At 57.2% G+C, this 110,878-nt stretch carries 114 protein-coding genes and 1 riboswitch (1 of these 115 running past the window's edge); of the genes, 73 read left to right on the top strand and 41 right to left on the bottom strand.

The features are described 5' to 3' along the window. A protein-coding gene (locus tag ACR0NE_RS01115) for a thiamine pyrophosphate-binding protein (protein ID WP_170596689.1) crosses the window boundary here: on the bottom strand, positions 1 to 1,258 show its 5' portion. The gene continues 437 nt to the left of window position 1, outside the view; 1,258 of the gene's 1,695 nt are visible here — the first part of the coding sequence; its start codon is at positions 1,256 to 1,258; its stop codon lies beyond the left edge, outside the window. A 111-nt stretch (positions 1,259 to 1,369) separates the two neighbouring features. Between ACR0NE_RS01115 and ACR0NE_RS01110 the strand changes: the two genes are divergently transcribed. The 7 genes from ACR0NE_RS01110 to ACR0NE_RS01080 all read left to right on the top strand — a co-directional run bounded on the left by ACR0NE_RS01110 (position 1,370) and on the right by ACR0NE_RS01080 (position 8,191). Further along, positions 1,370 to 2,074, top strand: coding sequence for a GntR family transcriptional regulator (locus ACR0NE_RS01110; protein ID WP_170596691.1), 705 nt, complete (start codon positions 1,370 to 1,372; stop codon positions 2,072 to 2,074). Continuing rightward, the gene (locus ACR0NE_RS01105) at positions 2,071 to 2,781 is read left to right on the top strand and encodes an aspartate/glutamate racemase family protein (RefSeq protein WP_170596693.1); all 711 of its coding nucleotides are present in this window, start codon (positions 2,071 to 2,073) and stop codon (positions 2,779 to 2,781) included. Before ACR0NE_RS01110 ends, ACR0NE_RS01105 begins: the two co-directional genes overlap by 4 nt. 194 nt (positions 2,782 to 2,975) lie before the next feature. After that, positions 2,976 to 3,983, top strand: coding sequence for a phosphate acetyltransferase (gene pta / locus ACR0NE_RS01100; RefSeq protein WP_170596695.1), 1,008 nt, complete (start codon positions 2,976 to 2,978; stop codon positions 3,981 to 3,983). Positions 3,984 to 4,052: 69 nt separating this feature from the next. After that, the gene (locus tag ACR0NE_RS01095) at positions 4,053 to 5,084 is read left to right on the top strand and encodes a putative sulfate exporter family transporter (protein WP_170596697.1); all 1,032 of its coding nucleotides are present in this window, start codon (positions 4,053 to 4,055) and stop codon (positions 5,082 to 5,084) included. Positions 5,085 to 5,254: 170 nt separating this feature from the next. Continuing rightward, complete coding sequence (locus ACR0NE_RS01090) at positions 5,255 to 6,484, top strand: AGE family epimerase/isomerase (protein ID WP_170596699.1); 1,230 nt, start codon at positions 5,255 to 5,257, stop codon at positions 6,482 to 6,484. 144 nt (positions 6,485 to 6,628) lie between these two features. After that, complete coding sequence (locus tag ACR0NE_RS01085; RefSeq protein WP_170393778.1) at positions 6,629 to 6,871, top strand: hypothetical protein; 243 nt, start codon at positions 6,629 to 6,631, stop codon at positions 6,869 to 6,871. A gap of 45 nt (positions 6,872 to 6,916) precedes the next feature. Continuing rightward, a complete protein-coding gene (locus ACR0NE_RS01080; protein WP_170596701.1) occupies positions 6,917 to 8,191 on the top strand; it encodes a hypothetical protein in 1,275 nt (424 codons plus the stop codon). Positions 8,192 to 8,501: 310 nt separating this feature from the next. Here the strand turns inward: ACR0NE_RS01080 and ACR0NE_RS01075 are convergent, their stop codons facing one another. Continuing rightward, a complete protein-coding gene (locus tag ACR0NE_RS01075) occupies positions 8,502 to 9,983 on the bottom strand; it encodes an aminotransferase-like domain-containing protein (protein ID WP_170393774.1) in 1,482 nt (493 codons plus the stop codon). A 616-nt stretch (positions 9,984 to 10,599) separates the two neighbouring features. Between ACR0NE_RS01075 and ACR0NE_RS01070 the strand changes: the two genes are divergently transcribed. The 4 genes from ACR0NE_RS01070 to ACR0NE_RS01055 all read left to right on the top strand — a co-directional run bounded on the left by ACR0NE_RS01070 (position 10,600) and on the right by ACR0NE_RS01055 (position 14,110). Continuing rightward, on the top strand, positions 10,600 to 11,100 hold the full coding sequence (locus ACR0NE_RS01070) for a TRAP transporter small permease subunit (protein WP_170393772.1): 501 nt from the start codon (positions 10,600 to 10,602) through the stop codon (positions 11,098 to 11,100). A 119-nt stretch (positions 11,101 to 11,219) separates the two neighbouring features. Next, on the top strand, positions 11,220 to 12,218 hold the full coding sequence (locus ACR0NE_RS01065) for a TRAP transporter substrate-binding protein DctP (RefSeq protein WP_170625728.1): 999 nt from the start codon (positions 11,220 to 11,222) through the stop codon (positions 12,216 to 12,218). A gap of 160 nt (positions 12,219 to 12,378) precedes the next feature. Continuing rightward, positions 12,379 to 13,686 (top strand): TRAP transporter large permease, encoded by a 1,308-nt coding sequence (locus ACR0NE_RS01060; RefSeq protein ID WP_170393768.1) that lies wholly within the window; start codon positions 12,379 to 12,381, stop codon positions 13,684 to 13,686. Positions 13,687 to 13,699: 13 nt separating this feature from the next. Beyond that, positions 13,700 to 14,110, top strand: coding sequence for a universal stress protein (locus ACR0NE_RS01055; RefSeq protein ID WP_170393765.1), 411 nt, complete (start codon positions 13,700 to 13,702; stop codon positions 14,108 to 14,110). Between the two features lie 70 nt (positions 14,111 to 14,180). Here ACR0NE_RS01055 and ACR0NE_RS01050 read toward each other — a convergent pair whose 3' ends face one another. Both ACR0NE_RS01050 and ACR0NE_RS01045 read right to left on the bottom strand, forming a co-directional pair. Continuing rightward, positions 14,181 to 14,480: a CcdB family protein gene (locus ACR0NE_RS01050; protein WP_170596703.1), complete on the bottom strand. Its 300-nt coding sequence runs from the start codon at positions 14,478 to 14,480 to the stop codon at positions 14,181 to 14,183. After that, the gene (locus ACR0NE_RS01045) at positions 14,480 to 14,710 is read right to left on the bottom strand and encodes a type II toxin-antitoxin system CcdA family antitoxin (protein WP_170393761.1); all 231 of its coding nucleotides are present in this window, start codon (positions 14,708 to 14,710) and stop codon (positions 14,480 to 14,482) included. Before ACR0NE_RS01045 ends, ACR0NE_RS01050 begins: the two co-directional genes overlap by 1 nt. A gap of 179 nt (positions 14,711 to 14,889) precedes the next feature. Continuing rightward, positions 14,890 to 14,995: riboswitch (TPP riboswitch) on the top strand. Between the two features lie 32 nt (positions 14,996 to 15,027). On the opposite strand from ACR0NE_RS01045, the gene thiB reads away from it, so the two are divergent. Genes thiB through ACR0NE_RS01030 form a run of 3 tightly spaced genes read left to right on the top strand, consistent with a single transcriptional unit; the run spans position 15,028 to position 18,210 of the window. Beyond that, positions 15,028 to 16,008 carry a thiamine ABC transporter substrate binding subunit gene (gene thiB, locus ACR0NE_RS01040; RefSeq protein ID WP_170562176.1) on the top strand — a complete coding sequence of 327 codons (981 nt, stop codon included), beginning with the start codon at positions 15,028 to 15,030 and terminating at the stop codon, positions 16,006 to 16,008. Then, positions 15,984 to 17,531, top strand: a complete 1,548-nt coding sequence (locus tag ACR0NE_RS01035) for a thiamine/thiamine pyrophosphate ABC transporter permease ThiP (RefSeq protein WP_170562178.1) — start codon at positions 15,984 to 15,986, stop codon at positions 17,529 to 17,531. The genes thiB and ACR0NE_RS01035 overlap by 25 nt, the downstream gene beginning before the upstream one ends. Continuing rightward, positions 17,518 to 18,210: a thiamine ABC transporter ATP-binding protein gene (locus ACR0NE_RS01030; RefSeq protein ID WP_170393755.1), complete on the top strand. Its 693-nt coding sequence runs from the start codon at positions 17,518 to 17,520 to the stop codon at positions 18,208 to 18,210. The genes ACR0NE_RS01035 and ACR0NE_RS01030 overlap by 14 nt, the downstream gene beginning before the upstream one ends. On the opposite strand, the gene ACR0NE_RS01025 is transcribed toward ACR0NE_RS01030, so the two are convergent. The 4 genes from ACR0NE_RS01025 to ACR0NE_RS01010 all read right to left on the bottom strand — a co-directional run bounded on the left by ACR0NE_RS01025 (position 18,198) and on the right by ACR0NE_RS01010 (position 21,260). Beyond that, positions 18,198 to 18,716, bottom strand: coding sequence for a putative molybdenum carrier protein (locus tag ACR0NE_RS01025; RefSeq protein WP_170596705.1), 519 nt, complete (start codon positions 18,714 to 18,716; stop codon positions 18,198 to 18,200). The genes ACR0NE_RS01030 and ACR0NE_RS01025 overlap by 13 nt on opposite strands. After that, positions 18,713 to 19,645: a 4-hydroxyproline epimerase gene (locus ACR0NE_RS01020; RefSeq protein ID WP_170596707.1), complete on the bottom strand. Its 933-nt coding sequence runs from the start codon at positions 19,643 to 19,645 to the stop codon at positions 18,713 to 18,715. The genes ACR0NE_RS01025 and ACR0NE_RS01020 overlap by 4 nt, the downstream gene beginning before the upstream one ends. Continuing rightward, positions 19,636 to 20,595 carry a dihydrodipicolinate synthase family protein gene (locus ACR0NE_RS01015; RefSeq protein WP_170596709.1) on the bottom strand — a complete coding sequence of 320 codons (960 nt, stop codon included), beginning with the start codon at positions 20,593 to 20,595 and terminating at the stop codon, positions 19,636 to 19,638. The genes ACR0NE_RS01020 and ACR0NE_RS01015 overlap by 10 nt, the downstream gene beginning before the upstream one ends. A gap of 62 nt (positions 20,596 to 20,657) precedes the next feature. Next, the gene (locus ACR0NE_RS01010) at positions 20,658 to 21,260 is read right to left on the bottom strand and encodes a helix-turn-helix domain-containing protein (RefSeq protein ID WP_170393747.1); all 603 of its coding nucleotides are present in this window, start codon (positions 21,258 to 21,260) and stop codon (positions 20,658 to 20,660) included. A gap of 147 nt (positions 21,261 to 21,407) precedes the next feature. Here ACR0NE_RS01010 and glyA point away from each other — a divergent pair, with 147 nt between their 5' ends. From glyA to ACR0NE_RS00955, 11 genes are all read left to right on the top strand, one after another. Further along, complete coding sequence (glyA, locus tag ACR0NE_RS01005) at positions 21,408 to 22,661, top strand: serine hydroxymethyltransferase (protein ID WP_170596711.1); 1,254 nt, start codon at positions 21,408 to 21,410, stop codon at positions 22,659 to 22,661. A gap of 11 nt (positions 22,662 to 22,672) precedes the next feature. Further along, positions 22,673 to 24,052, top strand: coding sequence for a dihydrolipoyl dehydrogenase (gene lpdA, locus ACR0NE_RS01000; RefSeq protein WP_170596713.1), 1,380 nt, complete (start codon positions 22,673 to 22,675; stop codon positions 24,050 to 24,052). A gap of 14 nt (positions 24,053 to 24,066) precedes the next feature. Next, positions 24,067 to 25,011 (top strand): lipoyl synthase, encoded by a 945-nt coding sequence (gene lipA, locus ACR0NE_RS00995; RefSeq protein WP_170596715.1) that lies wholly within the window; start codon positions 24,067 to 24,069, stop codon positions 25,009 to 25,011. Between the two features lie 25 nt (positions 25,012 to 25,036). Continuing rightward, positions 25,037 to 26,410, top strand: coding sequence for an alanine/glycine:cation symporter family protein (locus tag ACR0NE_RS00990; protein WP_170393738.1), 1,374 nt, complete (start codon positions 25,037 to 25,039; stop codon positions 26,408 to 26,410). A gap of 75 nt (positions 26,411 to 26,485) precedes the next feature. Further along, complete coding sequence (locus ACR0NE_RS00985; protein ID WP_170596717.1) at positions 26,486 to 26,908, top strand: universal stress protein; 423 nt, start codon at positions 26,486 to 26,488, stop codon at positions 26,906 to 26,908. 16 nt (positions 26,909 to 26,924) lie between these two features. Then, a complete protein-coding gene (gene gcvT, locus ACR0NE_RS00980; protein ID WP_170509019.1) occupies positions 26,925 to 28,019 on the top strand; it encodes a glycine cleavage system aminomethyltransferase GcvT in 1,095 nt (364 codons plus the stop codon). A gap of 17 nt (positions 28,020 to 28,036) precedes the next feature. Beyond that, positions 28,037 to 28,402, top strand: a complete 366-nt coding sequence (gene gcvH, locus ACR0NE_RS00975; protein ID WP_170393732.1) for a glycine cleavage system protein GcvH — start codon at positions 28,037 to 28,039, stop codon at positions 28,400 to 28,402. A gap of 111 nt (positions 28,403 to 28,513) precedes the next feature. Beyond that, positions 28,514 to 31,369 carry an aminomethyl-transferring glycine dehydrogenase gene (gcvP, locus tag ACR0NE_RS00970; protein ID WP_170596853.1) on the top strand — a complete coding sequence of 952 codons (2,856 nt, stop codon included), beginning with the start codon at positions 28,514 to 28,516 and terminating at the stop codon, positions 31,367 to 31,369. A gap of 198 nt (positions 31,370 to 31,567) precedes the next feature. After that, on the top strand, positions 31,568 to 32,722 hold the full coding sequence (locus tag ACR0NE_RS00965) for a phosphoserine transaminase (RefSeq protein ID WP_170596719.1): 1,155 nt from the start codon (positions 31,568 to 31,570) through the stop codon (positions 32,720 to 32,722). A gap of 58 nt (positions 32,723 to 32,780) precedes the next feature. Continuing rightward, the gene (serA, locus tag ACR0NE_RS00960) at positions 32,781 to 34,376 is read left to right on the top strand and encodes a phosphoglycerate dehydrogenase (protein WP_170596722.1); all 1,596 of its coding nucleotides are present in this window, start codon (positions 32,781 to 32,783) and stop codon (positions 34,374 to 34,376) included. A gap of 124 nt (positions 34,377 to 34,500) precedes the next feature. Further along, entirely contained in the window at positions 34,501 to 35,229 is a 729-nt protein-coding gene (locus tag ACR0NE_RS00955; protein ID WP_170596724.1) for a metallophosphoesterase family protein, read from the top strand. Positions 35,230 to 35,232: 3 nt separating this feature from the next. Here ACR0NE_RS00955 and ACR0NE_RS00950 read toward each other — a convergent pair whose 3' ends face one another. From ACR0NE_RS00950 to ACR0NE_RS00940, 3 genes are all read right to left on the bottom strand, one after another. Beyond that, positions 35,233 to 36,750 (bottom strand): malonate--CoA ligase, encoded by a 1,518-nt coding sequence (locus tag ACR0NE_RS00950; RefSeq protein WP_170596726.1) that lies wholly within the window; start codon positions 36,748 to 36,750, stop codon positions 35,233 to 35,235. A gap of 78 nt (positions 36,751 to 36,828) precedes the next feature. Then, positions 36,829 to 37,533, bottom strand: a complete 705-nt coding sequence (locus ACR0NE_RS00945; RefSeq protein WP_170399103.1) for a GntR family transcriptional regulator — start codon at positions 37,531 to 37,533, stop codon at positions 36,829 to 36,831. Positions 37,534 to 37,539: 6 nt separating this feature from the next. Then, complete coding sequence (locus ACR0NE_RS00940; RefSeq protein ID WP_170596728.1) at positions 37,540 to 38,895, bottom strand: formimidoylglutamate deiminase; 1,356 nt, start codon at positions 38,893 to 38,895, stop codon at positions 37,540 to 37,542. An 81-nt stretch (positions 38,896 to 38,976) separates the two neighbouring features. Between ACR0NE_RS00940 and hutI the strand changes: the two genes are divergently transcribed. The 8 genes from hutI to ACR0NE_RS00900 all read left to right on the top strand — a co-directional run bounded on the left by hutI (position 38,977) and on the right by ACR0NE_RS00900 (position 46,264). Next, positions 38,977 to 40,182 carry an imidazolonepropionase gene (hutI, locus tag ACR0NE_RS00935; protein ID WP_170596730.1) on the top strand — a complete coding sequence of 402 codons (1,206 nt, stop codon included), beginning with the start codon at positions 38,977 to 38,979 and terminating at the stop codon, positions 40,180 to 40,182. Then, positions 40,179 to 41,714, top strand: a complete 1,536-nt coding sequence (gene hutH / locus ACR0NE_RS00930; protein ID WP_170596732.1) for a histidine ammonia-lyase — start codon at positions 40,179 to 40,181, stop codon at positions 41,712 to 41,714. Before hutI ends, hutH begins: the two co-directional genes overlap by 4 nt. Then, on the top strand, positions 41,714 to 42,505 hold the full coding sequence (gene hutG / locus ACR0NE_RS00925) for an N-formylglutamate deformylase (protein WP_170596734.1): 792 nt from the start codon (positions 41,714 to 41,716) through the stop codon (positions 42,503 to 42,505). Before hutH ends, hutG begins: the two co-directional genes overlap by 1 nt. A 1-nt stretch (position 42,506) precedes the next feature. Then, the gene (hutU, locus tag ACR0NE_RS00920; RefSeq protein WP_170596736.1) at positions 42,507 to 44,189 is read left to right on the top strand and encodes a urocanate hydratase; all 1,683 of its coding nucleotides are present in this window, start codon (positions 42,507 to 42,509) and stop codon (positions 44,187 to 44,189) included. Between the two features lie 68 nt (positions 44,190 to 44,257). Continuing rightward, positions 44,258 to 45,136, top strand: coding sequence for a phosphoserine phosphatase SerB (serB, locus tag ACR0NE_RS00915; RefSeq protein WP_170596738.1), 879 nt, complete (start codon positions 44,258 to 44,260; stop codon positions 45,134 to 45,136). A 39-nt stretch (positions 45,137 to 45,175) separates the two neighbouring features. After that, positions 45,176 to 45,505: a metalloregulator ArsR/SmtB family transcription factor gene (locus ACR0NE_RS00910; RefSeq protein ID WP_170399088.1), complete on the top strand. Its 330-nt coding sequence runs from the start codon at positions 45,176 to 45,178 to the stop codon at positions 45,503 to 45,505. Continuing rightward, positions 45,493 to 45,921, top strand: coding sequence for an SRPBCC family protein (locus ACR0NE_RS00905; RefSeq protein WP_170399086.1), 429 nt, complete (start codon positions 45,493 to 45,495; stop codon positions 45,919 to 45,921). Before ACR0NE_RS00910 ends, ACR0NE_RS00905 begins: the two co-directional genes overlap by 13 nt. A 22-nt stretch (positions 45,922 to 45,943) precedes the next feature. Beyond that, a complete protein-coding gene (locus ACR0NE_RS00900) occupies positions 45,944 to 46,264 on the top strand; it encodes a YciI family protein (RefSeq protein ID WP_170406852.1) in 321 nt (106 codons plus the stop codon). Positions 46,265 to 46,267: 3 nt separating this feature from the next. Here the strand turns inward: ACR0NE_RS00900 and ACR0NE_RS00895 are convergent, their stop codons facing one another. Then, on the bottom strand, positions 46,268 to 47,266 hold the full coding sequence (locus ACR0NE_RS00895; RefSeq protein WP_170596740.1) for an asparaginase: 999 nt from the start codon (positions 47,264 to 47,266) through the stop codon (positions 46,268 to 46,270). Between the two features lie 179 nt (positions 47,267 to 47,445). On the opposite strand from ACR0NE_RS00895, the gene ACR0NE_RS00890 reads away from it, so the two are divergent. From ACR0NE_RS00890 to ACR0NE_RS00870, 5 genes are all read left to right on the top strand, one after another. Beyond that, a complete protein-coding gene (locus ACR0NE_RS00890; RefSeq protein ID WP_170399079.1) occupies positions 47,446 to 47,979 on the top strand; it encodes an invasion associated locus B family protein in 534 nt (177 codons plus the stop codon). Positions 47,980 to 48,155: 176 nt separating this feature from the next. After that, positions 48,156 to 48,326, top strand: coding sequence for a hypothetical protein (locus ACR0NE_RS00885; protein WP_170399076.1), 171 nt, complete (start codon positions 48,156 to 48,158; stop codon positions 48,324 to 48,326). A 157-nt stretch (positions 48,327 to 48,483) separates the two neighbouring features. Next, the gene (locus ACR0NE_RS00880; protein ID WP_480438911.1) at positions 48,484 to 48,804 is read left to right on the top strand and encodes a lysozyme inhibitor LprI family protein; all 321 of its coding nucleotides are present in this window, start codon (positions 48,484 to 48,486) and stop codon (positions 48,802 to 48,804) included. A 77-nt stretch (positions 48,805 to 48,881) separates the two neighbouring features. Beyond that, on the top strand, positions 48,882 to 50,069 hold the full coding sequence (gene rlmN / locus ACR0NE_RS00875) for a dual-specificity RNA methyltransferase RlmN (RefSeq protein ID WP_170406840.1): 1,188 nt from the start codon (positions 48,882 to 48,884) through the stop codon (positions 50,067 to 50,069). Positions 50,070 to 50,294: 225 nt separating this feature from the next. Further along, complete coding sequence (locus ACR0NE_RS00870; protein WP_170399068.1) at positions 50,295 to 50,918, top strand: cytochrome P460 family protein; 624 nt, start codon at positions 50,295 to 50,297, stop codon at positions 50,916 to 50,918. A 3-nt stretch (positions 50,919 to 50,921) separates the two neighbouring features. On the opposite strand, the gene ACR0NE_RS00865 is transcribed toward ACR0NE_RS00870, so the two are convergent. From ACR0NE_RS00865 to ACR0NE_RS00855, 3 genes are all read right to left on the bottom strand, one after another. Continuing rightward, a complete protein-coding gene (locus ACR0NE_RS00865) occupies positions 50,922 to 52,580 on the bottom strand; it encodes a U32 family peptidase (RefSeq protein ID WP_170596744.1) in 1,659 nt (552 codons plus the stop codon). Between the two features lie 63 nt (positions 52,581 to 52,643). Then, positions 52,644 to 52,988, bottom strand: a complete 345-nt coding sequence (locus tag ACR0NE_RS00860; RefSeq protein WP_170406831.1) for a hypothetical protein — start codon at positions 52,986 to 52,988, stop codon at positions 52,644 to 52,646. Further along, entirely contained in the window at positions 52,985 to 53,902 is a 918-nt protein-coding gene (locus tag ACR0NE_RS00855) for a DnaJ C-terminal domain-containing protein (protein WP_170399059.1), read from the bottom strand. The genes ACR0NE_RS00860 and ACR0NE_RS00855 overlap by 4 nt, the downstream gene beginning before the upstream one ends. A 157-nt stretch (positions 53,903 to 54,059) precedes the next feature. On the opposite strand from ACR0NE_RS00855, the gene ACR0NE_RS00850 reads away from it, so the two are divergent. Next, entirely contained in the window at positions 54,060 to 54,443 is a 384-nt protein-coding gene (locus ACR0NE_RS00850; protein ID WP_170399056.1) for a hypothetical protein, read from the top strand. Here the strand turns inward: ACR0NE_RS00850 and ACR0NE_RS00845 are convergent, their stop codons facing one another. Together ACR0NE_RS00845 and ACR0NE_RS00840 are read right to left on the bottom strand one after the other, a co-directional pair. Continuing rightward, positions 54,444 to 55,541, bottom strand: coding sequence for a cystathionine gamma-lyase (locus ACR0NE_RS00845; RefSeq protein ID WP_170596746.1), 1,098 nt, complete (start codon positions 55,539 to 55,541; stop codon positions 54,444 to 54,446). A 3-nt stretch (positions 55,542 to 55,544) separates the two neighbouring features. Further along, positions 55,545 to 56,387 carry an LOG family protein gene (locus ACR0NE_RS00840; RefSeq protein WP_170399048.1) on the bottom strand — a complete coding sequence of 281 codons (843 nt, stop codon included), beginning with the start codon at positions 56,385 to 56,387 and terminating at the stop codon, positions 55,545 to 55,547. Positions 56,388 to 56,465: 78 nt separating this feature from the next. On the opposite strand from ACR0NE_RS00840, the gene ACR0NE_RS00835 reads away from it, so the two are divergent. The 5 genes from ACR0NE_RS00835 (at position 56,466) to dapD (ending at position 60,608) form a co-directional block, all read left to right on the top strand. Beyond that, positions 56,466 to 57,377 carry a threonine/serine dehydratase gene (locus ACR0NE_RS00835; RefSeq protein WP_170596748.1) on the top strand — a complete coding sequence of 304 codons (912 nt, stop codon included), beginning with the start codon at positions 56,466 to 56,468 and terminating at the stop codon, positions 57,375 to 57,377. A 44-nt stretch (positions 57,378 to 57,421) separates the two neighbouring features. Beyond that, the gene (locus tag ACR0NE_RS00830) at positions 57,422 to 58,021 is read left to right on the top strand and encodes a GntR family transcriptional regulator (RefSeq protein WP_170596750.1); all 600 of its coding nucleotides are present in this window, start codon (positions 57,422 to 57,424) and stop codon (positions 58,019 to 58,021) included. Between the two features lie 121 nt (positions 58,022 to 58,142). After that, the gene (locus ACR0NE_RS00825; RefSeq protein ID WP_170596862.1) at positions 58,143 to 58,730 is read left to right on the top strand and encodes a biotin transporter BioY; all 588 of its coding nucleotides are present in this window, start codon (positions 58,143 to 58,145) and stop codon (positions 58,728 to 58,730) included. After that, positions 58,723 to 59,688, top strand: a complete 966-nt coding sequence (bioB, locus tag ACR0NE_RS00820) for a biotin synthase BioB (RefSeq protein WP_170596752.1) — start codon at positions 58,723 to 58,725, stop codon at positions 59,686 to 59,688. Before ACR0NE_RS00825 ends, bioB begins: the two co-directional genes overlap by 8 nt. 92 nt (positions 59,689 to 59,780) lie before the next feature. Next, a complete protein-coding gene (gene dapD, locus ACR0NE_RS00815; RefSeq protein WP_170508970.1) occupies positions 59,781 to 60,608 on the top strand; it encodes a 2,3,4,5-tetrahydropyridine-2,6-dicarboxylate N-succinyltransferase in 828 nt (275 codons plus the stop codon). 52 nt (positions 60,609 to 60,660) lie between these two features. On the opposite strand, the gene ACR0NE_RS00810 is transcribed toward dapD, so the two are convergent. Then, a complete protein-coding gene (locus ACR0NE_RS00810) occupies positions 60,661 to 61,854 on the bottom strand; it encodes an aromatic ring-hydroxylating oxygenase subunit alpha (protein WP_480438907.1) in 1,194 nt (397 codons plus the stop codon). Positions 61,855 to 61,984: 130 nt separating this feature from the next. On the opposite strand from ACR0NE_RS00810, the gene ACR0NE_RS00805 reads away from it, so the two are divergent. From ACR0NE_RS00805 to ACR0NE_RS00795, 3 genes are read left to right on the top strand one after another with little or no spacing between them, the layout of a single operon-like run. Then, positions 61,985 to 62,227: a hypothetical protein gene (locus ACR0NE_RS00805; protein ID WP_480454429.1), complete on the top strand. Its 243-nt coding sequence runs from the start codon at positions 61,985 to 61,987 to the stop codon at positions 62,225 to 62,227. After that, a complete protein-coding gene (locus tag ACR0NE_RS00800) occupies positions 62,227 to 62,820 on the top strand; it encodes a TetR/AcrR family transcriptional regulator (RefSeq protein WP_170514906.1) in 594 nt (197 codons plus the stop codon). The genes ACR0NE_RS00805 and ACR0NE_RS00800 overlap by 1 nt, the downstream gene beginning before the upstream one ends. A 37-nt stretch (positions 62,821 to 62,857) precedes the next feature. Beyond that, positions 62,858 to 63,202 carry a hypothetical protein gene (locus tag ACR0NE_RS00795; protein ID WP_170596754.1) on the top strand — a complete coding sequence of 115 codons (345 nt, stop codon included), beginning with the start codon at positions 62,858 to 62,860 and terminating at the stop codon, positions 63,200 to 63,202. On the opposite strand, the gene ACR0NE_RS00790 is transcribed toward ACR0NE_RS00795, so the two are convergent. Then, positions 63,199 to 64,257 carry a transporter substrate-binding domain-containing protein gene (locus ACR0NE_RS00790; RefSeq protein WP_170596756.1) on the bottom strand — a complete coding sequence of 353 codons (1,059 nt, stop codon included), beginning with the start codon at positions 64,255 to 64,257 and terminating at the stop codon, positions 63,199 to 63,201. The two genes, ACR0NE_RS00795 and ACR0NE_RS00790, sit on opposite strands and share 4 nt — an antisense overlap. 207 nt (positions 64,258 to 64,464) lie before the next feature. Between ACR0NE_RS00790 and dapE the strand changes: the two genes are divergently transcribed. The 3 genes from dapE to rnr are packed head-to-tail and all read left to right on the top strand — an operon-like array spanning position 64,465 to position 68,499. Further along, positions 64,465 to 65,604 (top strand): succinyl-diaminopimelate desuccinylase, encoded by a 1,140-nt coding sequence (gene dapE, locus ACR0NE_RS00785; RefSeq protein ID WP_170596758.1) that lies wholly within the window; start codon positions 64,465 to 64,467, stop codon positions 65,602 to 65,604. Between the two features lie 3 nt (positions 65,605 to 65,607). Beyond that, positions 65,608 to 66,183 carry a TIGR04282 family arsenosugar biosynthesis glycosyltransferase gene (locus ACR0NE_RS00780; RefSeq protein WP_170406802.1) on the top strand — a complete coding sequence of 192 codons (576 nt, stop codon included), beginning with the start codon at positions 65,608 to 65,610 and terminating at the stop codon, positions 66,181 to 66,183. A gap of 57 nt (positions 66,184 to 66,240) precedes the next feature. After that, positions 66,241 to 68,499 carry a ribonuclease R gene (gene rnr / locus ACR0NE_RS00775; protein ID WP_170596761.1) on the top strand — a complete coding sequence of 753 codons (2,259 nt, stop codon included), beginning with the start codon at positions 66,241 to 66,243 and terminating at the stop codon, positions 68,497 to 68,499. Here the strand turns inward: rnr and ACR0NE_RS00770 are convergent. Further along, on the bottom strand, positions 68,490 to 68,876 hold the full coding sequence (locus tag ACR0NE_RS00770) for a DUF1801 domain-containing protein (RefSeq protein WP_170406797.1): 387 nt from the start codon (positions 68,874 to 68,876) through the stop codon (positions 68,490 to 68,492). The two genes, rnr and ACR0NE_RS00770, sit on opposite strands and share 10 nt — an antisense overlap. Continuing rightward, entirely contained in the window at positions 68,873 to 69,571 is a 699-nt protein-coding gene (locus tag ACR0NE_RS00765; RefSeq protein WP_480438903.1) for a glutathione S-transferase family protein, read from the bottom strand. Before ACR0NE_RS00765 ends, ACR0NE_RS00770 begins: the two co-directional genes overlap by 4 nt. An 82-nt stretch (positions 69,572 to 69,653) precedes the next feature. On the opposite strand from ACR0NE_RS00765, the gene ACR0NE_RS00760 reads away from it, so the two are divergent. Together ACR0NE_RS00760 and ACR0NE_RS00755 are read left to right on the top strand one after the other, a co-directional pair. Continuing rightward, entirely contained in the window at positions 69,654 to 70,361 is a 708-nt protein-coding gene (locus ACR0NE_RS00760; protein WP_170596864.1) for a helix-turn-helix transcriptional regulator, read from the top strand. Between the two features lie 70 nt (positions 70,362 to 70,431). Continuing rightward, complete coding sequence (locus ACR0NE_RS00755; protein ID WP_170596765.1) at positions 70,432 to 71,748, top strand: lytic murein transglycosylase; 1,317 nt, start codon at positions 70,432 to 70,434, stop codon at positions 71,746 to 71,748. A 40-nt stretch (positions 71,749 to 71,788) separates the two neighbouring features. Here ACR0NE_RS00755 and ACR0NE_RS00750 read toward each other — a convergent pair whose 3' ends face one another. Beyond that, positions 71,789 to 73,186 carry an aspartate aminotransferase family protein gene (locus ACR0NE_RS00750; RefSeq protein WP_170596767.1) on the bottom strand — a complete coding sequence of 466 codons (1,398 nt, stop codon included), beginning with the start codon at positions 73,184 to 73,186 and terminating at the stop codon, positions 71,789 to 71,791. Between the two features lie 75 nt (positions 73,187 to 73,261). Further along, positions 73,262 to 73,945, bottom strand: coding sequence for a GntR family transcriptional regulator (locus ACR0NE_RS00745; protein ID WP_170406782.1), 684 nt, complete (start codon positions 73,943 to 73,945; stop codon positions 73,262 to 73,264). Positions 73,946 to 74,085: 140 nt separating this feature from the next. On the opposite strand from ACR0NE_RS00745, the gene ACR0NE_RS00740 reads away from it, so the two are divergent. From ACR0NE_RS00740 to ACR0NE_RS00720, 5 genes are all read left to right on the top strand, one after another. Next, on the top strand, positions 74,086 to 75,171 hold the full coding sequence (locus ACR0NE_RS00740; RefSeq protein ID WP_170398992.1) for a polyamine ABC transporter substrate-binding protein: 1,086 nt from the start codon (positions 74,086 to 74,088) through the stop codon (positions 75,169 to 75,171). Between the two features lie 70 nt (positions 75,172 to 75,241). Further along, a complete protein-coding gene (locus ACR0NE_RS00735; RefSeq protein WP_170596769.1) occupies positions 75,242 to 76,369 on the top strand; it encodes an ABC transporter ATP-binding protein in 1,128 nt (375 codons plus the stop codon). Continuing rightward, on the top strand, positions 76,369 to 77,259 hold the full coding sequence (locus tag ACR0NE_RS00730; RefSeq protein ID WP_170406776.1) for an ABC transporter permease subunit: 891 nt from the start codon (positions 76,369 to 76,371) through the stop codon (positions 77,257 to 77,259). Before ACR0NE_RS00735 ends, ACR0NE_RS00730 begins: the two co-directional genes overlap by 1 nt. Then, positions 77,256 to 78,074 carry an ABC transporter permease gene (locus tag ACR0NE_RS00725; RefSeq protein WP_170398984.1) on the top strand — a complete coding sequence of 273 codons (819 nt, stop codon included), beginning with the start codon at positions 77,256 to 77,258 and terminating at the stop codon, positions 78,072 to 78,074. Before ACR0NE_RS00730 ends, ACR0NE_RS00725 begins: the two co-directional genes overlap by 4 nt. Continuing rightward, a complete protein-coding gene (locus ACR0NE_RS00720; RefSeq protein ID WP_170596771.1) occupies positions 78,071 to 79,372 on the top strand; it encodes an NAD(P)/FAD-dependent oxidoreductase in 1,302 nt (433 codons plus the stop codon). Before ACR0NE_RS00725 ends, ACR0NE_RS00720 begins: the two co-directional genes overlap by 4 nt. Here the strand turns inward: ACR0NE_RS00720 and ACR0NE_RS00715 are convergent. Genes ACR0NE_RS00715 through ACR0NE_RS00705 form a run of 3 tightly spaced genes read right to left on the bottom strand, consistent with a single transcriptional unit; the run spans position 79,367 to position 82,187 of the window. Beyond that, on the bottom strand, positions 79,367 to 80,338 hold the full coding sequence (locus tag ACR0NE_RS00715; protein ID WP_480459450.1) for a phosphotransferase family protein: 972 nt from the start codon (positions 80,336 to 80,338) through the stop codon (positions 79,367 to 79,369). The genes ACR0NE_RS00720 and ACR0NE_RS00715 overlap by 6 nt on opposite strands. Continuing rightward, a complete protein-coding gene (locus tag ACR0NE_RS00710) occupies positions 80,289 to 80,954 on the bottom strand; it encodes a flagellar hook capping FlgD N-terminal domain-containing protein (RefSeq protein ID WP_170398978.1) in 666 nt (221 codons plus the stop codon). Before ACR0NE_RS00710 ends, ACR0NE_RS00715 begins: the two co-directional genes overlap by 50 nt. A 3-nt stretch (positions 80,955 to 80,957) precedes the next feature. Beyond that, the gene (locus tag ACR0NE_RS00705; protein WP_170596773.1) at positions 80,958 to 82,187 is read right to left on the bottom strand and encodes a flagellar hook-length control protein FliK; all 1,230 of its coding nucleotides are present in this window, start codon (positions 82,185 to 82,187) and stop codon (positions 80,958 to 80,960) included. A 115-nt stretch (positions 82,188 to 82,302) separates the two neighbouring features. Between ACR0NE_RS00705 and ACR0NE_RS00700 the strand changes: the two genes are divergently transcribed. From ACR0NE_RS00700 to ACR0NE_RS00675, 6 genes are all read left to right on the top strand, one after another. Then, positions 82,303 to 82,575: a rod-binding protein gene (locus ACR0NE_RS00700; RefSeq protein ID WP_170398972.1), complete on the top strand. Its 273-nt coding sequence runs from the start codon at positions 82,303 to 82,305 to the stop codon at positions 82,573 to 82,575. Beyond that, on the top strand, positions 82,568 to 82,915 hold the full coding sequence (locus ACR0NE_RS00695; protein WP_170596775.1) for a flagellar biosynthesis protein FlgN: 348 nt from the start codon (positions 82,568 to 82,570) through the stop codon (positions 82,913 to 82,915). The genes ACR0NE_RS00700 and ACR0NE_RS00695 overlap by 8 nt, the downstream gene beginning before the upstream one ends. Before the next feature lie 210 nt (positions 82,916 to 83,125). Next, entirely contained in the window at positions 83,126 to 84,343 is a 1,218-nt protein-coding gene (locus ACR0NE_RS00690; protein ID WP_170406757.1) for a flagellin N-terminal helical domain-containing protein, read from the top strand. A 77-nt stretch (positions 84,344 to 84,420) separates the two neighbouring features. Further along, positions 84,421 to 84,795 carry a flagellar biosynthesis regulator FlaF gene (gene flaF, locus ACR0NE_RS00685; RefSeq protein WP_170425892.1) on the top strand — a complete coding sequence of 125 codons (375 nt, stop codon included), beginning with the start codon at positions 84,421 to 84,423 and terminating at the stop codon, positions 84,793 to 84,795. Further along, positions 84,795 to 85,196 carry a flagellar biosynthesis repressor FlbT gene (gene flbT / locus ACR0NE_RS00680; protein WP_170398959.1) on the top strand — a complete coding sequence of 134 codons (402 nt, stop codon included), beginning with the start codon at positions 84,795 to 84,797 and terminating at the stop codon, positions 85,194 to 85,196. The genes flaF and flbT overlap by 1 nt, the downstream gene beginning before the upstream one ends. Next, positions 85,193 to 85,990: a DUF1217 domain-containing protein gene (locus ACR0NE_RS00675; RefSeq protein ID WP_170596777.1), complete on the top strand. Its 798-nt coding sequence runs from the start codon at positions 85,193 to 85,195 to the stop codon at positions 85,988 to 85,990. The genes flbT and ACR0NE_RS00675 overlap by 4 nt, the downstream gene beginning before the upstream one ends. Positions 85,991 to 86,109: 119 nt before the next feature. Here ACR0NE_RS00675 and ACR0NE_RS00670 read toward each other — a convergent pair whose 3' ends face one another. The 3 genes from ACR0NE_RS00670 to ACR0NE_RS00660 all read right to left on the bottom strand — a co-directional run bounded on the left by ACR0NE_RS00670 (position 86,110) and on the right by ACR0NE_RS00660 (position 88,720). Beyond that, positions 86,110 to 87,669 (bottom strand): DUF427 domain-containing protein, encoded by a 1,560-nt coding sequence (locus tag ACR0NE_RS00670; RefSeq protein WP_170596779.1) that lies wholly within the window; start codon positions 87,667 to 87,669, stop codon positions 86,110 to 86,112. Between the two features lie 90 nt (positions 87,670 to 87,759). Continuing rightward, positions 87,760 to 88,461, bottom strand: a complete 702-nt coding sequence (locus ACR0NE_RS00665; protein ID WP_170398951.1) for a winged helix-turn-helix domain-containing protein — start codon at positions 88,459 to 88,461, stop codon at positions 87,760 to 87,762. Next, positions 88,433 to 88,720, bottom strand: a complete 288-nt coding sequence (locus ACR0NE_RS00660) for a hypothetical protein (RefSeq protein ID WP_170398948.1) — start codon at positions 88,718 to 88,720, stop codon at positions 88,433 to 88,435. The genes ACR0NE_RS00665 and ACR0NE_RS00660 overlap by 29 nt, the downstream gene beginning before the upstream one ends. A gap of 175 nt (positions 88,721 to 88,895) precedes the next feature. Here ACR0NE_RS00660 and ACR0NE_RS00655 point away from each other — a divergent pair, with 175 nt between their 5' ends. From ACR0NE_RS00655 to ACR0NE_RS00640, 4 genes are all read left to right on the top strand, one after another. Further along, positions 88,896 to 89,375, top strand: coding sequence for a hypothetical protein (locus ACR0NE_RS00655; protein ID WP_170425883.1), 480 nt, complete (start codon positions 88,896 to 88,898; stop codon positions 89,373 to 89,375). A gap of 109 nt (positions 89,376 to 89,484) precedes the next feature. Then, entirely contained in the window at positions 89,485 to 90,102 is a 618-nt protein-coding gene (locus ACR0NE_RS00650) for a ribonuclease HII (protein WP_170562287.1), read from the top strand. Between the two features lie 105 nt (positions 90,103 to 90,207). After that, entirely contained in the window at positions 90,208 to 91,311 is a 1,104-nt protein-coding gene (locus ACR0NE_RS00645) for a site-specific DNA-methyltransferase (protein ID WP_170398940.1), read from the top strand. Positions 91,312 to 91,444: 133 nt separating this feature from the next. Continuing rightward, positions 91,445 to 92,827, top strand: coding sequence for an adenylate/guanylate cyclase domain-containing protein (locus tag ACR0NE_RS00640; RefSeq protein WP_170398937.1), 1,383 nt, complete (start codon positions 91,445 to 91,447; stop codon positions 92,825 to 92,827). 74 nt (positions 92,828 to 92,901) lie between these two features. Here the strand turns inward: ACR0NE_RS00640 and ACR0NE_RS00635 are convergent, their stop codons facing one another. Beyond that, a complete protein-coding gene (locus ACR0NE_RS00635; protein ID WP_170596781.1) occupies positions 92,902 to 94,038 on the bottom strand; it encodes an alkane 1-monooxygenase in 1,137 nt (378 codons plus the stop codon). 59 nt (positions 94,039 to 94,097) lie between these two features. After that, positions 94,098 to 95,153: an A/G-specific adenine glycosylase gene (gene mutY, locus ACR0NE_RS00630; RefSeq protein WP_480459446.1), complete on the bottom strand. Its 1,056-nt coding sequence runs from the start codon at positions 95,151 to 95,153 to the stop codon at positions 94,098 to 94,100. An 81-nt stretch (positions 95,154 to 95,234) separates the two neighbouring features. On the opposite strand from mutY, the gene ACR0NE_RS00625 reads away from it, so the two are divergent. Further along, complete coding sequence (locus ACR0NE_RS00625) at positions 95,235 to 95,741, top strand: DciA family protein (protein ID WP_170596783.1); 507 nt, start codon at positions 95,235 to 95,237, stop codon at positions 95,739 to 95,741. A 14-nt stretch (positions 95,742 to 95,755) separates the two neighbouring features. Next, complete coding sequence (locus ACR0NE_RS00620; RefSeq protein ID WP_170406731.1) at positions 95,756 to 96,421, top strand: DsbA family protein; 666 nt, start codon at positions 95,756 to 95,758, stop codon at positions 96,419 to 96,421. 38 nt (positions 96,422 to 96,459) lie between these two features. Here ACR0NE_RS00620 and lpxK read toward each other — a convergent pair whose 3' ends face one another. The 5 genes from lpxK to ACR0NE_RS00595 form a co-directional block, all read right to left on the bottom strand. Further along, positions 96,460 to 97,458, bottom strand: a complete 999-nt coding sequence (gene lpxK / locus ACR0NE_RS00615) for a tetraacyldisaccharide 4'-kinase (RefSeq protein ID WP_170596785.1) — start codon at positions 97,456 to 97,458, stop codon at positions 96,460 to 96,462. After that, positions 97,445 to 98,680: a glycosyltransferase N-terminal domain-containing protein gene (locus ACR0NE_RS00610; RefSeq protein WP_170508919.1), complete on the bottom strand. Its 1,236-nt coding sequence runs from the start codon at positions 98,678 to 98,680 to the stop codon at positions 97,445 to 97,447. Before ACR0NE_RS00610 ends, lpxK begins: the two co-directional genes overlap by 14 nt. Next, the gene (locus ACR0NE_RS00605) at positions 98,677 to 99,477 is read right to left on the bottom strand and encodes a 3'(2'),5'-bisphosphate nucleotidase CysQ (protein WP_170596787.1); all 801 of its coding nucleotides are present in this window, start codon (positions 99,475 to 99,477) and stop codon (positions 98,677 to 98,679) included. Before ACR0NE_RS00605 ends, ACR0NE_RS00610 begins: the two co-directional genes overlap by 4 nt. After that, positions 99,464 to 100,810, bottom strand: coding sequence for a TldD/PmbA family protein (locus ACR0NE_RS00600; RefSeq protein WP_170596789.1), 1,347 nt, complete (start codon positions 100,808 to 100,810; stop codon positions 99,464 to 99,466). Before ACR0NE_RS00600 ends, ACR0NE_RS00605 begins: the two co-directional genes overlap by 14 nt. A gap of 125 nt (positions 100,811 to 100,935) precedes the next feature. Further along, entirely contained in the window at positions 100,936 to 102,459 is a 1,524-nt protein-coding gene (locus ACR0NE_RS00595) for a DUF2125 domain-containing protein (protein WP_170596791.1), read from the bottom strand. Positions 102,460 to 102,591: 132 nt separating this feature from the next. Between ACR0NE_RS00595 and ACR0NE_RS00590 the strand changes: the two genes are divergently transcribed. From ACR0NE_RS00590 to ACR0NE_RS00580, 3 genes are read left to right on the top strand one after another with little or no spacing between them, the layout of a single operon-like run. Then, a complete protein-coding gene (locus ACR0NE_RS00590; RefSeq protein ID WP_170398908.1) occupies positions 102,592 to 103,341 on the top strand; it encodes an SDR family oxidoreductase in 750 nt (249 codons plus the stop codon). After that, positions 103,338 to 103,946 carry an enoyl-CoA hydratase/isomerase family protein gene (locus ACR0NE_RS00585; protein ID WP_170406713.1) on the top strand — a complete coding sequence of 203 codons (609 nt, stop codon included), beginning with the start codon at positions 103,338 to 103,340 and terminating at the stop codon, positions 103,944 to 103,946. Before ACR0NE_RS00590 ends, ACR0NE_RS00585 begins: the two co-directional genes overlap by 4 nt. Then, a complete protein-coding gene (locus ACR0NE_RS00580) occupies positions 103,943 to 104,680 on the top strand; it encodes a VOC family protein (protein ID WP_170596793.1) in 738 nt (245 codons plus the stop codon). The genes ACR0NE_RS00585 and ACR0NE_RS00580 overlap by 4 nt, the downstream gene beginning before the upstream one ends. Here the strand turns inward: ACR0NE_RS00580 and ACR0NE_RS00575 are convergent, their stop codons facing one another. Next, entirely contained in the window at positions 104,681 to 104,977 is a 297-nt protein-coding gene (locus ACR0NE_RS00575; RefSeq protein WP_170596795.1) for an HNH endonuclease, read from the bottom strand. Between the two features lie 44 nt (positions 104,978 to 105,021). On the opposite strand from ACR0NE_RS00575, the gene ACR0NE_RS00570 reads away from it, so the two are divergent. Further along, complete coding sequence (locus ACR0NE_RS00570) at positions 105,022 to 106,200, top strand: TIGR03862 family flavoprotein (RefSeq protein WP_170590217.1); 1,179 nt, start codon at positions 105,022 to 105,024, stop codon at positions 106,198 to 106,200. Between the two features lie 3 nt (positions 106,201 to 106,203). Here ACR0NE_RS00570 and holA read toward each other — a convergent pair whose 3' ends face one another. The 4 genes from holA to ACR0NE_RS00550 form a co-directional block, all read right to left on the bottom strand. Then, positions 106,204 to 107,232 carry a DNA polymerase III subunit delta gene (gene holA / locus ACR0NE_RS00565; RefSeq protein ID WP_170398893.1) on the bottom strand — a complete coding sequence of 343 codons (1,029 nt, stop codon included), beginning with the start codon at positions 107,230 to 107,232 and terminating at the stop codon, positions 106,204 to 106,206. Beyond that, positions 107,229 to 107,720, bottom strand: a complete 492-nt coding sequence (lptE, locus tag ACR0NE_RS00560) for an LPS assembly lipoprotein LptE (protein WP_170398890.1) — start codon at positions 107,718 to 107,720, stop codon at positions 107,229 to 107,231. The genes holA and lptE overlap by 4 nt, the downstream gene beginning before the upstream one ends. After that, positions 107,707 to 110,259 carry a leucine--tRNA ligase gene (gene leuS / locus ACR0NE_RS00555; protein WP_170596797.1) on the bottom strand — a complete coding sequence of 851 codons (2,553 nt, stop codon included), beginning with the start codon at positions 110,257 to 110,259 and terminating at the stop codon, positions 107,707 to 107,709. Before leuS ends, lptE begins: the two co-directional genes overlap by 14 nt. A gap of 72 nt (positions 110,260 to 110,331) precedes the next feature. Then, positions 110,332 to 110,814 carry a DUF3576 domain-containing protein gene (locus tag ACR0NE_RS00550; RefSeq protein WP_170398884.1) on the bottom strand — a complete coding sequence of 161 codons (483 nt, stop codon included), beginning with the start codon at positions 110,812 to 110,814 and terminating at the stop codon, positions 110,332 to 110,334. Between the last annotated feature and the right edge of the window lie 64 nt (positions 110,815 to 110,878).

Genomic DNA, 110,878 nt, shown 5'->3' with positions numbered 1-110,878 from the left:
AATGCCGCCCCGGTGTCCGCCAGCGGTAATGCGCGCTGAAATATGGGCATGGCGTGCCGGGATCAGCGACAACAATCGCATCATCATCCAGGATATCCATTAGCGAAGCTATGACAGCCTCGGGCCGGATCGGCGTTTCTCGGCTGGCTGCAAGCGGGGCGAACGCAGCCAATTTGGCCGCCCATGCCGCGTTTGATTTGGCCGCCCCGCCCAGCCTGGGCAGGTCTTGGCGTGCCGCCAATGCGTCCGCCAATGCTTCCAGCGCGAGACGCGCGTCGGCACAAATAGCGACTTCGGTCGGATAGTTGGCTCCGATCACCATCGGGTCACTGTCGATATGAATGATGGTGGCATCGCGCGCAGGGCTTCTCCAGCGCTCGGTCGTGACGGATCCTGCGCGACATCCGATGAACAGAACGACATCCGCCGCATCTACCACAGCGCGGGTGGCAGGCACCCCGCCATTCGATCCGACAACACCAAGCGCGAGCGGGTCTGTCTCGGTAATCGAGCCCTGCCCCGACACAGTCGTGGCGACGGGCATGTCCAACAGTCCCGCAACCCGGCGCAGTGCGTCGCTTGCCCCTGATAGAACGGGTCCACCGCCACAAACGGCTACAGCGGATTTAGACTTTGAAAGTATCTCTGCTGCCGCCTCGACCGCATCCATGTCGGGGCCTGCACGTTCCGCCGGATAGCTGCGATGTCTTGCATCCGCCCAGATCTCTGCCTCGTCCACCGGCGCTTTCTGAGTATCGAAGGGCAAGGCAAGATGTGTGGCCCCAGGTGTACCGGTGGTCATTGCTCGGAATGCCGCACGAACCATGGCCGGCAATCGTGTGGCGTCATCCAGCGACGCATTCCACTTGGCCAGCGGCTTGAACAGCGCGGGTTGGTCCAATTCGGTCAGCGGGTACTTTCCCCGGCTGGTTGTCGCCACATCCGAGGTGATCGCAAGAATAGGAACCGAGCTTTCGTTGGCTTCGACCACCCCAGGTAGGATGTATGTCGCCCCGCCTCCAGACGGGCCTTCGCAGACACCCGGCTTACCTGTCACCCTTGCATAACCATCCGCCATGTAGGCCGCATGACGTTCATCCCGCGTCAGAATGTGCTGAATACCGTGATCCATCCGAGATAGCGCATTATAGAATGGCAAGGTTGTATCACCACATAGGCCGAACATGTGCTTCACGCCATGCGCCTCAAGCATACGGACCATTGCCTCGGCTCCGGTCAGGTAATTCGTTCCTGTCATGGTCGGCGACTCCCTCAATCTAATCTGCACACAGACCTGTATACAGTTTTGTATATTGATTTCAAGACTGGCCTGTGGCACCTGTGGAGCAATGACCAAAAGGCAGTACCAATGGCAGGTCCACGCGTTGATGATATCTACGATCAGGTGAAGGCCATGGCGGTTTCATTCCGCCTGCGTCCCGGCGATCGTTTGAACGAGGTCGCCCTGTCGAAGGAGCTGGGCGTCAGCCGCACCCCTTTGCGCGAAGCACTGAACCGGCTGGTCGCCGAACGTTTGTTCGACTTCCGCCCGGGACAGGGTTTCTTTTGCCGCCCATTGGATGCCCAAAGCATTTTTGACCTGTTCGAGCTGCGCCAAATCATCGAAACCGCCGCCGTCCGCGCAGCGTGCACCAAGGCCACCACAGAACAACTGCAGGCGCTTCACGACGAACTTTATGCGACGGGTATCGATATCACCGGGCTTACCGTTGAAGAGGCCGTCACGCGAGATGAAGCGTTTCATCGGGGCATCGCCCGGCTGTCTGGCAACATGGAATTGCTGCAAACCCTGATGCGGATTAATGAGCGCATTCGCTATATCCGATGGATTTCCATGAGTCTGGACCGGGTCCAACGCTCAAAAGACGAACATAAGCGCGTCATGCAGGCCTTGATGAACCGCGACGCTGATGAGGCCGCGCAGGCTTTGGGCACCCATATCAACAAGCGGATGGATCAGGTGCAGGACGCGGTGCGCCATGGGATATCAAGCATCTATATGGAAGGGTCGGACGATATCTCGACCCGCATCATTCAGGAGGCGCAGTCATGATCGCGCAGGGCGGAAAATCCATATACGGCGCATCAGTCGGCATCCTGATGTTGGACGCACAGTTTCCACGTATTCCCGGTGATATGGGCAACGCTCGGACATGGCCGTTTCCCGTGCTCTATCGCATCGTGCGCAACGCCTCGCCTGATCTGGTGGTCCGACAAGGTGCTGAAGGAATGCTTGGAGCGTTCATCGATGCCGCACGGGAACTTGTCAAAGACGGGGTAGACGGGATCACCACCAATTGCGGCTTTCTTTCGCTGTTTCAGGATGAACTGGCCGAGGCGGTTCCTGTTCCGGTCGCGACGTCCTCGATGATGCAGGTCGATATGGTGAACCGTATCCTTCCTGCAGGAAAGCGTGCCGGCATTCTAACCATCTCCGCCTCAACACTTACGGATGAGCACCTGCGAAAGGCACAGGTCCCCGACGGAACTCCAATTGGCACCACCGAAAGCGGCAGCGAATTCACAACCGCTATTCTCGAAAACGCATTGACGCTGGATGTGGACAAAGCCCGCGACGACAATGTCGAAGCAGCGCTTGCGCTGCAAGCGGGCAATCCCGACCTTGGTGCAATTGTACTGGAATGTACAAACATGTGCCCTTACGCGGCGGACATACAGCAGGCGACTGGTTTGCCAGTGTTTTCTATTGTTACTTTCATCAACTGGTTTCAGGCCGGGCTGACCCCGCCAAGGTTCTGATCGAGTGACCCCGTAAGTCCAGAGTAGCCGCCTCCTATAGCCAGATGGCGATTCTGGACCTATCGGCAACAGCTTGACGGTGAACCAGAACCAAGCAATCAAGAAACGAAATCGGAACAGCGCCAAAACGATCATCGTTAACCTCAAGGCACCTGTTCTGACGCCGATTAACAACAGTTCAGGAACCGAGACGCATGACGAAAACACCGATCGAGCTGTTGGCGGCCAGTGCCTCGGAAACCCGCCCAATTGTAGCGCTGAGCGAAGGCACCGATCCCCGCATTGTTGCCGGAGGATTAGCCGCCCATAAGGCTGGTCTGGCCAATATTATTCTCGTTGGACCTGAGGCCGACGTTAAAGCGGCGCTCGCGGCAGAGGGTGGCTCAACCGGGGACGGTATTGCCATCCATGATCCTGCGCATTCGGAACTGACTGACGCTTTTGCGGCCGAGTATTATTCTCTGCGCAAACACAAAGGTGTCGATGAAGCCAAGGCACGCAAAGCCGCAGAATCGCCGCTGGTCTTTGCCGCGATGCTGGTGCGAATGGGGCACGCAACAGGAACCGTGGGCGGGGCGGTCCATACCACAGGCGATGTGGTCAGAACTGCCATCCAGGTTATTGGAATGAAGCCCGATGTTGGAATGGTATCCTCGTTCTTCCTGATGTACCCACCCGAGGCCGCCGCTGAGGGCGCTCGCGCCATGCTCTATTCAGATTGCGGCTTGGTGATCGATCCGACATCCGAAGAACTGGCAAACATTGCGGCCGCTTCAGCGGTGTCCGCGCGGGCATTGCTGCAGGAAGAGCCAAAGATCGCGATGTTGAGTTTCTCAACAAAAGGCAGCGCCCAACACCCAGCGGTGGACAAGGTCGTCAACGCGACAGAAATACTGCGGGCGAAACACCCAGAGTTGAATGTGGATGGCGAGCTGCAATTCGATGCCGCCTTCGTGCCGTCGATTGGTGAGCGAAAATCCCCCGGGTCCTCGGTCGCGGGTCAGTCGAACGTCAAGATTTTCCCAAATCTGGATGCCGGAAATATCGGGTACAAGATGACTCAACGGCTGGGCGGTTATCTGGCGATCGGTCCGGTTTTGCAGGGGCTCGCCAAACCGGCCAATGATCTATCGCGCGGATGCAGCGCGGAAGATGTGACGCAGATCATCGCGGTGACCATCCTGCAGGCGCGCGAACCCTAAACTCGGCAGCCCGCCTGCTTTATCGCGCAGGCCCGCGACCCATTCATTACAAACAAAGGACCATCCGTTATGGCGTCCGCCGATCCTTCAGCCCTATCCCTCACCGAGCGGAGCAAGGAGCGTGTTCGCACGCTCTTTCCCGGCGTCATGATCGCCGTAACCGTTGCCGTCGCCGCCAAGTTCCTGTCCGAGCATTATGCTACCCCGGCCATGCTGCTTGCCCTTCTTTTGGGGATTGCGGTCAGCTTTCTGGGCGAAGAAGGAAAAACCGTTGAGGGGATCGGATTCGCCGCACGCACACTTCTGCGCCTTGGCGTGGCCTTGCTGGGTGTGCGCGTGTCGATGACCCTGATGCTGGGTCTGGGCTGGGACCTGATTGCCCTTGTGATCGTCGGAGTGCTGTTGACCATAGGATTTGGCCTGTCCGTAGCTCGTTTTTTTGGCCACAAATGGCGCTTTGCCTTTCTGACCGCCGGTTCGGTTGCAATTTGCGGTGCATCGGCGGCAATGGCGATCAGTGCAATCCTGCCCAAGGACGAACGCTCGGAAGAGCGTCTGATTTTTACGGTCATGGGCGTGACCGTTTTGTCCACCATCGCCATGATCGCCTATCCGATCCTGGTACGCACATTGGGGATGAACGAGATTGCGGGCGGTGTGTTTCTGGGTGGCACCATCCATGATGTGGCTCAGGTTGTCGGCGCGGGATTTTCGATCTCGGAACAAACCGGAGATACAGCGACGCTGGTAAAATTGTTCCGCGTGGCGATGCTGGCACCGGTGGTTTTGGTCGCTTCACTGATTATTCGTGGCTTTGCTGAAATGGACGAAGACGGGAAACGTCCACCGCTGTTGCCGGGATTCGTGTTAGGATTTCTGGTTCTCGCTGCGGCATCCTCATTCGGATTGATCCCGCCAGCGATTTCAGAATTTCTAAGCCAATGCTCTCGATGGTTGTTGCTTGTTGCGATCGCAGCTGTTGGGATGAAGACAAACCTTAAACAGATCCTGTCGGTCGGTGCAGCCGCAATCGCCCTCATCATAGTGGAGACGTTGTTCATCGCCGTGGTAATTCTGGCCGGGATTAACCTATTAACCTGAAGCAGTTACCAAGAGTTTTCCGCCAACTGCGACGGCTGAACGGCAACCCCTGACAGTCCGGTGCGGGTTTGCCGATTGCCTTCGTGCGCGGTGTTTGGTTCATTGGCGACTGGCGCTTTGCAGCGCTTTTTCGTTCGATTCCGAATGGTCCCTCAAGCGAGATGAAGAATATGGACAACACCTTGCCTCTGCCACCCGGCCCGCATTCCGAACCGGGCTTTTGGCTTGATACATCTGAACACCGCACGTGGTTGAAAGATCAGGCTATGCGACAGTTGGCGTTTTTCAGCGCAAGTTGTCGGACCGAGCCAGGATTTTTCATCCTCGACCATGATGGCAGCCCGCTGCCAAACACATTGCAGGAACTGCACACGACTACACGCCTAGTGCATTCTTACGCTCTGGGGCATCTGATTGAATTTCAAGGCGCAGAGCGGATCATCGATCACGGTATGGCCTACCTCAACAGCCACCACAAAGACCGGGATCACGCCGGTTACCTTTGGGCTTTGGATGGCGACAACATCAAGGATGATCGCAAACTTGCCTACGGGCATGTCTTTGTTCTGCTCGCTGCCTCAAGCGCAAAACAGATAGGGCACTCGGAAGCTGACAAACTGCTGGCCGAAATCCGGGATATCCTTGATACACATTTCTGGGATGATGAGACCGGGTTGTTCCGCGACGAATGGAACCGCGATTGGACGCCGTTTTCCACATATCGCGGAATGAACGCGAATATGCACGGAGTTGAGGCACTGCTTGCAGCCTTTGAGGCGACAGGCGACGAAATCTATCTTACCCGCGCCGGTCGTATTCTGGATTTCTTTATCGGCCGGATCGCACCTGCTGAAAACTGGCGCTTGCCCGAGCATTTCACTTCAGATTGGCAGATTGACCGAGGCTATGCCGGTGACCCGATGTTTCGTCCCGCAGGCACGACCCCGGGCCATTCATTCGAGCTTGGGCGACTTCAGCTGCAGCATTGGGATTTATCGGGCCGACCAAACTCGGGCGCGCCCGAGTCATCGCGACGATTGATTGAGCAGGCCCTCAAGGATGCATGGCTGCCCGGCGGCGGCATGGCATATACGCTGGATTTTGGGGGTCGGGTCGCAAATGCGTCGCGGTTCTGGTGGCCAGTAGCTGAAGCCATTGGTGCGGTTGGAGCCCTGATCGCACTGGATAAAAGGCAAGAGGATGAAATTTGGTACAGAAAACTCTGGACCTTTGCGAATGAAACGTTCGTGGATCACCAACATGGCGGCTGGTTCCCGGCGGTGGATGAATCCGGTGACATCGTGACATCCATCTTTGGCGGCAAACCGGATATCTATCATTCATTGCAGGCTTGCCTGTTCCCGCTATCGGGGCGCTTATCGCGGATGGTGCCGCTTTAGCACGCGTATTCAAGCAAAGCGAGACCCGCATCGAGCCGGCTCAATTGAAGAGTCGGGGCAAATCTGCTATGTTAAATACATTCAACACCATCCGACGACCTGCGAATTCGGATGCGTTTCTTGACGAACGGATAGGAGAGTTGAATGGCAAATCAAGCACGTGGAAAGCGAACGACCCGAAAGGGCACACTTGAGGTGAGACCACAACCATCGGCCCATTCCGCCCTGAGCGAACGGGCCGGGGCGTCAGGCCTCATGACCCCGCAAATGCTGAGCGAACGCGATGAGCGCGTCTCAAAAACTCGCAAAAAGGGCGGGCCTGCTTTGGAAGAAGATAATTCGGATCAATCCGGCAATGACGCTGATCCGACAGAACTGGATTACTAATCAATTACGCGCATTTTTTGACATGAATAGATTACGGAGGCTGCTATGCCCTCGACCCATCAGCCAAGGATTTTCAACACAATAAACCTTACGGATTTCGATACTAACGGCCAAACCTCTACTGTGGGCGAACCGACGGTTTCCAGCAACGGAGGCCAGATTCTGGCCACTGGCAACTGGTATGCAAGTCGGTCACTGGACGGCGGCCAAAGCTGGTCTCACATGAGCCCTTTCACGTTGTTCCCACCTGTTGACGGGGGGTTTTGCTGCGACCAGACCACGATTTACGACCCAAGCCGGGATCTGCTTATCTGGCTGCTTCAATATATCGAACAGGGGGGCACCAACACACTGCGGGTTGCGGTCAAACAAGGGCGCACCTTGGGGAACGACACATGGAACATTTGGGATTTCACCCCCGCCGGGCTTGATCCCGCGTGGAACAATGAGTGGTTCGACTATAATCACGTTTCGTTGTCCGAAAACTATTTGTATGCGGGCACCAATGTGTTCTCGGCCGGGGCTAACCAGTTTACCCGCTCGGTCATTCTGCGGATTTCACTGGACGAACTGGCGACCGCGGCAACGCTATCATTCGACATATTCGAAACAGAAGACAACTTTTCTCTGCGCTGCGTACAAGGCGCACGCGGCGCGATGTACTTTGCCAGCCACAACACGAACTCGCAGATCCGCGTATTCAGATGGGCCGAGAACGCCTCGGACGTAGATGAATTCGACATCGATGTCACGCCTTGGTCCGCAGGCAATTATTCCGCGCAGACCACCGGTGGCGACTGGATGTCGCGCACTGATCCACGCATTATGGCTGGTTGGCTGGGACGCGGCGTTCTGGGCTTTATGTGGACAGCTAATCGTCAGACCAACAGGCCACTCCCTTTCGTCAGGACCGTCCGCATTGACGAAGCAACCATGTCATTGATTGACGAACCGGATATCTGGAACAGTCAGATCGCGTTCGCCTACCCCTCAACAGCTGTAAACCGGGTTGGTGATGTAGGGCTTTCGGTCTTTGCGGGTGGTGGGAATTTGCATCCGAGCCATGTTGTTGGCTCATACGACGATATCGATCTGACTTGGCGGCTGGCCCTCGCTCGACGTGGCACAGACACTCCGGGTCTGGGAAAATGGGGCGACTACACCAACTGTGCCGAGGTTGCCGATGATGGCTTCACCTGGCTGGCAGCCGGGTACACGCTGCAGGGCGGGAACACCCAAACTGACATCGAACCAACCATGACCTGGTTCGCACAGCAGCGCTATGACGCACCACGTCGCCATCCGCCCGTTATCGTCTAAAACATTATAACCATTTATAATTCAGGGATCTACATCATGCACAGAGCGATTAAATCACAAGGCGTAAAGTCATTCTTGCGGCAGGAAGCCCCCTGGCTACTTATCGCCTTTGTTATTGCTGACCTATTCTACAAATGGGGGTCATTCGCCCTGGAATGCGTCGGCTTTCTGTTGACTTGGTACGTCCTGAGCCTTCTAGCCAGCCTGGTGTCACGTATGCTGTGGGGGGAAAACTCAGCTGTCGGAGATTGAACCATCGATCAATCTTTTTAAGCTTGCGGACTATTGGTTTGCCTCCCGCCCTGGTACATTACGAGTTTGTTGCGCGAAGGTCTGAAATCACTTCGGACAACAGCTCAATCCCTTTTCGGATAGAACCGGGTTGGATTGACGAGACGCCAAGACGAAAGTGGTATCTCCCTGCGGTTTTATTTGAAAAACAGGGCCCGATCGGCTCCACAATAACACCGCGTTTTAGGGCGGCTTGACATATCGTCATGGCATCCAACCGGGCCTCGGGATCAGAAAGCACAAAAACCGTTCCGCCAAATTCGCCCGTTTTCAGAAAATGGGGTAGCTTTTCACGGATCGTCGTATCAGCCAGATGCCAGCGCAGCTCATAATTCTGACGAACCCTGCGCAACAAGCCATCATAGTACCCCAAGTTGATAAACGCGGCAGCAGTGTGCTGCAGGATCATCGGGGGATGGCGCATCATCATGCCCCGGCAATCGCGCGCGGCGTCAATAAATTCTGGCGCAGCCGCCAGGTACCCCAGGCGCAAACCTGGTGAAAGACCTTTGGAAAGGCTGCCCAAATAGATCAGTCGATCCGTGTCATCCAGACTGCGCAGCGGCAGCAAAGTAGAATGCCGGTAATCCACATCGCATTCGTAATCGTCTTCGACTATGTAAAAATCATACTCTTCAGCGGCCTGCAGCAAGGCCTTGCGGCGGCGCTCGGACATCGTAACGGTGGTTGGGTGCTGGCGATTGGGGGTTACGAATACCAGGTCAGCCTCGCGCAGACGTTCATCGACGATCAAACCCTCGCTATCAATGGGTTGAAACCTTACATTCCCAAAATTTGCCTGAAGGATCTTGCGTGCATCCGGATATCCCGGATCCTCCATAACCGCAGTTTTATCGCGCCCGCCGAACAACAGGCTGGTGATAAACAACCCGTTTTGCGAACCCAATGTGATCAGGATTGAATCGCTGGGTTCAAAAATACCGCGACGGGGCAGGATGCGCTGCCGGACCTGCTCGATAAGTTCAAAGCAATCCTCGTACAGCCCGTCTGCAGACCAGATTTTCAGATGCTTTCGATTCATGGCCAACCGAGTGCATTCGCGCCAATCCGCAACCGGGAATGCGCCATCATCGATTTGGTTGCACACAAACGGATAGTCGTACTTGTACCAGTCATTTGGGCGCTGGATGGTTTCGATCTCTTCGGTGCGGCGCAGTTTGTTCAGTTTCTGGCCAATCGATGTGCGCTGTCTGGTGCTGGTTCGCCCAATCGCATCACCGTCCGTGCGAATCCCTACGTCAGAGCAGACATAATAACCCGAGCGGGGCCGGGCCTCGATCAGTTGCTCTTCTTCAAGCTTTCGATAAGCCGCGACGACCGTATTGATCGAAACATCGAGATCCCGCGCCAACCCCCGACATGAGGCAAGCTTTAGTCCAGACGGCATCAAACCTTCAAAAATGAGTCGTGAAATCTGCGAGACGATCTGATCTCGCAAACCGCTGGACTGAGTTTTGTCGATGCTCAACCGTTGTGTCATGTCCTGTCGGGCTCTAGTCGCAAATTCTGCGACGCGATTTGCAAACTGTAACCATGTTTTCAAGTGCTCCATGCAAAGTGGAAACGACGCCAAATGCCCCAATTCTGTGCTGGCAATGCTGAAAGCAATTGCGCTCTTACCAAAAGCGGGTTGATGATAACTCAAAAAAGAGACTTCAGCCAACGCTATGTTTTTAAATCACTTATACCGACCTGAGATGTGCTTAAGCAACCTTTGCTGCCATTGTTGAACTTGTAACATCTTATCGCTCGGGACTGAATCGCGGCATCGAGCTGTCACTTGGCGCGATGAAATCTGTACCCATTATTACAAACAACTGTATCTTTCTCAGTCGAACTCCTTCGCGTTTGCTGTAGCGATCCGGGAAGTTCCGTGTCGAAATTAGGGATCACCCGGGCCGTTCGATGCGACTAGGGAGGGAGACCGTTCGCATGGTTTTGCAGGAGTGGGATATGCGTCGACTCTGTGAACAGCGATTCAGCAGACGTTTCTCTGATGTCCGTCCGAACCCCGACGCGAAGGGTCCGGTACATCAATTCAGCGCACAGATTTCTTGAGGGAGAACCAGATCCATGAAAAACACAACGAGGTTGGCATGCTGATGCGCGGTCTGGAAAAGCTGACAAGCGCAATCTCAGAAGTCATGGGCCGCATCGGCTGGTTTCTCATCTTGTATTGCATGGCGTTTGGCGTGTCGGACGTATTCATGCGCTATGTACTGAACGCGCCCTCCCAGTGGATCGGCACCACATTGCAAGCTGCGATGGTGTTGTTGGCCTGCACCGGCGGCGTCTATGCGTTGCAGCATGACAGTTTCGTCAAACTCGACCTGTTTTATGCAAACGCCAGCAAGCGGTCAAAAGCGATTTTGGATGTCCTGACGGCACCGATTGCAATCCTGTTTCTGGTCGCATTGATCTGGAAGGGTTACGAAGCCGCATCGCTGTCTCTGATGCTTAATCAGAAGACCCCGACATCCATTCCGATCCCGATTTATCCGATCAAATTTGCGATCCCACTCAGCGGTGCAATGGTTCTCTTGGTGGTCCTGAAACACTTGCTCCGCGATCTGCAAACGATCTTCGGGCGCAGTTAGGCACGCTGGCCTGGGCACCTGCAAATACAAACGAAAATAGACTGATCCACTAACGAGGAGGAATAAACATGAAACCAAACAGGTTTGTGCACACAACCATGTGGGCAGGCGCCATAGCCGTGACCGCAAGCATTGCCGTCGCACAAGATGGGCCGCCGGATGAAGTAACCGAGTGGACCTTCCAGCCCGCATTTGACCAGACCGATGCCGGCTGGGACAATGGCCTGATCCCTTGGGTTGAAGCAGTTGAAAAAGCGACTGAAGGCACGGTCAAAATCCGTGTTGAGCCCGCAGGGGCGCTGGTCAGCGGTGCAGAGGCCTTTGGCGCAGCGGCGGCTGGTCTGACCGATGGCTACGCGGGCTGGGGTTCAGTCTATGGTGGCGACATGCCCGAAGGCATGCTGGCGTTTGGCATGGCCATGGGCGCCGACAACACCGAAGAAGCGTGGGAAGTGATGTGGGGCAACCCCGACTACCGCGTTGGGGACATCGTGCAAGAGGCCGCCAACGCGCGGAACCTGCAATGGGCAGGCTGGACCAACCAGGGACCGAACGCAATGTTCACCAAGTTCCGGGTCGAAAAACTGGAAGATCTGGAAGGCCGCAAGATGCGCGCCGGTGGACCCCAGGCCATCTTCCACTCGACCATGGGCGGCGCGCCGGTCTCGATGAACGGTGGTGAGATTTACACCGCAATCAAACTGGGCACCATTGAAGGCACCTACTGGGATACAGGCGGCATCGATGACATGTCGTTCCAGGAAGTAATCGACTATGCGATCATGCCCGGTTGGAACCCTGCTCAGCACCAGGAGATCTTTATCAACCTGCAGAGCTGGAACGCCCTGACCGACTGGCAGCGCGAAAAGATCAACGGAGTTTTTGAAGAAACCTATTTCGAAACCAGCCGCATGCATGCGGAAGGTGTCGAAGAAGCGCTTCAAATCCTGCGCGATGCCGGTGGTGAAGTAATCGAGCTGAGCGATGAAGAAGTTGCTCGTATGCGCGAGAAATCCATTGCCGAAGTGTGGCCGCAGGTTGCAGCCGCATCCGAGGGCAACGCCAAAGGCGTGGAAATCTTCAAGAGGTTCCTGGAAGACAAGGCGAACGCGCAATAATCCCGCGCAATGTCATCTTTCCAATATAGCTAAAACTCTTTCGCTGGCCTGATCGTCGGGCCAGCGGACCAGACGGGCGCATGTCAGTGTTAAAAGCACTGCTGACACACAACCCGGCAAAGACCGCGCGAACGGCCACTAGGTAGGGAAACTAAAGATCATGAGCCTCGAACTAATTACAGCGCTGTATTTCTTAATACTGTTTGGGATCCTTTTCATGGGGCTGCCGGTTGCTTTCGGCTTGGGCGGAACAGCGGTTCTATTTGCCCTGGTTTTCGAACCTCGCGCGCTGTTGTCCGTACCCAGTGCATTCTATTCAACGCCTTGGAATTCGGTACTGGTCACAGTGCCTTTGTTCCTGTTCATGGGCTCACTCATAAGATTTTCGGGGATAGCCGAAACGGCCTATGACGCCGTTTACAAGCTGATCGGCCACATTCATGGTGGTCTCGCGATGGGTACAGTTCAGGTCTGTACTGTTTTTGCCGCAATCACCGGCATCACACCGCCGGCGACCACCACGATGGGTCAGATCGCCTATCCTTCGATGATGCGCTACAAATATGATCGCCGTATCGCGATCGGTTGTATCGCGGCAGGCGGTGCGTTGGGTGCTCTGATCCCACCAAGCGTTCCGTTCATCTTCTATGGATTGCTGGCCAAGGTTTCGATCGGTGACCTGTTCATGGCGGGGTTGCTGCCCGGCCTGATGCTGGCCACGTTCTACACGATCTACATCGGCGTACGTTGTAAAATCCAGCCCGAGCTGGGCCCCGCCCTGCCCGCTGATCAGAAATTCACCCGCACCGAAAAACTGACCGCCGTTCTCAGCATCTGGCCGTTTGCCTTACTCATCATCATCGTTCTGGGCGTCATCTGGGGCGGTATCGCAACACCGGCAGAAGCTGCCGCATTTGGTGCCGCAGGCGCCTTTGTCATCAACCTGATCTACGGCAAACTGACCTGGGAGGTGCTGAGGGAATCGTTGGTGTCCACCTTGAAGCTCAGCGGTATGGGGCTTTGGATTCTGATTGGTGCCACCGTCTATCTTAATGTGTTCAACACGCTTGGCAGCCAGGACCTGCTGACCAATCTGGTTCTTTCCATGCCCGGCGGTGCAACCGGCATCCTGCTGATGATGATGCTGATCATTCTCGTCCTGGGTATGGTGATGGATGATTGGGCCATCATCATGCTGTGCACACCACTGTTCATCCCGATTATCGACGAATTGGGGATCGACAAGCTGTGGTTTGGCGCGCTGTTCATCGTGAACATCCAAATCGCTTACCTGACACCTCCGTTCGGTTTTGTGCTGTTCTGGATCAAAGGGGTTCTGCCCAAGGATGTCAGCATGGGGGATGTCTACAATTCGGTTGGCCCGTTTGTGGCACTCCAGTTCGTTGGCCTGACCCTGATCTTCATCTTCCCGCAGATCGCCACCTGGTTGCCCAACATCCTGAAATAATCCGGAGGTACAGATGTATAACCATATCCTCGTTCCAGTCGCCCCTGATCACATCAACGACTGTGCCAAATCTCTGGATGCAGCAAGCCGCTTGCTGTCGGATGGCGGGACAGTATCGGTGCTGTCCGTTCTCGAAGAACTACCTTCGTATATCGGGTCGTACTTTCCACCCGAGCAGGTTCAGAAAAGCGTTTCTGATTTTGAGGACAAACTGAACGCATCGATGGAGTCTCCGAAGATCGGCACTCATGTTGTTACAGGTCATCCAACAAATTCCATTCTGGATTGGGCCGAGGAACATAAAGTGGACTGCATAGTGGTTGCGTCACACCAACCGGGCCTTTCGGACTATCTGATCGGTTCAACGGCTGCACGTGTGGTCCGTCATGCACATTGCAGTGTCGTGGTACTGCGCGACAAGTAGAGCAGAAGCATAACACCTGACAGGTGTTATGCGCGCAAAGTGGCTGGCCAATGAGGCCAGCTATTGTCGTTCAGAAACCTTGCATCAGCATATCTACGGCCACGGTGATCTGCTCGAAATCATCTTTCAGATGACCCACTGGTGATTTGAGGAGTCCCACAGGAACAGCAGCCATGAACTGGGTCACCATTACAACCTGCTCACCATCTATCAGGAACTCAGGGTTGAGGCGGGTCGCTGGTTTCGGCGCATGTGCTTTTGGCAAAAGCGGCACCACTATGCGGGTATTCAGATCGCTCAGAAGATCGGTTTGCACATCCAGAAGATAGCCATCGCCGGAGGGGTTGGGGAATACATCGTATTTCGGCATCAGAACTGACGAAAGCGGTCCAAGGGCAACCCGTGCCGTTCAACATACGAGTTTGAGCTTTGCAGTGCCTCCGCGTTTTCGGCCCTCCACTGTGCTGCCTTCGCAGCGGTAACGGCGGCACGCACTCCTTCTTCGGCGGCACGCGACAGGTTCACGTTCAGCGCTCTGGCCTCGGTGAGCAAAGCGCTATCAAGTGATAGATTGGTCGGTTTGCGTGGTTGAGCGTTCATTCTGTCTTGGCCTCCATGTGCCCGAGAATATCAATATACTGTATGCGCGTCAAATATGCGCATATCTCCTAAAGGACTTCTCTGGCTTCGTGGCTCGTTCTTATGGTATTTCATTCAATGCTTATTGAACGAGAACCTAACGATTTCGGTTGAAATCGTCCTCTCATCCCCCTAATCACGACCCTACCTCGGGGTGCGCTAAAGACCGCGCTGAGATGCTAATTGGCAAACCCGTTGAACCTGAACCGGCTAGAACCGGCGGAGGGAAAGGTACAGGTTTCATCCATCCTTACCCTCTCGCCGCATTGGAGGATGATATGAAACATCTGGCAATTGCTGCGGGAATACTGACTGCGACTTCGGCTGTGGCAGCCGATAAGCCCACGTTGACCGTATATACTTACGACAGCTTCGTTTCGGACTGGGGCCCCGGCCCGAAGGTCGAAGAGGCGTTTGAAGCGCAATGCGAATGCGACCTGAACCTTGTCGGCGTCGAAGATGGCGCAGCATTGCTGTCACGCATCCGGCTAGAAGGCGAAAACAGCGACGCCGATATTGTATTGGGTTTGGATACCAACCTGATATCGGCAGCTAAAGAAACCGGCCTGTTTGCACCTCATTCAGTCACTGCCGAGTATGCTCTGCCCATCGAGTGGACCGACACAGTTTTTGCCCCCTACGACTGGGGTTACTTTGCATTTGTTCACAATGCAGATTTTGCCGCTCCTAACAGCTTCCGCGAGTTGGCAGATAGTGACATCAAGATCATCATTCAGGATCCGCGTTCATCGACGCCGGGGCTGGGACTTCTGCTGTGGGTCAAGGCCGCGTATGGCGATGAAGCCCAAGAAATCTGGGCTGACCTTGCTGACAATATCGTGACGGTTACCAAGGGCTGGTCCGAGTCATATGGCTTGTTCCTTGAAGGTGAGGCCGACATGGTTCTAAGCTATACGACCTCGCCAGCCTATCACCTGATTGCCGAGGAAGATGCCAGCAAAGCAGCAGCAGCCTTTGACGAAGGCCATTATATGCAGGTCGAGGTTGCGGCCAAGCTAGCCAATTCCGATCAGCCCGAGCTGGCAGATCAGTTTCTGAACTTCATGGTGTCTGACGCGTTTCAGACGATCATCCCAACAACCAACTGGATGTACCCGGCCGTAACCCCATCTTCCGGTCTGCCCGAAGGTTTTGAAACTCTAACGATCCCTCAGAAGTCCTTGCTGTTTGATCAGGACCAAGCCGCCATCGCGCGGGAACAGGCGCTTTCGGAATGGTTGGGCGCACTCAGCCAGTAAACCCACTTCCCGGTGTCAGTGCGGCTGCGATCGTTGCCGCGCTGATATTGGGCACACTGTTCATGGTGGCAGTGCGCGCTGATTCTGGCGGTGGGTTTGGTCCAGCCGACTGGGCAGCCTTACGCTTCACCCTGTTGCAAGCAACACTCTCTGCAGTGTTCAGCGCTGGTCTGGCTATTCCGGTCGCCCGCGCGCTGGCTCGCCGCCGGTTCACCGGTAGGCGCGTCCTTATCACGCTGTTGGGTGCACCTTTCATCCTGCCGGTCATCGTCGCCATCTTGGGATTGCTTCAGGTCTTTGGCCGGGCAGGATGGATCTCGGACGCGTTAGGCTATTTCGGTCTGCCGCCCATTCGAATCTATGGGCTGCATGGGGTCGTTCTGGCCCACGTATTTTTTAATCTACCTCTAGCAACACGCCTGATCTTGCAGGGTTGGCAGGAGATCCCTGCCGAGCGTTTCCGGCTAGCGGCCCAACTTGGGTGCGAAGGAATGGCAATGTTCCGTTTGATCGAATTGCCAATGCTTCGCCGCATTCTGCCCGGAGTGCTGGCCGTGATCTTCGCCATTTGCCTGACCAGTTTTGCGGTTGCCCTGACGCTGGGTGGAGGGCCGCGCGCCACCACGATTGAACTCGCGATCTATCAGGCCTTTACATATGATTTTGACTTAGGGCGCGCCGCCTTATTATCCGCTTTGCAACTTGTCCTGACTGCAGCGGCTGCGTTGGCAGCCTTAAAGTTCTCGCGCGGCGACGGGTTCGGTACCGGCCTGAATCGTGAGGCCCGGCGCTGGGATGGCCGAGGACCGCTGTTGGATGCGTTTTGGATTATCACTGCCGCCGCGTTCCTGCTGCTACCTCTGGCATCCGTCACGATTTCGGGTATCGCTGGGCTGTTTGAGATGCCGGTTTTGGTGTTCCGTGCCGCTATAATTTCAATCTGTGTTGCCGCCGCCAGTACCATCCTCCTATTACTGCTGGCCCTGCCCATGGCGACAGCCGTCGCGACAGGCCGGTTCGGCATCATCGAACTTGGCGGACTTCTTGGCCTCGCCGCCTCGCCCTTGGTCATTGGTACGGGTCTCTTTATTCTGATCCGCCCGCTGGCCAATCCTACAACTCTTGCGTTGCCGGTAACCGCGCTTGTGAACGCGGTCATGGCCTTGCCCTTCGCCCTTCGAATTTTGGTTCCCGCAGCGCGCGATGTGTTGGAACGGCACGGGCGGTTGGCACTGGCCCTGAACATGAACAACTGGTCCTTTTTCTTGCGTGTCATGCTTCCACGCCTGCGCCCCCAGATCGGTTTTGCCGCGGGCCTGACGGCGGCACTTTCCATGGGTGATCTGGGTGTGATCGCCCTGTTTGCAGATGCGCAGATCGCAACGCTGCCCCTGCAAATCTACCGCCTGATGGGCGCCTACCAGATGCAGGCCGCAGCAGGAGGCGCGCTGCTACTGCTTATACTATCGATGGGTGTTTTCTGGGTTCTGGATCGAGGGGGTCGCTGGCATGCTGAAGCTTGACAATTGCATCATCGCAAATGGCGATTTCCAATTAAGCGCTGACTTTGAGGTCAAGGCCGGATCCAGCGTTGCGATCATCGGTCCGTCGGGGGCAGGAAAATCAACACTTCTTGAAACTATCGCCGGTTTTCGAGACCTGAGAAGTGGGCACATCCACTGGAAGGATCATGACCTATCGACATTACCACCAGGCAGTCGACCGATGGCAATGCTGTTTCAGGACGGAAACCTGTTTCCTCACCTGAGCGCCGAACAGAATGTCGCCCTGGGCCTAAGGCCCAATGGAGGTTTGACTGCAGACGACCAACACCACATTCAATCGGCCCTCGGCCGCGTTGGCCTGCAGGGAATGGCGGCCAGAAAGCCCGCTGAATTATCAGGTGGTCAGCAAAGCCGCGTGGCGCTGGCCAGAATCCTCGTGCAAAAGCGTCAGGTGTTATTGCTCGACGAACCTTTCGCCGCCCTTGGCCCTGCCCTGAAAACAGAGATGCTCGATCTGGTCGCTGAATTAGTCGCCGAGACCAAAACCACCCTGCTTATGGTCAGCCACGACCCACGGGATGCGCTTCGGATAACCGACCAAACCGTATTGGTTGCGGATCAAATCGCACATCCACCTGCAGAGACCGAGACACTCTTCAACAATCCTCCGCCAGCGCTGCGCGATTATTTGGGCTGAATGAACTGATCCAGACAAGCGTCCAGCACCTCGTGCACACGCGGACCAATCTCGGGGGCCTCCGAAGCGCGCGGGCCTGCAATGTTCAGAACAGTTACAGGGTTAGCGCTCAGCCAAGCACGTATCTGTTGCGCGCGATCGGCCTTTCCTTTTCTTATATCCACCACCAGATGCGGTTTTTCAGCATCAACTGCAAACTCAACCGTTTTCCGCGTGCCGGGACTGTCTGACCCGTCGATAAAAACAAGCGTGGCGTCACTGGCAAAGACGTTGAGCCTTGTCCGTTCAGCGACATCTTCAGACTTCGTTTCAACAAGCCCGCTGAGATGCGCCGGAATCAACCCATCCTCATTCGTTCGACCCTTCGGCACCCAGCCGCCATAGGGGATGCCATTTGCGCGGGCAAACTCCAATGCGGCAGTGTCTACGCCGGTTTGTCCACCTGATACGATTTTCTGAACACGACGCCCGAATGGGATTCCGTCTTGCTCGTCTCCCTGCGTCAACGCGCAATACCAAATTGAAACGGATCATTCTGCGCAAAGAAGAGCTTACCCTCTGCCATCACATGCGCCTGGCCAGTTAGCTGGGGGACAATGCCCCCGCCCTGCCCCGGCTGATAGGACAGCCGGTACGAACTTCCGATGATGCTTTCCTGAACGATTTCTTCCCCAGCGGACAAGCGCCGACTGGCCGCGAGGCAGGCCAGCCGGGCCGAGCTGCCGGTGCCGCAAGGCGAACGGTCATAGTCATCGTCGGGGCACAGAACAAAGTTTCTGCTATGAATACCTGTATTCGATGAGTTGCCCTGAAAGATCACGTGATCAACCGGCTCGCCATTTTCGCCACCAACTTCTTGCGCAATGCAGGCTTCGCGAATTGCGATAGCCATATCGGTCAGCGGGCGAATGTTCTCAGGCGCAACCGGGATCGGGCTTGGCTCGACAATGAAGAACCAATTGCCGCCATAAGCGACATCGCCGGTGACGGGGCCATACTCTGCAGTCTCGACCGTCACGGAATGATGTACGCGGCGGCTTTCAATGTTGGTGACCTGCACGGTGTTGGCGTCCAGCAGATCAATCTTAACCTCACCTACCGGAGTTTCGATTCGGTGCGCGCCAACCTCGATCTGTCCAAGATGCGCCAATGTTACGCCTAACCCGATCGTCCCATGGCCGCACATGCCCAGTACCGCATCCGCGTCAAAGTAGATCACGCCCGCTTTGCAACCAGCAATGACCGGTTCGACAAGGAGCGCCCCGACCATGCCGGGCTGGCCGCGCGGCTCCAGTAGAACAGACTTGTAGAACCGCTCATGTTCCGTTGCCAGTCGCTTGGCGCGTTCAGCCAGTGATCCTGAACCCAGATCAGGCCCCCCGTCCAGAATGACCCGTGTGGGCATTCCACCGGTATGGCTGTCAATCACATGCATTCCGCAATGACTCCACCCTGACGAACCCAATCGGTAAACCACGACTTAAACAAATTGTAATGTTGCTCGCAGTAATTTCGCTGGGCGTCAGATAACACGTCGGTTTCATTGAAATGCAGGCTGTATTCCTCTTCGCCGTTCAGCACCAGAAGATGCTTGTAGTAAAGAACAAGATCCGTGCCTTCGTCAAAACTTGCCAGAACGCCAAATGCCTCGTCCAACTCCCGCGCGCGCAACCGTGCTTCGGCATGTCCCTCTGCTGCCTTTTTCGAAAGCGCCGCAAGCAACAATGCCTCTTTGGGCAGTGCCGTTCCTATCCCGGTGATCGATCCGGTGGCGCCGCAATTCACAAACCCATGGTAGACTTCTGTATCGACGCCTACCATCAAAGTGACCTGATCGTCCTGCGATGTAATATGTTCGGCGGCATAGCGCAGGTCATTCTTACCCCCGAACTCCTTAAAGCCAACCAAATTCGGATGCTCGGCCCGCAGTGCAAAAAACAAATCCGCACGGGTGGCAAACCCATAGACAGGGCTGTTGTAGATGATCGCAGGCACGTCCGGTGCCGCAGAAAGAATAGCCTTGAAGTGGTTCTTTTGCGCGGCAACCGATGAGCCTCGTGACAGAACCCGAGGGATAACCATCAACCCTGCCGCGCCGACCTTCTGCGCATGTGCTGCGTGCGCCACAGCGGAATTCGAGTTGATGGCACCCGTCCCCACGACAACCGGCAAGCCAGCGTCGACCAGTCGTTCCACGCCCTCCATCCGTTGGGCATCCGTCAGAAGCGGCCAATCCCCCATCGAGCCACAATAGACGACAGCGGACATGCCGGCCGCGATCATCTCTTTGCCCTTTTTGACCAGCGCGTCAAAGTCAGGTGTCCTGTCTGACTTACACGGCGTCATAAGGGCAGGCATAGTTCCAGTGAAAATAGTCCGGTCCATGAGATATCCGTTTGCTCAGGTTAGTATTGGTATTCTGCGCGAAAGCGCCGTGGCCTAACGTGTCATTCCAGCGAAACCCACAGGACCCTGGCGTCTTCCTTACTCGTAGAAATACAGCCATGCCCCATACCGCTATCGTAGTACAGAGAATCTCCGGGTTTCATCGGTAAGGGGCGGTAATGCTCGGATACGAATATCAACTCGCCACTGATAACGTACATGAATTCTTCGCCTGTGTGCCTGATCCAGTTCTCATATTCTGATATGTCACGCGCTTTTATCGTCGCGATATAAGGAAGCATTCGCTTACTGGTCAGGTCCGAGCACAGCAATTCGTGCATGTAGGTCGGCGTATTTCTTATCTCGCCTTGCCCTTTCGGCGTAAAATCACGTCGCCCCGAAATTCCCGATTGAGCGGACTGCAAGAACAGCTGTGGCGTGTTCATGTCCAAGGCCTGTGTCAGCCGCCGCACGATCTCGAAACTTGGACGTGTCTGGTTGTTTTCGATCTTTGAAAGTGTTGATCGACCGATTCCCGCTTCGCGCCCGGCCTCCTCCAATGTCCAGCCTTTTGCGCGGCGTGCATCCCGGATCGACCGACCCAAAGCCGCCCCCTCGTCCTGTTCTTCCGGTCCGGCACCATCTTTCAGGTTGTCCTCAGACATGGGAATCTCCTTGTTTTATCAAAGCTTACTCATTTCCCCCGAGCCAAACAACTTTACTGTGATGAAATTTTTGTTGCCTTCCGAACACTAATTCCACTATAGGAAACAAAATTTCGTACACTGGAAACGAGATTACAGGAGGAGATCATGTTCACAAAACCGCTCACCGAGGCTGATCCCGTCATCGCAGCATCGATCGCACGCGAGGGCATACGCCAGGCTGAACAGATCGAACTGATCGCTTCCGAGAACATCGTCTCTCAGGCAGTGATCGATGCGCAGGGTTCCGTACTTACAAACAAATACGCCGAGGGCTATCCGGGTCGCCGCTATTATGGTGGGTGTGAATATGTGGATGAGGTCGAGGCCGAAGCCATTGATCGATTGAAGAAGCTGTTTGGCTGTGAATATGCAAACGTCCAGCCGCACTCGGGCGCGCAAGCCAACGGAGCGGTTAAGCTGGCACTACTCAGCCCAGGTGACACGATTCTTGGTATGTCGTTGGATGCTGGGGGTCACCTGACCCATGGCGCAAAACCTGCCCAGTCCGGCAAGTGGTTCCGTCCGGTTCAATATGGCCTGACCCAGGCCGGGCTGATTGACTATGATCAGGTTGAAGAATTGGCGAAAGCCGAAAAGCCCAAACTGATCATTGCAGGCGCATCGGCCTATTCGCAAAAGATCGATTTCGCACGCTTCCGCGCCATTGCCGACGAAGTTGGCGCATGGCTTCTGGCAGACATGGCCCACATCGCCGGCTTGGTTGCGACTGGCCTGCATCCTTCGCCCATCGGGCACGCACACATTGTTACGTCGACTACGCACAAGACGCTACGCGGTCCGCGCGGTGGGATTATTCTTACAAACGATGAAGCGCTGGCAAAAAAGATCAACTCGGCTGTTTTCCCGGGTCTGCAGGGCGGCCCCCTGATGCATGTGATCGCAGGCAAGGCAGTCGCATTTGGTGAAGCGCTGCAGCCTGAATTCAAAGAATATATGCAGCGCGTTGTCGACAGTGCCTCGGCACTGGCCAACGTGATGATGGCGCGCGGGTGCGACATAGTTTCGGGCGGCACTGAAAACCACCTTATGCTGGTTGATCTGCGCCCAGTCGGCGTAACCGGCAAAGACGCCGAAGCGGCACTAGAGCGTGCAGGATTCACTTGCAACAAAAACAGCGTTCCGGGTGATCCCGAAAAGCCCACTGTCACCAGCGGCATCCGTCTTGGTACGGCCGCAGGCTGCAGCCGTGGGTTTGGACCAGAAGAGTTCAAACAGATTGGCCACATGATCGGTGATGTGTTGGACGCGCTGGCACAATCGTCTGACGGTGACAAGACCGTCGAAAAGGAAACCCGTGAAAAGGTCCGCGCGCTCTGCGCAAGCCACCCGATCTACTGAAAGAATACCAAATGACTTACGGTCTTATTGTCATCGGGGGCGGTCCGGGCGGCTATGTCGCCGCGATCCGCGCGGCACAACTGGGCCTGAAAGTTGCCTGCGTTGAAGGCCGCAGTGCGCTTGGCGGGACCTGTTTGAATGTGGGGTGCATACCCTCCAAAGCGTTGCTGACCTCCTCGGCCAAATATGCCGAACTTGCACATCTCTCCTCCCACGGTATTGCGGTCGAGGGGGCCAGCATCGATGTGCCCGCAATGATGGGACGCAAGGACAAGATCGTAGGCGACCTGACCAAGGGCATTGCGTTTTTGTTCAAGAAAAACGGCGTTGATCTGATCGAAGGGTGGGCCAGTATTCCGGCCGCTGGTCAGGTCAAGGTGGGTAACGAAGTCCATGAGGCCAAGAACATCCTCATTGCCACTGGTTCCGAACCTACCCCGTTGCCAGGAATTGAGATTGACGAGCAAGATATCCTCAGTTCGACGGGCGCGATTGCGCTGGAGAGTGTGCCCGAGCATCTGGTGGTGATCGGTGCCGGTGTCATCGGACTGGAACTTGGGCAAGTTTGGGCGCGTCTCGGAGCCAAAGTTACGGTCGTCGAATATCTAGACCGCGTGCTGCCCGGCATGGATGTTGAAATTGCCAAACTGGCGCAACGCGCGCTGTCAAAACGTGGCCTGAAATTCCAGCTGGGCCGGGCACTGAAATCCGTCGACAAAACGGATACTGGCCTGACACTAACTGTGGACCGCGTCGGCAAGGACGAAGAAGATGTGATCGAGGCCGACAAGGTGTTGATCGCCGTGGGTCGCCGCCCAGTCACACGTGGCCTTGGTTTGGAAGAGCTGGGCGTGGCCGTGAACCAACGCGGTTTCATTGAAGTTGATGGCGCATTTCAGACATCTGTCCCGGGCATCTACGCCATCGGTGATTGCGTTCCCGGACCTATGCTGGCGCACAAGGCCGAAGAAGATGGTGTCGCCTGTGTAGAAATGCTGGCAGGCGAAGCTGGCCACGTCGATTACAACACTGTTCCCGGCGTGGTGTACACCGACCCCGAAGTCGCCTCGGTTGGTTTGACCGAAGAAGCACTGAAAGAATCCGGTGCCGAGTATTCGGTCGGCAAATTCGCCTTCATGGCGAACTCGCGCGCGCGTTCGACCGGTGAAACAGACGGTGCAGTGAAGGTTCTGGCAGACCCGAACGGCCAGATCCTGGGTGCGCATATATGCGGAGCCCATGGCGGCGATCTAATCGCTGAACTGGTTCTGGCGATGACAAAGGGCGCAACGGTGTCCGAAGTCGCTGCAACCTGCCATGCGCACCCGGCCATGGGCGAGGCCGTCAAAGAAGCCTGCCTCGACGCCTTGGGCCGCGCGATCCACGCATAAGGGAGACCAGCCAGATGACCATCCAGCTTCGCCCTCGCCACCCGGAAAAAGCCAAAAAGGCCGACAGTGTCATCCCGCGCAAGCCCAAGTGGATTCGCAAGAAAAAGGGCGACAGCGCTGAATACTATGAAACACGACGCCTCATGCGCGAGCATGATCTGGCGACGGTCTGCGAAGAAGCCGCCTGCCCCAATATCGGCGAATGCTGGTCCAAGCGCCACGCCACCATGATGATCATGGGTGAGGTTTGCACGCGGGGTTGTTCGTTCTGCAATGTCTCAACGGGTCGCCCGGATGCTCTGGATGTGTTTGAACCCGGGCGAGTCGCCGCCGCCGTCAAGAAACTGGGCCTGCTTCATGTGGTGATCACCTCGGTCGATCGCGATGATCTAGCAGATGGTGGGGCCGAGCATATCGCTCAGACCATCCGTGCCGTGCGCCATCAGAACCCCGGTACGACTGTCGAGGTTCTGACACCCGATTTTCTTGGAAAAGGCACTGCGTCAGAGATCGTATTTGAAGCGGCGCCGGACGTTTTCAACCACAATCTGGAATCTGTGCCGCACCTTTATCCAACTGTGCGACCGGGTGCACGCTATTACACCTCGCTGCGTCTGCTGGATGATGCCAAACGCGCGAACCCGGAGCTTTTTACCAAATCTGGCCTGATGGTCGGGCTTGGCGAAAGTCTTGACGATGTCCGTCAGGTCATGGACGACCTGCGCGCGGCCAATGTCGATTTCCTGACCGTCGGCCAATATCTGCAACCGACCCCTAAACACCATCCGATTGACCGGTTCTGGACACCGGAAGAATTTGCCCAACTGGAACAGATCGCGCGTTCCAAGGGCTTTTTGCACGTGTCGGCAACGCCGCTGACCCGATCATCGTTCCACGCGGACGAAGACTTTGCCGCCCTTAAGCGGGCCCGCCAGCGGGCTTTGGCGAACAGGGCATAAACCTAACGCAAATGGGAGGGAAACCATGGAAGCGTTAAATTCAATCGTAGGGGCCATCAATGGCGTCGTGTGGGGGCCACTGATGCTGGTTCTCATTCTCGGCGTTGGCTTCTTCCTGCAGGTCGGCCTGAAGTTCATGCCGATCCTGCGCATTGGCACAGGCTTCAGCCTGCTGTTCAAAGGCCGCGAAGGTCAGGGCGAGGGCCAGATCAGCCCGTTCAACGCGCTGATGACCTCGCTATCTGCGACTATCGGTACGGGCAACATCGCTGGTGTGGCCACTGCTGTCTTCCTGGGCGGTCCGGGCGCCTTGTTCTGGATGTGGATGACCGCCCTGGTGGGCATGGCCACCAAATATGCCGAAGCTGTCTGCGCGGTGAAATACCGCGAAAAAGACGAGCTTGGTAACTATGTCGGCGGCCCGATGTACTACATCAAAAACGGCCTCGGTGCGAAATGGGCCTGGCTGGGTGTTGCATTTGCTCTGTTCGGCGCAATCGCGGCGTTCGGCATCGGCAACGGTGTACAGGCCAATGGTGTTGCACAGGTTCTGGAGTCGAACTTCGGCCTGAACACTTCGGTTACCGGCGTTGTCCTGATGGTTCTGACCGCGGCCGTGATCCTGGGCGGCATCACCCGCATCGGTGCGGTTGCAGGTAAACTGGTTCCGTTCATGGCGATTGCCTACATCGTCGCAGGCCTGCTGGTTCTACTGATCAACATCGGTAACATCGGCTCCGCTCTGTCGCTTGTTTTCACCTACGCCTTCACCCCGTCGGCCGCCGAAGGTGGTTTCGCGGGTGCTGCCGTTTGGGCCGCGATCCGCTTTGGTGTGGCACGTGGTGTCTTCTCGAACGAAGCCGGTCTGGGTTCCGCTCCGATCGCACACGCCGCAGCCGAGACCAAAGGTCCGGTCAACCAGGGCCTGATCGCGATGTTGGGTACGTTCATCGACACGATCATCGTCTGCACCATCACCGGTCTTGCTATCATCTCGTCGGGTGCCTGGACATCGGGTGAATCCGGTGCAGCACTAACCAGTCACGCGTTCGAACTGTCGCTGCCGGGTATCGGTGGGTATCTCATCGCCATCGCTCTGTCGATCTTTGCCTTTACCACCATTCTGGGCTGGTCCTTCTATGGCGAGAAATGTGTTGAGTTTCTGCTAGGCGTGAAATCCCTGATGCCCTACCGCGTCCTGTGGATCGTCATGATCTATTTTGGCGCAACAGCGGATCTGGGCTTCATCTGGCTGCTGGCCGATACGCTGAACGCGATGATGGCCATTCCGAACCTGATCGCCCTGGCGCTACTGAGCCCGATCGTCTTCAAACTGACGAAAGAGTTCTTCGCTTCGGGCGGCAAGTCCGAAGAGCCAGGCGGCACACCCGCCGAATAATCTCGGATGAAAATACGGGGGGCCATCCCGGCCCCCCGGCTTCAAACAGAATTCCATTTCTCGAGGAGAGACGTGATGGCCACGAAAATCCTGCTGCCGATTGATCACACCGACGACCGTTCGTGGAAGAACGCCCTGCCGCTCGCACAAGAACAAGCAAAGTTCTACGGTGCCGAATTGCACGCAATTGCCGTCATTCCTGAGATCATCCAGTTGCCGAACCTGCCCGCCAACTATGGCGCAGGCGCAAAAGACCACGTGCGCAATGCGGTGCAGGCCATACTGGATCACAACGGTGCATCTGATGTGGCGATCCATATCGAAGAAGGCAGCGTCTATCGTGAGATACTGAAGCTCGCCTACAAAGTGGGCTTTGATCTGATCGTCATGGCTTCGACCAAAGGCGATTTTCCGAACTACGAGATTGGCCCGAACCTGGCCCGTGTCGTGCGCAACGCGCATTGCACCGTCACGGTTGTTCGCGACCAGTCCCGCTGATTGAAAGGTTAGTCTGATGACCGAATTAAAACGCACGCCTCTTCACGCTTTGCATGTTGAGTTGGGGGGTAAGTTGGTTGATTTTGCGGGTTGGGAGATGCCTGTTCAGTATCCGTTGGGGATTATGGGGGAGCATAAGCAGTGCCGTGAGAAGGCGGCGGTGTTTGATGTGAGCCATATGGGTCAGGTGATTTTGCGGGGTGAGAATGTGGGTGAGAAGCTGGAAGCGCTTTGCCCGCAGGCTTATGCGACGCTGAAGGAAGGCAAGGCGCGGTACGGGTTTTTCACCAATGCCGAAGGCGGGATCATGGATGACCTGATCGTGTCGAATGCGGGCGATCATTACTTTGTGGTGGTGAACGCGGCGCTGCGGCATCAGGACATTCCGCATATGCGTGAGCACCTCGAAGGCGTCGAAGTGATCGAGATTTTCGACCGTGCGCTGGTGGCCGTTCAGGGCCCTGCGGCGGAAAACGTTGTGGGCGAACTGTGCCCCGCCGCGCGGGATCTGAAGTTCATGGAAACCACCGTGGCGGATATCAACGGCGTCGAATGCCGTATCTCGCGGCTGGGCTATACCGGCGAGGATGGCTACGAGATTTCGATCCCCGAGGACAAGGCGATTGAGATCACCAAAGCCTTCCTGGCGCATGAGGATTGCGAAGCGGCCGGTCTGGGCGCGCGCGACAGCCTGCGGCTGGAGGCAGGTCTGTGCCTTTATGGCAATGACATCGACCAGAGCACCTCGCCGATCGAGGCCTCGCTGGCTTGGGCGATCCAGAAACGCCGCAAGGAAGAGGGCGGCTTTCCGGGGGCGGACCGCGTGCAAAAGGAACTGGCCGAAGGTCCCGCCAAAAAGCTGGTGGGCATCAAGCCCGAAGGCCGTGCGCCAGCGCGTCAGGGCGTGGAAGTGCAGTGCCTTGAGGGCAACAGCATCGGTCAGATCACCTCGGGCGTGTTTGGCCCCACGGTGGGTGGACCGGTGGCGATGGGCTATGTGAGCAAAGGCCATGGCGAGCCGGGCGAGAAGGTGAACCTGATCATCCGGGGCAAGCCGCAACCGGCTGAGATCGTGGCGCTGCCCTTCGTCAAACAGAATTACAAGCGTTGAAGTCAGGAGAGAGAGACATGGCAACCTATTATTCCGAAGAGCATGAATGGCTGAGCGTTGACGGCGACACCGCCACGCTGGGCATCACCAAACACGCCGCCGAGCAGTTGGGTGACGTGGTGTTCGTGGAACAGCAGGAAGCAGGCGACGAGTTCGAAAAAGGCGGCGAGATCGGCGTGATTGAATCCGTCAAGGCGGCGTCCGAGCTTTACGCACCGGTCGACGGCGAGATCACCGAGGTGAACGAGGCACTGGCCGACAATCCCGGCGCGCTGAACGAAGACCCCGAAGGCGAGGCCTGGATCTACAAGATCAAGATCGCGGACGCCTCGCAGCTCGAAGACCTGATGGACGAGGCCGGCTACAAGGCCTTCATCGGTTAACTCAGGCGGCGGGTCCGTGCGCGGCCCCGCCCCTTCATCTGTTTCCAAATACTTCCGCCGGAGGCTCCTGCCGTCTCCGCCGGGCCTGACCTATCCTTGAGGAGCGCACACATGGCCTTCAAACTGACCGATTACGAAGCCTATGACTTCGCCAACCGCCGCCATATCGGGCCCAGCCCGACCGAGATGCGCGACATGCTCAAGGTGATCGGCTTCAAGACGCTGGACGAGCTGATCGACGCCACCGTCCCGCCCGCGATCCGGCAGAAAGAGCCGCTGGACTGGGGTCCGGCGATGACCGAGCGCGATGCGCTCTTTCACATGAAAGAGGTGGCGAGCAAGAACAAGGTTCTGACCTCGCTGATCGGTCAGGGCTATTATGGCACCACCACGCCGGCGCCGATCCTGCGCAACATTCTGGAGAACCCGGCCTGGTACACGGCCTACACGCCTTATCAGCCCGAGATCAGCCAGGGCCGACTTGAGGCGCTGTTGAACTTCCAGACCATGGTCAGCGACCTGACCGGGCTGGACGTGGCCAACGCGTCCTTGCTGGACGAAGCGACTGCTGCGGCGGAAGCCATGGCGATGGCCAAGCGCGGTGGCCGGTCCAAGGCCAACAACGCAGCCTTCTTTGTCGACAAGAACTGCCACCCGCAGACCATCGCGGTGATTAAAACGCGCGCCGAGCCTCTGGGCATCGAGGTGCAGGTGGCTGATCCGGACACGCTGGATGCGGGCGCGGTCTTTGGCGCCATCTTCCAGTACCCCGGCACCCATGGCCATGTGCGCGACTTCACCGCTGAGATTGCGGCCCTGCATGAACACAAGGCGATTGCCATCGTCGCCGCCGATATCCTGTCGCTGGCGCTGCTGAAGTCGCCCGGCGAGATGGGCGCGGATATCGCCATCGGCTCGACCCAGCGCTTTGGTGTGCCGATGGGCTATGGTGGCCCGCACGCCGCGTATATGGCGACCACCGACAAGCTGAAGCGCTCGATGCCGGGCCGGATCATCGGTGTCAGCATCGACAGCCGGGGCAACAAGGCTTACCGCCTGGCACTGCAGACCCGCGAACAGCACATCCGGCGTGAGAAAGCCAACTCGAACGTTTGCACCGCGCAGGCGCTGCTGGCGGTGATTGCCTCGATGTATGCCGTGTATCACGGCCCCGACGGCATCAAGGCCATCGCGCAATCGGTGCACCGCAAGACCTCGCGTTTGGCCGCCGGTCTGGAAGAGGCAGGCTTTGCTGTGGAGCCGGAAGTGTTCTTCGACACGATCACGGTTGAGGTTGGCCATCTGCAGAAAACGGTCATGGAGGCCGCTGTGGCCCGGGGCGTCAACCTGCGTAAGGTCGGCGACACGAAAGTGGGCATCAGCCTGGACGAACAGACCCGCCCCGAGACCATCGAGGCGGTCTGGGGGGCCTTCGGCATCGACCGCAAGGATGACAGCTCGAACGTGGCCTATCGCCTGCCGGATTACGCGCTGCGCGAAAGCGAGTACCTAACCCACCCGATCTTCCACAAGAACCGGGCCGAGGCCGAGATCACGCGCTACATGCGCCGTCTGGCCGACCGCGACCTGGCGCTGGACCGGGCGATGATCCCGCTGGGCTCGTGCACCATGAAGCTGAACGCCACGATCGAGATGATCCCGGTCACCTGGCCCGAGTTCGGCAACCTGCACCCGTTCTGCCCCGAAGATCAGGCGCAGGGCTATCATGAGATGATCGATGATCTGAACGACAAGTTGTGCCAGATCACCGGCTATGACGCGATCAGCCAGCAGCCCAACTCGGGCGCGCAGGGTGAGTACGCAGGCCTCTTGACCATCCGCAACTATCACTTCGCCCGGGGCGAAGGGCAGCGCAATGTCTGCCTGATCCCGACCTCGGCGCATGGGACCAACCCGGCCTCGGCCCAGATGGTGGGCTGGCAGGTTGTGCCGGTGCAGGCGGATGAGAATGGCAACATTGATCTGAATGACTTCCGCGCCAAGGCCGAAAAGCACTCGGACCATCTGGCCGCCTGCATGATCACCTACCCCTCGACCCATGGCGTGTTCGAGACCACCGTGCAGGAGGTCTGCCAGATCACTCATGATCACGGCGGTCAGGTCTATATCGACGGCGCCAACATGAACGCCATGGTCGGCCTGTCGCGTCCCGGAGACATCGGCGGTGACGTCAGCCACCTGAACCTGCACAAGACCTTCTGCATCCCCCATGGCGGCGGCGGCCCCGGCATGGGTCCGATCGGCGTCAAAGCGCATCTGACCGAGCATCTGCCCGGCCACCCGGAATACGGCACTGCCGTGGGTCCGGTCTCGGCGGCGCCCTTTGGGTCTCCGTCCATCCTGCCGGTTAGCTGGGCCTATGTGCTGCTTATGGGCGGCGCGGGTCTGACGCAGGCGACCAAGGTGGCGATCCTGAACGCCAACTACATCGCGGCGCGGCTCAAGGATGCCTACCCGATCCTCTACACCTCGGAAACGGGTCGCGTGGCGCATGAATGCATCCTCGACACCCGCCCGCTGGACGAGGCGGCCCATGTCAGCGTCGATGACATTGCCAAACGTCTGGTGGACAGCGGCTTCCACGCGCCCACCATGTCCTGGCCGGTGGCCGGCACCCTGATGGTCGAGCCCACGGAATCGGAACCCATGGACGAGCTGGACCGCTTCTGCGACGCCATGCTGTCCATCCGCTCCGAGGCACAGGACATCATCGACGGCAAGATCGACGCGGAAAACAACCCGCTGAAAAACGCCCCCCACACGGTGCGCGATCTGGTCGGCGACTGGGACCGCCCCTACACCCGTGAACAGGCCTGCTTCCCCCCGGGCTCCATGGGCGTCGACAAATACTGGTCCCCCGTCAACCGCGTCGACAACGCATACGGCGACAGAAACCTCATCTGCACATGCCCGCCAATGACCGAATACATGGACGCAGCAGAGTAAACCTCAATCAATAAACCCCCGCCAACTGGCGGGGGTTTTCGCCCATCGGAAACCTGTGTTCCGATCTGAGCCAATCTCCAGTGTCGTTTTCCGCTGATGAAGCGTCTTTTACGCTTGCTGCAGGTGCAAACGACCCATACCTCTGTGCGTGGGACACCCCTCCCCAACGAGGGGCGTGTATCTGGAAGGGTAATACACATGACTATCGAACAACCGGCGACGCGGCCGGCCAACCCGCGTTTTTCCTCGGGCCCCTGTGCCAAACCCCCCACATTTGATCTGACCAAACTGGCAGATGCCGCCTTGGGCCGCTCGCATCGGGCTGCTGTTGGCAAGGACAAGCTGAAGGCGGCCATTGAAGGCACGCGAGAGATTCTAGGCATTCCAGCGGATTATCGCATCGGCATTGTACCAGCCTCGGACACCGGTGCGGTTGAGATGGCGCTTTGGTCTTTGCTGGGTGAGCGCAAAGTTGAAATGCTGGCCTGGGAAAGCTTTGGCGCGGGTTGGGTGACTGATGTGGTCAAGCAACTGAAAATCGACGCTGAAGTGAAAACCGCCGAGTACGGGCAGATCGTTGATCTCGCGTCCGTCGATTTCGCCAACGATGTGGTGTTCACATGGAACGGAACGACTTCGGGTGTGCGGGTCCCAGATGGCGACTGGATTGCTGATGATCGTCAGGGTCTGACGATCTGTGACGCGACATCCGCTGCGTTCGCGATGGACTTGCCATGGGACAAGTTGGATGTGACAACGTTCAGCTGGCAGAAGGTTCTAGGCGGAGAGGCGGCTCATGGGATGCTGATCCTGTCTCCGCGCGCGGTCGAGCGCTTGGAGAGTTACACCCCGTCATGGCCTTTGCCGAAGATCTTCCGCCTGACCAAAGGTGGCAAGCTGATTGATGGGTTGTTCACCGGCGCGACGATCAACACACCCTCAATGCTCGCGGTTGAGGATTACCTTTTCGCGTTGGATTGGGCGCGTTCAGTCGGAGGCTTGCAGGGGCTGATTGCTCGTGCGAATGCCAATGCTGGCGCGGTTCATGCGTTCTGCGACCAAAATGACTGGATCGCCAATCTGGCCGAAGACTCGACAACTCAATCAAATACGTCGGTCTGTCTGAAGTTCACCGATACGCGCATTCAAGATGGTGCCGTTTTTGCCAAAGCCGTCGCCAAACGGCTTGAGGCCGAAAACATTGCGCTTGATATCGGTGCCTATCGCGATGCCCCTGCGGGTCTGCGCATCTGGTGCGGCGGCACGGTTGAGACATCAGATATCGAGGCGATGCTGCCCTGGCTTGCATGGGCTTTTGAAGCCGAGATTGCAGCGCAAACCGAAGCTGCCTGACCTTTTCTACCGGGCCGCATCCGGCCCGGACCTTCCACAATGTTCAAGGACCAAAAATATGGCTCCCAAAGTACTCGTCTCTGACAAGCTGAGCGAAACCGCCGTTCAAATCTTCCGCGACCGTGGCATCGACGTGGATTTCATGCCCGATCTGGGAAAGGACAAAGACAAGCTGGCCGAGGTGATCGGTCAGTATGACGGCCTCGCCATCCGTTCTGCCACCAAAGTCACGCCAACCATTCTGGAGAAGGCAGACAAGTTAAAAGTCATTGGTCGTGCCGGGATCGGCACCGACAATATCGACAAGGATGCGGCCTCGAAAAAAGGCGTGATCGTGATGAACACACCGTTCGGTAACATGATCACCACCGCCGAGCATGCCATAGCGATGATGTTTGCCGTGGCGCGGCAGATCCCCGAAGCCAGCACCTCGACCCATGCGGGTAAGTGGGAAAAGTCCAAGTTCATGGGGATTGAGCTGACCAACAAGACCCTGGGCGTGATCGGCGCGGGCAACATTGGTGGCATCGTATGCGAGCGTGCTTTGGGTCTGAAGATGAAGGTCGTCGCCTATGATCCCTACCTTGGCGAAGAGAAAGCCGCGCAGATGGGTGTGGAAAAGGTCGAACTGGACGAGCTTCTGGCCCGCGCTGACTTTATCACTCTGCACGTGCCGCTGACCGATCAGACGCGCAATATCCTCAGCCGTAAGAATCTGGCCAAGACCAAGAAAGGCGTGCGCATTGTCAACTGCGCCCGTGGCGGTCTGGTCGACGAGGACGCGCTGGCCGAGGCGTTGCAATCGGGTCATGTCGCCGGTGCGGCCTTTGACGTGTTCAGTGAGGAACCGGCCAAGGAGAACGCCCTGTTCAACCTACCCAATGTGGTTTGCACACCGCACTTGGGTGCGGCCACGACTGAGGCGCAGGAGAACGTGGCGCTGCAAGTGGCCGAGCAGATCTCGAATTACCTGCTGACCGGAGCGGTCGAGAACGCACTGAACATGCCCAGTGTGACGGCAGAGGAGGCCAAGGTCATGGGGCCGTGGATCAAGCTGGCCGGGCATCTGGGCAGCTTCATTGGTCAGATGACGGATGAGCCGATCAAGGCAATCAACATCCTCTATGACGGTGTCGCTGCGAACATGAACCTGGCTGCGTTGAATTGTTCGGTCGTTGCCGGGATCATGAAGAAATTCAATCCCGAGGTGAACATGGTCTCGGCCCCGGTTGTCGCGAGAGAGCGTGGCATCCAGATATCGACGACCAATCAGGACAAATCCGGTGCGTTCGAAGGCTATATCAAGGTCACTGTGGTGACTGAAAAGCGTGAACGCTCAATCGGTGGCACGGTGTTCAGTGACGGCAAGCCGCGGTTTATTCAGATCAAAGGCATCAATATCGATGCCGAGATCGGGGCGCATATGCTCTATACGACTAACGAAGACGTGCCGGGCATCATTGGTGCTTTAGGACAGACCATGGGCGAGAACGATGTGAACATCGCGAACTTTACTCTTGGACGATCCGAAGCCGGCGGTGAGGCGATTGCGTTGCTTTATGTTGATGAACCGGTACCAGCCGAGGCGCGTGCCAAACTCGCCGAGACAGGTCTGTTTACTCAGATCAAACCGTTGGAGTTTGACGTGGCCTGACGGTCGCTGTTGAACTTCTGTGACAGATTGATGCCCGCGCTTGTCCAAAGCGTGGGCATCGCCTTTTCAAAGTGCTGATTTTGCGCCAGAAGTGCGGCAATCACCATTGCCCGAGGGGAAGCTGATGACCAATCCGATCTACGCAATTGGAGATTTGCACGGCCGCGTGGATGAGTTCGAGCGCTCCTTGGCGCTGATCGAACGCGATGGCGGCCCCGATGCCGAGATCGTGTATCTGGGCGATTACGTTGATCGGGGCCCCGACAGCCGGGGCGTTCTGGATCGGCTGATCGCTGGTCGCGATGCGGGCAAGCGGTGGATCACTCTGCTGGGCAACCATGACCGGATGTTTTCATGGTTCCTCGAAGATGTCCCGCGTCACGATCCGCATATGTTGGTCGGGTATCATTGGCTGCACGAGCGGTTGGGTGGTGTCGAAACACTACAAAGCTATGGCGTGTTCTTCGATCAGCAGACACGGCTCGAGGATCTACATTCAACAGCGCGGGGTGCGGTTCCCGATGCGCATCGGATATTTCTGCAAGGGCTCATCGCCATGCATCAAACGCGCGAGATTGCTTTTGTCCATGCGGGCATTCGGCCCGGTATTCCGCTGAACGAACAACGGGAAAATGATCTGGTCTGGATCAGGCAAACCTTTCACAACCACCGAGGTCCGCATCCGAAACTGATCGTCCATGGGCATACGCCGGTGGATCAATCAACGCATTACGGCAATCGCATCAACCTGGATAGCGGCGCAGGGTATGGCCGCCCGGTTGGCGTTGCGGTGTTCGAAGGACAGGATTGCTGGTTGTTGACGGACAAGGGTCGCGTTGCGCTTTTGCCTTGAATATCAGGTCTTGGTGAAAAGGTCTTTGCAGCGGTCACGCAGGATGTTCTTTTGCACCTTGCCCATTGTGTTGCGGGGGAGCTCGTCCAGCAAGATCAACTGGCGGGGATGTTTGAACCTGGCGAGCGCGTCCCGAACCGCACCCATGATGGCCTCGATATCTGGCGTGTGACAGGGGGCAGGAACCAGAATGCCAACCGGGGTTTCTCCGAAATCCGGATGCGGGACGCCAATTACCGCGCTTTCCAGCACGCCGGGTTGCTCGTCTAGCAGCAGCTCGATCTCTTTGGGGTAGATATTATACCCGCCCGAGATGATCAGGTCTTTCTCGCGCCCGACGATATGGACATAGCCGTCCTCGTCGATCCGACCCAGATCGCCAGTGATGAAGAACCCGTCTTCACGCAGTTCTGCGGCGGTTTTGTCGGGCATTTGCCAGTAGCCCTGAAACACATTGGGACCGCGCACCTCGATGATGCCGATCTCACCATCTGCTAGGGTTTGACCTGTTTTGGGGTCTGTGACCTTCAGTTCAACATCCGGCAGGGGAAACCCGACCGTTCCCGCCCGGCGTTCGCCGTCATAGGGGTTAGAAGTGTTCATGTTCGTCTCGGTCATGCCATAGCGTTCCAGAATGCGATGACCTGTACGGTCTTCAAATTCAACGTGGGTATCTGCCAGCAAAGGCGCTGAACCTGAGATGAACAGCCGCATATCCTGAGTCAGATCTTGGGCGAAGCGGTCGTCGCTTAGCAGGCGGGTGTAAAACGTCGGCACCCCCATCATCGCCGTTGCCTGTGGCATCAGGCGTAACATATCTTCCAGGTCGAACTTCGGCAGAAATATCATCGACCCGCCCGATGCGAGTACGACATTTGTCGCAACAAACAGTCCATGCGTGTGAAAGATCGGCAGCGCGTGCAACAGCACGTCATCATCTGTGAATCGCCATTCCTGCACAAGGGTCTCCGCGTTCGACAGCAGATTCGCCTGCGTCAGCATTGCCCCTTTCGAACGCCCCGTCGTGCCTGAAGTATATAGAAACGCAGCCAGATCATCTTCTGATCGGTGGGCCGGCTGAAAGGCCGGAAGCATGCCTAGGGCGCGTCGCATCAGGCTGCCTGAACCGTCGGCGTTCAGCGTTTCAAGCCGGGCATTGTTCTTTTGCACGATCTCGGCAAGCCCTGCCTCGTTTGCCTCATCGCACACCACCAGTGAGGCTCCGCTGTTTTCGATGAAATAGCTTAGCTCTTGCGTCGTATAGCCCGTATTGAGAGGTAGAAAGATCAGCCCCGCTTGGACACAGGCGGCATAAAGCGCCAGTGCCTCAACGGATTTCTCCACCTGCACCGCCACGCGGTCGCCCGGTTCCATTTCCAGTCCTGTCATGGTGTTGGCCAGACGGGCCGCCGTGTCCAGAAACGCGGCATGGGTCAAAGTCTGACCATCCGGAAGGTGCAAAAATGGCGTATCCTTGCCTGCATGGATGCCCAGCAAACGATCATAAAGCGGGTTGCCCATCCCGATATCCTTTCCAGCAGACGCGCACATTCTGCAGCAAATCTGTCGTGGAATTGGGGAAGCGTAAAGCCCGGACAATCAGAACTCGGTTGTCATCCGATATCCGGCTGCAAAATACATTTTGGCAAACGTTACCGGCTGACCCTGCAGCCATGTGATACGCTCGGCAGTAAAAACGGGTTCACCCTCGGGAACATCCAGAAAACCGGCCAAAGTGGTATCGGCGCGGCTGGCCAGAAAGGTCAACTCGACATTGGTGAACGGGACAGTTTGCACCAGCCAGTCATTGGGTCCGACGCTAGAGAAATCTGCCTGCGTGACCTGAGGTACGCTGTCTATCACGATCCAGCGGTCTTCGAACTGAAAAGGTGAATTGCCGGAGAAATGCATGCATCGCACGTGCATCACACTTTGATCAGCACGTAGGGCCAACCGGGCCGCCAGCCAGTCTGGGGCGATCTGCGTTTCACATGACACAAGAGCGTAGCGATAGGTTCCGCCCGCCGCTTCGATTTCATCTCGGACCAGAGGAATTGTGAAGCGCGCCTGTCGCTGCGGTGCGCTAAGGACCCGGGTGCCTGCCTTTCGGCGCCGTTCAAGAAACCCTTCATCCGCCAGTTCCCGCAGTGCTCTGTTGACTGTGGTGCGGGTGCACGAAAACTCGACCGCTAATTCTTGCTCATTGGGAAGCAGAGCGTCGGGCTGCAATTCGCCCGAGCGGATGCGGCGCAGGACGGTTTGCTTAATGTCTTTGTAGCTGGTTGTGTCGCTGGTTTGGGTCATATCAGTTCAGATGTCTTCCAAAAGGTCATTCATCGCGGCACGATAATTGTTCAGGATCGCATCGCGGGCGATATGCCGCCCGCCGCGCACCTGATGTCGCCCGGCAGACCAAAGGTCGGTCACTGTTCCGTCAGGCGCGGCAAAGCTCAGGCCGTCAATCAATTGATCGTCGCGCAAAGTACACAGGGTGGGGTGACTTCGATCGATCGCAACCAGATCGGCCAGATGACCTATTGCGATCTCTCCGGCGTCGCGCCCCAGCGCCTGTGCGCCACCGCGGGCGGCTCCGGTATACAGCGTTTGACCGACCGAGCCTTCGCCACGTACCAGCACAGTGCGGGCCTTGTCGCGCAGACGTTGAGAATACTCCAGCGTACGCAATTCCTCGGGCATTGAAATGCGCACATTCGAGTCTGAACCGACACCAAAGGCACCGCTCTGCTCGATGTAGACGGCACCATTGAAAATACCATCCCCCAGATTGGCCTCTGTGATCGGGCACAGACCGGCCACAGCCCCGGATCGGGCAAGAGCGCGGGTTTCATCGTCTGTCATATGAGTGGCATGGATCAGGCACCATCGTTCGTTCACATCCACGTTGCTCAGCAGCCAATCTACCGGTCGCTGACCCAGAGCGGCTTCTACATCCGTGACCTCCTTCTCTTGTTCAGAGATGTGGATGTGCACCGGGCCTCGCGGGGTAGCGTTCAGCACTTGCCGTAGATCATCAGGCGAGGTCGCACGCAGAGAGTGCGGCGCGATGCCGATCTGGCTGTCTGCATAAGGCATCAGCGGCTTACAGTCCTCGACAAGCTGCAGGAACCTTTCCACATCATTGCCGAACCGCAATTGTCCACCGGTCAGAGGCTCTTGCGCGACGCCGCCATAGGTGTAGAGCACCGGTAGATGTGTCAATCCAATCCCGGTTTGGCTGACTGCCGAGAAGATGCGCTGACTCAGCTCAGACAACTGCGCATAAGGCGTGCCGCCGGGTTGGTGGTGGACGTAGTGGAATTCCCCGACCGCAGCATACCCGGCTTCCTGCATCTCCATATAGACCAATGCAGCAATGGACTCGATCTGTGCAGGAGTGAGGCGGTCCAGAAATCGGTACATCAAGGTACGCCAGGTCCAGAAGCTTTCGCGCCCTGCTACGCGCGTTTCAGTCATGCCCGCCATGGCGCGTTGAAAGGCATGGCAGTGCAGGTTCGCCAAAGCGGGCAGCAACACGTCGACCCGAGTGTCTTCGGGTTTTGGCTCGGTCCCTGATTTCAGCGCAGCGATCCGACCGTCCTCGATTTCGACTCGTAGGTTGTGCACCCACTCAGAGCCTAACAGGGCCGTTTTGGCATGAACCGTCATCGTAATTCCATTTTGTGTAGACTTTATATTTTTAGCCGTATACGAAAAAAACAAGCGCAGGGGGAGCCCAAAAGAATCGCCATGACGAAAAAAACTGTTCTTCGTAGCAAACATGTAGCCACCATGGGGGGCGACCAACCCTATGGGATGATCGAGGATGGTGCGATTGCCATCGATGGGTCGGAAATCGTTTGGGTTGGCGCTCGGTCTGCAATGCCGCCGTCATATGCCGAGTGGCCGCAGAACGACTATGGTGACCGCTTGATCACGCCCGCTCTGATTGATGCTCATACTCATGTTGTGTTTGGCGGCAACCGCGCGGTTGAGTTCGAAATGCGCCTGAAGGGCGCGACCTACGAAGAAATTGCTCGCGCGGGTGGAGGCATCCTGTCGACCGTAAACGGCACGCGGGCAGCAACAGAAGAAGAGCTGCTTGCAGGCGCGCTTTCGCGCGTGGACGCATTGCTGGCCGAAGGTGTGTCCTGCATCGAGGTGAAGTCGGGTTATGGGCTCGATACTGAAACCGAACTGCGTATGTTGCGCGCGGCGCGCCTTATTGCGCGGGAGCGCCCTATTCGGGTCAACACCAGTTTTCTTGGCGCACATGCCGTTCCGCCAGAATATGCGGGTCGGGATGACGCCTATATTGACGAGGTCTGCATTCCGACACTGCGCGCGGCCCATGCCGAAGGGCTGGTGGACGCGGTGGATGGGTTCTGCGAAGGCATTGCATTTGATCCCACACAGATCGAACGGGTTTTTGTTGTCGCGCAAGAGCTTGGCTTACCGGTGAAGCTGCATGCTGAACAGCTTTCAAATTTAGGTGGGGCTAAGCTGGCGGCAGCTTACGGAGCGCTATCCGCTGATCATATCGAATATCTGGACGCCGACGGCGTTACCGCCATGGCTGGGGCCGGAACGGTCGCGGTCCTGCTGCCCGGCGCGTTTTATACGCTGCATGAAACGCAAGCTCCGCCGATTGAATTGTTGCGCCAGAAGAATGTTCCCATGGCACTGGCGACCGATTGCAATCCGGGGTCCTCACCCCTGACTTCTCTGCTGCTAACAATGAACATGGGGTGTACTTTGTTTCGCATGACGCCTGAGGAAGCATTGGCAGGTGTTACCCGCGTCGCGGCCCGCGCTTTGGGTCTGGATGATACCGGCGTGATCGCGCCCGGATTGCGCGCTGATCTGGCCGTCTGGGATGCTTCTCACCCTGCAGAACTGTCCTATCGCATCGGTTTCAACCCTCTGCATAAACGTATTTTTGGAGGTCTGGAATGACACCTCTGTTGCTTGTCCCTGGTCAGGTTTCGCTGGATCAGCTTGCTCAGATCTACTGGACCGAAGCCGCCATTTCGCTTGACGTCGCCTGCCGACCCAAGGTTGAGGTCGCTGCTGCACGCATTGCGCAGGCTGCCGAAGGAAGCGAGCCCGTCTATGGCGTCAACACCGGCTTTGGCAAACTGGCGAGTCACAAGATTGCGGCCAAAGATACCTCAACCCTGCAGCGCAACCTGATCCTCAGCCATTGTTGCGGGGTGGGTCCGGCAGTGCCGCGTCGTCTGGCGCGGCTGATGATGTCACTGAAGTTGCTGTCATTCGGCCGAGGTGCTTCGGGTGTCCGCTGGGAACTTGTCGAATTGCTGCAACAGATGCTGGCGTGTGGTGTGACACCTGTGATCCCGGCACAGGGTTCGGTCGGCGCGTCTGGCGATCTTGCGCCACTGGCCCATATGACCGCTGTGGTGATCGGTGAGGGCGAGGCAGAGGTGAACGGTGTTGTTATGCCGGGTGCAGAGGCTCTGAAAACAGCTGGGCTAGAGCCGATTCAACTTGGTCCAAAGGAGGGCCTTGCGTTCATCAACGGGACGCAGTTTTCGACTGCCTTTGCTCTGGCCGGATTGTTCGAAGGTTGGCGTTCAGCACAAAATGCGCTGGTGATTTCGGCGGCTTCAACTGATGCGATCATGGGATCCACCGCCCCTCTGCAACCTGAGATTCACGCGCTGCGCGGGCATCGTGGGCAGATCGAAGCGGCGGCGGCGATGCGGGCCACTCTGGAGGGCTCTGAGATCCGCGAAAGTCACCGTGATGGGGATACGCGAGTGCAGGATCCATATTGCATCCGCTGCCAACCACAGGTGACCGGCGCAGCGATGGATGTGATCCGGCAGGCGTCCGCAACTCTTGTAACTGAGGCCAACGCGGCCACTGATAATCCGCTGGTTCTGACCGATCCGGATGCAATTGTCTCGGGCGGGAATTTCCACGCCGAGCCGGTAGGCTTTGCCGCCGATATGATTGCTTTGGCCCTGTCAGAGATCGGGGCGATCGCACAGCGTCGGATCGCATTAATGGTCGACCCGGCGCTTAGCTTTGATCTGCCGCCCTTCCTGACGCCCGAGCCGGGGCTGAACTCGGGTCTGATGATCGCCGAGGTCACGACGGCTGCGTTGATGAGCGAGAACAAACATCTGGCCAACCCATGTGTGACTGACAGCACACCTACATCGGCCAATCAAGAAGACCACGTCTCGATGGCGGCGCACGGGGCGCGGCGTTTAGGCCGGATGGTTGATAATTTGAACTATATTCTGGGGATTGAACTGCTCTGCGCCGCGCAAGGCATCGAGTTCCGCGCACCTCTTGCGACCAGCAAAGCGCTGACCAGCGTGGTTGGGCGTTTGCGCGACGATATCCCGTCGCTTGGCGATGATCGCTACCTGGCGCCCGAATTGGAAACCGCGAAGTCCCTAGTCGAAAGCGGAACTATTCTGCAGGCAGCTGCAATGCCCATGCCGGAGCTGTCGTGATGCAGGTTTTCAGTGTTCAGCGTGGCGATGGGCCCATCGTGCTGGGGCAGCCGCATGGCGGCACGTATGTGCCCGACGACATTGCCGCGCGACTGAATGCGAATGGGCAGGTTCTGGCGGATACGGATTGGCATATCAATCAGCTCTACGATGGGCTCGTTGCCAACGCGACGGTCGTGCAATCCCATATCCACCGCTATGTCATTGACGCTAATCGAGACCCTGCGGGTGTATCATTGTATCCTGGGCAGAACACAACAACTCTGGTGCCGTTGACCGATTTTGACGGTCAGCCGATCTGGGCCGAGGGTCAGGAGCCCTCAATCGATGAGATCGAGGTACGTCGAACCGCCTACCACGCGCCCTACCACAACGCGCTTGAGCAAGAGCTTGAAAGGGTGCGGGCAATACACGGGGTTGCGATCCTGTTTGACTGCCACTCGATCCGCAGCAAGATTCCGTTCCTCTTTGAAGGCACCCTGCCGGATATGAACATCGGCACCGATGGTGGCGCGACCTGTGCCCACGGCATTGAGGCCGCGGCCTATGAATTTTCGCATTCCTCCCCTTACAGCACCGTCCTGAACGGGCGATTCCGAGGGGGTTGGACGACCCGATTCTATGGCCGTCCTGATGAAGGCCAACACGCGATCCAGATGGAACTGGCGCAATCTACCTATCTGTCCACCGAAACCCCTCCGTGGGCGTTTGACCAGGCGAAAGCCAAGCGCCTGCGTCGCTGGTTGGTGGATATTCTCGACGCCATCCAAGACACCGCATTGGAGCTTTGACATGACCGATCCTCGCAAGAATACCCGCGATATCTATCCGCCTACCGGGCCCGAACTGAACGCAAAAAGCTGGGTGACCGAAGCACCATTGCGGATGATGATGAACAACCTGCATCCGGACGTGGCCGAAAACCCGCACGAGCTCGTGGTTTATGGCGGCATCGGTCGCGCGGCGCGGACATGGAACGATTTCGACCGGATCGTCGCGGGGCTGAAAGATCTGGAAGAGGATGAAACCCTGATCGTCCAGTCGGGCAAACCGGTGGCGATCATCCGCACCCATAAGGATGCGCCTCGGGTTCTGATCGCCAACTCAAACATCGTGCCTCATTGGGCCAATTGGGATCACTTCAACGAGCTCGATAAGAAGGGGCTGATGATGTACGGCCAGATGACGGCCGGTTCGTGGATCTATATCGGTACGCAGGGCATCGTACAGGGCACCTATGAAACCTTTGCCGAGGCTGGCCGTCAGCACTATGGCGGCGACTTGACTGGCAAGTGGATTCTGACTGGCGGTCTGGGCGGCATGGGTGGCGCACAGCCTCTGGCGGCAGTGTTCGCCGGGGCCAGTTGTTTGGCGGTCGAGTGCAATCCGGATTCTATCGATTTCCGCCTGCGCACCAAGTATCTGGACGAAAAAGCCGAGACTCTCGATGAAGCGCTTGAGATGATCGACCGCTGGACCAAGGCGGGCGAGGCGAAATCTGTGGGTCTGCTAGGCAATGCGGCTGAGGTGTTCCCCGAAATTTATGCGCGGATGCAGGCCGGTGGTATGCGCCCCGATATCGTCACTGACCAAACCAGCGCCCATGACCCGATCAATGGGTATCTGCCGATTGGCTGGAGCATGGCGCAGTGGAAGGACAAGCGCGAAACTGATCCTAAAGCGGTTGAAAAGGCCGCCCGTGCCTCAATGAAACAGCATGTCGCTGCAATGGTCGATTTCTGGAACGCGGGCGTTCCGACGCTGGATTACGGCAACAACATCCGTCAGGTGGCGCAGGATGAAGGCTTGGAGAATGCCTTTGCCTTCCCCGGCTTTGTACCCGCCTATATCCGGCCGCTGTTCTGCAAGGGCATCGGCCCGTTCCGCTGGTGTGCATTGTCGGGTGACCCCGAGGATATCTACAAGACCGACGCCAAGATGAAGGAGCTATTCCCCGAGAACGGACACCTGCATCGTTGGCTGGATATGGCGCAGGAACGCATTGCGTTTCAGGGTCTGCCCGCACGTATATGCTGGATCGGCCTTGGCGATCGTCATCGCGCTGGGTTGGCGTTCAACGAAATGGTGGCCAATGGTGAGTTGAAAGCGCCGGTTGTCATTGGCCGAGACCATCTGGACTCGGGCTCGGTCGCCAGCCCGAACCGCGAGACCGAGGCGATGCTGGACGGCTCGGACGCAGTGTCGGATTGGCCGCTGTTGAACGCTCTGATCAATACGGCCAGCGGTGCGACCTGGGTCTCGCTGCATCATGGCGGCGGCGTGGGCATGGGCTTTAGTCAGCACGCGGGTGTTGTGATCTGCGCCGATGGGACCGATGATGCCGCGCGGCGATTGGAGCGCGTTCTGTGGAACGACCCTGCCTCAGGCGTCTGGCGTCACGCAGATGCGGGGTATGAGATCGCGAAAGACTGCGCTCGCGAACATGGGCTGCGCCTGCCTGGTATTCTCGGTTAGATCAATCTGCCTCTGGTGAAAATGCTGCACCTGCGATATCCCGCAGGTGCGCTAATCGGAGGCCTGACATGTATGTAGCTACTCTGCTGACCAACCCTGCGGCCCCTTCTTTAGAGGCGACGCTGGTTGAGTCGTTGCGGAATGCATGGGGCGGGGGTGATGCGAACTGGCTGAGCCTCGATGAGGCGGCCGAGTTTTCCCTGCCAGAAACTCCCGACAATCGCTGGGACGTCTGGGGCGAGTTGCAACAGATGGGCGTGGACCTGGTCGTGCAAAAAGCCGACGGTCGCCGGAAAAAGATGCTGCTGGCCGATATGGACAGCACCATGATCCAACAGGAATGCATCGATGAACTGGCGGATGAGGCTGGTGTCGGTGATCGGGTCAAGGACATCACCGCGCGCGCAATGAACGGCGAGCTGGATTTCGAAGGTGCGCTGACTGAGCGTGTGGGCTTGTTGAAAGGGCTGGATGAAAGCGTGATCGGCAAGGTTCTGAATGAACGGATCACGCTGATGCCCGGCGGCAAGGCGTTACTTGCCACGATGCGCGCGAATGGGGTCTATGCAGCGCTGGTCTCGGGTGGGTTCACGGCTTTTACGGCTAAGGTCGCCGAAGTGCTTGGGTTTGATGAGAACCGGGCGAATACATTGCTGGCTGAGGATGGCAAGCTTACCGGCGACGTGAAGCGGCCCATTCTTGGGCGACAGGCCAAAATAGAGGCATTGGAGCAGATCACAACACGCCTAGGTATCTCCGAGGTTGACGTGATTGCCGTCGGCGATGGAGCGAATGATCTGGGAATGTTGGGTCGGGCGGGGACGGGTGTCGCGTTGCACGCCAAGCCTTCGGTCGCTGCCGAATGTGATGTCCGCATAAATCACGGCGATCTGACAGCGTTGTTGTATCTGCAGGGCTATGGCAGGTCAGAATTTCAAGGCCTCTAAGGGGCTTCCTTTAATTTAACTATTGTGTTAAATAAAGCCATGAATACGCTTCTGGTCACATTCTCCGCTTTGTCTGATGCCACTCGGTTCTCGATTGTCGAGCAACTGATGGACGAAGGCGAACTGCCCGTCGGTAATTTGATAGAAGGCAAGGGCATGTCAGGGGCCGCGATCTCGCGCCATTTGAAGGTTTTGCGCGAGGCCGGGTTGGTGCAGCAGCGGGTACACGGCACGCAACGGATGTACTCGGTGCAGCCCGAGGGTCTGCGCGCGATAGCCGAATGGACGATTTCGAAACGACATTTCTGGGAAAGCAGCCTCGACCGTTTGGAAGAGCTTATTGAAAGGGAAAATTCATGGCCGACCTGAAACTGGAACGAGATTTTCCCGTTAGTCCCGAGGTCCTGTTCGCATGGGTCAGCGATGGTGCGAAACTTCTGCAGTGGTGGGGGCCCGAAGGGTTGCATGTACCGGAACATGATCTCGACTTTTCGCGCATTGGTCCCTGGTATTCGGTTATGCAGAATGGCGAGGGTCAGCAGTTCAAAGTCTCGGGTCACGTTACCCATATCGATCGACCAAAATCTGTTGGATTTACGTGGGCTTGGCATGACGATCAGGACCAGCGCGGTGCGGAAAGCCATGTGACCTTTTCGGTTACCGCGACCAACAGCGGATCACGGCTGGTGGTTGATCACCGTGAACTTGTCGATGCCGAATCGGCCACGAACCACAACGAAGGCTGGACATCGTCGCTGCGCAAACTCGAAGCACTTTGCAAATAGGTTTTCATCAGGGAGGAGCGATATGCCCCAATATTTGTTTGTTTATCACGGGGGTCACACCCCAACCGATCCCGCCGAGATCGAGGCGACCATGGCCGCTTGGGGCGCTTGGTTTCAGGAAATCGGCGGCTCATTAGAGATTCCGGGAAATCCTGTAGGCCAGTCCTACACGGTCAGCAGCGGAGGGGTTGAAGACAATGGCGGATCAAATCCGGCCTCAGGTTTCACGGTGGTGAAGGCCGACAGCATTGAGACTGCAACCGAGATGGCCAAAGGCTGCCCGATGGTCGTGAATGGCTCGGGCTCGGTCGAAGTGGCCGAGGTGCACGAGATCGAGATGTAATCCTCAGCCGGGGAAGCCCGGTGCAGGTTTGATAGCGCCGCATTCCAGCCCACGACGGCTGTATTGTGTGGCATTCATGAATTTGCGAGTGGCCGGGTGATCGGCCTCTAGCACACCTAAATGCACTAGAATCGCGGCAATGGCGCATTCGCTGGCGCGGGTAGTGCCGTCAGTGATTTTAAGCGCAACGCCCATGCGCTTTTCAGGGATGATGGCAACAAAGACGGCCTCGGCCCCTGTCTTGATTGCAACGCGCCCGTTCATCGCTCGCATCAACTCGGTACAAGCGCGAGTTTCACCTGCGACAAGTTCGGGATGTTTCACCATCGCTTCTGTGAGCTGCACCGCTGCTTCGCTGGAGCGGTCTGAACGGTCTGCGGCAGAGGCAAACCAAGCCATTGATCGCGCAAGCCCTACCAGTGATGTCGCAAAATTTGGGGCGGAGCACCCGTCGATTCCGTAGGTGGGACTGGTTTCGCTTGTGGTTTCTTCGATTGCAGACAGGCAGGCCTGCTGAACAGGATGATCTATTTCCAAGTATTCCGGCCCGGCCCCCATATGCTGCGCCAAAGTAAGGAAGCCGCAGTGCTTGCCTGAGCAATTGTTGTGAATCTGGCAGGGTGTATCGTCCGCAAGAATCAACCCGTCGCGGGCCGCCATGTCGGCAGGTTCCTGTGGGCCGCAGCGCAGATCGGGCTCGGACAGACCGAGATGATCGAGCCATGCGGACACGCGGTCAGTATGGATATGCGCCCCGTTATGTGAAGCACAGGCCAAGGCCAGATGCTCGCTGTTCAAACCGTATTTTGCAGCCGCACCCGAGGTGATCAGCGGCAGGGCCTGGATCATTTTGGCCGAGGAACGGGGATAGATCGCCGCGTTTGGATCACCCCAGCTGCGCACGATCTGACCACTATCGACACAGATCACTGCATGGCCCATATGCAGGCTTTCCAACAGTGACCCGCGCCAGAGTTCTGTCATTGGTACGGCTTGTGTCATGTCCACCCCATCAATCATGCGCAAAAATCTGCCAATCGCCCTTTCGCCTGTGGCGAAACCTGCGTTAGTGTGTGTATGTCGACAATCATCGGAATACGCAACTGAACAGACGAACCGGCAGAGTTCGCACGTATTTCCGATGGGTATGAGGTAATAGGTCGGGCTAGGAGGCTGAACCGATGGGATTAAAGCTCGTCCGCGTGATCGCGGGCCTGTGCATGGCAGGAATGGCGACAACGGCAATTGCGCAGCAGGCGACCAGTACCAATCGCGTCGCTGCAAAAACGGACTGGAGCGTGTTTGTCGAGGACGACCCAACCGAATGCTGGAGCGTTTCTGCCCCGAAAGAGACCGTGAACACACGCGGTGGCCGGGTCGTTTCCGTTCGGCGCAGCGATATCCTGCTGTTTGTGTTCTATCGCCCGAATGCCGAGGTTAAAGGGCAGGTGACCTTTACCGGCGGCTATCCGTTTGCGTCTGGTTCTACTGTCAATTTGGTTGTCGATGGCAGCGAGTTCGAGCTGTTCACCGATGGTGAGTGGGCATGGCCTGCGACCGCCTCGGATGATGCCAAGATCGTCACAGCGATGAAGCGCGGAAGTGAGGCGGTGCTGACCGCCCGTTCGGAACGTGGTACGCAGACCAAAGACACCTTCTCGTTGCTGGGCTTTACGGCCGCGATTGAAGACGCGGAAACGCGCTGCACGAACTAAGCCACAAGCAGATCAAATTCCGAAACCCCGCTTTCCGGCGGGGTTTTATTTGTTTGGTCTGATCCTGTGTGTTTTCAGAAATTTACGCCACGTAGAGCGGTGTTTCTTGATCCGTGTCAAAGCCTGCTTCCCCGTTTTCTGAACTAATTAGTTCAGAATTTGTTGAGGAGTCGGCAATGAACTTAAGCAAAAACCTGGCAGTGCTCTTGATGGCGTCTGCGGTGATCCTTGCAGGTTGTGAGAAAGGATCGGAAACCTATCCGATAACGGGTGAGCAATGTGGTCCGGAAGATCCCGTAAAGACCCTGGATGCAGAAGATTGCTACATCCCGCCAGCAGTAAACTAACAACAATGGGCCGCTTAAGTTTCTGCTTTAGTGGCCCATCTTGATTGGGCGCGCATCTTGATCTGTGATAGACAGATATCTCTGTCTGGAGGATTGATGGATGCGATGGGCGTTTGTTTTTTTGATGTTTCCGATATCCGCAAGTGCGGATCCAACTATGGAGTGTATTGACGCCGGTTCGCAGGTGGAAATTGGATCTTGTGTTTCGGATATGGAGTTGCGGGTAAACGCTGCGATAGACTCCAGCTATTCGCTGGCGCTTGGCTCCGCACAAGAACTGGACGAGGTCACCGGACGGGTCGTCGCAGTGCCTGCGCTGGAGGCCTCGCAAAACGCGTGGGTGGCCTATCGCGATGCGCAGTGCGAAGCGGTAGGTGCTTCGTTCGGCGGAGGATCGGGTACGGGGATCGCCATCACAGCCTGTCGGGTTGACCTTGGCCGGGCGCGAGTTGACGAATTGTTGCGTTACGCAAATTGAAGCACGAATTCTTTTGATCTTTACGTGTGTTCCTATATAGAGGCGCATCCCAAGCCAGAATCCACCGAGATACGCCAATGTCGCCCAAAGCGCCGATCACTCAAGACGTCATGACCATCCCCCGCAAACTGCCCGAGGGTAAGATGAACCTTGTCGGTTTGACCCGCGATCGATTGCGTGAGGCGCTAATTGAACACGGCACGCCCGAAAAGCAGGCGAAGATGCGCACGGGGCAGATTTGGCAATGGATCTACCAATGGGGTGTGCGTGATTTTGGTGAGATGACCAATCTGGCCAAGGCCTATCGCACGCAACTGGCCGAGCAGTTCGTAATCGAAATCCCCGAAGTCGTGACCCGTCAGGTTTCAGAGGACGGCACCCGCAAGTATCTGTGCCGCATCGCGGGCGGGCATGAGGTTGAGGTTGTCTATATCCCTGAAGATGATCGCGGAACTCTATGCATTTCATCTCAGGTGGGCTGTACTCTGACCTGCTCCTTCTGCCACACGGGCACGCAGAAATTGGTGCGCAACCTGACAGCGGCCGAAATTGTCGGGCAGGTCATGATGGCGCGTGACGATCTTGAGGAATGGCCAACACCGGGTGCGCCCAAAGATGAAACACGCCTGCTGTCAAATATCGTGCTGATGGGTATGGGCGAGCCGCTTTACAACTTTGAAAACGTCCGTGACGCAATGAAGATCGCGATGGACCCCGAGGGGATTTCTCTGTCCCGTCGCCGCATCACGCTGTCGACCTCGGGTGTGGTACCCGAGATCGCGCGCACGGCTGAAGAAATTGGATGCCTGTTGGCGATCTCGTTCCACGCCACCACTGATGAAACTCGCGACGTACTTGTTCCGATCAACAAGCGCTGGAATATCGAGGAACTGCTGCAGGCGTTGGCCAGCTATCCCAACGCGTCGAATTCTGAACGGATCACGTTCGAATACGTGATGCTGGATGGCGTGAACGACAGCGACGAAGACGCGCATCGCCTGATCGCTCATATCAAGCGCCATAACATCCCGGCCAAGATCAACCTGATCCCGTTCAACGAATGGCCGGGCGCGCCCTACAAGCGCAGCTCGAACAATCGTATCCGCGCCTTTGCGAACATCATCTATCAGGCGGGCTATGCCTCACCCATCCGCAAAACGCGGGGTGAGGATATCATGGCGGCCTGTGGCCAGTTAAAATCGGCCACCGAACGGGCCCGGAAATCGCGAAAGCAGATCGAGGCTGAAGCCGGGCTAAACCGCTAAGGGCATGCGCCGTGGCTTCACGCGAAAAACTTAATGAATTGAGTGCTGTTTCCTTGTTCAAAATTTGGTATCTTCGGCGCAGACCCGCTCTGGATGGGGAACTCACCGACAGACACAAGGTGGTGAGATTGCCGGGGCGGTGCTGGTAACACCAATTAAGGCCGCTACCATTTTTCTGAAGCAAAGCGGCATTTAGGCGAACTGATCAGTCAGGGAGGCCACAATATGATTGTAAGTCACCGGCAAGTCTTGGGTATCGCGGCTGTTCTGGCGATCTCGGGATTTGTTCTCCACGCGGCATCTGCTCAGACCAAAGATCAGGATGCGCATTTGGCGATTGAAAACCCAGCTGATCTGACCAAGGAGCAAGCGCAGAAACACTATCAGTCATTGATACGACGCATGTCGCGGGGTTATGCGGCGGCACAGATGGACTTGATCCGAAACTATCAGAACTGGCCTTTGTTCAACGATGCGCCCTACATCTCGGCCACGCATGGGCAGCGCTATGTCAACAGCTATGCGAACCGCATGGCCCACAACTACGGCACATTGCAAGAAGGCGAAGAGCTGCCTGCAGGCTCGGTCCTGGCCAAAGACAGTATGACTGTCACAGATGAGGGCAATATCCATCCCGGTGCCCTGTTCGTGATGGAGAAACTGCCAGAAGGCACCAACCCGGAAACAGCCGACTGGCGTTATATCATGGTGATGCCGGACGGTTCGCTGTTCGGTGATACGATGGGCTTTCGCGCGTCAGAGGTCGATTATTGCCATGTCTGCCACGAGGCCGTCGCGGACCGGGACTATACGTTTTACGTACCCGAAGAGTATCTTGTCGCAGAGTGATCTTCAGGCCGCCGGGTCAGGCAGCTTCAGCTCGGTCGCTTCCTGACGGCTCAGCTGCTCACCCTGTTTGCGTTTGGATAGGACCTCGCGGGCGAGCGCGTATTTCTCATCCTGCCAGAAGATCAAACAGCCGTTGCAGCCTTTGCCGCAACATCCCTCGGTTCCGATACGATTGGTTTTGAAGCGGCGCTCATTGCCGTCTTCGCCGATTTTCTCGACCAGCTCGTCACGACGGCGGGTATAGGCCTTAGGGTTGTCGCGACCTGAGGTTTCCAGCCCCTGCACCAGCTTGTCAAAGCGGATGCGGCTCCAATGTTCGTCGGTCAGGGCACGTTCTTTGCGCAGGACGGAGTAGACCGGGAAGCGGGCGCGCAGATCGTCGATATCCTCGTGATCGAACAGGGTGAAGGGAAGGCGGATGATGGTTTTGGTACTGCCGTGCACCACGTCCAGCCGCGCCCCATCATGAGCGCGTTCAAAGTCATAGACCCGCAGCAGAACCGTCTCGCGCGAAATCGGAGAGACGAAATCCAATACATCCCCCGGTTCCAGCTTGTTTTTCACCTCGACCAGAAAGGCATCCTCAGTTACCTCGGTGACGATCCCGGCATATTCCCACTGCGCAATCGAGGCTGTGTGTTCGTAATCATGTGCATAATTGGTCAGGCGGCCTTCGTGGAAAGCCAGCGTGTAGCCGCGGTTCCCGACTGTTTCGAGTTCACGCATATAGGGCTTCGGGTCCCAGTTCTCAGGATCGGCGTGATAGTCGTCGATGGCCATACGATAGGCGCGCGCGACGATGGCGGCATAATACTCCGATTTACCGCGCCCTTCGACTTTCAGACTGTCGACACCGATCTTCAAGTATTCATCCAGCTTGGGCATGATGCACAGGTCGCGGGAATTGAGGATGTAGGATCCCCGATCATCCTCTTCGATGGGCATCAAATCACCGGGGCGACAGCCTTCTTCCAGCAGGAATTCGAATAGGTCGGCGTTTTCATCGGTAATGCGCAGCTCCTGATGCGTTCCATCTTTCAGACGCAGTTTCAGACCATAGTTCCAGCGGCAGGAATTGGCGCAGTTGCCCTGATTGGCCCCGCGTTCGGCCATGAAGTTCGACAGTAGGCAGCGGCCCGAATAGGTCATGCACATGGCCCCGTGCACAAACGCCTCAAGCTTGATGTCCGGGCATTTTTCGCGAATCTCGACCAGTTCGGGATAGGAGACTTCGCGGGCCAGCACCACAAGTTCAGCCCCCTGATCCTGCCAGAACTTCACCGACAGCCAAGAACAGATATTGGCCTGGGTTGAGATATGAAGCGGCAATTCAGGCGCTCGTTCGCGGACGTATTGGAACACGCCGGGATCAGCGATGATCAACCCGTCGGGTTTCACCTTGCGGACGGTGTCGATGTATTCATCGAGCTTCGGAATGTCCTTATTGTGCGAGAACAGGTTCAGTGTCAGGTACGCGCGCCGGCCATGGTTGTGGCAGAACTCGACCCCCTCGATCACCTCTTCCAGCGAGAACTCGGATTTAGTGCGCAGCGACATATCCGGTGTGCCCAGATAGACCGCATCCGCGCCATACAGGATAGCGAGTTTCAACTTACGCAGATTGCCCGCAGGCATCAGCAATTCGGATCTGGACTGGGTCATGGGGATACCGGGCTAAGGATCAAGGGCGCCTTCTACGCCAAAATCCCGGCTCCCAAAACCCCGTTAACTGCGACGGAATCGCGCTGTTCCGATCACTTCGATCAGTTGTTGGCGAACCGGTTCCGGTTGCGCCTCGACCGCGTTCAAAACCTCGCGCAGTTCGGCGCGTAGCCCATGCATCTGGTCGATCAGAGAGATCATCATCGACAGTGCATCGGCCTCCATGTCGTACTGGTCATGCAGTTCGCATGCCAGTTCCAGACGAGCAACGTCGATACGCTGATATCGCAGCCCTTGCTCCGATTGCTCGGGGATCACGATCTCAGCGGCCAGATATTCGGTCAGGCGATCCGAAGTCAGGCGGGCGATGGCGTCGATCAGTTCGGCTTCGGTCAATGTGCGGCTCATGACGGCATTCCTTTGCGTGGATCATAGCCGTGGGTTTCGCGCCATGTCTCCATGAAGTGCTTCAATTCATCGTCTACCTTGTCTGGCATTGCGACGGTCAGTTCTATGAACTGATCGCCCCGCTCGGACGAGCCGCGTTTCTTGACCCCTTTGCCACGCAGGCGCAGGGTTTTGCCGCTGCTGGTCCCCGCTGGGACACTGACATTGACGCCACCGTCGATGGTAGGGGCGGGAACCTTGCCACCCAGAACGGCCTCATCAATGGTGATGGGCAGCGTGATGTGGATGTCATCGCCTTGACGGTCGAACACCGGGTGATCGGCAACCGAGATCGTCACAAGCGCATCGCCGGGAGGCCCATCGCCGTACCCCGGGGCCCCTTTGCCACGCAGGCGGATGGTTTGCCCGGTCGTGATGCCCGCAGGTATCTTCACTTCAATCCGGTTCCCATCTGGCAGGGTCAATTTCTGGCTGGCTCCGAAAACGGCATCCAGGAAGCTGATCTGCAGCGAGTAGTTCAGGTTGTGGCCCGGTGCATGGAATTCCTGCGTGCGCTGTCCATATCCACCCCGCCCGCGCATGAATTCGGCAAAGATGTCGGACATATCGTCCTGTTCAGCCGCGTGACCGCGATAAGGGTTGCCAGCAGCCTCGGCATATTCGCGATAATACTGCTGCTGCGGACGTTCCTGACCCGACGCATCAATTTCGCCATTGTCGTAGCGTTTGCGCGTCTCGGGGTCTTTCAGCAGGTCATAAGCAGCAGCAGCGGCTTTGAACTTGGCCTCTGCCTCGGCATCGCCCGGCTTGAGGTCCGGGTGGCATTCTTTGGCGATCTTCCGATAGGCTTTCTTGATCTCGGCATCGCTAGCGTCTTTGGCGACGCCAAGTACGGAATAGGGATCGTCGCTCATCTTGCCTCTCGTCGATGTGGGGTTTGGCCTTGATGAAGGTATTTTATCAATTGATTTCAACAGGTCAAAAAGAAGAGGCGGCTAAATTGTCTCGTAAATCTGTCAAGCTCTGCTAATATTAAGATGTTTCAGATTGATCATTGACGGAGATCACCCCATGACGCGCAGGCTCAAATCGGTGCTGGCATTGCTGGCTGGGAACGCCATCGGGCTGCTTTTGGCCAGTTTGCTGCTGTCAGAGTTTGCGATCCGACCGATTTCCTTCATCGTGGTAGTAGTCGTGTTCACCCTGGTCCAGGTGATAGCCGAACCGCTGATCCTGAAGCTGGGGGAAAAGAAGGCGCCGGCGCTGAAGGGCGGAATTGCCTTGATCGTAACCTTTGTTGGCCTTCTGGTCACCGATCTGATCACATCCGGTCTGACCATTGGCGGTATCTCAAATCTGTTGGCCGCAACCTTGCTGGTATGGTTGGGCGCTCTGATCGGCAGTATTGTGCTGCCGATCTACGTGTTTCCCGAACTGCGCGACCCTAAGAAATAGTCATATCGCGCCTAAACTGGCCTCGATGGCCTGCCACAACTCGTCCACCGGTTCGCACCCCACGGACAGGCGGATGAAAGCAGGATCGACAGCATCCCCCCAACGGGCGCGCCGCTCGGCCGAACTGTGGACGCCGCCGAAGGATGTAGCCGGACGCAGCAGTGGGCAGCTGTTGATGAACTGTTCGGCTTTGTTCTCGGTCTCAAGCGTGATGCTTAGCAGAAACCCGAAGCGCGTGGTTTGAGCCGTCGCCAATGTGTGCGCCGGATCATCGGTCAGTCCGGGATAGCGGATCTGTTTCACGGTCGGGTGCGCCGCCAGCCGTTCAGCCAGTATTTGTGCTGAGCTACACATCCGATCAAACCGCACATCCAGAGTCTCCAAACCCCGATGTAGCAACCACGCTTCATGTGGCCCCGGGATCGCACCGGAGACGCGGCGCCATTCCTCAATTCGCTCCATGATTTGCGGATCGCGGCTGGCTAAATGACCCATCAACAGGTCCGAATGCCCACCCATCGCTTTGGTATCTGAACTCACAACCACATCGACGCCAAGGTCCAGTGGGCGCTGGCCCAATGGGGTCATCGTAGTGTTGTCGGCGATGGTGATGCCGCCGGCCTCGCGCACCGCCTCGGCAATTGCACGCAGATCAAGCATGTCCAGACCGGGGTTCGAGGGGCTTTCCAGAAACACAACATCGACTTCATCAAAGCCACCTTCGGCAAAGTCGGTGGTTGGGCGTTCGATAACCGAGACGCCCAGATTTGACAGGAACCGATCAGCCAAAAGGCGCGTCACATAATACCCGTCGGACGGGATCAGCAGCCGCGACCCGGCTTGGACCGTCGCAAACAAGGCCGCCGAAATCGCACCCATACCCGAAGGAAAGCTGAGGCAGGGTGCATCTTCGAGATGCGACAGAACGTGTTCCAGATGCACCCAGGTCGGGTTATCGACCCGGCCATAGCTGGCATGCCCATCCGGCGCGCCGGGCAGATGGTACATGCTGCTTTGGGTCAACGGCAGGGCCACAGGCTCGCCTTTGTTCAGAGCATTCCCGCGCAGGTGCAACATTTCTCCGGTCTTCGGGCTCATGGCTCAGCGCCCCGGTATTTCATCGCGTGGGGGCGCGGGTTCCCAGTTCTCGATGATCTCGACTGCCTCTTGCGCAGTGTCGACAAAGCGGAACAGGTCAAGATCCTCGTCCGAGATGGTGCCCGCATCAGCCAGAGCCTCCCAGTTGATAACCTTCTCCCAGAACTCACGCCCGAACAGCAGGAAAGGGACGCGATCCATGCGGCCGGTCTGGATCAAGGTCAGGGATTCGAACAGCTCATCCATGGTGCCGAAGCCACCGGGGAAGATGGTGATGGCGCGGGCGCGCATAAGGAAGTGCATCTTGCGGATGGCGAAGTAGTGGAAATTGAAGCTGAGATCAGGCGTCACGTATAGGTTCGGAGCCTGTTCGTGCGGAAGCACGATGTTCAGGCCGATCGAACACCCGCCCGCATCCTGTGCACCACGGTTACCCGCCTCCATCACGCCGGGGCCGCCACCGGTGACGATCACATTTTCGCGGCAGCCTGTCTGATTTGACTTCTCGGTCATCAGCCGCGCAAACTCACGCGCTTCATCGTAGTATTTCGACAGCCCGGCCAAGGTCTCGGTCCGCGCCGTGTGTTTCTGAGCGGGTTCCGGAATGCGCGCGCCACCGAACATGACGATGGTCGAGGTGATCTCACGCTCGGTCATGATCATCTCGGGCTTCAGCAGCTCCAGTTGCAGCCGCACGGGGCGCAGCTCATCCCGGCACAGGAAGTCATCATCAGCGAAGGCAAGGCGATAGGCCGAAGACCGCGTCTGCGGGGTATCCGGCACTTCGCTCGCGGTCGAGCGGTCGGTCTGAGCGTCGCGAAAGGGGCTGAGGCGATCTTCTCTCATATGCGGTGTTCCCTGCTTGCGTGTTTCCAAAACAGCTATAGGGTTCGCGGGCAGAGTGCCAGTCACGGAAAGACAAGAATGGATTGGAAAAGTGAAATATTGGCAGCGCGGGACCGCATTGCCGGACACGCACAGGTCACGCCAGTGATGGAAAGCCAAATTCCGGGCTATCCGGTTGAAATGAAACTTGAACATATGCAGCACACCGGCAGCTTCAAAGCGCGCGGGGCGTTCAATACCCTGCTCAGCATGGATGTGCCTGCGGCAGGCGTCGTGGCGGCTTCCGGTGGCAATCACGGTGCGGCAGCGGCTTATGCCGCGCAATCACTGGGCTATCCAGCGAAGATTTTTGTGCCCGAACTTGCAGGTCCCTCCAAGATTGCGCTGATCAAGCGGATCGGGGCCGATCTGAGTGTTGTTCCGGGTGAATACGCAAATGCACTAACCATGGCGCAGGCGCATGAGGAAAGCACCGGCGCCATGCAAATCCACGCCTATGATGCGCCAGCGACGGTGGCAGGCCAGGGGACATGTTTTGCTGAATGGGACGCGCAGGGCTTGCAGGCGGACACAGTATTGGTGGCCGTGGGAGGCGGCGGGCTGATTGCCGGAGCTTTGGCATGGTTTCAGGGTGCGCGCAAAGTCGTGGCGGTCGAACCGGAAACCTCTTGCGCGCTGAATGCGGCGTTGGCTGCGGGCGAACCGGTTGATGTTTCCGTTTCGGGCATCGCAGCGAACGCACTGGGCGCACGGAGAATTGGTGAGATTTGCTTTCGGCTGGCCCAAGGTATGAGTTCGGTTCTGGTTTCTGACGATGCGATAGCGCAAGCCCAGAATGCTCTGTGGCAGACGCATCGAATACTGGTTGAACCAGCAGGGGCTGCTGCGCTTGCCGCACTGATTTCGGGCGCTTACCAGCCGGAGCCGGGTGAGCGTGTCGCAGTGCTGATTTGCGGCGGGAACATCGCGCCAGATCCGCTAACAGGTTGAGAATACGGCTTGTAGATGTTGTTCATGGATTTTATCTATAATTCATGACCGCAACCATTGCCGACACAATCTATAATGCCCTGAGCCAGAAAATCATCACCGGCGATCTTCCTGCCGGTGAAAAGCTGCGTCAGGACCATATCGCGCGCGACTTTGAGACCAGCCATGTGCCGGTGCGCGAAGCACTGCTGCGGCTTGAGGCGCATGGATTGGCCAAAAGCGAACCGCGAAAGGGCATGCGCGTCACCGCGTTGGACCCTGCCGAAGTGCGTGAAGTGATCGAAATGCGTGTCGCGCTGGAAACGCTGGCGATGCAGCATTCCGTGCAAAATATGACGCCAGCTGCTCTGAAAGTGGCTGATGATGCGCGAAAGGCATGTGATCAGGCTGAAAACATGCCTCAATGGGAGGCGCGGAACAGGGTCTTTCATCGTGCCATCCTGACACCTTGCGGGTTGCCCCGTCTTTTGCATGCTGTCGATGATCTGCACATTGCCAGTGCCAGGCACCTGTTTGCACATTGGCGGCCCAAATGGGTGCAGCGCGTCGATACGGATCACGCTGCGATCATTCAGGCACTGAAGAGCAAAGACGTTTCCGCCGCAACCTCGATACTTCTGCGCCATATCCGTCGTGCAAGCTGATACTTTCTGCCTTTGAAACTACAATCTGTGCCTCCTCAGAAGATTTGACTTGATTTTTAATAGATAAAAATGATGACTAGTTCCGAATCTATGCAATATTATCTATAAAAAGAGAATGACGATGAAAGCCACTCTGCAATCCACCCTCCCGGTCGCCGGAGTAATAACCCCTGCGGGTCAGATCCTTCGTGTCGCGTTGGGTATTCTTCTTTTGACCGCCAGTGCAAAAGTCCAGGTGCCATTTTGGCCTGTGCCCATGACCCTTCAAGTCGCCGCTGTCATGGCTGTCGCCGCGGCATTTGGGCTGCGTCTCGGTTCTGCAACCGTGATCGGCTACATGGTCGCCGGGGCAGTGGGTTTGCCCGTGTTTGCCGGAACGCCCGAAAAAGGCATCGGGCTGGCCTATATGATGGGCGGAACCGGAGGTTATTTGCTGGGTTTCGTGGTCGCCTCGGTCATGGTTGGATGGGCAGCGGACAATCTGCGCAAACTGTTTCTGGTTCCGGCGATGCTGGCTGGGCTTGCGGTGATCTATGCGCTGGGTCTGGGTTGGTTGGCTCAGTTCGTGCCTGCAGACAAGGTTCTGGTTTACGGTTTCAGCCCTTTCATTCTGGGTGATCTCGTGAAGATTGCATTGGCAGCCGTTCTCGTGATTGGCCTGCCGACGGGTCTGATGCAGAAAATCCGTGGGCCGCAGCCAGATGCTTGATACCGGGCAAGATATCCGCAGCGATTGGACCGTGGATGAAGTGGAGGCGCTGATGCGCCTCCCAATGTTGGATCTGGTAGGTCGCGCAAATGTAATTCACCGGACGTATCACGATCCAAACGACATCCAAAAAGCCAGCCTGCTGTCGATAAAAACCGGAAGCTGTCCCGAGGATTGCGCCTATTGCCCGCAATCCGCTCATCATCGCGAGGTCGAGCTGACCAAGGAAAAGCTCATGAACCCTGCGCATGTCATCTCGCTTGCCAAACGGGCGCGCGATGCGGGGGCTGAACGGTTTTGCATGGGTGCTGCATGGCGTCAGGTGCGCGACGGCGAAGAATTCGACAATGTGCTGGACATGGTGCGGGGCGTGCGTGATCTGGGCATGGAGGCTTGCGTCACCCTGGGCATGCTCAAGCCACATCAGGCCAAACGATTGGCCGAGGCGGGACTTACCGCGTACAATCATAACCTGGATACTTCGCCGGAATTCTATGGCGAGATTATTGGAACTCGTACCTATCAGGATCGTTTGGAGACCCTCAGCTATTGCCGGGACGAAGGTATTGATCTGTGCTGCGGCGGCATTATCGGTATGGGTGAAAGCCTGCGGGATCGTGCCTCGCTGTTGCAGGTCCTTGCGAATTTTGACCCGCATCCCGAAAGCGTACCGATAAACGCGCTGATCCCGATCAAAGGCACGCCGCTGGCGCATCTAGAAAAAGTAGGCATTTTTGATCTGGTGCGCATGGTTGCGACCGCGCGGATCGCCATGCCGCAAACACGGGTGCGCTTGTCGGCAGGACGGTCGGACTTTTCAACTGCCGAGCAGGCTTTGTGCTTTCTAGCTGGCGCAAATTCGGTTTTCTACGGCGATGTGTTGCTGACCGCACCCAATGCCGGAACCCAAAATGACCGGGATATGTTTGCCGCACTCAGCGCACTTACCGATGATTGACGCAAACCGAGGTATCCGCGACGCATTGCGCCATGGGTCTCGCTTGCGTATAGGCCACATCAACGTGAACAGATTCTCTAGGGAGACGCCCCATGTCCAATGCGCAACTGGAAGCCGCCATCGAAGCCGCCTGGGAAGTACGTGACACAATCACCCCTGCGACCACTGGCGAGCAACGAGAAGCAATCGAAGACACGCTGAGCGCGCTGGACAGCGGTTCGCTGCGAGTGGCTGAAAAGCTCGACAGTGGTGATTGGCACGTGAACCAGTGGGCGAAAAAAGCAGTTCTGCTGGGGTTCCGCATCAAGGACATGGAAATCCAGACCGGAGGCCCGCAAAACGGCGGCTGGTGGGATAAGGTTGACAGCAAGTTCGCCGGTTGGGGTGAAAACCAGTGGCGCGCGGCAGGATTCCGCGCCGTGCCAAACTGTGTGGTCCGCAAGTCGGCCTATGTCGCACCGGGTGTGGTGCTGATGCCTTCGTTTGTGAACCTTGGTGCTTATGTCGATGAAGGCACGATGGTTGATACCTGGGCCACCGTTGGTTCCTGCGCGCAGATCGGCAAGAACGTGCACTTGTCGGGCGGCGTCGGCATTGGAGGCGTACTGGAGCCGATGCAGGCCGGTCCGACCATTATCGAGGACAACTGCTTTATCGGTGCGCGTTCGGAAGTGGTCGAAGGCTGCATCGTCCGCGAGGGTTCGGTTCTGGGCATGGGCGTGTTCATCGGTAAATCCACCAAGATCGTAGATCGCGAAACCGGTGAAGTCATGTATGGCGAGGTTCCGCCCTATTCGGTGGTTGTTGCGGGTTCGATGCCGTCCAAGAACAATGTAAGCCTGTATTGCGCGGTCATCGTGAAGCGCGTCGATGAAAAGACCCGTTCGAAAACTGGGATCAATGAGCTACTGCGTGACTGATCCCGTCGTTTCAGTTTGAATAGGCCGCAGAGTGCATGCTCTGCGGCCTTTCTTATTTTGGCATGAACTCCAGCACTGTTTGCTGAAAGAAATCAATCGCCGCCTCACCTCCGGCCCCTTTGGCCAGAGGGCCGACTTGATATCGGGGCGATTGAAGGGCGCGCTGCATCTTTTCGCACACCCAGACATCCTCGGTCTGAAAATCCCCCGTCTCCAGTGGGTGCTGGGTCCAGTGAGAGGATTTGATCCGACCGGATTCCGGGTCGTATCCGGGTATGTCCGCCGCGCGATGCGTATAGGTGAACCAGCCTTTAGGCGACCAGTTTCTGACCCGCAGAAGTGTTGTGTTGGCATCCACTGGTTCCATGGTCGATATCGAAAACCCCCAGGGGTTTGGCGTCAGGATCGTGGTCGGAAACAGCATGTAGACCCCGCCATAGCCCGGCGTTTCGGCATTCCGTACCGTTTTCAGGCCGGACCCTTTGGCCGAGTTTTCAACAAACTGAGGGATACGATGTTTGACGCCTTCGCGCTCGGTCGACCACCAGACCATGTTTTGGCCAAAAACCTCCCAAAGATTCTTGTCATGGGTTGGCCCGCCCAACGTGTCTTTGTGCAGATAGGCCAGATGATAGCCGTCTATTGCATTTTCAAAGAAGACCTTCCAATTGCAGTTGATCTCATAGACCACGTCGTCGGGGTTCTCTTGTAGCTCGCTTGATGCCAGATCATGAGGCCAAGGTATTTGAGCCAGATCGCCAAGCCACGCGTCAAAGCTTTGATCCGGTTCTGGGTGAACAAAAACAAGGTTGCGGAAGACACCGACTGAGGCACCGAACAACGCGGTTGCCTTCTTGTCCAGGTCCGGAAAGCACTCGCGCTGGGCTGGTACTCCGCGCAAAGCGCCATCCAGATTGTAGACCCAGTTGTGATAAGGGCAGACAATGGTTTTGCCTGCGTTGCCACAGCCTTCCAGCAACTCGGTTCCGCGATGGCGGCATTGGTTGTGGAAGGCGCGCAAGTCGCCATTTGCGTCCCTTATGACGATCAGAGCGTAGGCTCCGGCCTGAATTGTCCTAAAATCGCCGGGTTCGGTGAAATCCATAGTCACGCCGGCAAAACTCCAGCACTTGCTGAACAGGGTTTTCTGTTCGGCCTCATACCAACTGTCCGAGACATATGCCTCACGCGGCAGTTGTTGCTTGGGTTGATCCGGAAGTGCGTCAGGCGGCATTGTCGAGTCCATTTATTGTCAAAAATGATAATCATCAATATTGACAATAAACCTTCGAATGTCCAGATTTCACCTTAAGATTTTTCTGAACCCGCTTGGAGGCAGGATGACTTTTATTCAAACCCTGAGGAATCAAAGGTGGATGACACTGCTAATTCTGGCGGCGCTTCTTGTCTCGACCTTCGCCGGGTATTACGGCCTTTGGGGTCTGTTGTTCATATTTTGGGGGCTCTTGGCGGTGCGCTCGGGGCAGGCCTTCTTGATCGAACCGATAAACCGCGCGACAGATCCGGCACTGTTCTGGTCGCTGACGGGTTTGTGGACCGGTTTGGGCGTTCTCTACGTTCTAGCGGATGTTTTTCCACCAGTTGCGAACGGATTCTGATGCCCCGTCCCAGTATGAAAGACGCCAGATCCGAGCAAATCCTGAACGCATTTATGCGTTGTGTCGCGCGGTATGGGCTGGATGGCTCGACCCTGGCGCGCATATCAGAAGAGGCAGGCGTCGGGCGGCCATTGCTACGCCACTATCTGGGCAACCGGGATGAGATGGTTCGCAAGCTGCTGGATCACGTCCTGAAAGTCTTCGCGGATCAGGTTGAGGCGCTCTTCGACACTCTGCCGTGCACTGATCGGGTTGCAGCGATGCTGGACGCTTTGTTCGGACGCGGCACCTATTCTTCGGAAAGTGCCGCGGTGTTTGCTGCTTTGGTCGCAGCCTCAGAAAGACACGCGGATTTGCGAGAACCCTTGCTTGGGTTTGTCTATGACTTCGAGGCAAGGATCGCTGCTGAAATCATGAACGAACTGCCTGCTGCCAATGTGCAAGGGGTCCAAGCCGTGGCAGCGGGTATGTCCGCAATTTATTTCAATACGGATGCTGTGATGCCATTGCGACCCCGGGCGGAATGGCGCGACACGCAGCGCGTGGCAGCGCAGATGCTGTTGGACCACCTATACGCCAGCACCTGCGACTGAGTTGACCGTGCCATCGGGCCAGCGTATTGCGGGCACTATGGAAAAGCAGAAAAAACCTTCGCGCCAGCAAGTCTATACGTTGTTGGTTCAGATCGGTCGCAAAGATGGCGACGGCCTGCCCGAAGACGCGACCGGGGCGGCGTTGATGTGTTTTGCCAGCGGCGTGGACGAGGCCGAAGCCGTGCGCGAGACAGTAGCGATCCTGAAGCAGGCCGATACTGCACCGCTGGATGTCACCGGCTATGGCACCCTGGCCGAGCGTGAGGCGCAAGGACATGATATCGATCCGGATGAGCGGGCATTGATGCAACGGGCGCTGGATGAAAACGCGGTTATCGTGGCACAGATGACGCCATTCTTCGGCGACGAGGAAACTGCTTAGTTTCTCACCCCGAACCACTTGCGATAGATTTCGTCATAGGTGCCGTCTTCGCGCAGGGACAGCAGCGCCTGATTGACGTCTTCGACCAATGGCGATCCGGTTGGAAATGCGATCCCATAGTTTTCACGCAGGAAGATGCCCCCGGTCATTGTCGCCATTCTGCGCCCTTCGTGGCTTGCATAATAGGACAGGATCGGAGCATCGAAAACGACCGCATCCAAATCCTTATTCTCAAACGCGTTCAGCATGTCCTGCAGATCGCCATAGCCGGTATAGTCGATCTCGCGCCGGTTCAGGAAACTGGCGGCGGTTGAATCGGAAATCGTCCCGACCTGTTTGCCGTAAAGGTCGTTGACCGAATTGACGCTGCCGGTGATTGCGTCCACCGTCATCACCGAGGTGATCCGGGCCGTGAAAACGGAGACGATGAATAGGGATGACACCACCAGTACTACACCCAACAGGCGGCCAAACGGGGTGCGCGGCATCCGCTCTTCAAAGCCACCGTTCACCACCAGGTTGAGGGCCCACCAGAACGACGGGAACCACGCCTCATTCAATTTGCGATCAAAGTAGGGCTGCGCGCGTTTCTCAAAACACCACATCAGCATGCCGCCACCAAGCAGGATCGCAAAGGCCAGCCCGATGGCGATGAACAATTCCCGAGACAGCAAAGCGTGCAACAGCGATGGCTGGCGAGCGGCCTCTGACGGGACCATGATCTGTAATCCGGCCTCAAATATCGGTTGTGTGAAATCCATTCGGGTTTCGCGCAAGGCGGTGATCGATATATTAGCGATCGCCAGATCGGCAGAGCCATCCTGAACCGCGCCCAACATTTCTCCAAATGTCTCGACGCGGTTGATCGAGTATTCCCAGCCGAGCGATTCAGACAGTGCCGCCAGAAGATCCATCGAGAAACCGGTCTGGGCACCGTCCTCGACAAATGAGAACGGAGGACGGGTTACCGTTGTAACCGTAAGAGACTGGGCCTGGCTTTGCTGCGCAAGAGTCGCGAAAGTCAGGCAGATCAATGCGAAGAAGACACGCTTCATGTGGAATCACCTGTTTCGCGGCCCTCTAACTCACTTAAGGGCAGCGCGGCAAGGCAGCCGCTGGGTCAACGCTCATGTTTTGTTGGGGTGCAAAATCAAGCCGCTTGGGCATTCGGTCTCGGAATTCGACTATTCGGGGTTGGCAATCCGGGCAATTCGTTGAATCTGTGCACGAACACAGGCACCCCTAAGGACAAGAGGCCCAATATGACCGATCCAGTTGAGCTGACAGCAAATCTGATCCGTTGCCCATCGGTCACACCCGATGAAGGCGGGGCTTTGGTCTTGCTGCAGCAAGTGCTGGAGGAGGCCGGATTTTATTGCACTCGCGTAGATCGTGGTGGAATCTGCAACCTCTTCGCCCGGTGGGGGCAGAAGGGTCACGCGCGCAGCTTTGGCTTTAATGGTCATACGGATGTGGTTCCGGTAGGGGATGAAGCAGCCTGGACCATGCCCCCCTTTGGCGCCGAGGTCCGGGACGGGGTGATGTACGGCAGGGGCGCGACGGATATGAAATCGGGCGTGGCGGCCTTTGCGGCGGCGGCCATTGACTTTGTGCGCGATACGCCCCCGGTTGGGGCGGTGATCCTGACGATCACAGGTGATGAAGAAGGCGACGCGCTGGATGGCACGGTTGCTTTACTGGATCACATGGTCGCAACGGATGAGCGGATGTCGGTTTGTCTGGTGGGAGAACCCACTTGCCCGAACACGATGGGCGAAATGATGAAGATCGGCCGGCGCGGTTCGATGACTGCGTGGTTCACTGTGAGCGGAGTGCAGGGGCATTCGGCCTATCCGCATCGGGCGAAGAACCCGGTGCCCGCGATGGCACGGCTCATGGATCGGCTGGCCAGCCACGAACTGGATCAGGGTACCGACCACTTTGACGCCTCGACCTTGGCGGTTGTCACGATCGACACCGGTAATCTGGCGACAAATGTGATCCCGGCGCAATGTTCTGGGACAGTGAACATCCGGTTCAATGACCTGCATTCCGGGGCCAGTTTGAGCGATTGGTTGCAATCCGAGGCAGCCGCCGTTGCCGAGGCGTTCGGCGTCGATGTCGAGACCCGGATCAAGATCTCAGGCGAAAGCTTTCTGACCCCTCCCGGGCCGCTGTCTGATCTGGTGGCTCATGCTGTTAAGGCAGAAACCAATATCCGTCCCCAGCTTTCGACCTCGGGTGGGACATCGGATGCCCGCTTCATCAAAGACCACTGCCCAGTGGTTGAGTTTGGTCTTGTCGGGCGCACCATGCATCAGGTCGATGAATGTGTCGAAATGGCGCAAATTCATCAACTCAAGGCGATCTACACCCGTATTCTGATGGACTACTTCGCCTGATCCATGCAGAAAACGCTGGTCATCATGGTGAAAGAGCCACGTCCAGGGCGGGTCAAGACCCGTTTGGGGCGCGATATCGGCATGGTTGGGGCTGCTTGGTGGTTTCGGCATCAAACGCGATCTCTGATCCGGCATCTGCGTGATCCACGCTGGCAGATTGTACTGGCGGTCTCTCCAAATAGGGAGGGAATGAACAGTCGGGTCTGGCCTGTTGATTTACCCCGGAAGCCTCAGGGGCGCGGAGATCTGGGCGACCGTATGGGGCGGATGTTGCGCGGTGCTCCCGATGGTCCGGTGTGCCTGATCGGTGCGGATATTCCGGGCATCACAAGGGGTCACATTGCGCGGGCCTTTCGCGCGTTGGGCCGGGCTGAGATGGTGTTCGGGCCATCCCCGGATGGCGGCTATTGGTTGGTTGGTGCTCAGCGTTATGGCGCGTTGCCTTCGGGGTTATTCCGCGATGTGCGCTGGTCAACGGAACACGCGTTGAAAGACACACTGAATTCGGTTCGCGGGTGCCGAGTAACGTTGCTGGATCACCTGAGCGATGTGGATACCGTGGCCGATCTGCACGGCTGACATCATGCACCGCTTTTTGACCATGACGCGGTCGCATGCCCGTGCTAGGCCAAACTCATGACACGCATTCCGACCAAGCAAGAGGTCCTCGACTGGATCTCGGCGAACCCTACCCTGACCTCGAAACGTGATATCGCCAAGGCTTTTGGCATCAAGGGCGCGGATCGGATCGACCTGAAGCGCATCCTGAAAGAGCTTGAGGCCGAAGGCCATCTGGAAAAGCGCAAGCGCAGCTATCGTGATCCGGATCGTCTGCCGCCGGTCAGCGTGTTGCAGGTAAAGGCTCCCAACGTAGATGGCGACCTGTTTGCGCGCCCGTTGGAATGGCACGGCGAGGGGGTTGAGCCCATCGTTCTGCTCGTCACGCGTGCCAGCGATCCGGCGCTGGGTGAGGGTGACCGCATTCTGGCCCGCCTGACCGTGGTGCATGAGGAAGATCACAATTACGAAGCCCGCTTGATCCGCCGCATCGGCACCAACCCGCGCAAGATCGTCGGCATTTTTCGCAAAGGGGCCGAGGGCGGACGGATCGTGCCCATCGACAAGGCTGGTCAGACAGAATGGCTGGTCGCGGACGGGGCCGTTCTGGGCGCCAAGGACGGTGAGCTGGTCGAGGCCGAGCAGGCCGGACCCAAGAACCGCATGGGCCTGCCGCGTGCGCGTATTGTTGAACGGCTCGGCGATCCGACCGCGCCCAAGGCTGTCTCATTGATCGCCATCCACCAACACGGTATTCCCGACGATTTCCCGGACAAGGTGATCGAAGAAGCCGACAAAGCCAAACCCGTCGGACTGAAAGGGCGTGAAGACCTGCGGGATATGCCGTTGCTGACCATCGATCCTGCGGATGCACGGGACCACGACGACGCCTGCTATGCCCATGCTGATGACGATCCCAAGAACCCGGGTGGCCATGTGATCTGGGTCGCCATCGCTGACGTCGCTGCCTATGTGAAACCCGGTACGGCTCTGGATCGCGAGGCGCGCAAGCGGGGCAACTCCAGTTACTTTCCGGACCGCGTAGTGCCGATGCTGCCGGATCGCCTGTCCGGCGATCTGTGTTCCCTGCACGAAGGCGTGCCGCGCGCTTGTATTGCCGTGCGGATGCAGATTGATGCCGAAGGCAACAAGATAGGCCACCGGTTCGTGCGCGGCCTGATGCGCTCTGCCGCCTCGCTGAATTATAACGAGGTGCAGGAGGCGATCGACGGCAACCCGAACGACCGCACCGGGCCGCTGTTGGATACGGTGCTGAATCCGCTTTATACCGCGTATGCTGCGCTGAAAAAGGCGCGTTCCGTGCGGCAGCCGCTGGAGCTGGACCTGCCTGAACGCAAAATCGTACTCAGCGATGCGGGTGAGGTGACCAGCGTCGCGTTCCGTGACCGGCTGGATGCGCATAAGCTGATCGAGGAATTCATGATCCTCGCCAATGTCGCCGCTGCCGAGACCCTGATCACCAAACGCCGCCCGCTGCTGTTCCGCGTCCACGAAGAGCCCGCGCCCGAAAAGCTGGAAAGCCTGAGAGAGACGGCGCAGGCGGCGGGATTAAACCTCGCCAAAGGGCAGGTATTGCAGACCCGACATCTGAACGCGCTGCTAAACGCCGCCGCTGGTACCGAGGATGCGGAGCTGATCAACCTGACGACCCTGCGGTCGATGGCGCAGGCCTATTACCACCCCGAAAATTTCGGCCATTTTGGGCTGGCTCTGCGGAACTATGCGCATTTCACTTCTCCCATCCGGCGCTATGCTGATCTGATCGTGCATCGCGCGCTGATCTCAGCCCATGGCTGGGGCAAGGACGGATTGACCGAGGATGAGATTGCACGGTTGGAAGAAACGGCGACCCATATCTCGGATACCGAGCGCCGCTCGATGATGGCCGAGCGCGATACGACTGATCGCTATCTGGCGGCCTATCTCAGCGAGCGGGTCGGCAATGAGTTTTCTGGCCGGATCAGCGGTATTGCCCGGTTCGGTGCCTTCGTGAAGATGGACGAGACCGGAGCGGACGGTCTGGTTCCAGTGCGTTCGCTGGGGCGAGAGTTTTTCCATTTCGACCGAGAGGCCGGGACGCTGATGGGCTCGGACACCGGGCTGATCATCGCCATTGGCCAGCGTGTCACGGTGCGGTTGACCGAGGCGACGCCGGTGACGGGCGGATTGGAATTGGAGTTGTTGTCCCTCGATGATCAGGCGCTGCCGCGCGGCCGTGGCCCCGCCAAGCGCGGAACGCGGCGCAAGGCCGCCAGCACAAAGCGCAAGAAGGACAAGATCAAGCGCAAGGTCGAACGCAAACGCCGTCAGAGGTGATAAGTAAGCGCGCGCGCAATCAGCCAGCCATGGCGCGTAGGATCAATCTGATCGGGCCGGTCGAACAGAATCGCGCGATTGCCGTCGATCCGATCCTCGCCAGGAAAGGCGGAAGTAAAATCCCCCATCAGTCGGCTTTGGCAATGCACGAACAACGCAAAACAGGCCGCCTTGTGTCCGCCCAAACGAATCGTCGAGCCTTTGGGCGCCAGATAGGCGGGCTGGCCCCACCGCAACGCTTCTTCCAGAGGCTGAGCGCGTGGCAGTGAGGCCGCGGTTTCGAATATCAACTCGCGCAGCGCTAGTGCCCCATTGCGCGTCTCTTCCGGTAGCGCCTCATAGGCTGCAGCGACTTTTTTGTCCTCAAAGGCTGTCATGATAGCGGGATCGCCTGCTCCATTCGGTCGATATAGCTGTTGAGCAGCTTATCTTGTTTAATCCGACGGGTCAGGGGGGTGTCTGATGGTGTCGCGCGCATCGCCGCCAGCATTGGACCGACGCTCATGTCCGCCGAGGTAGGTTTCTCTCCCATCAGATAAGGCGATTGCCAAAGATAGGCCGAGATCGCCTCAAAGTCGCGCTCCAGCCGGTCTTGTCGTTCGACGGGCGAAAAGCGGGATACACCTTGAAACGCGAGCCCCTTGAGAACGGATTTCCGGATCGAATTCGAAACCGGCTTGCGGATCAATGCGGGAATGACGGTAAAGAAAGTATCGCGCAGAATTGGCCAAACCTCATCATTGGCCCAACGGTCCTGGACGACATGGAAGTACAGATGTTCCTCGGCCATGCGGATCAGCGCGCGGGACTGGGCCTTTTGCAGGTCAGTCAGGCCAGCATCGAAATCGGCCCCCTGAGCCTCAAGCCAGTCGCGGATCAAGTCGCTGTCCGGAATCAGACGTTCAGGCGTGCGCAGAACCGGCAGCTTCTGGTGTGGCATATTGCGCGGGTCCAGCAGATCGGACCGTTGCCAGCGCAGGCCCGCGTTTTGAAGCATCAGGGCCGTTTTCACGCAGAATGGGCTGGCGCTGAACAGGCCAAAGGCAGAGGGGAAGGTGAGAAGGGTCAGCATCATCAGCTCCATAGTTGGGACGCCTGATGGATACGCCGGACTGATGACAGATTCTGACATTAGGCTTAGAGTAGACTATACTATGTTCCGCACCGCCCGTCTTTTTCAGTTGATGCAGGCCCTACGATCTGGCCCCTCGCCCAGAACGTCGGTTCAATTGGCGCAGGATTTAGGCGTTTCGCCGCGCACAGTGCACCGGGATATCGATGCATTGCGTGGTCTCGGGGCGATAATCGACGGAGAGGCCGGGTTCGGGTTCACCCTAATCGAGGATGCGACCCTACCGCCGCTGGGTTTTACCAATGATGAGCTTGAAGCGTTGGTTCTGGGCTTGCGCGAGGTGCAGCTGATTGGTGACCCGGCGCTGTCGGATGCCGCAAGCGCGGCCCTACGCAAGCTGCAGGGCCGGTTGCCGCAGCGCCAGTCGCACCGATTGAGCCACGCCGTTTTGACCGCCACGCGATTTGACAGGCCGGCCGTGCCAACCATCGATGTCGCCGAACTGCGCCAAGCCGCGTGGGACGAACGCGTGATCGAGTTCGCCTATACCGATGCCAAAGGCGCAGACACCCGTCGTCGGGTCAATCCGCTGAGCATCGTCTATATGGACCGTGCCAGCGTATTGCTGAGTTGGTGCCACCTGCGACAGGATTTCCGAGTGTTTCGGCTGGATCGTATGCAGGGCATGGATGTGACCGAGGATAGCTTCCGACCCAATCGCGTATCGCTGTTGCGTGATGCCATTGCGCGTATTCGCGCGGAACGTGAGGAACAGGATCAGGAAACCTGACGTTCTGCGTTTTGAGAAATCCCGATTGTGCGCTATCATCGACCCTGAGCAGTAATCAGGATAAAACGGAATGCGTAAGTGTGTAGGTGGCGTTATGACCGCCGCATTATGGGCATCCATCGTGCAGGCGGATACAACAGAAAATTCGATACGGCCTCTGGCCCGACCTATGGTCGACAATGTGCAACTGGCCTCGGCGGATGTGACGGTCTTGGTACGGCCCGTGCTGCGGCCTAAGGTCGAGGTGCAACGTGTATCGGCAGACGGGAATGCCCGATTTCAGGCTTGGCTGGGGGCATTTCGCAAGCGGGCGCAAGAGCAGGGCATCTCGGTCAATACGCTGGATCGGGCGTTGGCTGGGGTGACCTATGACAGTGACATCATCAAACGCGATCGCAATCAGGCGGAGTTTTCCAAACCGATCTGGGAATATCTGGACGGAGCGGTTTCAAAAACGCGGATTTCCAACGGTCGCGTTGGACTAGACAAGCACCGAGAGACTTTGACCCGGATCGAAGCCCGGTACGGCGTCGAAAAAGAGGTCGTGACCGCGATCTGGGGTCTTGAGACTTCGTTCGGCACCTACCGAGGAAGCAAGCAAACCATTCGGTCGCTGGCGACTTTGGCCTTTGATGCTCGACGAGCAAGCTTTTTTGAGGAACAGCTGATCGCCGCGTTGCAGATCCTGCAGGCAGGGGATGTCGACCCTGAGAATATGGTTGGCAGTTGGGCTGGGGCGATGGGGCATACACAGTTCATGCCGACCTCGTTTCTTGATTACGCGGTTGATTTCGATGGAGATGGGCGTCGCGAGATCTGGTCGGATAATCCAACTGATGCCTTAGCATCAGCCGCTTCTTATTTGGCAAAACATGGATGGACCAAAGGCCAACCTTGGGGGGTCGAAGTGCAACTACCATCCGACTTTGACTACGCCAATGCGCGGCGAGATTTCACTCTGATGCCGTCGGAATGGGCGGCCCGTGGGGTTCTTGCTTACTCGGGCAAGGCAGTGCCCGATCACGGGCAAGCAGCAATCTTGTTACCGGCGGGTGGTCGGGGTGTCGCCCTGATGATCTTCAATAATTTCAAAGTGATCGAGGCCTACAACGGCGCCGATGCCTATGTGATCGGCATCGGGCATCTGTCCGACCGGCTTGCAGGAGGCTCTCCGTTTGAGGCCGATTGGCCGCGTGGCGATCGCGTATTGAGCTTTACTGAAAAGAAAGAACTACAGCGTCGGCTGACTCAGGCGGGCTTCGATACACAAGGGATCGATGGGCGCACCGGGCCAAATACGATTAACGCGGTGCGCGCGTTTCAGGTTGCTCAGGGCTTGATCCCGGATGGATACCCGTCGCTCGGCCTGCTGGAAAGGATGCGCTGATAATCAGGGCGACCCGATTGGGTCGCCCATGATCTAATGATCAGGACGCAGGCTTCATCAGACCTTTTTCGTTGATTTCAACCAACGCATCATCCAACGATTTTTGAATGCGCACGAACATCTCGTCGATTTCGGCCGTGGTAATGACCAACGGCGGAGAGATGACCAGGCGGTCGTCCACATGACGCATGATCAGATTGTTTTTGAAGCAATGTTCGCGGCAGATATATCCGATCGTGCCGGGATCTGATGCGAACTTGGCTCGGCTTGCCTTTTCAGGCGTCAATGCGATGGACCCCATCAAGCCCGCGATCTTTGCCTCCCCGACCAGCGCATGCTCGACCAATGCGTCCCATTTTTTTTTCATATAGGGCGCGGCCACGTTGCGCACGTGATCGACGACGTTTTCTTCTTCGAGGATGCGCAGATTTTCGAGCGCAACTGCTGCGGCAACCGGGTGGCCGGAATAGGTGTAGCCATGGTTGAACTCGGTGGCGCTGATGACACGGGCGACTTCGTCGCAGACGATCGATCCGCCAATAGGTGCATAGCCTGAGCTAAGGCCCTTGGCGATTGTCATGATATGCGGTTTGATCCCGACGGTTTGCGAGCCAAACCAGTTGCCGGTTCGGCCAAACCCGCAGATCACCTCATCCGCGATCAGCAGTATATCGTACTTGTCGCAGATGCGCTGAATTTCAGGCCAATATGTGTCGGGTGCGATGATCACGCCGCCTGCGCCCTGCACAGGTTCGGCGATGAAGGCAGCGACGCGATCTTCGCCCAGTTCCTGAATGGCTTCTTCCAGCTCGCGCGCGCGGGCAAGGCCGAATTCCTCGGGGCTCATATCGCCGCCTTCCGCCCACCAGTTCGGCTGGTTGATATGGTGGACATTCGGGATTGGAATGCCGCCCTGCGCATGCATTCCTGCCATGCCACCCAACGACGCCGATCCAACAGAAGAACCGTGATAGGCATTCTTGCGGCTGATGATGATGTTCTTGTCCGGCTGACCTTTTTCGGCCCAATAGGTGCGCACTAGACGGATGTTGGTGTCGTTGGCCTCGGACCCGCTTCCGGCAAAGAAGACATGGTTCAGATCACCTGGCGCAAGCTCAGCCAGTTTTGCAGCCAGCGCAATGGCGGGCGTATGGGTCGTCTTGAAGAAAGTATTATAATACGGCAGCTCGCGCATTTGACGTGCGGCTGCATCGGCCAGTTCGTTGCGGCCATATCCGATATTTACGCACCACAATCCGGCCATACCATCCAGAATTTCATGACCTTCGCTATCGGTCAGATAGACGCCCTTGGCACGGGTGATGACCCTGACACCTTCGTCTGCCAGCGCCTCATTGGTCGAAAAAGGATGCAAATGGTGTGCTGCGTCCAGCGCCTGCAATTCGGCAGTGGGCATGTGATTGGTGATGGTGGACATCTCGGATTCTCCAGCAAGCGTCGTTGCCAGATAGAATATGATCAAATTTTATGCTGTCAATCGAATCGCTGGTTTCTAGGTGCTTGGCAAAGCATCGCCCATCATTCCCATACCCTGCTCAATGTCCTGCGCTGTTGCTAACGCGGCCTTTTCTGCATCTCGCTCACGTAGCGCGGCAATAATGTCTTTGTGTCTGTCGGGCAGGCTTTGAGTGCCGAAGCGACCGCAAACGATGCGCAACGAAGGGCCGAATCGCAGCCATAGCCGTTCGGCTAGATCAACAAGTATCGGAGCGTCCGCATGGGAATACAGAGATTGGTGAAAGGCGTGGTTCAAACGCAGGTAACCCCCTACATCTCCATCCGCGATCATATTGTCCAATCGTTGATCCAGCTGCTCAAGATAGTCGATCTCGGTTATAGATATGTTCTTTGTGGATCGCCTGGAAAGCTCTGTTTCTATTGAAATTCTTGCGAAAATCATCTGCTCGATGTCGTTGGCTGAAAGCAGCGGGACGCTCACGCGACGATTGCCCTGAAAAATGAGCGCGCCGTCGGAAATCAGACGGCGTATCGCCTCGCGCACCGGAGTCATGCCGACACCAAGCGAATCAGTTAGGCCCTGGATCGTGACCGGCTGCCCGGGCACAAGATCGCCAAACAGAATCTGGGATTTCAGTGTCCGATAGACCTGTTCGTGCGCTGGGCGTTTTTCTTCATCTACCGGAGGTGTATCTGCTTTATTTTTGATCAAATCCAAAAGGTTTGCCCCAATCCAAGTGTTTCTGTCTTGCCAGAATCTTCACCTATTCCGACCATAGGTGAAACCGCCATGAAACGCAAAACTTGATCAAATCCAAAAAAAGGTCAAAATGGCCGCACAGTTGCAGGGAGAAAAATATGAAACTGAAAACGCTGGGGATGACAGCGATCGTCGCATTGGGGACTTCGGCCGCGTTTGCTGAAGAAGTGCGCGTCTATAACTGGTCCGACTACATCGACGAAGATCTGCTGAGCAAATTCGAAGAAGAAACAGGGCTGACCCTGATCTACGATGTGTTCGACAGCAACGAGGTTCTGGAAACAAAAATGCTGGCCGGTGGGTCAGGCTATGATGTGGTTGTGCCTTCAGGCACGTTCCTACAACGCCAGATCCAGGCCGGCGCATTCCAGGAACTGGATGCCGCCAAGCTGTCGAATGCAGGCAACCTATGGGATGTGATCCAGGAACGAACCGCAGGGTATGACCCCAACAACGCCTACTCGATCAACTATATGTGGGGCACGACAGGTATCGGGTTGAATGTCGGCAAGGTCAAAGAAGTGCTGGGCGACGATGTTGCGCTTAACAGCATGGATCTGGTGCTCAAGCCCGAAAACATGGAAAAGCTGGCCTCGTGCGGGGTGCATTTCCTCGACGCACCGTCTGAGATCATTCCGATGGTGCTGCAGTATATCGGCGAAGACCCTGACAGCCACGACACGGATGTAATTGGGAAAACCGAAGAGATTCTGACCAGTGTGCGCCCGTATGTTCAGAAATTCCATAGCTCGGAATACATCAATGCGCTCGCCAATGGTGATATCTGCGTTGCTGTCGGCTGGTCGGGCGACATCTTGCAGGCACGCGACCGTGCGGCGGAAGCGGATAACGGCGTGGAAATTGAATACCATCCCTTTGCGGAAGGCTCGCTGATGTGGTTTGACCAGATGGCTATTCCGGTCGACGCACCAAACCCCGAAGGCGCGCACCAGTTCCTGAACTTTATCCTGGATGCCAACAACATGGCTGCGGCGTCGAACTATGTGTACTACGCCAACGGCAACAAGGCCTCGCAGGAGTTTCTTGAAGAGGACGTGATCGGTGATCCGGCGATCTATCCGGATGATGCGACCATGCAGAACCTCTACATCACCACACCTTATCCGGCAAAGACCCAGCGAGTGGTGACACGTCTCTGGACCAAAGTGAAATCAGGCACCTGATCTGATTATAGCGCAAGGCGGGCCCACTGCCTTGCGCCATTTTTATCCTGACCGATAGACGGGGGCCGCCTTGAATTCTGAAGTCTTTGCGCCGTGGGATGACCCGCAGGCGAAACCCTTGATCCAGTTCCAGAACGTCACCAAGCGTTTTGGCGCATTCACCGCAATCGACAATCTTTCATTGGATATCTACGAGCGCGAGTTCTTTGCGCTGCTCGGCCCGTCGGGCTGCGGCAAGACCACGATGATGCGGATGCTGGCCGGATTCGAAACCCCCTCCGATGGTCACATCCTTCTGGGTGGACAGGATATCGACCCGATCCCGCCCAACAAACGGGCGGTAAACATGATGTTTCAGTCGTATGCGCTGTTTCCTCATCTCAGCATCTGGGACAACATCGCCTTTGGCCTGCGCCGGGACAATATGCCCAAGCGCGATCTGGAAGAGCGGGTCGATGAGATGCTGCGCCTAACCCGGCTGGAACAGTTCGCACGCCGCAAGCCGCACCAGATCTCGGGTGGTCAACGCCAACGCGTTGCGCTGGCCCGGTCATTGGCCAAAGCACCAAAACTGCTATTGCTCGACGAACCTTTGGGCGCTTTGGATAAGAAACTCCGTCAGGATACCCAGTTCGAGTTGATGGACATTCAGGAAAAAACCGGCACGACCTTTGTCATCGTGACGCACGATCAGGAAGAGGCGATGACCGTTGCCAGCCGAGTGGCCGTGATGGATCAGGGCAAACTGATGCAAGTGGCAACTCCAGATCGCATCTATGAGACGCCAAACTCGGTTTATGTTGCTGATTTCATTGGGGATGTGAATATCATTGAGGGACGCGCTACCGCAGCAGGCGACGAAAGCTATCAGATTGAGTGGGCAGAAGGGCAGCCCCCGTTAGCGGCGTCTTCTGCGACCCAACTGTCCAATGGTCAGGGCTGTCATCTGGCGATCCGGCCTGAAAAGGTCGCGATCTCTGCCGAGCGCCCGGTCGATGCGATCAACGCCATTCAGGGCAAGGTGCATGACATCGCCTATCTGGGCAACTTGTCGACCTATCATGTCGAACTGCCAAATGGCACGATCATCAAGGCGCAAACAGCGAATACCCGCCGCATCTCGCGCCGCTCGTTCACCTGGGAAGACCCGGTTTGGCTGTCCTGGACAGCGACTGCCGCAGTTCTGCTGGAAAACTGATGCGCCGCGCTGTTCTTATCGCTGTCCCGTATGTCTGGTTGCTGGCACTGTTCTTGGTGCCGTTCTTTATCGTCCTAAAGATATCGCTTTCAGACACCGCACTTGCCATTCCGCCCTACACTCCGACGCTGGACCTATCCGCAGGTTGGGCGGGTATCAGGGATTTCTTCAGCCAGCTTGATCTGGAAAACTTTGTCTGGCTGACTGAAGATGATCTTTATTGGAAGGCCTATCTGTCCAGCGTAAAGATCGCGCTGATCTCAACAGTGTTGACGCTGATTGTCGGGTATCCGATCGCATATGCGATGGCGCGCGCACCTGAAGAGTGGCGACCTACATTCATGATGCTGGTCATCCTGCCGTTCTGGACTTCGTTCCTGATCCGGGTTTACGCATGGATGGGCATCCTCAGCAACGAAGGCTATCTGAACCAGTTGTTGCTGTGGACAGGCATCATCTCAGCGCCGCTGACCATTCTGAACACGAATACCGCAGTTTATATCGGTATCGTTTATACCTACCTACCTTTTATGATCCTGCCGATTTATTCGTCGCTTGAACGGATGGACGGGTCGCTGATCGAAGCCGCCGAAGACCTTGGGTGTTCGCGTCTGCAGGCATTCTGGTTGATCACAATCCCCTTGTCGCGCCCCGGTATTATCGCGGGCTGCTTCCTCGTGATGATTCCGGTGATTGGGGAATTCGTAATCCCCTCGCTACTGGGCGGATCGGGGACCTTGATGATCGGTAAGGTGCTGTGGGAAGAGTTCTTCTCGAACCGCGATTGGCCCGTCGCCAGCGCGGTGGCCGTGGTTCTGTTGCTCATCCTCGTGATCCCGATTGTGCTGTTCCAGCGCAACCAGCAAAAGCAGACGGAGGCAGAACAATGAACAGGCTGAGCTGGTTCAACACAGTCTCGCTGACTCTGGGATTTGCCTTTCTGTATATCCCGATGATCATCCTGATTATCTTCAGCTTCAACGAAAGCAAGCTTGTCACCGTTTGGGCCGGGTTCTCGACCAAATGGTACGGCGAGTTGATGCAGAACGAAGCCTTTCTTGATGCAGCCTGGGTCACGCTGCGCGTTGCCGTATTTTCATCAACGCTGGCCACGATTCTGGGCACCGCAGCGGCCTATGTTCTGGTACGCGGTGGGCGGTTCTTTGGGCGAACGCTGTTTTCCGGGATGATCTATGCCCCTCTGGTGATGCCCGAAGTGATCACGGGCTTGTCGCTGCTGCTGCTGTTCATTGGAATTGGCTTGGATCGGGGTATCCTGACCATCGTACTGGCGCATACGACGTTTTCGATGTGTTTTGTCTCGGTCGTAGTGTCCTCGCGCCTTGTGACCTTTGATCGATCGCTGGAAGAGGCCGCACTGGATCTGGGCTGTTCTCCTGCGCAGGCGTTTCGCTTGGTCACCCTGCCGATCATCGCTCCGGCGGTGATTTCAGGATGGCTACTGGCTTTCACCCTGTCGCTGGATGACCTGGTGATTGCCTCGTTCACATCTGGGCCTTCTGCCACCACCTTGCCGATCAAGATTTTCTCGGCTGTGCGTTTGGGCGTCAGTCCCGAGATCAATGCGCTGTCGACGTTAATGATCGCGGTTGTCACGGTGGGCGTTATTACCGCGTCCCTGGTGACCAAGCGGGCGATGGTTCGGCAGAAACAGGATGAGTTGGCCGCGGCAAGCGCTGAATGAGGCGTATATTTCCTGATTACGCCTACGGACCTGCGCCACGCACGGGTTGTTGGTGGGACGAGACGATCGCGACCCCTGCTTGGCCAAAGCTCGAAGACGATATCAGCGTTGATGTCGCCGTCATCGGGGGCGGGTTTACCGGCTTGTCCGCCGCATTGCATCTGTCCGAGGCAGGGGTTTCGGTCGCTGTGTTCGAGGAGGAAACACCGGGCTGGGGGGCGTCCGGTCGAAACGGGGGCTTTTGTTGTCTGGGCGGGTCAAAGCTCAGCAAGGCTGGTCTGACCCGTCGCTATGGTCAGGTGGCAACGCAGGCCTATTACCAAGCGGAAGAAGACGCCGTTTCACTGGTTGCTGACCTTCTGCGTGATAACCAAATCGACGCCGAAACGCATTCCAAGGGTGAAACTCAACTGGCCCATTCACGGCGCGCGATGGAACGATTGCGCCGGTCGGCCGATCCGGCCGGACAATTGCACGAAATCGGCGAACTGAGGAGCCTTGGGTTGGGCGGTGCGTTTTTCGGCGGCTATACAACTCCGATTGGTTTTGCCCTGAACCCCCGAAAGTATCTGTTCGGCTTGGCAGGCGCTGCCCAGGCAAAGGGCGCAACTCTGTTCCAGAACAGCCCGATCACGCAGATCAAACAGGCCGCCTCTGGATTCGTGCTGACCTCACCTGCGGGTCACATTCGTGCCTCGAACGTTTTGGTGTGCACAAATGGCTACTCAAGCGAGGATCTGCCACCCTGGTTGGCCGCGCGTTATATGCCTGCACAGTCAACGGTTCTTGTGACGCGGCCTCTGACTGATGTCGAGCTGCAGGCGCAAGGCTGGACGTCGGATCAGATGGCCTATGACACGCGTAATTTATTGCACTATTTCCGATTGATGCCTGATCGACGATTTCTGTTCGGGACACGAGGGGGGCTGCTATCATCTCCTGGGGCTGAGGCGCGCATTCGGCAAAAAGCTTTCAGGGATTTCAAGGGGCTATTCCCCGCCTGGAACAGTGTCGATGTCACACATACGTGGTCCGGCTTGGTTTGCCTTGCCCGCAACCTCGTGCCCTTTGTTGGCCCGGTTGCTGAGCATCCGGGGATGTTTGCAGGATTTGCTTACCACGGCAATGGCGTGGCGATGGGAACATATTGCGGTCGTGCTTTGGCGCGACTGGTGCTGGGGCAATCCGCAGACATCCCGTCCCCTATTGAGGGTACGCCGGGGCGGTTTCCTTTTGGCCGTTGGCGTCGCGCTGTCATGCCGCCAGCCTATGCGTATCTGGGTCTGGCGGACCTATAAGGCCTCGACTTCCAGCTCATACCCAATGGCATAATCAGCCGCACCGTTTTCAGCCCGCCAAAGACAATAAGCTGCCATGCGCCAGGCAAACCAAGGCCTCAATGACAGATAGCGTTCGGTGATATCGGGTTGGTCGTAGGCCTTAAGAAACAGCGTCTCTTCGGCCTCGGACAAGGGCGCGCCACGATAGAGTTGCTGCATCGCAGGTGAAAGGAATATCGCCAAGTCTTCACATGGGTCACCGAAGGCCGGGCATTGCCAATCGATCAGCGTCAGCCCATTTTTCGATTGCAAGATGTTTCCCGCGACCGGATCGCCATGGATCAAGCACCGCGCGGATAACGGCGGTACTTGGGCCTGAGGTTTTTTTGCAAGCAACGATCGCCGCTCTTCCGCGTGGCAATCAGCCAGAATTTGACACGCGTGCTGTTCCAGATCTTCGCTGCCATTGCAGCCGTTAGGGAGGTCCAGATTGACCGGAATTTGGTGCAACCTTCCAAGCAGATGGGCCACGCCCGAAACATCGTCCTGCCAAGGGACGCCCGGTGCGTGGTCATAGTAGACCCAGCTGTCGTCTCCAAAGGAACCAGTGGCACGTAAATTGGGCACGAAGCCAAAGCTGTTGAGCGTGCGCAGACATTCTGACTCAAGCCGGGCATCGTTGCGAAACAAGGGGTTCTGAAACCCGGTACTGTATAGCTTAAGCACGGCATCACTATTGCCGGACAAAACCTTCCAGACATGATTGGTCCGCCCGCCGTACAACACCTCGAAGGTCACGTCGTGGCGGATCAAACCTTGGGTGCTGAGCTGGGCAACAAGACCCGGGGGAGGTTGGTGATGATCAGACAGGACAGATACCGGGTTAGGGGGCGAGTCGCGATGCGCCAAGCTTTGGCCCGCCTTGCCTTCCAGATCAAGCGCCCGTGCGGATTTGCGTGACCATTTCGGCGGACACCTCTGCACCGCTCTCCAGTTTCAGGATGATGCCACCTTCGCTGACCTGTGCCTCTACCACCCGACCGAAGGCAGATGCGGGCGTGCTGGTTAGTAACTCACCTCTTTTGAAGCTCTCCAATGTAGCTGAGTAACTGCCAGCGGGAAAGGGATCACCTGCACTGCTGACCCCGGCCCACTCGAATTCGGCCTTATCGGTAGGCACAGGGATGCGATCGACAATGGTGCCCTGGTCGTTGCGGATGACCAACTCGGCCCGGTCGGCAGTTGGTTCGGCCCGTGCAAAAATCGGAACAGGCTGATCTACAAAGCGAAACGGTGCATCGGTTTTGACATTCATCCCAACCCACCCGGTGAGCTGATTAAGATCGACTGCCCCCATTGTCAGCGCGAGACCGGAGAGAAGCTCATTGGCTTTGACTTGTTGTTCGACCATCGAGAACTGCGCCAGCTGAGAGGCATATTCGGAGGAATCCAGAGGTTCAAGCGGATCCTGATTGCGCGCCTGCACGGTCAGCATGCGCAGAAAGGTCTCGAAATCTGACGTCAGTGCCGAGCGTTCCGAATTGTTGTTTGCGCCGGGATTTGCACCCGTTGCGGTCACTGAATTGGTCGCTGAAATCATTAGTTAAAGCCTCATATCAAGGCCCCGTTCAGGGCCAGCCGGGAGTGTGGGCGCCTTATGGTCCGCGTCGCGAACCATTTCGACCGTTTCTGAGGAAGGGTCAGGCTCTGATGGGTCACCATGCTGGGACGAGTCCCCGGACATGCTAAGATCAAGCGACAGATCCCCATAACCCAGCCTTTCGAACTCAGCCGACAGGACCGCAATGTGTCGCCGCATCAGGTCCAGTGTTTCGGGCCGTTCGGCCGCGATCGATAGATGAAACCCGTCTTCTCGACCGTTGAGCGTGATTGATACGCGCCCAAGCTCTTCGGGGTTCAGGGCTATTTCAACGCCACCGGTATTTGGTCGGGTCGAAATCGAAGCGGCCAGTTGCCCCGCAATCGTGCGTGCCGTTTCCGCGCGGGCTGCGGCGACGGGCATCGCTTGCGTCGTGTCGCGTATCGTGTAGCCCACCGCTGTGTCTTTGACAGCAAAAAGGTCATCAACTTCCGCGCTGATCGCCGTTTCCGCAATAGCATCGCCCGGAGCCCGGTCGAGATTCCAAGCTGTTGCCTGCGGTTTCAAGGCGGCAGAAATGACAGTTTGCTGGGTTATTCGAGCCTCTACAGGCTCAACTGCGCGTGCGACGAGTGGCACCTCTGTTTCAGGACTTGGCGGTTCCAGTTTCGAAAAAGTATCCCCAACAAAGCTAGCATTTAGCGCGTGTGAGGCCGGCATTTGGTGTAGATATCCATTTCCGCTAACATCATGGATCGGAACTTGGGTTGGCGCTCGAAGCACGTTTGCGTCAGGCCTTGGGACAGCCGCTTCGGGCGAGCCTGTATTTTGTCTTAGCGTTGAATTTTCAGGGGCCAACTGCGAAATTTGCTGTACCGGGCTGGGCGGAGCGGCAACATGGTTCGTCTCACCGACGGCAAAATCCGCTTGGTGTTTCGGCGCATTTGCGACCTCTTGCGCAGCCACCTGCAGTTGGGCGCGCTCTAGTTCGTCGGGTTTGATTGTCTCAATTGAATCTGCCGTAGAAACAGATGGAATTTCTGATTGTTCGGGTGGCAGGTTTGAATCAGCCACAAACGGATCAACATCCTTCAATTCGTTTTGTTCGACATCCTCATTAAGCACTTCCTCAAAGGCAAACCCACCTTTGGTATCACGCTCTTTACCCTGAGATGCCCCCGGTTTGTCACCCGTGGCAGATGCAGGCGACATGATCGTCAGCGGGTTGGTCATTTTTCGCTCCGGGGTTTCTTTGATCTGGCCGGCACTGTGCCCACAGGAAGTTACGTTTATTTTAACCGCTTTCCCCTTTGATCGAGAAAGTTCATAGCAATTTTCGGAGAATCCGATGACGATTACATCTACCAGTGCGACCATGCACTCCGCCCAGATTCCACAGAAGCTGAAAGCCGCCTCTGTTGAGCTGGAAGCCGCTTTTCTGGCTGAAATGCTCAAGTCAGCAGGACTCGGCCAAGCACGAAGTTCCTTTGGCGGTGGCGCAGGCGAAGATCAGTTTGCTTCGTTTCTGGTGCAACAGCAGGCACAGCAAATGGCAAAGGCGGGTGGAATCGGCCTTTCGGAAATTTTGTTCAATGCAATGATGGAGAAGTCCGATGGATAAAGATCCGATTCAGGCACTGGAAGACCTTTTGGTTCTGGAGCGCACAGCCCTGGTCCAGGGGGATTTGACCGATCTGGATCGATTGGTGCCTGAAAAAGAGAATCTGATCGATGCAATAAATGATCTGCAGGTGTTGGAAAGCGATGATCTGATCCGGATCCAGACGAAGGTCGTGCGCAATCAAGCCCTTTTGAACAGTGCGGCCGAGGGTATTCGGGCTGTGGCGGACCGAATGGCGAAACTGAAACAGGTCCGGCAGGAGTTCAGTACTTATGACGCCTCGGGGCAGCGTAGTGGGTTTGCCTTGCGATCGCGGGCAAAGCTGGAAAAACGGGCATAGCATCAGGTTTGATTCAAATTCGAGATTTCGGATTTGCCCGTCTTAGCACTCCGTTAGGAGATCGGGGGCAAATGTGGCGATGCACCTGAAACAACGGGTGGCGCGAAGGCCACAAGGCACGACGCACAGGTCAGAACGACAGAATGCCTGCCGGTTTGGTGGGTCCAACATGGGCGTCAAACGCGCCCGAACGCTAAGAGGATGACAAATATGTCCAGCATTCTGACGAACAATGGCGCAATGGTTGCGCTGCAAACTCTCAAATCGGTCAACAAGAACCTCGCACAGACGCAAAACGCGATCTCGACCGGCAAGGATGTGGCTACAGCCAAGGATAACTCGGCTGTCTGGGCCATCTCAAAGGTGATGGAATCAGACGTCAACGGCTTCAATGCGATCAAGGACAGCCTGGCCTTGGGTGAATCCACTGTCGCAGTTGCTCGAAACGCCTCAGAAACTGTGACGGATCTGCTGAACCAGATGAAAGGCAAGATCGTTGCGGCGCAAGAAGACAACGTTGATCGTGCTAAGATCAACACCGATGTGGCCGCGCTTAGGGATCAGATCGAATCGGTTGTCGGCGCTGCCCAGTTCAATGGCCTCAATCTGGTGAACGGTGGGGCTGGCGCAAGCATTCTGTCCTCTTTGGATCGAGACAATGCAGGCAACGTGACAGCGTCTTCCATTAGCGTATCGGCGCAAAACCTGTCGACAGGTGGTTACACTGCTGCCGACGTGTTCACTGGAACTGACGGGGTCACCGCGGATACGGCCGACGCATTCGGATTTTCGTTGGATGGAAACGGCGGAAGCGATGATGATGGAAGCATCGTGATCGCTGATCCGGGCACATTGTCCGCTGGCGATACTTTCACGGTCCGACTGGGCGACGATGTCGCGTCTTATACAGTCCGGGCTGAGGATATCGCCGCAGGCAACGCGCCCGAAGAGATCATCGCTGCGGGGCTAAAAGCTGCCATCGAAGCTTCGGATGCCAATGTTTCGGTCGTCTATGATCCGGGTACGAATGCTGCGCAACTCGATATCACCAACGAAGGGTCAGATTCGCTGCAGATCAGCGGTCAATATGCCAATGCGAACTCTGGCGGTCTAGGCGCTCTGGCCTCGATTGATGTGTCGACTTCTGCCGGCGCATCCGCAGCGCTTGGCGCGATCGAAGGCCTCATCGATACTGCGATTGATGCCTCGGCGGCTTTTGGTTCGGCGCAGGGTCGGATCGAGACCCAGAAAGAGTTCATCTCGAACCTGTCTGACTCGTTCAAATCCGGTATCGGCTCGTTGGTTGACGCTGACATGGAAGAAACCTCGGCGCGACTACAAGCGTTGCAGGTCCAGCAACAGCTGGCAACCCAATCGCTATCGATCGCGAACCAGGCGCCACAGTCCATCCTGTCGCTGTTCCGTTAACTTTGGAACTGATCCGGGGCACGCACGCCGTGCCCCGGACTTGATCGCCCGTTGAAGGACAATTGGAAGGATTTCAAGTGACACCGCAAACGCTTGCTCACCGCGCTTATGCGCAATCTGCTGCACCGACGCGAACACCTCGGGATACAGAGTATGAGGCGATTTCCAGGATTACACATCGGTTGAAGGCTGCTTCCACGCGGAAAACGGCTGATTTCCGAGGGTTCGTTCAAGCCTTGCACGAAAATCGCCGGCTGTGGACTGTGCTGGCAACCGATGTGGCGGATGCGGATAACGGGCTGCCGAGCAATCTGCGGGCGCGGATTTTCTATTTGGCTGAGTTTACCGAACAACACAGCAGCCAGGTGCTGGCGAACAAGGCGACCGTTGAGCCGCTGCTTGAGATCAACATGGCCGTGTTGCGCGGGCTACGTCAAATGAGGGGCAACTGATGGGGGGTCTGGTCCTGAAACTTGCCCCAAAGGAACGGGTTCTGATCAATGGTGTTGTAATCGAAAACGGGGATCGACGCAGTCGGTTTTCGATCATGACACCTCAGGCAAATGTCCTGCGCCTGCGCGATGCCATTCACCCGGAAGAGGTCAACACGCCGGTACGCCGTGTCTGCTATGCCGCGCAGTTGGTTCTGTCAGGCGATACCGAACCTGAGCAGGCGCGCCAGCAACTTCTGCGGCGCGTGGAAGAGCTGAGCCAGGTTTTCACGGATGCCGACAGTCGCCGGGTCCTTGCCAACGCAACTGAAGCATTGGTGGCAGAGCAATACTATAAGTGTTTAAAGGCCTTGCGTTCACTGTTGCCGCGCGAAGAACGTCTGATGGCGTATCAGCAGTGACCTTCCAGCCGGTCATACCTTCAGGTGGTCTGGTTGGCTGGCGCTTTTTGCAGCGTACCTATGATGCGCAGCTTCAAAGCTATTCTGCCTCGGGGATCAATGAACGGGACTCAAGGTATTTTCTAGACAATATCGGCAAGGTCCAGACGGCCGAGGATCTGGTTTCGGACCGACGGTTGTTGCAGGTGGCATTGGGTGCGTTTGGCTTGGAAAGTGATCTCGACAATCGGTATTTTGTCCAAAAAATCTTGTCCGATGGAACGCAGGCTGACGATGCGCTTGCGAACAGGCTGGCCGACGGCAGGTACCGTGATTTTGCCAATGCCTTTGGACTTGGTCCCGGCGATGTGCGCAAGACCGGATTGGTGGACGCCATGGAAAAGATCGCTGACGACAACTTGATTGCGCGATTTGAAATCTCGGTTGGTGAAGCAGATGAATCGATGCGTATCGCGTTGTACACCCAGCATGCATTGCGCGATCTGGCTGGCCAGGGTGGCAGTGAGGACAGAAGGTGGTTTGATCTGATGGGGCTGCCTCCCTTGCGCAATATGATGGAAACGGCATTGGGGCTGCCTGCAGCATTTGCGCAACTGGATATCGACAAGCAGCTTGAGGTTTTCAAAGATCGATTGCAGCGTATTACGGGTTCATCCGATCTGGCGCAGTTCACTGAAAGTGAGGCAATCGAAAAGCTGACCGACACGTATCTGGCCCGCAATCAGATCAATCAAATCCAACAGACGATCTCACCTGCGCAGACGGCTCTGATCCTGCTGGGCGGTGGTTTTTGAACCATTGATGTCTACTAGACACGGTGTGTACGGTATCTCGCGCAAGGCCATAGGTTGACCGATCCGAGATAGTGGGTGGCACAATTTGAGGTTCAACTCTTGCGAAGTGAACTGCCAAATCAGGCATCGGCTGAGGTTTGCAGGGCAAATGATTTGATCGGTTGCGAGACGTTGTGCAGCTTGATCGCCCCTAAAGGGATCGCCTGTTTGCAAACAGGTTCGATATCTTGCGAGACAACAATTCTATGTCCGACGGTTTTGCCATATTCGCCCAATCTGGCAGCGACATTGGCGGCCTGACCGATCACGGTAAAGTCCAACCGTTCGCGTGAGCCCACATTGCCATAGGTGACGCGGCCATAGGCGACACCAATCGAGCAGTCGAAATCATGATCACTTCCGTCACTGCGCAATTCACCCAGTTTTTCGACGATCTCAGTTGCCGAAAGCTGCGCGCTGGATCGGGCTTTGGCGGCATCGTCACCCGCCGGGAAGACGGCAAGAACAGCGTCGCCGATGAATTTCAGAACTTCTCCGTCATGGTCGTGCACGATCCCTGAAACTGTCTCAAAAAACGCATTCAGTAGCTCGATATAGTCATCACGCCCCAGTTTTTCTTCCAATGCGGTTGAATTTCGAAGATCGCAAAACATGATCGCCGCATCTATGTCATCGCCATCACCGCGGCGAATCTCGCCCCCCAGAACGCGCGCACCGCTGCGCTTGCCTACATAGGTTTCCAGCAGAACCTGCGCGTTTTCGCGCTGCATGAAGACCTCGTAGAACCGCGCGATGACAGTAGAGCATTCAAAAACCAGACCCAGGTTCTCGGTCGTGAACCCATCGGGATGATCGCAAGTCAGGGTCAGGACATTCGTCCGCCCATCCGAGAAAGGCAGTGGCATGGCAACGTAATCGGTGGCCCCTTTTGCGCGCAGGTCTTCGATGATCGGAAAGCTGTTATGCGGATTGTCGTTGTTCAGGCGCTGGCGGACACCACCCAACCCGTTTGAAACGTGACGCAGAGGGCTATTGGTAAAGGCAGGGTGATCATGAATTTCATAGGTCGGAGTGTGGGTCGAAATCTCAGCCGAGTCTTTCTCCCAGATATAGTGTTTGCCTGCGATCAGCGGATGCAGCGACCAGACCAGAATGCTTAGGCGTTGAATAGCGATGCCATGTTCCAGCATTTTCTCGGCCAGCGTTTTTGTAAAGGCATCAGGAGTGTTCATTTCGGACGCACCGCGCATCAGCCAATCGATCAGGGGGCCGCTGATATTGCCATCGTCGGGTTGACGCAGTTGGTTGTCGCCGAGGTCGATCCGCGTCGCGGTATCCGGCATGAATCCAATATGGCCCTGAATGGCCGCGCTTTCAGGGAAGGCGTCTTCATAAGCCCAAATCGAGTTCGTAAGGCGCTCTTCCGGTAGGCTAATGTCGTGATAGGTTGCGGTACCCTTGAAGGGGCAGAACGTCTGCAATTCGGTCTCAGGGCTGAGTTCGACGCACAGGTCTTCGCGCGGAACATAGATCGCGGGAGGTAGCCGCGTTTCGTACATCACTTTGGCGTTGTGGCTTTCGGCCAGCAGTATATCACCACGGTAGATCGCGATCCGTCCCTGCAGCGGCTCAACTGATATCCCATAGCCTTTGACATTCGGTGTGGCATGGACGTTCATCTGCAACCTCCCTTGGCCAAGCCCTTATATCATGGGTCTTGAGGGCGAGAATTCCAAGATGCGCACGTAGATTTTACCGCAATGGCATCCTCAGACCATTTGAATAACGTCTTTCTCAATCGATAGCATATAGCCCTTCTTGGCGATGTTCTTCACCAGCAGCTCACTGACCATCTGATTTCCCAAGGCGTCGCGCAGGCGCTTGATCCGGGTTGCCCCGGCGGCCTCATCGCAATCTGCAGCGTTTCTGCCCGAGATCATCGCTTCGATCTGGGCACCCGACAGGACCTCGTCATCCAGCCGGGATTCAGCCAGAACCGAAAGCGTTTCCATCGCGGCGGGGGTCAACTTAAAATCCATGTTGTTGAGATAAACGGTATTCTCTTCACGGCTGATCAGCAGGGATGTTACCTGGATCCCCGTCCGCTCAATCTGGGCCATGCGGCGGTTCAGCAGAACCAGCATGACCAGAAAAACAAGCGCGGTGATCAGCATGGCGCTGGCAAAGACCAACAGCACGAAGATGACCATTCGATAGCTGGATAGCGTATCGGCAAAGGCGGTGCCCGATTGCGCCAGAATCTCGAGCAGACGGATTTCCGATTGCGAGGTCAGGTCAGCCTCGACAAACAGCCGTTCAACCCGCGCGTTGAAGGCATTTGCGTCCGGTAGCGTCCAGAACAGGAAAACCGCTGCAGTCACCAGGATCGCGACGATTGCCGCAATCCCCAGACCAACCAGCCGAACCCCCGAACGACGCGCCTCAGTAACGGAGATAGTATTTTCCGGCATTGGCCTTCCTTTGATCCAATCCACCCGCCTCGAAAACGGTCATCACGTTCAGCAGGGTCCAGCCGTTTGATTTCAGCCGCTTGGCGACTTCTTTCCGGGCCGAGCCTTTATCGCAGCTTGAGACCTGCATGACGCCATAGTGCAGGCGTAAGGGATTGTCCTGCTTGGCCTTGTAGTCGGCATAGCAATCTGCCGCGATGGCTTGCGACCCAACCGATATCAGGGCCGTCAGAGCCAGAGAAGAGAGGATCTGTTTCATGGGCTGCATCCTGCGCATGGGTTGGGTGGATATTCAATAACCTCAGGGGGTTTGTGGTGCTGATATTGAATAACGGTATGCCGTTATTGCTTGTCTGAACGGGGTGGTCGCAGTGTCAGGTTATCAATTCCGCGGTCGGTAACCGGCCTGCCCATTATCCGAAAGGACACGCATCATGCACCGGAAATTTATCGCTCTGATCATAGCAACCGCCGTCGCCATCACGGGGATCTCGGCGTCGCAGGCACGGGCGGCAGATACCCGAGATATTCTCGGCGGATTGGCTGCGATCGCGCTCATAGGTGCTGCGGTCAACCACTATCATCAGGAGAAAAAGCGCGACGAAGAGGCAGAGCGCCGCAAGCGTCACAAGCAGGCTGAAGCCAAGGCGAAGAAGGCCAAGAAAAAACATGCTGTACGCCCGTTGCCAAAGCGCGTGGCCCGTTATGACCTACCACAGCGTTGCCTGCGCACGTTCAATGCCTATTCGAACAAGCGTCCGCTGCTTGGGCCGAATTGCCTGAAGAAGTACTATAAACATGCCGATAGCCTGCCACACCAATGCAAGGTTGGTTTCTGGAATGGTAAAAAGGTAAAACGGGCATACGAACCCGCCTGCCTGCGCCAGAAAGGATACCGTGTCGTTTACCAGTAACAGGTTTCGAGCAGGAGTGGCGCCATAGAAGCGCCGCGCGGGAGAGGGTGGCGCAAGCTGCCCTCTCTTTTTTCTTGCGAAGCGCTACGAAACGCGATTTGCCAAGGGTATGATGACACCTGATTATGAACTCGAACGGGCTTTGCTGGCACGCGGATATACCCGAATTGCCGGGGTGGATGAGGTTGGGCGCGGTCCGCTGGCCGGCCCGGTTGTAGCCGCAGCGGTTATTTTGAACCCGGATGACATTCCCGCTGGGTTGAACGATTCAAAAAAACTGACGGCCAAGCGTCGCGGCGGTTTGGATGAGATATTGCGCGACCGGGCAGAGGTCGCGGTGGCCGAAGCCACGGTTGCAGAGATCGATGAGCATAACATCCTGCGCGCCTCGCATCTGGCGATGGTACGCGCGGTAGCTGCGCTGGACCCGGCTCCGGATTTCTTGCTGATTGATGGCAACATGATCCCGCGCGGTATGAAATTACCCTCGCAGGCGGTGGTGAAGGGCGACGCACGGTCGGTGTCGATTTCGGCAGCGTCGATCATTGCAAAAATCTGGCGTGATCAGCTGATGGTGGATTTGGCGCAACAGCATCCCGGCTATGGGTGGGAGGCGAATGCCGGATATCCGACAAAACAGCACCGCGAGGCGTTGCAAAATCTTGGCGTGACCCCACACCATAGACGTTCGTTCAAACCGGTCCACAATATCTTGTATCAAGAGTAAATCGTAAGTCGCTGATTCAAAAAAGAAATTGACGGCGAATCATCTTTGACTCATCCTTGTCTCAACCAAATGAGCGCAAAAGCGCCGTGGAACTGAGGCAGTGATATGACCACAATAAAGACAAAGGGCGCAGCCGCGCTCCCTTTAAACACGATTCTATCCGGTGACTGCATCGAGGCGATGAACAGTCTGCCCGAGGCGTCGGTTGACCTGATTTTTGCGGACCCCCCATATAACTTGCAGCTGAAAGGTCAGTTGCACCGGCCCGATAATTCTCAGGTCGATGCGGTCGATGATCACTGGGATCAGTTCAGCAGCTTTGGGGCTTATGACCAGTTCACGCGGGAATGGTTGAAGGCTGCGCATCGTCTGCTGAAGCCCAATGGTGCGATCTGGGTGATTGGGTCTTATCACAACATTTTCCGCGTGGGTTCCGCCCTGCAGGATGCGGGTTATTGGATTCTGAACGACGTTGTGTGGCGTAAATCCAACCCGATGCCAAACTTCCGTGGCAAGCGGTTTACCAATGCGCATGAAACAATGATCTGGGCGTCCAAGCGCGAAGGGGCCAAATACACGTTTAACTACGAAGCACTGAAAGCGCTGAACGAAGGTGTGCAGATGCGCAGCGATTGGGTACTGCCGATCTGCACCGGGCATGAACGGCTCAAGGACGAAAACGGCGACAAGGCGCATCCGACGCAGAAACCGGAATCACTGCTGCATCGCGTGTTGATTGGTTCGACCAATCCCGGTGACGTGGTGCTGGATCCGTTCTTTGGCACGGGCACCACAGGTGCTGTAGCGAAAATGCTGGGGCGTGAGTTCATTGGGATTGAGCGCGAAGAAAGTTATCGCAAGGTGGCTGAAAAGCGTATCTCAAAGGTCCGTAAGTTTGACCGCGAAGCGTTGGAAGTCAGCGCTAGCAAGCGCGCTGAGCCGCGCGTGCCCTTCGGCCAATTGGTCGAACGCGGTATGCTGCGCCCGGGTGAGGAACTGTATTCGATGAACCAACGCCATAAAGCCAAGGTCCGCGCCGACGGGACTCTGGTAGGGCAGAACGTCAAAGGTTCGATCCATCAGGTTGGCGCGCATCTGGAAAATGCACCGTCTTGTAACGGCTGGACCTATTGGTGCTTCAAACGCGATGGCAAAACCGTGCCCATCGACGTGTTGCGTCAGCAGATCAGGGCCGAATTGCATAACTGAATACCGCCGGTGCCTGTGGCCTGACACAAGGCACTACGCCTTGCCCCGCCGTTACCGGCGGGGTCTTTTGTTTTTGCCTGTGAGATGATTGCATAGGGCAGCCCCTGACAGCCCTTTTTGGGAGATAAAGGCAATGACCGAGACCACCGCCAGTCAATCCCGCCTTAGCCGGTTCTTTGTTACGCAACCGGACAACTTCGATCTGGACAACAAATATACCGAGGCGGCACTGGAACGACACAAGCGAGAGGGCCTTGAACTGGCTGTTCGTGCACGCTGGATCGCGATGGCGTTGACCGGGCTGTTGCTGATCTATCTGAATCCCCAGTGGGAGGTCTTATGGTACCATTTCATCCTGCTTCTGATCTGCGCCAATGGTTGGCTGATCCAACGCGCGGGTCGTGTGGGGCAATCCCGGACCGAGTTGCTTTTGATCTTCGTCGATCTGCTGATCATGACGCTGGGGATGATTGTGCCCAACCCGTTCAGCGACGATGTGCGACCACTGGCGATGCAGTATCGGTTCGACAATTTTCAGTATTTCTTCATTATCCTGGCAGCAGGGACGCTTGCCTATTCCTGGCGCACTGTCATTGCGATCGGTTCGTGGACGGCGATGATGTGGACGGCTGGATGGGTGATCGCTTGGTGGGTCGCCACCCCGATCCCCGGGATTAGCGAGCGTGTGGCCGAGGCTTTGTCAGGCTACCCGGATGTGGCCGAGTTCATGGATCCCAACAGTTTCATGCCAACCCTACGCATCCAGCAGGTGATCGTTTTTGTCATGGTCGCAGTGACGCTTGGGGTGTCGATGCGCCGCCTCAATCGCTTGCTGATGTCCAATGCTGGGCTTGAACGTGAACGTGCTAATCTGTCTCGATACTTTTCGCCGAATGTGGTGGATGAGCTGAGCCAGAACGACGAACCTCTGAAGCAGGTCCGCAAAGAGGATATCGCGGTTCTATTTATCGACATCGTTGGCTTTACCAAGTTTTCGGCTGGCCGTGATCCATATGAGGTTATTGAAGTTTTGCGTGGTTTCCACGCCCGAATGGAGACCGAGGTGTTTCGCCATCACGGAACACTCGACAAATACTTGGGCGATGGGCTGATGGCCACGTTTGGAACCCCCGTACCCGGAGAGCTGGATGCAAGCAATGCACTGGCGTGCGCGCGGTCCATGGTCGAGATGATCGACCGTTGGAATTTGGAGCGCAAGCGCGCGGGTGAGCCAGAGATTCGGATCGGGGTCGGGGTTCATTATGGCTCGGTCGTACTGGGGGATATCGGTGCAAACCGGCTGGAATTTGCAGTGATCGGCGATGCGGTGAATGTTGCCGCGAAGCTAGAGGCTCTGACGCGCGATTTTCAAGCGCGCATCATTGTCAGTGATGCATTGCGGTCTCAGGCTCTAAGCGAGACGCCAAATGCGCAAGACATGATGACCGGGTTTGCACAGCACTCGGACCAGCCTGTTCGCGGTGTTACAGCCCCGATGGATGTCTGGGTGCTGTAGCAACCAGGGCTCCCGCCTGTCTGCAGCGCATCAAAGATGCGATCCTTCCCGTTGGGCCGGGCAGCGCGCTGCAGTCAGGTGCGAGGGGCAGGGTTGTGCGCTTTGTTGTAAGGCTTCCAGTTGGTGATTTCGGGATAGTATTGACGCCGCCAAGCGCGGACCCTCGGATTCATGATACGCCGCCACAAGGGCGGGATCATCGCGGCAAGGGTCATGACCGGATATCCATGAGGCAGTTGCGGCGCTGCGTCCTGCGTATGGTGTTGCAGCAATGGAAAGCGCCGGTTTGGCTTGTAGTGGTGGTCCGAGTGGCGTTGCAAGTTTATCAACAACCAATTCGAGGCCTTTTGTGACGCGTTCCAGGAATGGCGCGGGTGCACATGCTCATATTTGCCATCGCCCAGATATTTGCGCGTCAGCCCGTAGTGCTCGACATAGTTAACAAGTTCAAGCTGCCAGATGGCGGTGCCGGCCTGTACCAAAAACAGGCCTAGCCCTGCCCATCCGCCGATCAGAAATGCTAGCAGCAGCATGGCTCCTTGAAGGCTCCAATAGCGCCAGAACGGGTTTGCCGGGTCGGTCCAAGGGCGGTCTTTGCGGGCCAGTTTTTCCCGCTCGGCGCGAAAGGCTGAGATGAGGCTTTGGCGCAGAACGCGCGGATAGAACCGGTGGAAACCTTCGTTGTAGCGAGCGGTTACCGGATCACGCGGAGTTCCGACGTAGCGGTGGTGAACCAGCAGGTGCTCGGACCGGAAATGGGAATAAAGGACCATCGACAACAGTAAATCGCCCAGCCAGCGTTCCAGTTTGCCTTTCTGATGCATCAGCTCGTGGCTGTAGTTGATCCCGATCGTTCCGGAAAGGACGCCCATGCCGAAGAACACGCCGATTTTTTCGACCGAGCTCATATCTACGGCTCGGGTAGTGTACCAGATCAGCCCATAGAGCGTAAGGAATTGCACAGGTGCCCAGGCTTTGGTCAGCCAGATATACCATTGCAGCCCCGCATCTGGCGTGTCCGGGTCGGCGTTTTCAAGGTTTAGGCCGGTCAGCCGGTCAAGCACCGCAAAGACCCACCATGTCGAAAGCGGTACAAGCAGGACCCACCATCCGCCTGCCGTAGTGGTCATCCAGATCAGTGGGATCAGGAGATATGAGACCCAAAAGGGAAGGGCGGATTGCCAGCGAGACAGGGTGTCAGATGCGATCATGTTGAGGCTCCGAAACGTTGGCGGCACCGTAGACCGCGCACTGGGCTTTGCCCAGCAGTCTATTGGCCGCGCCAGAGGTCAAAAGCCTTGCGCATAACCGTGGGCAGGTCGCTGGGCCTGAAATGGTGTTTGTCCATGACTGTCAGACCGTTCGGATCGCAACCGTCTGGCAATTCGGTTGTCCAAATACGCAGGATCAGGTGAAAGTGGGTGAAGGTGTGTCTCACTTCACCGGGGATTTCGTGCCATCGCGCCGGGAACGGAGGGCTTTCCAGCGGTGTTTCGGACCAGTCCGAGCCAGGCCAGCCCAACATTCCGCCCAGCAGACCCTTGTCGGGGCGGCGTTCCAACAGCAGGGCACCATCTCCGCGTTGGGCGATGTAGATGTGGCCCAGCCGGGTGGGTTTGGGCTTCTTGGGCGTTTTTTGCGGCAGTTCCACCTGCGTCCCCGCCTTCCGCGCCAGACAGGCCGCATGTAGGGGGCAAATGCCGCAGGTCGGAGATTTTGGAGTACAGATCGTTGCACCCAAATCCATGACAGCCTGCGCGTAGTCTCCCGGTCGGTGCTGCGGGGTCAATGCCGCGGCTTTTTCCTTTATCATGGGTTTTGAGGCGGGCAGGGGTTCGTGAATATCATAGAGCCTTGCCATGACCCGTTCAACATTGCCGTCCAGGACAGTTTCGGGCCGATCAAATGCGATGGCTGCTATGGCCGCCGCCGTATAGGGGCCAACGCCCGGCAGTTCCAGTAGTGCATCGTAATTGTCGGGAAACTGCCCGTTATGCGCAGACGCAACCACCCGCGCGCATTTCAGAAGGTTGCGGGCGCGGGCGTAATAGCCCAGGCCAGCCCATTCCCCCATGACTTGATCATCTTGTGCGTTGGCAAGCGCTTCGACGGTTGGCCAGCGCGTGGTGAATCGAATGAAATAGTCGCGAACGGCGGCAACGGTCGTTTGTTGCAGCATCACTTCGGATAACCAGACGCGGTAGGGGACTGGCGCTACGCCTGCGGCACGCGCTGCCGGGCCGATACGCCACGGCATTTCACGTGCGTAGCGGTCGTACCAATCCAGCAGCGTATTGCTCAGGTCAGATTTGGTGCAGTCACGCAAGTTTTATGTAACTCTCTGTCGGGTTTCACTGGCGTCCGGTTATCAGCCTATTACAATAGCGGCGCAGGAGTTGGAAACCAGATGCAACGCAGACGTTCCTCGACCCGCGGGTTCAAGCGCACCGCCACTTTGCTGAACGACCGGATCAGGCAGGCCGGGGAAAGCCGGGGATTTGCCGTCTCGCGCCTTTTGATCCATTGGGCCGAGATTGTGGGCCAGGACATCGCGTCGATCGCCCGGCCGGTGAATGTGGGATACGCCAAGGGTGGCTTTGGCGCGACGCTGACGGTGCTGACCACCGGGCCGCAGGCGCCAATGCTGGAGATGCAGAAAGAACAGCTGCGCGACAAAGTGAATGCGGTCTATGGTTACAACGCGATCAATCGGGTGCGTATCACCCAGACCGCGCCTACCGGATTTGCTGAGGGGCAGGCGAGTTTCGATCACAAACCGAAACAGACGAAACCGGTTGTTTCACCAGAAATCGCAGCTGAGGCCGACAATGTGTCGCGCGCGGTTGATGATGAAGATTTGCGCGCGGCCCTTGAACGTTTGGGCCGCAACGTTTTATCCAGACAGAAACGCTAAGAAAGGGCTGATGAATGAGCCGGATTGCAACCGTAATATGTGCGGCTGTCGCCGTGGCCGCTGGCGGCTATTGGCTGACAACGTCGAGTAACACGATCCCTTCGAACCCGCTTGTTGGTGCTGCTGAGGCGCAAGAGGCGGATTTGGACACCTCGACCATCGTCGAGATGGTGCAGGGGGCCGAAGACGCGCCAGTCGAGATCATCGAATATGCATCGTACACCTGCCCGCACTGCGCGAATTTCCATCAGGGCGCGTACAAGCAGCTCAAAAAGGACTTCATCGATACCGGCAAGGTAAAGTTCACTTACCGCGAGGTGTATTTCGACCGCTATGGCCTGTGGGCCTCGATGGTCGCGCGCTGTGCAGGACCTGACAAGTTCTTTGGCATCACCGACCTGCTGTATGAAGGCCAGTCGGAATGGACCCGTGCCGGAGGTCCTGCCGAAATCGTTGATGAACTGCGCAAGATCGGGCGTCTCGCTGGCATAGACAATGATCAGCTTGAGGCTTGCCTGCAGGACGGTACCCGCGCGCAGACACTGGTGGCCTGGTATCAGGAAAATGCCGAACGCGATGGAATTCAGGCGACGCCTACTTTCGTCGTGAATGGGAAGAAGGTTGAAAATCAGCCTTATGACGACTTCAAGACGCTGATCGAAGCCGAGCTTGGCAGCTAAATCCTGAATGGTCAGCCTGTTTTGGGCTGGCCATCTGCCTAAGGTGAAGGCGCGGCCTTCGCCAACAACTCTTTGACTTTGTCATCCCGATTGATTTGCAACCGAACCGGTAGGGTCAGAACTTTGCTGCGGAAAGTGGCGGGCAGGCGCACGGCGTCTTTCTCGGTTGTCACCAGTTGCGCGCCCAGTGCTTTGGCCTCGTTCTCAAGCCGTGCCATCAGTGCTGAAGTCAGTAGTTGGTGATCATCCAGTGCTTCAGCACGCAGCAGTTTCGCGCCTTGCTGTCGCAGAGTTCCAAAGAACTTGTCCGGATATCCTATGCCCGCAAAGGCCAGAACGGGTGTATTGTTCCAGTCCATTCCGGTTTGGAGCGGATACACCTCGCCGGTGGCGTGTGGGACCGTCAGGGCAGGTTCCCATCTTTCTGAAAATGTTGACTGCGCTGCGGCGTCCCCAAGCGACAACACGAGATCGGCACGTTTCAATCCAACGGCCACGGGCTCTCGCAGTGGACCGGCAGGCAGGCAAAGGCCATTGCCAAATCCGCGCTGCGCATCCACTACGATGATCGAAAAATCCTTGGCAACTGCGGGGTTCTGAAAACCGTCGTCCAGCACGATCGCGGTCGCCCCTGCCGCTGCGGCTGCCTGCGCGCCCGCTGCACGATCTTTGGCGACCCAGACCTCGGCAAACGCGGCGAGCAACAGGGGTTCATCCCCGACCTGAGCCGCTGTGTGTTTGCGCGGGTCGACCTGCACCGGGCCTTCCAGCGAGCCACCATGGCCTTTGGTCACGACATGGGGTTGATGCCAGGTATCCCTCAAATATTCTAAAACCCAGATCACCGTCGGTGTCTTCCCTGTGCCACCGGCATTCAGGTTGCCAACGCAGATAACCGGTACGCCCGGCGAGATGCCTTGCCCGCTCGCCACGCGACGGGCGGTTGCAGCGGCATAGAGGTGACCAAGCGGCGCCAACAGCCTGGCGCGCAGATCCAACCGATCAGGGGCTGAGTTCCAGAAGTCAGGTGCCCGCATCGTCACGCCCTCGCCGGTCCAGTGTATCCTGTACCATATCGATCAGTTGGTCCGCCTGTGGAGCCCCTTCGGTGACAATCCGCCATCCGGCCAATGCCATGTCTGCTGTGCGGTCAGGTGCCAACAATTCGACAACGCCATCGCCCAACTCTGTTGCGGTTCGTATCTTCAACGCGGCTTTTGCCTGCCCCAATCTGTCATAGAGACTGCGATGCTTGCTGACATGAGGCCCATGGATTACGGCAGATCCCAAGGCGACTGCGGTCAGAGGGTCGTGCCCCCGCGCCCCGCGTTCCAGTGAACTTCCCATGAAGGTAACTGCGGATACACGATGCCAAAGGCCCAGATCCTCGGGCTCGGCCGTTAGAATCACTTGTGTGGTGTCTTCGATTGGATGGCCTTCATCCCAGTTGGCGCATCGAAGGTCCATCGCTTCGAGGCGTTTAAACAAGGGCGCTGACTCGGACATATCCGCCACATGCAGGACCAAAGCCAGACGTGGCAGCATCCGCAAGGCCTGACGATGGGCCGTCAGAACCGAGATGAATTCCTTGTCCTGAACCCATGCGGCCAGCCAAACTGGGCGCCCGGCCATTGTGTGAGTGGTCTCGATCAATTCATCTTCGGGCCAGGGCTCTGGGTTGGGGCTGATATGAAGTGGTGGCGCGACCGAGATTTTTGCCGAGTTCACTCCCAGGCGTCGGATTTGGCGTGCGCTGTCATCATTGGGCGCAAGTATCGCTGTAAAGCAATCCAGCGTGTATCGCGTGATATCAGGTAGCCAACGTCCACCCCTTGCGGTTTTCACGTCGACCACAGCCTCAAGCAAAATTAGCGGAATGCCCCGCTCCTGTGCGCGTGTTATGACATTGGGCATCAGCCCACCGCCAAACCACAGCCCCATATCAGGGCGCCAGTGATCCAAGAACGTGCGCGCCGCGCCGGTATGCTCGGCGGGCAGCATTGTGATCGGGGTATCGCAATCTTCCCAGTCCTTCAGATCAACATCGGGTGGGGCGGTCAGCAACAGCGAAAGTTCTGGTCGCACAGACAGCAGCCGACGGCAAATATTGTCGACGGCCCGCAACCGATCGGGTGTACTGACATGGACCCACAGAAGTTCACCTTCCGGGCGCGCAATCTCGGGGTGACCCGTGCTTTGCGGGACGCCCCAGGACAGGACTCGATAGGCCGCAAGGCTCAGAGATCGCGGCTTGCTCATGCCGGAATTCCGGCCCCATTCGGGTTAAGTCGGGTCTGAAGGTCCGAATGCACCGCTGAACCTGCCGCCACCACGCCGTTCAGGCGCGGGTGGGTATTGTTGAAGCGCAGAGGTTGCCCCAAACGATCGGTACAGAGCCCGCCTGCCTCACGCAGGATCAGATCTCCGGCGGCGATATCCCATTCCCAACTGGGTCGCAACGTCAGCATCCCGTCAAACCGTCCCTGCGCAACCAGCGCCATCCGATAGGCCAGAGACGGGCGGTATACACGGCGAAAGTCAGGGGCAGCACCGGATTGCCAGTGGCGCGGATCTAGATTGGGTTTTGCCGCCAAAATCTCGGCTTCGGGCAGGTGTGCTTGACCTGATACTTGGATGGCCGCGCCATTCAGCGTTGCACCTTGCCCTTTTGCAGCCGCATAAAGCAGATCACGTAATGGCAGGTAGATGACGGCTGCCGTGACCTCACCGTTCTCGGTTACGGCCAGCGAATGGGCCCATGTGCGTGATCCCTCGGCGAAACTTCGGGTGCCGTCGATAGGATCAATGACAAAGACTCGATCACGGGCCAGACGATCGGGTGAATCCTCGGTCTCTTCGCTCAGCCAGCCATAATCCGGGCGGGCCGCCTGCAGATCACGTTCAAGCATCGCGTTGACGGCCAGATCGGCCTCGGTCACCGGGCCTGCGCCTTCGGGTTTATCCCAGCGCTGGGCATCAGGACCCGAATAGCGCGTGGCGATCTTCCCGGCCTCAAGCGCAGCGTCGATCAGCAGGGGCAGGTCAGTTGCCGGCAAGTGTCATCCCTTCGATCAACAGCGAGGGTACAACGCGCGATAGGTAAGGCCGCGCATCGTTTGCCGGAATGATTCGCATCAGCATGTCGCGAAGATTGCCAGCGATGGTACACTCGTTGACGGGATGGGTGATCTCGCCATTCTCAACCCAAAATCCCGAAGCGCCGCGTGAATAGTCGCCGGTATTCGGATTGATGGTCGATCCGATCATCGAAGTGACCAAAAGCCCAGTACCCATGTCGCGCAACAACTCGGCGCGGGTCTTCTCGCCTTGCGTCAGGCTTAGGTTCCAGTTGCTGGGCGACGGCGGCCCGGATACGCCGCGCGCTGCGTTGCCGGTCGAGGTCATTCCCAATTTGCGGGCGCTGGACAGGTCTAACGTCCAACCGGTCAGAACGCCATCTTCAACGATCGCCCTGCGCCGTGTTGCCAGCCCTTCGGCATCGAACGGGCGCGAGCCTGAAATGCGCGGGCGATGCGGGTCTTCAATCAAAGACAAATGTGCCGGTAGAACCTGTTGCCCAAGGCTTTCCTTCAGCCACGAGGCCCCGCGGGCTATCGCCGCGCCATTGCTGGCGGCCAGCAGATGGCCGATCAGGGATGATGAAATCCGTTCGTCGAACACCACCGGAAAACTGCCGGTCTGGGGCTTGCGTGCTCCCACGATCTGAACCGCACGTTCACCAGCCGTGCGACCAATCTCGGCGGGGCTGCGCAGGTCAGACTGAAAAGTCCGGCTGTCACCGTCATAGTCACGCTCCATTCCCGTCCCTTCGCCGGAAATGGCGACGCATGAGGTTGAACGGCTGCTGCGCATGTAGCCACCCGAAAAGCCGTTTGTCGCGGCAAGATGGACCCGGTGGGTACCATAGGCGGCCGCAGCATCTGACACCTGTGAGACTCCCGCAACGTCCAGCGCTGCTGCCTCTGCCGCCAGTGCATCCTGCATCAGAGCTTCAGCGCTGGGTTCAGGGGCTGGGTCAAACAGCTCCAGCGCGTCGATATTACAGTTGGCGACCAATTGGTCAGGCGCGGCCAAGCCGGTGAACGGATCTTCCGGCGCTTCCCGTGCCATGGCCACGGCGCGCTCGGCCATCGCGGTAAGCGTATCGGGGCGACTATCCGAACTGGATACGATTGCCTGCTGTTTGCCAAGGAAGACCCGCAGCCCTAGATCGGTCGCTTCCGAGCGTTCGGCATGTTCCAATGCACCACTACGTACCTCCACAGAAACGGATGAGCCATCAATTACTATGGCATCCGCTGCCTCGGCACCTGCCTTGCGGGCTGCATTCAGCAGCTCTTCACTGATTGTTTGAGGTGTTCGCGTCATGAGGCCTCCGGTCTTGTTGTTCTGGACCTAGCCTCGGATAGCCTGTCCCGCAAGGCCTGCAGCCCACTGGCTTTATGTGCCTCGGGCGGGAAAGGCCAGCGCAGCGGCCTTTCCCGATTTGTTTGTCACTTGATACGCTGACCGTTGGCCAGGATCTGTCCATCCTCGGTAAACTCGATTTTCGAGTTCAACGTGTCCGGTTCTTCGCCCGGAACAGCCATCAGACCCATCATCATACGCGCGCCCAGCGCGTCGTTTTCCGACACAAAGCCCATGCCGATCAGCTTGTCCAGCAGAGCGTTGGCCCCAACAAGTTTCAAGTTGGCGACACCCGACGGGGCAGGCAGGCCATCAAACTCTTCCGTGTTGGAGTTGTCGAACGCAAAGTCGCCATCACCGCTCAATTGGGCTCCGACCAATGATACGAGAAGCTTGTTGATCTTCAGCGAATGCAGTTCGCCCGGAACGATATCAGATGTCTCAAGCTCTTCGACGGCTTCCGGGTCCATGAAATCGACCAAAACTTTGGCGGTGCCGGTTGCATCCAACGCGATGGTCGCCGGATCGCGCGGCAGCGCACTAGCAGGGTCGAACATGCTCCACAACACGTCGGACATGGTGAAATCCGTCAGGTTCATGCCAAATCCAAATGGCTGGATTTCTTCCGAGGCCTGCACCGGAAGCTCGAATTTCAGCCCTGCATTTGCCATCGCGATTTCGATTGGAAAAGGCAGATCCGACGTGGTGACGGCTAGTTTGGTGCTGTTCTGCGCAAGATCGTAGACAAGGCGCTGTGCATCGATGCTACCGGTAAAGCTGCCTCCTTCGGAACTGCTGCTGAGCGAGAATGGCTCACCCTCGGCAGTGCCTGCCATTTCGGTGCTGCCCGAGGCGTATGTGAATGTACCTGAAGCGGCAAACCCGGCCTTGTAGATGTCTTCAATGTTGGCGACATCCATACCGGGGGGGATGACTGTATCGCCATCAAATTTCAAACCATCTAATTTACCGCTGATCCGGCCCGTGTCTTCACTTTCGGGCTCGTTGAAGGCCACATCATAGGACAGGCTGCTGGCCGTGAACTGCTGCGCGATATCGCGCATCTCGCCGATCTGCATCTGCGATGTGCCTGCGATTTCGTTCATCTGAACGTTCAAGGCAAACATGTCGCTGGATACGGTTTCGCCATCAAACTCCATCGAGTCCATCGACAGAGTCAGGCTGTTCGCCGTATAGTCATATGTCATGTTTTCGGGGGTACCCGAAACGACCATTTCCAAGGCGTCGTGAGCGTACATCAGATCAGCCGAAAATGTCTCGCCCTCGGCTTCACCCGAAATTGTCATCGGGAAGCTGGCAGGAAAGCCGATATTGACTGTACCGTCGCCATTTTCGGTCAACGTCATCTCGGGGATGACCATGTCGAAGGTGCCTTCGGTGTCCGGAATGGCCATGGCCATCGTCATGTTCGCGATGGTGGTGACGTTGCCGGAAACGCTCTGATCGCCAGTGACGTCATAGCCCATGCCGCCCAGATAAGCCTGCCAATCGGCCCAGACATCATTGGCGGTAACATCTGCAAAGGCGCCGTTGGTTGCAACAGCGTAGGCCAAAGCTGCACCGCAGCTACGGCGAAGGAAAACAGTCATAAGAGAACCCTTCTTGATCAATTTGCCGGCATGGTCGTGCCTGTAGCGGCCAGCGTCAAGGGGGAAGGGGTGGACCAATTCCCCATTTGCAGGGTACGAGTTAAGACAATTTCAAATGCAGGGATTTAAACGATGCATATGCAAGGGAAAACGGTACTGATCACAGGGGCAAGCCGAGGCATCGGAGCGGAAGCCGGGCGCGTTTTTGCCGCAGCTGGGGCCAATGTGGCCTTGGTCGCCCGCAGCCGCGATCAGATTGACGCTCTGGCTGCGGCATTGGGTGAAAACGCCATGGCGCTGGCCTGCGACGTCAGCGATTTTTCCCAGGTTGAACAGACAGTTGCCGATTGCATCGACCGGTTCGGCAAGCTGGATGTGCTAATCGGGAACGCGGGCGTCATTGATCCGATCTTTCATCTGTCGAATGCCGACACCCGGGCCTGGAGCCAAGCAATCGACATCAACCTGAAAGGTGTCTTTTACGGAATGCGTGCCGTCCTGCCCATCATGCGGGCAGCAGGCGGCGGGACCGTTCTGACAGTCTCGTCCGGTGCCGCGTCGAATCCGGTCGAAGCCTGGAGCCACTATTGCGCATCAAAAGCCGGGGCCAAGATGCTGACCGAATGCCTGCATCTGGAAGAGGCGCATCACGGTATTCGCGCAATGGGCCTGTCCCCGGGAACTGTGGCCACAGATATGCAGCGGGTGATCAAGGCCAGCGGAATCAATCCAGTAAGTCAGCTGGATTGGGACGATCACATCCCCGCAGACTGGCCCGCGCGGGCGTTGATGTGGATGTGCTCGGCAGATGCGGATGAGTTCTTGGGGACCGAGATATCGCTGCGCAACGAAGACATCCGAAAAAGGGTCGGGCTGACGTGATCGAACTGACACAGGATGATGGGTTGTGGACCGTCACGTTGAACAATCCGGACAAGGCCAATGCGCTGACCTCAGCGATGCTAAGCGAATTGGTTCGCATCGCAGAGGCGGCGACCGAGGCACGTGCATTGATCCTGACGGGGGCGGGCCGGGTCTTCAGTGCGGGCGCCGATCTTGAAGAAGCGCGGGCGGGCCTTGCGACCTCCGATCTTTGGGAGAGGTTGTCGGGTGCCATTGCCGCCTTGCCCTGTCTGACGGTGGCCGCGCTCAACGGCACTTTGGCCGGTGGAGCCAACGGTATGGTGCTGGCCTGTGACCTGCGTATCGCAGTGCCCTCGGCCAAGTTCTTTTACCCGGTCATGAAGCTGGGATTCTTGCCGCAGCCCTCGGATCCCAAGCGGATGGCAGAGTTGATCGGTCCGGCCAGAACCCGGCTTATACTGATGGCTGGACAGAAGATTTCTGCAGAAGAAGCCTATAGTTTTGGGCTGGTTGATCGGGTGGTTGAGCCCGAACATTTGATACCAACTGCACAAGAACTTGTAGCCGACAGCCTGTCCGCAGATCCGTCGGTTGCTGCGGGCATAGCCGGATTGTGCCCATGAGGTTGGCCGCGCTCCGATTGCGGGTGGAGGACCCGGATGCGTTGGCGGCGTTTTATCGTGATGCGCTTGGCATGTCTGTCAGGGTTGAAGGCGCCAATCGTCGTCTTGGATATTCCGGTCAGGATGCCGATCTGTTGCTGATGCCGGGTGGCGGGGGCTACCGCCACGACCCGGGGCAGCGGTATTGGAAGATCGGGATCACGTTGCCGGATGTTGATCTTGTCGCAGCACACCTGCGCCAGAAGGGTATCCCGGTCAGCGCGCCGCGGCAGTTTCTGGATATCGGCTATATGTGCCATCTGAATGACCCCGAAGGGTTTGCCATTGAACTGCTGCAGCAGGATTTCGAGGGCAACCGACCGGTTGATGCTACAAGCCCGGACGCCCCCTTCGCGAAGGCCTGTATCGGCCAGATCACTTTGCGAACCGGCGATATTGCAACCGAAGATGCGTTTTGCCGATCCATGGGACTGTCATTGCTGTCTCTGCAGGATGTCGAACCTCATGGGTTCGATCTGCATTTTTATGCGTTCACCGCAGAGGAGCCTCCCAACCCCGATCTTTGGGCGGTTGAGAATCGCGAATGGCTGTGGAAGCGCCCATATACCACGTTGGAATACCAGCATATTCCGAACGCTCGGTTTGCTCCGGTGCCGGATTATCTTGGGATCGAGGTTGAAGGGCTGACCGACCCGAAAAACGATATGTTCGGTGATCCCTGGCTTCCTGCCTGATCATCGCCCGCGTCGTTTTCCCGGCACTTTTGAGCGAAACCCCGGCGGGCGTTTGCGCACCCACATCAGGAACTTCTCAAGCCTCGGGTGGGCGCGGAGCGCATCGACAGTGTGGAAGTCACGCGCCAATTCGGCCTCGGTCAGTGTCGCGTGGATCTCTTTGTGGCATATCTGATGCAACAAAACGGTGGGCCCGCCCTTGCCTCCCTTAAGCTTTGGGATCAGATGGTGCAGGCTTCCACCATCTTCGGGGATCGGACGGTTGCAGAGCGGGCAGATCGGATCGGAATTTGCCATGACCTAACTTCGCGCTGATGCGTGTACGGGGCAAGAGGGACACAATGGCGCAAACCATGGTCATCGGGGCAGGGCCAGCGGGGCTAATGGCCGCCGAACAGCTTGCCGCCGCCGGGCACGAGGTTGTAGTGGCCGAAGCCAAGCCGTCTGTCGCGCGTAAATTCCTGATGGCGGGGAAGTCCGGCCTGAACCTGACCAAGGATGAGCCTTTTGACATGCTTATGGGCGCATACGGGGATGCAAAGGATTGGTTGCATCCGATGATACAAGCGTTTGACGCACAGGCGGTGAAGGCTTGGGCCGGTGATCTTGGGCAAGAGATGTTCACGGGCTCTACCGGGCGCGTGTTTCCGAAAGTCATGAAGGCCTCACCCTTGCTGCGGGCTTGGCTGGCCAGATTGGATCAGGCCGGTGTTCAGATCAGGACACGCTGGCGCTGGCAGGGATGGCAAGGTGGCGCGTTGGCTTTTGAGACGCCAGATGGCATGCAGTTTTGCTCGCCCGACGCGACGGTTTTGGCATTAGGGGGCGCCAGCTGGGCGCGGTTGGGTTCGGATGGCGCTTGGGCCCAGTGGCTTGCGGACAGCGGAGTTGATCTAACACCGTTTGCACCGGCTAACGCCGCTCTGTCAGTCGATTGGAGCCCCTATATGCAGCCACATTTTGGCGCGGCGCTCAAGTCGGTGCGGTGGATGGCGGGCGATCTGGATAGCCGTGGTGAGGCCACTATTTCCGCAAAAGGCCTGGAAGGTGGCGGTATGTATGCCCTGACCCCTGCGCTGCGGATGGGGGCGCCGCTGTTTGTTGATCTGGTCCCGGATGTGACGGCTGAAGGGATGCAGGCGCGATTGGACGCGAAGAAATCAAAGGCAACGCTTTCGCATTGGTTGAAGAATGGTCTGCGTCTGTCTCCGCAAAAGGTCGCTTTGTTCCACGAAATGACTAAGGGCCGCGCATTGAAGCAAACGCAATGGATCGGTGCGCTGAAAAACCTGCCCATCAGGTATGCTGGGCTACGCCCGATGGATGAGGCGATCTCAACCGCTGGCGGGGTAGCATTGGGTGCCGTGGACAGCGGTTTGATGCTGACAGCATGTCCGGGCGTTTTTTGCGCGGGCGAGATGCTGGATTGGGAAGCCCCGACCGGTGGTTATCTTCTGACCGCCTGTCTGGCGACGGGACGTTGGGCCGGTCAGTCGGCGGCAACGTGGTTGGCGCGCTAGGCCTTAACCCGATCGGGCCAGCATCGCCAGTCGGATCATTGCACGCTCTACCAGTGCCATCGCAGGTGCGGTTTGACCTGCCGAGCGCAAGGATAGGTCCGTATCTGTAAGGACGGTTAAAGCGGTCTGCAGCTTGGGCGCCCCCCATCCCTGAGCTTGCCTCAGGATCCGGTCACGTCGTTTGCCATAGACCGGAGGGCGCAGCTTGCCGATTCCCTGCGCCGCGCCTCCAGGGTCGGATGCGCAGGCATAGAGCGTTCGGAAATGCCGCGTCGCCCCAATACACAAGGTGACCCCGTTGGTGCCCTGCGCCTGCAGGCGTCGGATCAGGGGGCCGATTTCCTGTGCCCGGCCCTCGGCAACGACGTTCAATACATCATCCAGCGCCGCCTCGGTCGACCGCGGCGCACAGGCTTCAATGTCTTCAATCGTCAGTTCACCAGCGTCACCGCGTTTGTAAAGCGACAGTTTCTCAACTGATTGAGTGAAATCACCAGGGCTGAGCGCCATTGCAAGTTCGCTTAGCGCCGACATCGAATCGCGTGGAATATTCTTCAATCCGGCTTGCGCCAGAATGCGCTCCACCTCGGCGCGCGAGGGCGGGTCATCGTAGATGCCAACAGCGTATGCGGCAGGGTTCGCTTCGAATGCTTTGCGGATTTTCGAGCTGGGTTTGAGCTGCCCGGCCGTTACGATGATCTGTGCATCACCATGATCCCAGTCTTCAAGGGCTGTGAGAATCGCAGGCGCTGCGACATCGGTGGCGTCTTCAACAAACACCGCGCGGGGACCGGGGAAAAATCCGACAGCCTTGACCGCGTCCAGCAACAGGGTCGGATCGCTGCGTAGATCGCTTCCGGGAATGCGGGTCAGGCGCATTTCCTCTTCAGCGCCGGATCCCAACAAAGCCGCCAGAACTTGCTGACGCTTTAGAGCAACGCGCATCGCGTCCGCCCCGTAGATCAACAGCCCGGCTTTGTCCGCGTCCGGCTTGGCAAAATACCCATCAGCCTCGCGCGGGCTCAACTTCATGTGGACAGGCCCGGTGTGGCGTAAAGGCGATTTACGATCTGATCGGCCAGAATCACCATCAAGCGCTCGGTCGCGTCGCGTTCATCTGCCAGTGTAGACACGGTCGAGCCTGCAGCAGAATAACCGACAAACTCGGTAACGTTGCCCGAGGCAATGATTTGCCCGGTTGCGTTGGATTTCAGCGCGTAAGTCGCATTCCCGTCGATCGTATAGCGATTGGTTTCATTCGCTGTGGTGATCGAGGCCCTGCGGGTGACCGTCGATACGCCGACATCCAGCTTGTATTCGTTGCCCGAGGTCGCGCTTCGACCTAATTTGCGTTCCAGATTCTGGACAAGCAGAAAGCTTTCGACGGTATTCGGCGCTGACACCTCGACCTTGCCATCCAAGGCCGAGCCTGATCCTCCGGGCGCATAAACCGGCTCGAACCCGCAAGCGGCGAGCGCCAGCGGCATCAACAACAGGGTTCTACGATCAAACGACGACATTAACGATCCGGCCCGGAACAACGATCACTTTCTTCGGTGCAGCGCCATCCAGCGCCTTTTGCACAGCTTCGGTGCTGAGGGCGATTTTTTCAACCTCTGCTTTATCCAGATCTTTGGCTACGCTGATCTCGGCCCGACGCTTGCCGTTGATCTGAATCGGCAGGGTTATGGTGTCATCGATCAGCATCGTCTCATCCGCGATGGGCCAAGGCGCGGTTGCAACCAGGCCTTCGCCGCCCAGCATCTGCCAAAGTTCTTCGGACAAGTGTGGCGTCATCGGCGACATCAGCTGCGCTAGTGTCTTGGCTGCCTCGCGCTTGACTGCAGAGCCCGCTTTGGATTTGGCAAGCGTGTTAGTGAATGCATAAAGCTTTGCGATAGATGCGTTAAAGCCAAAGGATTCGACCCCGCCCGATACGTCATGAATGGCTTTGTGCATCTCACGTAGCAGCGTTTCGTCATCTGCTGTGGCCGGCAAGTCCGATTCTGCGATTTCTGCGGCGATGCGGTGCACGCGGCTGAGATGTTTGAACGCGGCTTCGGCGCCCGACGCGGTCCATTCCACGTCGCGCTCAGGTGGGGAGTCGGATAGAACAAACCAGCGCGCAGTATCCGCACCAAAGGCCGAGATGATGCTGACCGGATCGACGACGTTCTTTTTCGACTTGGACATTTTGGCTGAGGGGATGATTTCAACCTCGGTGCCGTCGGTCAGCTTGCCGTCGGTCACGTCTTCGGGCAGGTGATAGACCGGGCGACCGTTGGCGTCGCGTGTTTGATAAATTTCATGAGTCACCATGCCTTGAGTGAACAGCGCGTTGAACGGCTCAATCGCTTTCTTCGGCAAATGACCAGTGATGTTCATCGCCCGCGCGAAGAAGCGCGAATAGAGCAGGTGCAGAATCGCATGCTCAATCCCACCGATGTATTGGTCGACATTCATCCAATACTCGGCTTCGGCAAGATCGGTGGGCGTTTCCGCGCGTGGAGCGGTGAAACGGGCGAAGTACCACGACGAATCGACAAACGTGTCCATCGTGTCAGTTTCCCGCTTGGCTGGAGCGCCGCAGGAAGGGCAAGGGGTGTCGCGCCAGCTGGGGTGGCGGTCCAGCGGGTTGCCGGGGATCGAAAAATCTATGGGTTTGCCGTTGCCATCATCATAAGGCAGCTCGATCGGCAGATTATCTTTCTTCTCGGAGACCGTGCCGCATTGATCACAATGCACAACAGGAATCGGGCAGCCCCAATAGCGTTGGCGGCTGAGCCCCCAATCGCGCAGGCGGTATTTGGTAACACCTTCACCCCAACCGGCCTTTTCGGCGAAATCAACGGTGGCATTGATGGCCTCGTCACCCGTTGCCTCGGTGAGACCCGCAAAATGATTCACCCAGCGGACTTTCTCGGTTTTCGGTGGAACAAACGCGATCTTGTCGACCGGAGTGTCATCATCCAGTGCAAAGAATGTGTCGACAACAGGCAGGCCGTATTTGCGACAGAAATCGAGGTCACGTTGATCATGAGCTGGGCAGGCAAAGATGGCGCCGGTGCCATAGTCCATCAGGATAAAGTTGGCGATCCAGACCGGCAGCTCCCAGCTGGGGTCGAGTGGATGTTTTACACGTATGCCGGTGTCATAACCCAGCTTTTCGGCGGTTTCGATCGCCTCTTCGGTGGTGCCGCCCTTGCGGCATTCGGCAACGAATTCAGCGACTTTCGGGTTTTCTGCCTCAAGCTGCTTGGCAATCGGATGATCGGGCGAGATGCCAACAAACGACGCGCCCATCAGCGTATCGGGCCGTGTCGTGTAGACGGTGATCGGCTCACCTACATCGGTGCGTTCGAACCCGAATTGCAGGCCACGGGACTTGCCGATCCAGTTCTCTTGCATCAGGCGTACCTTGGCGGGCCAGTTATCCAGCGTATCCAGCGCGTCGAGCAGTTCCTCGGAATAGTCGGAAATCTTGAAAAACCACTGAGTCAACTCGCGACGCTCAACCAAGGCGCCTGAACGCCAGCCACGGCCGTTTTCTACCTGTTCATTGGCCAGAACGGTCATATCGACCGGGTCCCAGTTCACTACGGCGTTCTTGCGATAAACCAGACCGGCCTCGAGCATATCCAGGAACAAAGCCTGCTGCTGGCCGTAGTATTCCGGATCACAGGTGGCGAATTCACGAGACCAGTCGATCGACAGGCCCAGCGGCTTCATCTGTCCGCGCATGTCGGCGATATTGCCGTAGGTCCAATCTTTGGGGTGGCCACCACTGGCCATTGCGGCGTTTTCCGCAGGCATTCCGAACGCGTCCCAGCCCATCGGGTGCAGCACGTTATGACCGGTTGCGAGCTTGTGGCGGGCGATCACGTCACCCATCGTGTAGTTGCGTACATGCCCCATGTGGATACGGCCAGACGGGTAGGGGAACATCTCAAGCACATAGTATTTCGGCTTGTCCGCCTTGTGATTGGCGGTGAAGATTCCGGCCTTGTCCCAGGCCTCCTGCCATTTTGCTTCGATTTCGTTGGCCGAGTAGCGCGACATCATGCGGTCCTTCGTGAATGAAAACGCCGGGTAGGAACCCGGCGTGGTAATAGTGTGATTTTTGTCGGGTTTCTAGAACTTGTTGTCCGCAATGCGTAGCTGGCGCGCGCGAGACAGGATCGCATCTTCGACGGCGCGCGACGTTGCAGCGCTGACCGGAGAACCGCCACTGGTCTGAAGAGCTACGGACAAGGAACGCGCTTCCAGGGCAGGATCACTGATGTGAACTGTCGCGCGATAGGAACGCCCGCCGCCGGGCGGTGTGCCATAACCCGTTACGATCACTCCGGTAAACGGATCGACCTCTTGGATCGGTAAGAAATTCAGTACATCTAGCGATGCGGCCCACAGATAGCGATTTACCTGAGTGACCTGCTCTGAGGTGTTCGGGCCGAATACGTCCCAGATCGTCGAACGATTCGGGTCATTCAGTTCGCGTTCCTCGGTCGAGCTGCCATCAGCGGTCAACACACTTGCATCGCCAGGCGGTGGCCCTCCGCAGGCTGATAAGGCAGCCGTTACCATGATCAAACCTGGAATCGTAATACGGCGCATCGTTGGAAGGTCCCGTGTCACTTGTTTTGCTCTGTCGAGTGATACTCCTAGACAAGGACCCGTA

The organism is Ruegeria sp. C9, from assembly GCF_056537585.1.
The sequence above is the reverse complement of the archived record's forward strand: the minus strand, read 5'-3'. Positions and strand labels throughout refer to the sequence as shown.

Bases quoted from the DNA above. Each gene is read 5' to 3' on its own strand.
- lpxK (WP_170596785.1), bottom strand. From the start codon at position 97,458: ATGCGGGCACCTGACTTCTGGAACTCAGCCCCTGATCGGTTGGATCTG.
- ACR0NE_RS01015 (WP_170596709.1), bottom strand. From the start codon at position 20,595: ATGGACCGGACTATTTTCACTGGAACTATGCCTGCCCTTATGACGCCG.
- ACR0NE_RS01075 (WP_170393774.1), bottom strand. From the start codon at position 9,983: ATGACACAACGGTTGAGCATCGACAAAACTCAGTCCAGCGGTTTGCGA.
- ACR0NE_RS01055 (WP_170393765.1), top strand. From the start codon at position 13,700: ATGTATAACCATATCCTCGTTCCAGTCGCCCCTGATCACATCAACGAC.
- ACR0NE_RS00590 (WP_170398908.1), top strand. From the start codon at position 102,592: ATGCATATGCAAGGGAAAACGGTACTGATCACAGGGGCAAGCCGAGGC.
- ACR0NE_RS00940 (WP_170596728.1), bottom strand. From the start codon at position 38,895: ATGACGGTTCATGCCAAAACGGCCCTGTTAGGCTCTGAGTGGGTGCAC.
- lptE (WP_170398890.1), bottom strand. From the start codon at position 107,720: ATGTCGTCGTTTGATCGTAGAACCCTGTTGTTGATGCCGCTGGCGCTC.
- dapD (WP_170508970.1), top strand. From the start codon at position 59,781: ATGTCCAATGCGCAACTGGAAGCCGCCATCGAAGCCGCCTGGGAAGTA.
- ACR0NE_RS01030 (WP_170393755.1), top strand. From the start codon at position 17,518: ATGCTGAAGCTTGACAATTGCATCATCGCAAATGGCGATTTCCAATTA.
- ACR0NE_RS00580 (WP_170596793.1), top strand. From the start codon at position 103,943: ATGAGGTTGGCCGCGCTCCGATTGCGGGTGGAGGACCCGGATGCGTTG.
- ACR0NE_RS00635 (WP_170596781.1), bottom strand. From the start codon at position 94,038: ATGATCGCATCTGACACCCTGTCTCGCTGGCAATCCGCCCTTCCCTTT.
- ACR0NE_RS00905 (WP_170399086.1), top strand. From the start codon at position 45,493: ATGGCCGACCTGAAACTGGAACGAGATTTTCCCGTTAGTCCCGAGGTC.
- ACR0NE_RS00765 (WP_480438903.1), bottom strand. From the start codon at position 69,571: ATGCTGACCCTTCTCACCTTCCCCTCTGCCTTTGGCCTGTTCAGCGCC.
- ACR0NE_RS00800 (WP_170514906.1), top strand. From the start codon at position 62,227: ATGCCCCGTCCCAGTATGAAAGACGCCAGATCCGAGCAAATCCTGAAC.
- ACR0NE_RS00710 (WP_170398978.1), bottom strand. From the start codon at position 80,954: ATGATTTCAGCGACCAATTCAGTGACCGCAACGGGTGCAAATCCCGGC.
- ACR0NE_RS01085 (WP_170393778.1), top strand. From the start codon at position 6,629: ATGGCAAATCAAGCACGTGGAAAGCGAACGACCCGAAAGGGCACACTT.
- ACR0NE_RS00955 (WP_170596724.1), top strand. From the start codon at position 34,501: ATGACCAATCCGATCTACGCAATTGGAGATTTGCACGGCCGCGTGGAT.
- ACR0NE_RS00965 (WP_170596719.1), top strand. From the start codon at position 31,568: ATGACTATCGAACAACCGGCGACGCGGCCGGCCAACCCGCGTTTTTCC.
- ACR0NE_RS00660 (WP_170398948.1), bottom strand. From the start codon at position 88,720: ATGAAACAGATCCTCTCTTCTCTGGCTCTGACGGCCCTGATATCGGTT.
- ACR0NE_RS00645 (WP_170398940.1), top strand. From the start codon at position 90,208: ATGACCACAATAAAGACAAAGGGCGCAGCCGCGCTCCCTTTAAACACG.
- ACR0NE_RS00665 (WP_170398951.1), bottom strand. From the start codon at position 88,461: ATGCCGGAAAATACTATCTCCGTTACTGAGGCGCGTCGTTCGGGGGTT.
- ACR0NE_RS00790 (WP_170596756.1), bottom strand. From the start codon at position 64,257: ATGAAGCGTGTCTTCTTCGCATTGATCTGCCTGACTTTCGCGACTCTT.
- pta (WP_170596695.1), top strand. From the start codon at position 2,976: ATGACGAAAACACCGATCGAGCTGTTGGCGGCCAGTGCCTCGGAAACC.
- ACR0NE_RS00870 (WP_170399068.1), top strand. From the start codon at position 50,295: ATGATTGTAAGTCACCGGCAAGTCTTGGGTATCGCGGCTGTTCTGGCG.
- ACR0NE_RS00825 (WP_170596862.1), top strand. From the start codon at position 58,143: ATGAAAGCCACTCTGCAATCCACCCTCCCGGTCGCCGGAGTAATAACC.
- ACR0NE_RS00900 (WP_170406852.1), top strand. From the start codon at position 45,944: ATGCCCCAATATTTGTTTGTTTATCACGGGGGTCACACCCCAACCGAT.
- ACR0NE_RS00880 (WP_480438911.1), top strand. From the start codon at position 48,484: ATGGAGTGTATTGACGCCGGTTCGCAGGTGGAAATTGGATCTTGTGTT.
- ACR0NE_RS00840 (WP_170399048.1), bottom strand. From the start codon at position 56,387: ATGAGAGAAGATCGCCTCAGCCCCTTTCGCGACGCTCAGACCGACCGC.
- hutG (WP_170596734.1), top strand. From the start codon at position 41,714: ATGCAGGTTTTCAGTGTTCAGCGTGGCGATGGGCCCATCGTGCTGGGG.
- gcvH (WP_170393732.1), top strand. From the start codon at position 28,037: ATGGCAACCTATTATTCCGAAGAGCATGAATGGCTGAGCGTTGACGGC.
- ACR0NE_RS00750 (WP_170596767.1), bottom strand. From the start codon at position 73,186: ATGTCCACCATCACCAATCACATGCCCACTGCCGAATTGCAGGCGCTG.
- ACR0NE_RS01045 (WP_170393761.1), bottom strand. From the start codon at position 14,710: ATGAACGCTCAACCACGCAAACCGACCAATCTATCACTTGATAGCGCT.
- ACR0NE_RS00655 (WP_170425883.1), top strand. From the start codon at position 88,896: ATGCACCGGAAATTTATCGCTCTGATCATAGCAACCGCCGTCGCCATC.
- rlmN (WP_170406840.1), top strand. From the start codon at position 48,882: ATGTCGCCCAAAGCGCCGATCACTCAAGACGTCATGACCATCCCCCGC.
- ACR0NE_RS01060 (WP_170393768.1), top strand. From the start codon at position 12,379: ATGAGCCTCGAACTAATTACAGCGCTGTATTTCTTAATACTGTTTGGG.
- ACR0NE_RS00620 (WP_170406731.1), top strand. From the start codon at position 95,756: ATGAGCCGGATTGCAACCGTAATATGTGCGGCTGTCGCCGTGGCCGCT.
- ACR0NE_RS00650 (WP_170562287.1), top strand. From the start codon at position 89,485: ATGATGACACCTGATTATGAACTCGAACGGGCTTTGCTGGCACGCGGA.
- bioB (WP_170596752.1), top strand. From the start codon at position 58,723: ATGCTTGATACCGGGCAAGATATCCGCAGCGATTGGACCGTGGATGAA.
- ACR0NE_RS00945 (WP_170399103.1), bottom strand. From the start codon at position 37,533: ATGACCCAAACCAGCGACACAACCAGCTACAAAGACATTAAGCAAACC.
- ACR0NE_RS00725 (WP_170398984.1), top strand. From the start codon at position 77,256: ATGAACAGGCTGAGCTGGTTCAACACAGTCTCGCTGACTCTGGGATTT.
- ACR0NE_RS00550 (WP_170398884.1), bottom strand. From the start codon at position 110,814: ATGCGCCGTATTACGATTCCAGGTTTGATCATGGTAACGGCTGCCTTA.
- ACR0NE_RS00805 (WP_480454429.1), top strand. From the start codon at position 61,985: ATGACACTGCTAATTCTGGCGGCGCTTCTTGTCTCGACCTTCGCCGGG.
- ACR0NE_RS00890 (WP_170399079.1), top strand. From the start codon at position 47,446: ATGGGATTAAAGCTCGTCCGCGTGATCGCGGGCCTGTGCATGGCAGGA.
- gcvT (WP_170509019.1), top strand. From the start codon at position 26,925: ATGACCGAATTAAAACGCACGCCTCTTCACGCTTTGCATGTTGAGTTG.
- ACR0NE_RS00990 (WP_170393738.1), top strand. From the start codon at position 25,037: ATGGAAGCGTTAAATTCAATCGTAGGGGCCATCAATGGCGTCGTGTGG.
- ACR0NE_RS01020 (WP_170596707.1), bottom strand. From the start codon at position 19,645: ATGCATGTGATTGACAGCCATACCGGTGGAATGCCCACACGGGTCATT.
- dapE (WP_170596758.1), top strand. From the start codon at position 64,465: ATGACCGATCCAGTTGAGCTGACAGCAAATCTGATCCGTTGCCCATCG.
- ACR0NE_RS00860 (WP_170406831.1), bottom strand. From the start codon at position 52,988: ATGAGCCGCACATTGACCGAAGCCGAACTGATCGACGCCATCGCCCGC.
- ACR0NE_RS00670 (WP_170596779.1), bottom strand. From the start codon at position 87,669: ATGAACGTCCATGCCACACCGAATGTCAAAGGCTATGGGATATCAGTT.
- ACR0NE_RS00600 (WP_170596789.1), bottom strand. From the start codon at position 100,810: ATGACGCGAACACCTCAAACAATCAGTGAAGAGCTGCTGAATGCAGCC.
- ACR0NE_RS00760 (WP_170596864.1), top strand. From the start codon at position 69,654: ATGTTCCGCACCGCCCGTCTTTTTCAGTTGATGCAGGCCCTACGATCT.
- ACR0NE_RS01035 (WP_170562178.1), top strand. From the start codon at position 15,984: ATGGTTGGGCGCACTCAGCCAGTAAACCCACTTCCCGGTGTCAGTGCG.
- thiB (WP_170562176.1), top strand. From the start codon at position 15,028: ATGAAACATCTGGCAATTGCTGCGGGAATACTGACTGCGACTTCGGCT.
- ACR0NE_RS00755 (WP_170596765.1), top strand. From the start codon at position 70,432: ATGCGTAAGTGTGTAGGTGGCGTTATGACCGCCGCATTATGGGCATCC.
- lipA (WP_170596715.1), top strand. From the start codon at position 24,067: ATGACCATCCAGCTTCGCCCTCGCCACCCGGAAAAAGCCAAAAAGGCC.
- hutI (WP_170596730.1), top strand. From the start codon at position 38,977: ATGACGAAAAAAACTGTTCTTCGTAGCAAACATGTAGCCACCATGGGG.
- ACR0NE_RS00795 (WP_170596754.1), top strand. From the start codon at position 62,858: ATGGAAAAGCAGAAAAAACCTTCGCGCCAGCAAGTCTATACGTTGTTG.
- ACR0NE_RS00845 (WP_170596746.1), bottom strand. From the start codon at position 55,541: ATGAGCCCGAAGACCGGAGAAATGTTGCACCTGCGCGGGAATGCTCTG.
- ACR0NE_RS00700 (WP_170398972.1), top strand. From the start codon at position 82,303: ATGACGATTACATCTACCAGTGCGACCATGCACTCCGCCCAGATTCCA.
- ACR0NE_RS00740 (WP_170398992.1), top strand. From the start codon at position 74,086: ATGAAACTGAAAACGCTGGGGATGACAGCGATCGTCGCATTGGGGACT.
- ACR0NE_RS00850 (WP_170399056.1), top strand. From the start codon at position 54,060: ATGACGCGCAGGCTCAAATCGGTGCTGGCATTGCTGGCTGGGAACGCC.
- ACR0NE_RS01110 (WP_170596691.1), top strand. From the start codon at position 1,370: ATGGCAGGTCCACGCGTTGATGATATCTACGATCAGGTGAAGGCCATG.
- ACR0NE_RS00690 (WP_170406757.1), top strand. From the start codon at position 83,126: ATGTCCAGCATTCTGACGAACAATGGCGCAATGGTTGCGCTGCAAACT.
- gcvP (WP_170596853.1), top strand. From the start codon at position 28,514: ATGGCCTTCAAACTGACCGATTACGAAGCCTATGACTTCGCCAACCGC.
- hutH (WP_170596732.1), top strand. From the start codon at position 40,179: ATGACACCTCTGTTGCTTGTCCCTGGTCAGGTTTCGCTGGATCAGCTT.
- ACR0NE_RS01050 (WP_170596703.1), bottom strand. From the start codon at position 14,480: ATGCCGAAATACGATGTATTCCCCAACCCCTCCGGCGATGGCTATCTT.
- ACR0NE_RS01105 (WP_170596693.1), top strand. From the start codon at position 2,071: ATGATCGCGCAGGGCGGAAAATCCATATACGGCGCATCAGTCGGCATC.
- hutU (WP_170596736.1), top strand. From the start codon at position 42,507: ATGACCGATCCTCGCAAGAATACCCGCGATATCTATCCGCCTACCGGG.
- ACR0NE_RS01090 (WP_170596699.1), top strand. From the start codon at position 5,255: ATGGACAACACCTTGCCTCTGCCACCCGGCCCGCATTCCGAACCGGGC.
- ACR0NE_RS01080 (WP_170596701.1), top strand. From the start codon at position 6,917: ATGCCCTCGACCCATCAGCCAAGGATTTTCAACACAATAAACCTTACG.
- ACR0NE_RS01095 (WP_170596697.1), top strand. From the start codon at position 4,053: ATGGCGTCCGCCGATCCTTCAGCCCTATCCCTCACCGAGCGGAGCAAG.
- rnr (WP_170596761.1), top strand. From the start codon at position 66,241: ATGACACGCATTCCGACCAAGCAAGAGGTCCTCGACTGGATCTCGGCG.
- ACR0NE_RS00855 (WP_170399059.1), bottom strand. From the start codon at position 53,902: ATGAGCGACGATCCCTATTCCGTACTTGGCGTCGCCAAAGACGCTAGC.
- ACR0NE_RS00570 (WP_170590217.1), top strand. From the start codon at position 105,022: ATGGCGCAAACCATGGTCATCGGGGCAGGGCCAGCGGGGCTAATGGCC.
- ACR0NE_RS00830 (WP_170596750.1), top strand. From the start codon at position 57,422: ATGACCGCAACCATTGCCGACACAATCTATAATGCCCTGAGCCAGAAA.
- ACR0NE_RS00595 (WP_170596791.1), bottom strand. From the start codon at position 102,459: ATGACTGTTTTCCTTCGCCGTAGCTGCGGTGCAGCTTTGGCCTACGCT.
- leuS (WP_170596797.1), bottom strand. From the start codon at position 110,259: ATGTCGCGCTACTCGGCCAACGAAATCGAAGCAAAATGGCAGGAGGCC.
- ACR0NE_RS00695 (WP_170596775.1), top strand. From the start codon at position 82,568: ATGGATAAAGATCCGATTCAGGCACTGGAAGACCTTTTGGTTCTGGAG.
- serB (WP_170596738.1), top strand. From the start codon at position 44,258: ATGTATGTAGCTACTCTGCTGACCAACCCTGCGGCCCCTTCTTTAGAG.
- ACR0NE_RS00985 (WP_170596717.1), top strand. From the start codon at position 26,486: ATGGCCACGAAAATCCTGCTGCCGATTGATCACACCGACGACCGTTCG.
- holA (WP_170398893.1), bottom strand. From the start codon at position 107,232: ATGAAGTTGAGCCCGCGCGAGGCTGATGGGTATTTTGCCAAGCCGGAC.
- ACR0NE_RS00810 (WP_480438907.1), bottom strand. From the start codon at position 61,854: ATGGACTCGACAATGCCGCCTGACGCACTTCCGGATCAACCCAAGCAA.
- ACR0NE_RS00575 (WP_170596795.1), bottom strand. From the start codon at position 104,977: ATGGCAAATTCCGATCCGATCTGCCCGCTCTGCAACCGTCCGATCCCC.
- ACR0NE_RS00865 (WP_170596744.1), bottom strand. From the start codon at position 52,580: ATGACCCAGTCCAGATCCGAATTGCTGATGCCTGCGGGCAATCTGCGT.
- ACR0NE_RS00640 (WP_170398937.1), top strand. From the start codon at position 91,445: ATGACCGAGACCACCGCCAGTCAATCCCGCCTTAGCCGGTTCTTTGTT.
- ACR0NE_RS00835 (WP_170596748.1), top strand. From the start codon at position 56,466: ATGGATTGGAAAAGTGAAATATTGGCAGCGCGGGACCGCATTGCCGGA.
- ACR0NE_RS01070 (WP_170393772.1), top strand. From the start codon at position 10,600: ATGCTGATGCGCGGTCTGGAAAAGCTGACAAGCGCAATCTCAGAAGTC.
- ACR0NE_RS00780 (WP_170406802.1), top strand. From the start codon at position 65,608: ATGCAGAAAACGCTGGTCATCATGGTGAAAGAGCCACGTCCAGGGCGG.
- ACR0NE_RS00730 (WP_170406776.1), top strand. From the start codon at position 76,369: ATGCGCCGCGCTGTTCTTATCGCTGTCCCGTATGTCTGGTTGCTGGCA.
- glyA (WP_170596711.1), top strand. From the start codon at position 21,408: ATGTTCACAAAACCGCTCACCGAGGCTGATCCCGTCATCGCAGCATCG.
- ACR0NE_RS00895 (WP_170596740.1), bottom strand. From the start codon at position 47,266: ATGACACAAGCCGTACCAATGACAGAACTCTGGCGCGGGTCACTGTTG.
- ACR0NE_RS00910 (WP_170399088.1), top strand. From the start codon at position 45,176: ATGAATACGCTTCTGGTCACATTCTCCGCTTTGTCTGATGCCACTCGG.
- ACR0NE_RS00720 (WP_170596771.1), top strand. From the start codon at position 78,071: ATGAGGCGTATATTTCCTGATTACGCCTACGGACCTGCGCCACGCACG.
- ACR0NE_RS00610 (WP_170508919.1), bottom strand. From the start codon at position 98,680: ATGAGCAAGCCGCGATCTCTGAGCCTTGCGGCCTATCGAGTCCTGTCC.
- ACR0NE_RS00770 (WP_170406797.1), bottom strand. From the start codon at position 68,876: ATGACAGCCTTTGAGGACAAAAAAGTCGCTGCAGCCTATGAGGCGCTA.
- ACR0NE_RS01010 (WP_170393747.1), bottom strand. From the start codon at position 21,260: ATGTCTGAGGACAACCTGAAAGATGGTGCCGGACCGGAAGAACAGGAC.
- serA (WP_170596722.1), top strand. From the start codon at position 32,781: ATGGCTCCCAAAGTACTCGTCTCTGACAAGCTGAGCGAAACCGCCGTT.
- ACR0NE_RS00705 (WP_170596773.1), bottom strand. From the start codon at position 82,187: ATGACCAACCCGCTGACGATCATGTCGCCTGCATCTGCCACGGGTGAC.
- flbT (WP_170398959.1), top strand. From the start codon at position 84,795: ATGGGGGGTCTGGTCCTGAAACTTGCCCCAAAGGAACGGGTTCTGATC.
- lpdA (WP_170596713.1), top strand. From the start codon at position 22,673: ATGACTTACGGTCTTATTGTCATCGGGGGCGGTCCGGGCGGCTATGTC.
- ACR0NE_RS00885 (WP_170399076.1), top strand. From the start codon at position 48,156: ATGAACTTAAGCAAAAACCTGGCAGTGCTCTTGATGGCGTCTGCGGTG.
- ACR0NE_RS00625 (WP_170596783.1), top strand. From the start codon at position 95,235: ATGCAACGCAGACGTTCCTCGACCCGCGGGTTCAAGCGCACCGCCACT.
- ACR0NE_RS00950 (WP_170596726.1), bottom strand. From the start codon at position 36,750: ATGGGCAACCCGCTTTATGATCGTTTGCTGGGCATCCATGCAGGCAAG.